This window comes from Lysinibacillus sp. 10T31 (assembly GCF_056394365.1).
This window is the reverse complement of sequence record NZ_JBFTHS010000019.1, coordinates 1-92,224: the sequence shown is the minus strand read 5'-3', so window position 1 is coordinate 92,224 and position 92,224 is coordinate 1. Positions and strand designations below refer to the sequence as shown.

83 protein-coding genes, 1 other RNA gene, 1 pseudogene and 2 riboswitches are annotated in these 92,224 nt (G+C 37.8%); of the genes and pseudogenes, 61 read left to right on the top strand and 24 right to left on the bottom strand.

The window, feature by feature from the left end:
- Positions 1-206 precede the first annotated feature (206 nt).
- The 3 genes from AC1DCY_RS12880 to AC1DCY_RS12870 all read right to left on the bottom strand — a co-directional run bounded on the left by AC1DCY_RS12880 (position 207) and on the right by AC1DCY_RS12870 (position 3,039).
- On the bottom strand, positions 207-824 hold the full coding sequence (locus AC1DCY_RS12880; RefSeq protein ID WP_477350656.1) for an HAD-IA family hydrolase: 618 nt from the start codon (positions 822-824) through the stop codon (positions 207-209).
- A gap of 314 nt (positions 825-1,138) precedes the next feature.
- Positions 1,139-1,915: a YibE/F family protein gene (locus AC1DCY_RS12875; RefSeq protein WP_477350654.1), complete on the bottom strand. Its 777-nt coding sequence runs from the start codon at positions 1,913-1,915 to the stop codon at positions 1,139-1,141.
- Positions 1,915-3,039 carry a YibE/F family protein gene (locus AC1DCY_RS12870; RefSeq protein ID WP_477350652.1) on the bottom strand — a complete coding sequence of 375 codons (1,125 nt, stop codon included), beginning with the start codon at positions 3,037-3,039 and terminating at the stop codon, positions 1,915-1,917. The genes AC1DCY_RS12875 and AC1DCY_RS12870 overlap by 1 nt, the downstream gene beginning before the upstream one ends.
- Positions 3,040-3,493: 454 nt before the next feature.
- Positions 3,494-3,619, top strand: a riboswitch (FMN riboswitch).
- A 125-nt stretch (positions 3,620-3,744) separates the two neighbouring features.
- Positions 3,745-3,870: riboswitch (FMN riboswitch) on the top strand.
- Positions 3,871-4,012: 142 nt separating this feature from the next.
- On the opposite strand from AC1DCY_RS12870, the gene ribE reads away from it, so the two are divergent.
- The 11 genes from ribE (at position 4,013) to AC1DCY_RS12815 (ending at position 13,690) form a co-directional block, all read left to right on the top strand.
- Positions 4,013-4,651 (top strand): riboflavin synthase, encoded by a 639-nt coding sequence (ribE, locus tag AC1DCY_RS12865; protein ID WP_477350650.1) that lies wholly within the window; start codon positions 4,013-4,015, stop codon positions 4,649-4,651.
- Between the two features lie 21 nt (positions 4,652-4,672).
- On the top strand, positions 4,673-5,311 hold the full coding sequence (gene ribB, locus AC1DCY_RS12860; protein ID WP_477350648.1) for a 3,4-dihydroxy-2-butanone-4-phosphate synthase: 639 nt from the start codon (positions 4,673-4,675) through the stop codon (positions 5,309-5,311).
- Positions 5,312-5,328: 17 nt separating this feature from the next.
- Positions 5,329-5,796: a 6,7-dimethyl-8-ribityllumazine synthase gene (gene ribH, locus AC1DCY_RS12855; RefSeq protein WP_477350646.1), complete on the top strand. Its 468-nt coding sequence runs from the start codon at positions 5,329-5,331 to the stop codon at positions 5,794-5,796.
- Positions 5,797-5,967: 171 nt separating this feature from the next.
- A complete protein-coding gene (locus tag AC1DCY_RS12850) occupies positions 5,968-7,416 on the top strand; it encodes a spore germination protein (RefSeq protein WP_477350644.1) in 1,449 nt (482 codons plus the stop codon).
- A gap of 744 nt (positions 7,417-8,160) precedes the next feature.
- Entirely contained in the window at positions 8,161-9,465 is a 1,305-nt protein-coding gene (locus AC1DCY_RS12845; protein ID WP_477350642.1) for a sensor histidine kinase, read from the top strand.
- Positions 9,466-9,705: 240 nt separating this feature from the next.
- A complete protein-coding gene (locus tag AC1DCY_RS12840; protein ID WP_477350640.1) occupies positions 9,706-10,269 on the top strand; it encodes a histidine phosphatase family protein in 564 nt (187 codons plus the stop codon).
- Positions 10,270-10,288: 19 nt separating this feature from the next.
- Complete coding sequence (locus AC1DCY_RS12835) at positions 10,289-11,137, top strand: GNAT family N-acetyltransferase (protein WP_477350638.1); 849 nt, start codon at positions 10,289-10,291, stop codon at positions 11,135-11,137.
- Positions 11,138-11,266: 129 nt separating this feature from the next.
- Positions 11,267-11,638: a hypothetical protein gene (locus tag AC1DCY_RS12830; RefSeq protein WP_477350636.1), complete on the top strand. Its 372-nt coding sequence runs from the start codon at positions 11,267-11,269 to the stop codon at positions 11,636-11,638.
- A 357-nt stretch (positions 11,639-11,995) separates the two neighbouring features.
- Entirely contained in the window at positions 11,996-12,217 is a 222-nt protein-coding gene (locus AC1DCY_RS12825) for a DUF2829 domain-containing protein (protein WP_049666662.1), read from the top strand.
- Positions 12,218-12,272: 55 nt separating this feature from the next.
- Positions 12,273-13,028 carry a 3-oxoacyl-ACP reductase gene (locus AC1DCY_RS12820; protein ID WP_477350633.1) on the top strand — a complete coding sequence of 252 codons (756 nt, stop codon included), beginning with the start codon at positions 12,273-12,275 and terminating at the stop codon, positions 13,026-13,028.
- 152 nt (positions 13,029-13,180) lie between these two features.
- Positions 13,181-13,690 carry a QueT transporter family protein gene (locus AC1DCY_RS12815; protein ID WP_477350631.1) on the top strand — a complete coding sequence of 170 codons (510 nt, stop codon included), beginning with the start codon at positions 13,181-13,183 and terminating at the stop codon, positions 13,688-13,690.
- A 519-nt stretch (positions 13,691-14,209) separates the two neighbouring features.
- Here the strand turns inward: AC1DCY_RS12815 and AC1DCY_RS12810 are convergent.
- Positions 14,210-17,359, bottom strand: a complete 3,150-nt coding sequence (locus AC1DCY_RS12810) for a stalk domain-containing protein (protein ID WP_477350629.1) — start codon at positions 17,357-17,359, stop codon at positions 14,210-14,212.
- 276 nt (positions 17,360-17,635) lie between these two features.
- On the opposite strand from AC1DCY_RS12810, the gene AC1DCY_RS12805 reads away from it, so the two are divergent.
- Positions 17,636-17,863: a transcriptional regulator SplA domain-containing protein gene (locus AC1DCY_RS12805; RefSeq protein WP_477350627.1), complete on the top strand. Its 228-nt coding sequence runs from the start codon at positions 17,636-17,638 to the stop codon at positions 17,861-17,863.
- 136 nt (positions 17,864-17,999) lie between these two features.
- On the opposite strand, the gene AC1DCY_RS12800 is transcribed toward AC1DCY_RS12805, so the two are convergent.
- Positions 18,000-18,440, bottom strand: a complete 441-nt coding sequence (locus AC1DCY_RS12800; RefSeq protein ID WP_477350625.1) for an NUDIX hydrolase — start codon at positions 18,438-18,440, stop codon at positions 18,000-18,002.
- Positions 18,441-18,777: 337 nt separating this feature from the next.
- Here AC1DCY_RS12800 and AC1DCY_RS12795 point away from each other — a divergent pair, with 337 nt between their 5' ends.
- A complete protein-coding gene (locus tag AC1DCY_RS12795) occupies positions 18,778-19,713 on the top strand; it encodes an arginine deiminase family protein (RefSeq protein ID WP_477350624.1) in 936 nt (311 codons plus the stop codon).
- A 25-nt stretch (positions 19,714-19,738) separates the two neighbouring features.
- Positions 19,739-21,064 carry an amino acid permease gene (locus tag AC1DCY_RS12790; protein WP_477350622.1) on the top strand — a complete coding sequence of 442 codons (1,326 nt, stop codon included), beginning with the start codon at positions 19,739-19,741 and terminating at the stop codon, positions 21,062-21,064.
- 5 nt (positions 21,065-21,069) lie between these two features.
- Here the strand turns inward: AC1DCY_RS12790 and AC1DCY_RS12785 are convergent, their stop codons facing one another.
- From AC1DCY_RS12785 to AC1DCY_RS12775, 3 genes are all read right to left on the bottom strand, one after another.
- Positions 21,070-21,258 (bottom strand): hypothetical protein, encoded by a 189-nt coding sequence (locus tag AC1DCY_RS12785; RefSeq protein ID WP_477350621.1) that lies wholly within the window; start codon positions 21,256-21,258, stop codon positions 21,070-21,072.
- A gap of 57 nt (positions 21,259-21,315) precedes the next feature.
- Positions 21,316-22,089, bottom strand: a complete 774-nt coding sequence (locus tag AC1DCY_RS12780) for a YqcI/YcgG family protein (protein ID WP_477350619.1) — start codon at positions 22,087-22,089, stop codon at positions 21,316-21,318.
- 194 nt (positions 22,090-22,283) lie between these two features.
- Positions 22,284-22,721, bottom strand: a complete 438-nt coding sequence (locus AC1DCY_RS12775; protein ID WP_477350617.1) for a MarR family winged helix-turn-helix transcriptional regulator — start codon at positions 22,719-22,721, stop codon at positions 22,284-22,286.
- A 121-nt stretch (positions 22,722-22,842) separates the two neighbouring features.
- Between AC1DCY_RS12775 and AC1DCY_RS12770 the strand changes: the two genes are divergently transcribed.
- On the top strand, positions 22,843-23,430 hold the full coding sequence (locus tag AC1DCY_RS12770) for an NAD(P)H-dependent oxidoreductase (RefSeq protein ID WP_477350615.1): 588 nt from the start codon (positions 22,843-22,845) through the stop codon (positions 23,428-23,430).
- 179 nt (positions 23,431-23,609) lie between these two features.
- Here AC1DCY_RS12770 and AC1DCY_RS12765 read toward each other — a convergent pair whose 3' ends face one another.
- Genes AC1DCY_RS12765 through AC1DCY_RS12755 form a run of 3 tightly spaced genes read right to left on the bottom strand, consistent with a single transcriptional unit; the run spans position 23,610 to position 27,118 of the window.
- Positions 23,610-24,671 (bottom strand): HAMP domain-containing sensor histidine kinase, encoded by a 1,062-nt coding sequence (locus AC1DCY_RS12765; RefSeq protein WP_477350613.1) that lies wholly within the window; start codon positions 24,669-24,671, stop codon positions 23,610-23,612.
- Positions 24,668-25,345, bottom strand: coding sequence for a response regulator transcription factor (locus AC1DCY_RS12760; RefSeq protein WP_477350611.1), 678 nt, complete (start codon positions 25,343-25,345; stop codon positions 24,668-24,670). The genes AC1DCY_RS12765 and AC1DCY_RS12760 overlap by 4 nt, the downstream gene beginning before the upstream one ends.
- Before the next feature lie 18 nt (positions 25,346-25,363).
- Complete coding sequence (locus AC1DCY_RS12755; protein WP_477350610.1) at positions 25,364-27,118, bottom strand: ABC transporter ATP-binding protein; 1,755 nt, start codon at positions 27,116-27,118, stop codon at positions 25,364-25,366.
- Between the two features lie 325 nt (positions 27,119-27,443).
- On the opposite strand from AC1DCY_RS12755, the gene AC1DCY_RS12750 reads away from it, so the two are divergent.
- From AC1DCY_RS12750 to AC1DCY_RS12740, 3 genes are read left to right on the top strand one after another with little or no spacing between them, the layout of a single operon-like run.
- Positions 27,444-28,019, top strand: a complete 576-nt coding sequence (locus AC1DCY_RS12750) for a MarR family winged helix-turn-helix transcriptional regulator (RefSeq protein WP_477350608.1) — start codon at positions 27,444-27,446, stop codon at positions 28,017-28,019.
- Positions 28,012-28,329 (top strand): hypothetical protein, encoded by a 318-nt coding sequence (locus tag AC1DCY_RS12745; RefSeq protein WP_477350606.1) that lies wholly within the window; start codon positions 28,012-28,014, stop codon positions 28,327-28,329. The genes AC1DCY_RS12750 and AC1DCY_RS12745 overlap by 8 nt, the downstream gene beginning before the upstream one ends.
- Before the next feature lie 17 nt (positions 28,330-28,346).
- Complete coding sequence (locus AC1DCY_RS12740; protein WP_477350605.1) at positions 28,347-29,609, top strand: MFS transporter; 1,263 nt, start codon at positions 28,347-28,349, stop codon at positions 29,607-29,609.
- 143 nt (positions 29,610-29,752) lie between these two features.
- Here the strand turns inward: AC1DCY_RS12740 and AC1DCY_RS12735 are convergent, their stop codons facing one another.
- Positions 29,753-31,783, bottom strand: coding sequence for a multicopper oxidase family protein (locus AC1DCY_RS12735; protein ID WP_477350604.1), 2,031 nt, complete (start codon positions 31,781-31,783; stop codon positions 29,753-29,755).
- Between the two features lie 466 nt (positions 31,784-32,249).
- Here AC1DCY_RS12735 and AC1DCY_RS12730 point away from each other — a divergent pair, with 466 nt between their 5' ends.
- The 7 genes and pseudogenes from AC1DCY_RS12730 to AC1DCY_RS12700 all read left to right on the top strand — a co-directional run.
- Positions 32,250-32,732, top strand: coding sequence for a cell wall elongation regulator TseB-like domain-containing protein (locus tag AC1DCY_RS12730; protein ID WP_477350602.1), 483 nt, complete (start codon positions 32,250-32,252; stop codon positions 32,730-32,732).
- Positions 32,733-32,748: 16 nt separating this feature from the next.
- On the top strand, positions 32,749-33,942 hold the full coding sequence (locus AC1DCY_RS12725; protein WP_477350600.1) for a pyridoxal phosphate-dependent aminotransferase: 1,194 nt from the start codon (positions 32,749-32,751) through the stop codon (positions 33,940-33,942).
- 28 nt (positions 33,943-33,970) lie between these two features.
- Positions 33,971-35,266, top strand: coding sequence for an asparagine--tRNA ligase (asnS, locus tag AC1DCY_RS12720; protein ID WP_477350598.1), 1,296 nt, complete (start codon positions 33,971-33,973; stop codon positions 35,264-35,266).
- A gap of 120 nt (positions 35,267-35,386) precedes the next feature.
- Entirely contained in the window at positions 35,387-36,115 is a 729-nt protein-coding gene (locus AC1DCY_RS12715; RefSeq protein WP_477350596.1) for a DnaD domain-containing protein, read from the top strand.
- Positions 36,116-36,127: 12 nt separating this feature from the next.
- On the top strand, positions 36,128-36,790 hold the full coding sequence (gene nth / locus AC1DCY_RS12710; RefSeq protein WP_049666611.1) for an endonuclease III: 663 nt from the start codon (positions 36,128-36,130) through the stop codon (positions 36,788-36,790).
- The gene (locus AC1DCY_RS12705) at positions 36,787-37,101 is read left to right on the top strand and encodes a YpoC family protein (protein ID WP_477350594.1); all 315 of its coding nucleotides are present in this window, start codon (positions 36,787-36,789) and stop codon (positions 37,099-37,101) included. The genes nth and AC1DCY_RS12705 overlap by 4 nt, the downstream gene beginning before the upstream one ends.
- Before the next feature lie 426 nt (positions 37,102-37,527).
- Positions 37,528-37,782 (top strand): annotated as a pseudogene (locus tag AC1DCY_RS12700) (transposase); the annotation flags it as partial.
- Positions 37,783-37,928: 146 nt separating this feature from the next.
- On the opposite strand, the gene AC1DCY_RS12695 reads toward AC1DCY_RS12700, so the two are convergent.
- Both AC1DCY_RS12695 and recU read right to left on the bottom strand, forming a co-directional pair.
- Positions 37,929-40,679, bottom strand: coding sequence for a PBP1A family penicillin-binding protein (locus AC1DCY_RS12695; protein ID WP_477350592.1), 2,751 nt, complete (start codon positions 40,677-40,679; stop codon positions 37,929-37,931).
- Complete coding sequence (gene recU, locus AC1DCY_RS12690; protein ID WP_477350590.1) at positions 40,676-41,326, bottom strand: Holliday junction resolvase RecU; 651 nt, start codon at positions 41,324-41,326, stop codon at positions 40,676-40,678. Before recU ends, AC1DCY_RS12695 begins: the two co-directional genes overlap by 4 nt.
- 427 nt (positions 41,327-41,753) lie before the next feature.
- Between recU and AC1DCY_RS12685 the strand changes: the two genes are divergently transcribed.
- From AC1DCY_RS12685 to AC1DCY_RS12675, 3 genes are all read left to right on the top strand, one after another.
- A complete protein-coding gene (locus tag AC1DCY_RS12685) occupies positions 41,754-41,948 on the top strand; it encodes a hypothetical protein (RefSeq protein WP_049666603.1) in 195 nt (64 codons plus the stop codon).
- 753 nt (positions 41,949-42,701) lie between these two features.
- On the top strand, positions 42,702-43,085 hold the full coding sequence (locus tag AC1DCY_RS12680) for a YppE family protein (RefSeq protein WP_477350588.1): 384 nt from the start codon (positions 42,702-42,704) through the stop codon (positions 43,083-43,085).
- Positions 43,060-45,339 (top strand): DEAD/DEAH box helicase, encoded by a 2,280-nt coding sequence (locus AC1DCY_RS12675; RefSeq protein WP_477350586.1) that lies wholly within the window; start codon positions 43,060-43,062, stop codon positions 45,337-45,339. The genes AC1DCY_RS12680 and AC1DCY_RS12675 overlap by 26 nt, the downstream gene beginning before the upstream one ends.
- Positions 45,340-45,465: 126 nt before the next feature.
- Here the strand turns inward: AC1DCY_RS12675 and AC1DCY_RS12670 are convergent, their stop codons facing one another.
- A complete protein-coding gene (locus tag AC1DCY_RS12670; protein ID WP_477350584.1) occupies positions 45,466-46,056 on the bottom strand; it encodes a stalk domain-containing protein in 591 nt (196 codons plus the stop codon).
- Positions 46,057-46,915: 859 nt separating this feature from the next.
- Here AC1DCY_RS12670 and AC1DCY_RS12665 point away from each other — a divergent pair.
- From AC1DCY_RS12665 to mdh, 22 genes are all read left to right on the top strand, one after another.
- On the top strand, positions 46,916-48,172 hold the full coding sequence (locus AC1DCY_RS12665; RefSeq protein WP_477350582.1) for a ribonuclease H-like domain-containing protein: 1,257 nt from the start codon (positions 46,916-46,918) through the stop codon (positions 48,170-48,172).
- 118 nt (positions 48,173-48,290) lie between these two features.
- Complete coding sequence (gene gpsB, locus AC1DCY_RS12660; protein ID WP_132359074.1) at positions 48,291-48,584, top strand: cell division regulator GpsB; 294 nt, start codon at positions 48,291-48,293, stop codon at positions 48,582-48,584.
- A 62-nt stretch (positions 48,585-48,646) separates the two neighbouring features.
- An RNA gene (gene rnpB / locus AC1DCY_RS12655) (RNase P RNA component class B) lies at positions 48,647-49,027 on the top strand.
- 292 nt (positions 49,028-49,319) lie between these two features.
- Positions 49,320-51,059: an EAL domain-containing protein gene (locus AC1DCY_RS12650; RefSeq protein WP_477350580.1), complete on the top strand. Its 1,740-nt coding sequence runs from the start codon at positions 49,320-49,322 to the stop codon at positions 51,057-51,059.
- Between the two features lie 3 nt (positions 51,060-51,062).
- Entirely contained in the window at positions 51,063-52,199 is a 1,137-nt protein-coding gene (locus AC1DCY_RS12645; protein ID WP_477350578.1) for a THUMP domain-containing class I SAM-dependent RNA methyltransferase, read from the top strand.
- A gap of 85 nt (positions 52,200-52,284) precedes the next feature.
- Entirely contained in the window at positions 52,285-54,192 is a 1,908-nt protein-coding gene (locus AC1DCY_RS12640; protein ID WP_477350576.1) for an ATP-dependent DNA helicase, read from the top strand.
- Positions 54,193-54,437: 245 nt separating this feature from the next.
- On the top strand, positions 54,438-55,880 hold the full coding sequence (locus AC1DCY_RS12635) for a sensor histidine kinase (protein WP_477350574.1): 1,443 nt from the start codon (positions 54,438-54,440) through the stop codon (positions 55,878-55,880).
- Positions 55,873-56,451, top strand: a complete 579-nt coding sequence (locus tag AC1DCY_RS12630; protein WP_477350572.1) for an ANTAR domain-containing response regulator — start codon at positions 55,873-55,875, stop codon at positions 56,449-56,451. The genes AC1DCY_RS12635 and AC1DCY_RS12630 overlap by 8 nt, the downstream gene beginning before the upstream one ends.
- Before the next feature lie 295 nt (positions 56,452-56,746).
- The gene (gene eutH / locus AC1DCY_RS12625; RefSeq protein WP_477350571.1) at positions 56,747-57,979 is read left to right on the top strand and encodes an ethanolamine utilization protein EutH; all 1,233 of its coding nucleotides are present in this window, start codon (positions 56,747-56,749) and stop codon (positions 57,977-57,979) included.
- A 40-nt stretch (positions 57,980-58,019) separates the two neighbouring features.
- A complete protein-coding gene (gene eutS / locus AC1DCY_RS12620; protein WP_053593758.1) occupies positions 58,020-58,361 on the top strand; it encodes an ethanolamine utilization microcompartment protein EutS in 342 nt (113 codons plus the stop codon).
- A 10-nt stretch (positions 58,362-58,371) separates the two neighbouring features.
- A complete protein-coding gene (locus AC1DCY_RS12615) occupies positions 58,372-58,869 on the top strand; it encodes a EutP/PduV family microcompartment system protein (protein WP_477350569.1) in 498 nt (165 codons plus the stop codon).
- A 21-nt stretch (positions 58,870-58,890) separates the two neighbouring features.
- Positions 58,891-60,315, top strand: a complete 1,425-nt coding sequence (locus AC1DCY_RS12610; protein WP_477350567.1) for an ethanolamine ammonia-lyase reactivating factor EutA — start codon at positions 58,891-58,893, stop codon at positions 60,313-60,315.
- Between the two features lie 5 nt (positions 60,316-60,320).
- Positions 60,321-61,691, top strand: a complete 1,371-nt coding sequence (locus AC1DCY_RS12605; RefSeq protein ID WP_477350566.1) for an ethanolamine ammonia-lyase subunit EutB — start codon at positions 60,321-60,323, stop codon at positions 61,689-61,691.
- Between the two features lie 9 nt (positions 61,692-61,700).
- On the top strand, positions 61,701-62,720 hold the full coding sequence (gene eutC, locus AC1DCY_RS12600; protein WP_477350564.1) for an ethanolamine ammonia-lyase subunit EutC: 1,020 nt from the start codon (positions 61,701-61,703) through the stop codon (positions 62,718-62,720).
- Between the two features lie 11 nt (positions 62,721-62,731).
- Positions 62,732-63,382, top strand: a complete 651-nt coding sequence (gene eutL / locus AC1DCY_RS12595; RefSeq protein WP_477350562.1) for an ethanolamine utilization microcompartment protein EutL — start codon at positions 62,732-62,734, stop codon at positions 63,380-63,382.
- A 14-nt stretch (positions 63,383-63,396) separates the two neighbouring features.
- A complete protein-coding gene (locus tag AC1DCY_RS12590) occupies positions 63,397-64,887 on the top strand; it encodes an aldehyde dehydrogenase family protein (RefSeq protein WP_477350561.1) in 1,491 nt (496 codons plus the stop codon).
- A gap of 16 nt (positions 64,888-64,903) precedes the next feature.
- Complete coding sequence (locus AC1DCY_RS12585; RefSeq protein WP_053482447.1) at positions 64,904-65,182, top strand: BMC domain-containing protein; 279 nt, start codon at positions 64,904-64,906, stop codon at positions 65,180-65,182.
- Between the two features lie 129 nt (positions 65,183-65,311).
- The gene (pduL, locus tag AC1DCY_RS12580; protein WP_477350558.1) at positions 65,312-65,902 is read left to right on the top strand and encodes a phosphate propanoyltransferase; all 591 of its coding nucleotides are present in this window, start codon (positions 65,312-65,314) and stop codon (positions 65,900-65,902) included.
- Between the two features lie 12 nt (positions 65,903-65,914).
- Entirely contained in the window at positions 65,915-66,781 is an 867-nt protein-coding gene (locus AC1DCY_RS12575) for a phosphate propanoyltransferase (RefSeq protein WP_477350557.1), read from the top strand.
- A gap of 33 nt (positions 66,782-66,814) precedes the next feature.
- On the top strand, positions 66,815-67,099 hold the full coding sequence (locus tag AC1DCY_RS12570; protein WP_477350555.1) for a EutN/CcmL family microcompartment protein: 285 nt from the start codon (positions 66,815-66,817) through the stop codon (positions 67,097-67,099).
- Entirely contained in the window at positions 67,092-67,457 is a 366-nt protein-coding gene (locus AC1DCY_RS12565; RefSeq protein ID WP_477350553.1) for a BMC domain-containing protein, read from the top strand. The genes AC1DCY_RS12570 and AC1DCY_RS12565 overlap by 8 nt, the downstream gene beginning before the upstream one ends.
- Positions 67,457-68,404 (top strand): malate dehydrogenase, encoded by a 948-nt coding sequence (mdh, locus tag AC1DCY_RS12560; RefSeq protein ID WP_477350552.1) that lies wholly within the window; start codon positions 67,457-67,459, stop codon positions 68,402-68,404. The genes AC1DCY_RS12565 and mdh overlap by 1 nt, the downstream gene beginning before the upstream one ends.
- A 252-nt stretch (positions 68,405-68,656) precedes the next feature.
- Here the strand turns inward: mdh and AC1DCY_RS12555 are convergent, their stop codons facing one another.
- On the bottom strand, positions 68,657-69,811 hold the full coding sequence (locus AC1DCY_RS12555; RefSeq protein WP_477350550.1) for an MFS transporter: 1,155 nt from the start codon (positions 69,809-69,811) through the stop codon (positions 68,657-68,659).
- Between the two features lie 63 nt (positions 69,812-69,874).
- Entirely contained in the window at positions 69,875-70,471 is a 597-nt protein-coding gene (locus tag AC1DCY_RS12550) for a TetR/AcrR family transcriptional regulator (RefSeq protein WP_477350548.1), read from the bottom strand.
- 180 nt (positions 70,472-70,651) lie between these two features.
- Between AC1DCY_RS12550 and AC1DCY_RS12545 the strand changes: the two genes are divergently transcribed.
- The 7 genes from AC1DCY_RS12545 (at position 70,652) to AC1DCY_RS12515 (ending at position 78,875) form a co-directional block, all read left to right on the top strand.
- The gene (locus AC1DCY_RS12545) at positions 70,652-71,476 is read left to right on the top strand and encodes a MerR family transcriptional regulator (protein ID WP_477350546.1); all 825 of its coding nucleotides are present in this window, start codon (positions 70,652-70,654) and stop codon (positions 71,474-71,476) included.
- 23 nt (positions 71,477-71,499) lie between these two features.
- Positions 71,500-72,504, top strand: coding sequence for a serine hydrolase domain-containing protein (locus AC1DCY_RS12540; protein WP_477350544.1), 1,005 nt, complete (start codon positions 71,500-71,502; stop codon positions 72,502-72,504).
- A gap of 476 nt (positions 72,505-72,980) precedes the next feature.
- A complete protein-coding gene (locus AC1DCY_RS12535; protein ID WP_477350542.1) occupies positions 72,981-73,421 on the top strand; it encodes a CcdC protein domain-containing protein in 441 nt (146 codons plus the stop codon).
- 213 nt (positions 73,422-73,634) lie between these two features.
- The gene (locus tag AC1DCY_RS12530; protein ID WP_477350541.1) at positions 73,635-75,131 is read left to right on the top strand and encodes a carboxypeptidase M32; all 1,497 of its coding nucleotides are present in this window, start codon (positions 73,635-73,637) and stop codon (positions 75,129-75,131) included.
- A 514-nt stretch (positions 75,132-75,645) separates the two neighbouring features.
- Positions 75,646-76,320: a response regulator transcription factor gene (locus AC1DCY_RS12525; protein ID WP_477350539.1), complete on the top strand. Its 675-nt coding sequence runs from the start codon at positions 75,646-75,648 to the stop codon at positions 76,318-76,320.
- Positions 76,317-77,684, top strand: a complete 1,368-nt coding sequence (locus AC1DCY_RS12520; RefSeq protein ID WP_477350537.1) for a sensor histidine kinase — start codon at positions 76,317-76,319, stop codon at positions 77,682-77,684. Before AC1DCY_RS12525 ends, AC1DCY_RS12520 begins: the two co-directional genes overlap by 4 nt.
- Before the next feature lie 240 nt (positions 77,685-77,924).
- On the top strand, positions 77,925-78,875 hold the full coding sequence (locus AC1DCY_RS12515; RefSeq protein ID WP_477350660.1) for an alpha/beta hydrolase: 951 nt from the start codon (positions 77,925-77,927) through the stop codon (positions 78,873-78,875).
- 261 nt (positions 78,876-79,136) lie between these two features.
- Here the strand turns inward: AC1DCY_RS12515 and AC1DCY_RS12510 are convergent, their stop codons facing one another.
- From AC1DCY_RS12510 to AC1DCY_RS12495, 4 genes are all read right to left on the bottom strand, one after another.
- On the bottom strand, positions 79,137-80,798 hold the full coding sequence (locus AC1DCY_RS12510; RefSeq protein ID WP_477350535.1) for a b(o/a)3-type cytochrome-c oxidase subunit 1: 1,662 nt from the start codon (positions 80,796-80,798) through the stop codon (positions 79,137-79,139).
- Complete coding sequence (locus AC1DCY_RS12505) at positions 80,785-81,276, bottom strand: cytochrome c oxidase subunit II (RefSeq protein WP_477350533.1); 492 nt, start codon at positions 81,274-81,276, stop codon at positions 80,785-80,787. Before AC1DCY_RS12505 ends, AC1DCY_RS12510 begins: the two co-directional genes overlap by 14 nt.
- Before the next feature lie 201 nt (positions 81,277-81,477).
- Positions 81,478-81,600, bottom strand: coding sequence for a hypothetical protein (locus AC1DCY_RS12500; protein ID WP_477350532.1), 123 nt, complete (start codon positions 81,598-81,600; stop codon positions 81,478-81,480).
- 361 nt (positions 81,601-81,961) lie between these two features.
- Positions 81,962-82,414: a chemotaxis protein CheX gene (locus AC1DCY_RS12495; RefSeq protein WP_477350531.1), complete on the bottom strand. Its 453-nt coding sequence runs from the start codon at positions 82,412-82,414 to the stop codon at positions 81,962-81,964.
- A 583-nt stretch (positions 82,415-82,997) separates the two neighbouring features.
- Here AC1DCY_RS12495 and AC1DCY_RS12490 point away from each other — a divergent pair.
- On the top strand, positions 82,998-83,612 hold the full coding sequence (locus AC1DCY_RS12490; RefSeq protein ID WP_477350529.1) for a pyroglutamyl-peptidase I: 615 nt from the start codon (positions 82,998-83,000) through the stop codon (positions 83,610-83,612).
- A 147-nt stretch (positions 83,613-83,759) separates the two neighbouring features.
- Here AC1DCY_RS12490 and AC1DCY_RS12485 read toward each other — a convergent pair whose 3' ends face one another.
- Both AC1DCY_RS12485 and AC1DCY_RS12480 read right to left on the bottom strand, forming a co-directional pair.
- Complete coding sequence (locus AC1DCY_RS12485; RefSeq protein WP_477350528.1) at positions 83,760-84,080, bottom strand: DUF4183 domain-containing protein; 321 nt, start codon at positions 84,078-84,080, stop codon at positions 83,760-83,762.
- Between the two features lie 29 nt (positions 84,081-84,109).
- Positions 84,110-84,610: a DUF4183 domain-containing protein gene (locus AC1DCY_RS12480; RefSeq protein ID WP_477350527.1), complete on the bottom strand. Its 501-nt coding sequence runs from the start codon at positions 84,608-84,610 to the stop codon at positions 84,110-84,112.
- 562 nt (positions 84,611-85,172) lie between these two features.
- Between AC1DCY_RS12480 and AC1DCY_RS12475 the strand changes: the two genes are divergently transcribed.
- Complete coding sequence (locus AC1DCY_RS12475; protein ID WP_477350658.1) at positions 85,173-88,784, top strand: dynamin family protein; 3,612 nt, start codon at positions 85,173-85,175, stop codon at positions 88,782-88,784.
- Between the two features lie 10 nt (positions 88,785-88,794).
- A complete protein-coding gene (locus AC1DCY_RS12470; RefSeq protein WP_477350525.1) occupies positions 88,795-89,604 on the top strand; it encodes a sulfurtransferase in 810 nt (269 codons plus the stop codon).
- Between the two features lie 524 nt (positions 89,605-90,128).
- Here AC1DCY_RS12470 and AC1DCY_RS12465 read toward each other — a convergent pair.
- On the bottom strand, positions 90,129-90,965 hold the full coding sequence (locus AC1DCY_RS12465; protein WP_477350523.1) for a hypothetical protein: 837 nt from the start codon (positions 90,963-90,965) through the stop codon (positions 90,129-90,131).
- Between the two features lie 263 nt (positions 90,966-91,228).
- Here AC1DCY_RS12465 and AC1DCY_RS12460 point away from each other — a divergent pair, with 263 nt between their 5' ends.
- On the top strand, positions 91,229-92,059 hold the full coding sequence (locus AC1DCY_RS12460) for an MBL fold metallo-hydrolase (RefSeq protein ID WP_477350521.1): 831 nt from the start codon (positions 91,229-91,231) through the stop codon (positions 92,057-92,059).
- Positions 92,060-92,224 lie beyond the last annotated feature (165 nt).

Genomic DNA, 92,224 nt, shown 5'->3' with positions numbered 1-92,224 from the left:
ATCCTGGGATATTCATGTTAAAATTCATTTGCACAGTTCACCTTTCTATTACTTGTTTCTCGACAATTCAAGTATATATAAATCGGTGAATCTGTGCTTTTTTTATGCGTGGAATTGTGTGAATACCCCAACAAATATTATAGAACCATTTTTTTCAACAACAAGAAGATCATAGCGATTTTTTTAATCGCTATGATCCTCTTAGTTTATATGATATTTAAAATTTCTTGTGGAGTATCGACTTTGTACTCGGGTTCCTCTTGTTGTACAACTTCAATAGCGTCATATCCCCAACCAACCCAAATAATAGGCACGCCCACTTTTTTGCAGGCTACAATATCTCTTTGCTCATCACCAATGTATAAAACTTCTGAAGGTGTAATACCTGAGTCCTTTAAAAATTTTTTTATCACTTTATCCTTTCCAAAAATACGGTTTGAACAAAGAACATTTGACACACAATGAATGCTGTTCATTTTTAGAAATTCTAAAATGTTCTCCTGTGAATTGGAGGAAATAATAAGGATTTTATAACCCTTTTTATCAATTTCCATAAGGACTTCTTTAATACCATCATAAAGATGAACATCGTTTAATGACTGGCGATACAGGCGATAAAACTGTGGTAAAATCATGGGTAATTTATACATAGGGAAGTCGAATAATTTACTGCGTTCCGCTATAGACAATTTTTTCAATGATTCGATTTCCTTTAACTCTATTCCTTTAAATTTATACTTTTGCGCAATCGTATTCCAAGCTGATGCAAACACTGCTGTAGAATCTGCCAGTGTTCCATCAAAATCAAAGATAATATATTTCATAACAAACTTTCTCCTTTAATCATCTAGTTGTAAAGACGTTTTTTTTTTGAAAATGTTACTGCCTATTTTTAAAATAATGACATGATTATACAGAATATGTAACAGAGTATTATTAATAACCCCAGACGAATAAATTTTTTTACTAATGGATAAATATTTTTTTTAGTAAAGGGGCGTAAGGCATGTTCTTTGGTAAATATTGTACCGAAAAATGCGTCGAATTCAATAATGAAATCATCTAAAATTTTTATGTGGTTGAATGGACAAAAAAGTACCTGTCATCCGTTGTTTGAGCTGGGTGACAGGTACGAATACTATGAAGCATCTTGTGTTGTATCGCGTTTTTTTGTTAAATAATATGCATTTACTGAAGAAGTAATAGGAATGATAAGAGCGATTCCAATGCCTGCGCAGAATATCATTATAAGTTCAGTGGCAAATATTTTAGAATTAACAATTTCCCCAAATGAATAAGATAAATCTTTAAACCATATGAGCAAGCTTAAATATCCACCGAAGAAAGCGAAAAATAATGTATTTGTATCGGTACCTAAAATGTCCTTTCCAATGCTTAAACCCGATGTAAATAATTTTTTTCTGCTAATTAACGGGTTATGATGAAGAATCTCATGCATGGAAGTAGCAATGGAAATGGCAACATCCAAAATTGCCCCAATCGTACTCATAATAATAACGGAAGCTCCAATTTGTACAAAATCGACGCCAATATAAAGAGAAAATATGCTAATTTCTTCTGAGGATTCTTCCCCGAATCCTCGGATCATTGACTTCTCTGTTACAAAAACAATGAATAATAATAAAATTACAATCGTAATCATTGTAGAAATGAATGCAGTTACCGTTTTACTGCTCGTTTCATTAATAAAAAATAAGCTAATCCAGCTAATGACGGTACAGGCAATGAGCGTTAATATAATCGGACTATTTTTCTGACTGGTCATTAAAAAGATAGTTATAAAGAGTACTCCAAAGTTTAAAAATAAAGATAGAAAAGATCGTACTCCTTTTTTTCCACCAATAACGATCATCAATATGAATAAAATGGCAGTTAACCATACTAATACATTCATTATTTTGCCCTCTTTCGATTAATGAAAAAAATAGAAGTGTATAAACTGATCGGAATCGTTAAGACAACACCTATTCCACCTGCCAGGGCCCTAGCTAATTCTAATGAAAGGTTCATGGAAAGTGTTTGCCCTAATGGATAAGAGTTTTTCAAATATAAAATCAACATAGGGATTGAGCCACAAATATAAACAAAAAACAAAATACTTGTAATCGTTCCCATAATGTCTTTCCCGATGTCCATCCCTGAGGTTTTCAGTGCTTGGTCAGAAATATTTTGATTTTGCTCAAATAAAGCGAACATGGAAGAAGCCATTGTGATGGAGACATCCATTACAGCTCCGAGTGCTCCAATAAATAATCCAGCCATAAAAATCACTCGATAAGGTCGAGTTAAAAATTGCATTTCTTCATATCGAAGCCCATTCTCAGACGTAATCCACAAAACTAAAGCGCTAATCAATATAGAAATAAATGTTCCTATAAGTGTTGCAACTATCGCTGCATATGTTTTTTCATTCAAGCCGTTAATGAGGATTAAAGAAATGATCGTAAATAAAAGAACACATACCCCGCTTATAAATATTAAATTTATATTTGATTGTACATATAAATCTAATGCAAAGGATAATACAAGAGAATTTACAATTAAACTGATAATTGAAAATAACCCCTGTCTTTTACCAACAATCAGCAAAGCGAAAATAAAAATCCAAGCTACTATTAAGACGAACTGATCACGTTTCACATCTAAAATAGTCCCAGTTAAATCTCCATTTTTGTCTGTATTTGCTTTAATGGAAACAAATAATTTATTCCCAACATGGTACTCTTGATCGAAGGCTCCAGATGCTGAATACTCATTTGTAAAATGAATAAGCTTACCTTTTTTTTCACCATTTTTTAATACAGCTGTAATTTGCTGAGTAAATAAATGATCATCATTTTCATACATATCCGTTACAGAGTTTGATTCTTTTAATTCCGTTTTTATAACTTCCGCAATTGGACGGTCATAAAATGTTTCGTTGTGATAAACGAAAAAAACAGAAGCGATAAAGCAAATTGCGATAAAGGTATAAAATATAACTTTGTTAAAAGATTTTTTTTTCAAGATGTTTTGCAATAAAAAAACCTCCAATGAGGATAGAGAATCTAATCATATAAGTTGTGTTCATTGTTAGAGTTGACACAAACAATAACTCACAATAACACATGATTTTTTAATGTCAAGCAGAATAACAAAAGTGCCATTATTAAGTAACGTGCTAATTGAATAGAGGTTCCAAAATTATAGAATGGCAAATATGGTTTTTAGCGTACTTAGTTAGTTATAGCATAATTAAGTTGCTGTTATTCATTGTGTAAGTTTTTAATTAAATCGCTTATCCACACATGAAATGTTCTTTTTCTACCATGGTGAACCAGAAGAAGTAGCAGAAGCGGTCCTATTCTTAGCTTCAGATAAAGCAAGCTTCATGGCACTTGTGAATGTGAAATTAATTAGAGTGAAAATTATTATAAACAATTATCTGGATAATAGAATAAAATAGTGTTATCGTAAGAAATAGCTAAATAAAAATATCCTTCAGGGTAGGGTGAAATTCCCAATCGGCGGTGATGAAGTAATTCAAAGTCCGTGAGCGCAAGCTGATTTGGTGCAAATCCAAAACCGACAGTTATAGTCTGGATGGGAGAAGGGTAAAAGTGTGAGCTTTTTAAATTCGTTAGAGTTTATAAGGTCTATTTGAGTATGCTTTTATGTGAACTACTTCCCGTCGTTTAGTTGGGAAGTAGTTTTTGTTTTATTTGGCTAAAAAATTGAATAGCAGTAGTTCTTCGGGGTCGGGTGAAATTCCCAATCGGCGGTGATGAAGCAATTCAAAGTCCGTGAGCGCAAGCTGATTTGGTGCAAATCCAAAACCGACAGTGACAGTCTGGATGGGAGAAGAACGATGAGATGACAGCCTATGGTAAAAATATTATATCCATGAGGTTTATTTGTTGACGTCTTATGTATATGAACTCCCAAACCCCTTTATTTTAAGGGGTTTTTTGTTTGAACGAAAATTATTAAATGAATGAAAGTAGGTGGAAAAATGTTTACAGGAATTGTTGAGGATATTGGTACCATTAAAACCTTGCAAAACGATAGACAAAGTATGGAAATAACCGTTATTTCAAAGAAAATGGTAAAGGATGTAAAGCTCGGGGACAGTATTGCTGTTAATGGTGTTTGTTTAACAGTGATACATTTTAATGAACAGGAGCTAACAATGGATGTAATGCCTGAAACAGTGGGAGCAACAAATTTACAGCAACTCGCAGTTGGAGATCCGGTAAATTTAGAGCGCGCTATGTCAGCTAATGGGCGTTTCGGTGGTCATTTTGTATCTGGACATGTAGATGGGGTAGGGAAAATAGTACGCAACCGGCCATTAGCAAATGCAGTCTATATTGATATTGAACTATCAACGGAGTTAACGAGCTTCTGTATTCCAAAGGGGTCCATCACAATTGACGGAACGAGTCTAACACTCTTTCATGTCGAGAAAAACGGTGTCACAGTATCCCTGATACCCCACACTTACAAGGAAACAATTTTAGGTAAGAAGAAGATTGGTGATCTCGTCAATGTAGAAACCGATTTAGTTGGAAAATACATTTTGCATCAACTTAAGCATGGACAGGAACCGCCGATCATCACAAGAGACTTCTTAGCACAAAATGGGTTTTAACCAATACATTAAGAACTGGAGGTGGCGACATTGCTACATTCAATTGAAGAAGCAATAGAGGATTTAAAACAAGGGAAGATGATTATTGTAGTTGATGATGAGGACCGAGAAAACGAAGGGGACTTATTAGCACTTGCGGAATTTATGACCCCTGAAACGATTAACTTTATGGCGACCTATGGAAGAGGTCTTATTTGTACGCCGATATCACAGCAGCTTGCACAAAAATTAGCATTAGCGCCTATGGTTAGTATTAATACAGATAATCATCAAACGGCATTTACCGTTAGCATAGATCACATAGACACAACAACTGGAATTAGCGCCTTTGAACGGGCAATGACAATACAAAAAATGCTAGAGCCACAAGCGAAAGCTGCAGATTTTCGTAGACCAGGTCATGTATTCCCGTTAATAGCAAAAGACAATGGTGTATTGGAGCGTAGAGGACATACAGAAGCTACAATTGATTTGGCCAAGCTGTGTAATAGTATTCCTGTGGGCGTTATTTGCGAAATTATGGGTGACGATGGCAAAATGCTACGCTTTAATGACCTTGTTAAATATGCAGCACAACATCATCTAAAAATGATTTCAATTGAAGCATTAGCAACATATCGTTGTCAACAAATAATGGAAAAAAACAAAATGACAATATAAAAAGGAGTAAATAAAAAATGGGTAAAACATTCGAAGCACAATTAATTGGTACGGATTTAAAAATAGCAGTAATAGTAGGTCGTTTCAACGAATTTATTACAAGCAAATTATTAGACGGTGCATTAGATGGTTTGAAGCGTCATGGTGTGAATGAGGATTCTATTGATGTAGCTTGGGTTCCTGGTGCATTTGAAGTGCCATTCATCGCAAAACAGTTAGCTGAAACAAAGAAATATGATGCCATTATTGGATTAGGTACGGTAATCCGTGGCTCAACAACACATTATGATTATGTATGTAATGAATCAGCAAAAGGAATTGCAAATGTGTCACTAACTACAAATGTACCTGTTATTTTTGGCATTGTTACTACTGAAAATATTGAACAAGCGATTGAACGCGCAGGAACAAAATCAGGAAATAAAGGCTATGACGCAGCAATGTCTGCTATTGAAATGGCAAATTTAAAGAAGATGATTGGATAAATCTTTCCTAATAATAGCATGGGAATTTCAAAGGTAAATTATTCTGAAAAGCATTTTAAAATGAATATATTTCTAAAGCATGGGGAAAATATCCGTAAGTGTATTTATGATATTACTTATAAATGTACTAATTTGGAGCTGGCTCAGTAGGAGATGAGGGATATTTCTTCAATGGAACAAGAATTAAATTTGAAATCTTTGAAGTCACTATTTCAACGCTCTGCTGATGTGATATTCCAAGAGTATTTATTCCAGCAACATAAAGTACATTTGATAAAATGTGAAGCGATGGTTGATGAGAAGTTACTGCAGACCGTTATTGTGCAACGAATTCAATCATTATTCACTACCACAGAAGAGGAAATGTTAGAAGAACATATACAGAATAATTTACATGTTCCCCATCTTCAGAAAATAACAAGTAAAGAGGATGCCATCACAAGAGTTTATAAAGGATATGTTTTACTTTATTTTGAAGATATGAATTTGCTGTATTCAAGTTATATCGCTAAAAAACCGAATCGGGAGCCTAAAGAAACAACCCTTGAGTTAGTAGTTAAAGGTCCGAGAGATGATTTTATTGAGGATGTATTTATTAATATTGCTTTATTACGAAAACGATTACCTACTAATTCATTAAGTGTTGAGACTTATGAACTTGGTAAACGATCCAAAACAACTGTAGCTGTACTTTATTTTGAAGATGTCGTCAATCAAAAGATGCTTGAGCAAATAAAACTAAAGCTGCAACGAGTTGATACGGATGTTGTATTTAGTGGGGATTTATTGATGGAGAGTATTGAGCAGAGAAGTGCAAAAATCCTACCTAGACATGATTATACTGGACGCCCTGATTTTGCTGTACAAGCTTTAAGTAGAGGACGCATTATCATTATTGTTGATGGAGTATCATATGCCATCATTACCCCGGCTAATTCAATGTTACTTTTTAAATCCGGTGAGGATAATGAGTATCCGATTATTGTAAGCTCTATGGAGCGTATACTACGAATAGTAGCTATCTTAATAAGTGTACTTTTACCAGGTTTTTGGCTTGCACTAACAACCCACCATCAAGAACAATTGCCATTCATCCTATTGGCAACAGTTGTTGAATCAAGAATGGGACTCCCATTTCCAACTATTCTTGAAATTTTAATGATGCTTTTTATGTTTGAATTATTTCGAGAAGCAAATATACATCTACCCAATGTTATCAGTGGTTCAATAAGTGTTGTCGGGGGATTAATTATCGGAGATGCAGCCATTAAATCGGGTGTTACGAGCCCTGCCATGATTGTAGTTATCGCTACGTCAAGTATTGCAGCTTTTACACTCGTCAATCAATCTATCGTAACAGCAATGAGCATTCTCAGGATAATCATCATTTTAGCATCTGCCTTTTTGGGGTTATTTGGATTCTTTATTTCGGTGTTTTTCATACTTCTTTATACTGCAAACATACGAGTATTAGGAGTACCGTACTTAAATATGGGCGCAGATTTAAATTGGCAGGACATTAAAAAATCTTTAGTTCGCCTATCTCCTGCAGGTTATCGTACGCGACCTAAATTTTTAAATTTACAAGATGAGACTAAGACTTCGAGTAAGAACAAATAAATGCTTAGAATGAAGAGATCAGGCTTTTATTGGCCTGATCTTTTTGTGTCTAATTTCACTTGACCTTTTATTAACTTGAGGGGGGCATGATAAAATGTTGTTCTCCTTTTTTGTTTACTTTCTAGAGAAGGATTATTAAACTATTGTTTGCGACTAGTGCGGCGGCGTTTCGCTCAAAAAATAAAAATCATTTTAGAAAAACAATAGTTCTTTAGTGCTACTCTAACCTCAACAATGGGAAGAAAAAAGGCCAAACAATAAGTGCGGAAATGTAGGTTTGTGATAGCCAAAACTCGCTTGTGATGATAAAATGAGAACCAATATTCTTATTTAGAGGGTCGAAGAATTCTGAATCGTTTGCATTTTTCCTAATAAATTGGAACGGTGCTTTTAACGTACAAGCAAGCAGATAGCCATTGCCATTCAAACTTCTTTAAAACATCTTGCGATTTAACAACCATAAAAAAAGAAGTTTACTATAGTATAATAGGATTGTTGGAAATGAATGTTTCACTAGTAGAAAGTATGACATAATGTCATTTTCGACTAATTTTGTATTTAACTTCTTTCAGCTGAAGTCTCCCACCTATATAGATGGTGAGATGAATGCGGGTTTTAAGTTACTTTTCAGCGAGTGTCCAACATCCGCTAAAATTAGGGGGAATCAGTCTAAGAACTCCAGAGCCAAGCTCAAATTAAATTAAGGCATTATTCATGTCTATAGATGAGGAAGTGCCAGCTTGTATGAAAACACGAAAAATAAAACTAATTTTATTACTATCAACTATCTTATTAATATTGTTTACAAGTTTAAACATCTTTACATCCTACATAAAGATAAAAAAGACAGTTGAAGAATCAATAGCGAACCAAAGTCTGGAAGCGGCTAATTCTATTGCATCTTCAATGGATGTAGAGGCCTACAAACAATTTTTAGATAACCCAGAGAAAAACGATTATTATTGGCAATTAAGAAACTACTTAAATGATGCAAGAGTAAAACTAGGTGCCTTATTTGTTTATACATTAGAGATTGATAATCCAAAAGTATCCAGAGCAATGATTATGGGTTTACCAGCTGATTTTGAAGGCTTTGATATCGGAGTGAAGTGTACAGTACCCGAGATGCAAGTGCAAAGAGCTTATAAAGGAGAAACATATGTAACAGGAGTAATATCAGATCCTGTACATGGCGCCTACCTATCTGTTGGTGCACCGGTCAAAGATGAAGCAGGGGAGATTATTGCATACATAGGCATTGATATTAGTGCAGACACATTAAATGGCATCAAGGGAAAAGTGATTAAAGACAATCTTTTAATCTTTATTTTTAATGGTGCACTCATTTTAATCGTTATTGGCTCTGTTTTCTTCTTACAGAGATGGTATCAAAAAGAAGTAGCGAAGGAAGTTGGAGCAACAGAAGATACATATCAAGCAGAAATTAAAACTTTAATCACTTCCGTGTCCTCTTTAAGACATGATTTCACAAATCATATACAAGTATTACATGGATTTCTGCAATTGGACAAACCTGATCAGGCCAAACAATATTTATATTCATTATCCAAAGAGGTTCAGGCTATTAAGTCTCTCAAATTAAACATTGAACATCCTGGCTTGTCGATATTATTACAAACGAAAAAACTAACTGCACAAAATCATAATATTGAAATGGATTTTTCAGTCTCAGAGGATTCATTTAATAAAATTAAAACAACGGATTTAATCAAAATCTTGTCGAATTTAATAGATAATGCAATTGATGCGGCAAATGAATTACCAGAAGAGCAACGTAAAATAAATATTTGCTGTAAAGTAGATGACACCCAATATGAATTTAAGGTTACAAATACTGGACCAAATATTGTAGAAGCAGGGCAAATATTCAAGCAAGGATTTTCTACCAAAAAGCCGGAAAATGGTAAAATAAGAGGGCAGGGCTTGTTTATTGTGAATGAAATTGTCAATAAGTACGACGGTCAAATTTCTATCGATTCATCAAAACATTTAGAGACAACAGCAATAGTAACTATTCCAATAATATAGTAAATTTTATAAACTTCCTACAGGAAATTGTAGGAAGTTTTTTATCTTTATTGATCAAATTCCGCTATCGGCTAAAGTGGAATTTCTACCGGCAAAATAAAGAAATTACCGACTAATTTACGGCTCTACCGGTGAAATAACAGCTTCATTATACAAAAGCTGTTTCAACTTTCATATTACATTTTTTGAGCAATTCATTTCATATATTACTAATAATCAAAATGCTATTATTAGGAGGAGATGAAATATTTGGATAAATCAATTCTTGATTTATTGAAAAAGGGTGGATTCGTTTTGTATGCAAGGCATGGCCAAGCAACTGTTGGGGTAGATCAGGCATATTTAAATTTCCAAGATTGTTATACTCAAAGAAATTTGTCTGAAGTTGGGCGAAGGGAGGCCACATACTTTGGACAAATGCTACGCTATTTACAAATTCCAATCAGTTCACCGATTGTTGCAAGTCCTTTTTGTCGTACGATTGAAACGGCACAGCTCGCATTTCCTTATGCCTATATCCAAATTGATCCGATTGGGTATGAAATTTATAAATTGGGTGGAAACATTCCTATCGTTGAAAAAACAAATATATTATCAAATCTCCAATCGATGTTAGAAAGAAAGCCACCGCAGGGTACGAATCAAGTGATCATTGCCCATAGCTTTCCAGAAGGTGTTGGATTAGGGAATATTTCTAATATGGGAATGGCTATTGTTAAGCCAGAAGGTCCTGGAAATGGGTATGAAATAATAAAAAAATTAACTTTAGAAGATCTACTGCTTTTAGGTAGTAGCTCCAATTAAGCTAGGGATGGGGGAAAGCATGGAAATAAAAACGGTCTCACAGTGCACTTTAGAGGAAGTTTTAAAAGCTTGGAATAAAGGCTTTGAGGGGTATTTTGTACGAATAGAAATGAATGAAGAGATGTTTTTAAACCGACTCGTTGGAGAAGGACTATCGCCAGAGCTATCAATTGTCGCATTTGATCATCATAATCCTGTTGGCATTGTATTAAATGGCTTTAGACGAATGGATGGTAAGAAAACCTCTTGGAATGGTGGAACAGGCATTTCTCCAGACTATCGCGGGAAAGGTGTTTCTCGTGTGTTAATGGAAGAAACAATCGCCATTTATGAAAGAGAGAATGTGGAAGTAGCAACGCTCGAAGCTATAAAAGAGAATAAAGTAGCAATTGCATTATATGAGAAATATGGCTATACAATTACAAATCAATTGTTATTTTTAAGTGGCGAATATGAAGTGAATGTTGAAAAGAAAGCCGCATTCCATGTGGAAACTATTCGGCCAGAGCAGCTACCGCATTTATCTTTTTATCAGGAAGATGTTCCTTGGCAATGTAACTGGCAAAGCAATAAACAGGGAGAGGCTAAAGTTTTTTATAACGAGAATAATGAAGCGATTGGCTATATGTTATATAGAACAGTATGGGATCAGGATGGAGCCATCGACAGTCTAGTGCTTTATCAATTAGAACTGTTGGAGAATGGTACTGTAGAACAAATTCCACACTTTATCGCAAGCATCACAAATCACAAAGTAAAACTAGCCACAGTGAACTTTTTAGCAAGTAATCCAGTCACGAGCTATTTGATGGAAAATGGGTTAGAAGTGAAGACAGAGCAAGTGCAAATGAAGAAGAAGATGGCTTAAGAGTTTGCGAGGTGAGTAGAGAAAATTACGAAAGGTTTGAAATGTCAACGTTATGGAAGGCCAATGTTGATGAAATTGAATTAAACTTCAGTTGTATTAATTAGTTTTAAAAAGAAGGTGTGTTAAGTTATGAGGAAAATGCTACTCATATGTAATTTACTAATACTGGTATTGGTAGGTTGTACACCGGCTATAAATACTAATCCTACTGCGAAATATATTCTTACAGAACATTCCCAAGCGGATATTCTTCAATATAATAATTTGATTTATATTAATGCTACAAGCTTGGAATCGAAGAAACAATTAGAATATACGAAGTGTGAGAAAATAGGGGAAATTATTAAAACTACAAATTCCTCTAAAAATTTCAAAGATTTTTATGCTACAAAATTGGAAAGTGGAACAGAGATTTTCTCTACAAATGATAATAATATTTATACAATCATTGCAGATATAAATGGGCAACAAATACTTTATACTGCTTTGCTTGAGGGTTAGTTATCATTATTTGGATTTTTAACTTCTATCAGCATTTGTTTTATGTAACGAAAGTGAAACGGCAGTTACAAGTGTTTTATGTAACGAAAGTGAAACGGCAGTTACAAGTGTTTTATGTAACGAAAGTGAAACGGCAGTTACAAGTGTTTTATGTAACGTAAGTGAAACGGCAGTTACAAATATCTTTTGTCGAGAAAGCGAAGTGTTAGCTACAAATTTCTTCCATCTCTACACCTGCTGAAAGAAGTTAAAGCTTCCGGACGCAATTATGCCGAGGCATAATTGATCAGGTTGTAAACATTCAAGAATTCCAGTATACTAATCCCGATAAAGAATGTAAATAAAGGATGAATTTAAATGACGTTTGAAGAGATATTACCACGCTTGAAAGCGGGAGAAAAAGTAATTCGTAAAGGTTGGGGCGGTGCCGAATTGTATGTGAAGCTTGTTGGACAAAGCGAACATGATGGCGAGGCTTTGAATCCTTATTTTTTAATTAATGTACGTGGTGAGGGCTATACAATGTTCACACCGACAGTCTGTGATTTATTAGCGGAAGACTGGATTATTGTCAATTAATCGAAAGTGCCATCTCAAATGAGGTGGTTTCTTTGTTTTTTGAGGAGAGATATATATGACTTTTGAAGAATATAAGGGCAAGACGGTATTTGTAACAGGGGCTGCTTCAGGAATTGGACAGGCTCAAGCTAGTGCATTTTTAGAAAATGGGGCGAATGTATTCGGTTTTGATTTAGATGAACAAGGGTTAGTAAATCTACATCACCAATATCCTGAACAATTTGCCTATAGAGTAGGTAGTGTGTGCAATAAGAAGGATGTAGAGCAAGCATTTGAAGCTGCAATTTTAATATTTAAGCAGGTAGATATTTTATTAAATACCGCGGGCGTTTTAGATGGCTTTGCAAAAACGCTTGATACAGATGAGGCGCTTTGGGATAAAATTATGAATACCAATGTAAAAGGTACTTTTTTTGTAACCAATACGATATTACCCCATATGGTAAAAAGAAAATCAGGCGTAATCATTAATATGGCATCTATTGCAGGGCTTGTTGCAGGCGGTGGTGGGGCGGCGTATACAGCGTCTAAACATGCGATTGTAGGCTATACGAAGCAGTTGGACTTAGATTATTGTCGTGAAGGAATTCGTGCCAATGCCATTGCACCTGGAGCCATTCAAACACCGATGAACAAGGCAGATTTTGAAGGAGATGGAGAAATCGCAGAATGGGTAGCCAATGAAACGCCTGCTGGACGCTGGGCTCAACCTAGTGAAGTGGCGAGTTTAACACTTTATTTGGCTAGTCAATCAGCTGATTATATACATGGTGCAATTATACCGATTGATGGCGGATGGCTTACTAAATAGTATTGTTCAATATTAAATCCTTCTGCTATAATACGCAAGTAAGCAAAATTCAGCTTGCACTGCGGCACTTCAGATAGGGCGAAAAGCTCTCTTCCTTTGGCCGTAGTTATTACTAAAATAGCGGACGTGCTATTTTACAAAGGAGAATAAAATTGAATACATCTATTGAAAAAGATTCTAGCCGTACTTCTGTAACCGAACTTACAAAGACGGCGCTAGTTGCAGCTTTATATGTGGCTGTAACTGTTTTATTGTCAGTCATTAGTTTTGGGGCAGTTCAACTACGCTTGTCGGAGATGTTTAACTACCTGGCCTTATACAACAAGCGCTATGTATTAGCCGTGACTCTAGGAGTAGTACTCGCAAATTTTATGTCACCAACGTGGGTATTAGATGTACCTATTGGTGGAATTGCGACATTTTTAGTATTAATTCTTTGCCGAAGAGTAACGAAAAATATAAAAAATGATCTTGTGAAAATGGTTGTAACCGCATTGATTTTTGCTCTATCAATGTTCACCGTTGCAGGACAATTAACAATTCTCTATGATCTTCCATTTTGGGCAACTTGGTTTACGGTTGGGATTGGTGAGCTATTGTCAATGACTGTTGGTGGTATGACTATTTATTTATTAAATAAAAAAATTGATTTATCGAAATAATTTAATGTATGACCCAGTACACCTTGGGCGGAGTTCATAAGCTCAACTACTTCCGCCTGGGTCAGAGCATATTAGAACTTCACTTTATGAGGAAAGTCGTATTTTTTCCATACGTTCCTTGTAGCGCATTTCGTAAAACACCATATGAGCCTCTTTGTCCGGATTCTGTCTGCTATATTCAGCACAAAATCCGGGCGATGATTCTCTTCGAAGATCATCTCGACTCCCAGCTCTTTGGCGATATTCCGCGGCCGTTCGATAAACACACGCTGCGCCTCTACAAATTAAATTTTACGAATCATTAAATCGACCTTCTTCATGAATCTATGTCCACCTTATCCTAAATCTCTAGTTTGTTTTACTATTGTCCATCTTCTTGAATACCCTATGTCAGTTTAGGCCAGTCAACCATATCGAAGGACAAATGTGCTGTACTGCGCATAACAAGAAGGGACCCCTCTGATGGTCCATGAAGCACCACCTGAGGAGTCCTTTTTGTGAAGAAGTATTACTGATCTCTTAAAGTTGAGTGTCAGATGGGACAGACTTTACCTCATCTGACGGGGGATCAGCTTGTATAGGCTGAAGTATGAACTGAGTAGACGGTAAAGATAACATATTTAAACTTCCATTTCCCGATTTGGCTACGGTCATTACTACAGCTTGATAAGTAGTATCAGTATTGATTTTAGTTCCAAATGCATCATACATCTTTATAGATGCACTTTTAGTATTTTCGTTCGGCTTGAATGATGTGTAATTCTGTGGATTGCCATTATTCGCATCCGATAACTTGAAGTTTCCTACATCTTTTGATGGAATCAAGAAAACTCGATATTCTGTTACGTTGTTTTCATTGCCTACTTTATCGAAGCTAATCCGTATGTCTTCGTAGGTGCCAGTATTCCCCGCGGAAGAAAGGCTTACATTAGTTACTGCTTCTACTGCGGCAGAATTGGTTAACGTAATATCATTCGAAGCGCCAGACAATGTAACTGTGCCGGCTGAACTGCCTTTTCCAACTGACACTACGTAGACGTTATAAGGCGTACCGTTAGTGATAGAATTCCCATCTATATCCGTTGCCTTAACGTTAAGAACCTGGCTAGTACTGCTGCCAGAAGTACTTACGGCAGTATAGTTTGGCAATTGAATGTTGCTTGCAATTGAAGTATTGAATGTTTTATTTTTAGGTACTACCATAATTCGATATTCGCTAATATTCGATGCATCAGATGCATGATTGAACGATACCTGTAAATCTCGGCCATCTCCATTATCACCAACATCGCTTGCTTTAACATTACTTACCGCTTGAACGGCTTTGTTCTTAGTAAGTGTAATCACCGATGAATCAGAAGATAGAGCATTGGCGCTTGAAGAATTTCCGTTAGCTACAGTTAGTACATAGACACGGTAGCTTGTGCCTTCCGTAATGAAATTACCACGAACATCTCGAGCCCCATCTAACGTTCTAGTTTGCGATTTATTCCCGCCTTTGCTTTCAGTGATGTAATAAGAGCTACTATTGGCTTGTGATAGGTTGAAGCTGCTGTAATAAGCTGTCGGTACGACAAAAATCCGATATTGATTGACATTTGTTTCATCGGAAGGCTTTGTGAACGATACCTGTAAATCACGGCCATCTCCATAATCATTTACATCAGCGACAGTCAGACTTGTTACAGCCTGCACATTGTAGTTCTTACCGAGCGTAATCGTAGACGTCGGTGCGGACAGCGCATTGCTGCCGGAATAATTACCATAGCCTACCGAGAGAACATAGACACGGTAGCTAGTACCTTCCTTGATAGAATTGCCGCGTACATCCCGAGCATTTCCCGAGAGCGCCTGCCCGTATGTGTTATTACCTGACTTGCTCACAGTCGTATAATTGCTGCTGGATACATTATTAGCATCCGAAAGACTGAAGTTACTGTAATACGCTGTTGGAACAACCATGATGCGATAGTGACTAATATTAGACTCATCTGCTGCTTTAGTGAAAGAGACATAGAGATCACGGCCGTCGCCATAATCATTCACATCGCTGGCATAGAGATTCGATACTGCACCCACATTGCTGCTATATAGCGTAATCGCATTGGAAGCAGACGATAACACGTTATTCCCTGAGTTCGTAGCTACAGCCATTACGAATACACGATAGCTGACCCCATTCTGAATGGCATAACCATCTGTATCTCGTGCGCCTGAAGAGAGAACCTGAGTAATATTGTAGCCCGTCTTGTTCACCTGCGTGTAATAAGAGCTGGACAGACTGTTCGCCTTCGTCAATGTGAAGTTCGAATAGTTGCTGGCTCTTACAACAAAAATCCGGTAAGAGCTAATGTTAGACTCATTGGATATTTTGTTGAAGCTAATTCGCAGATCGCGTCCATCCCCATAGTCATTGACATCATCAACTTGAGTAATAACAGGAGTAGCCACTGTATTTGGACTAAGTGTTACTGACGAAGAAGCAGTCGACAGTTTATTAACAGCAGAATCAGTGCTGCTAACTGACAGGACGAATGCTGTATAAGATACGCCGTTCTTAATGGAATCACCGGCCGTATCACGTGCTGAGGAAGACAGAGTTCCTGTCATCGTACCGCCGTTGCTCCCCGATTTATACATTGTCGTATAGTAGCTACTAGATAAATTATTCGCAGTAGTAAGACTGAAATTGTTAGCATCCTTGCTCTTTACGATAAACACACGGTAATTCGAAATATTATTGTCATTTTGCGGACGAGTGAAACTAACCGAGATATCACGTCCATCGCCGAAATCGCTAATATCGCTAATCTTCACATTTGTTACCTCTGGAACCGAAGACATGTTCGTTAGAGTAATCTTCGGAGAAGAATTCGATAATACGCTGGTATAAGAACCTTTCCCAACAGCAAGTACATAGACCACATAAGGCTGATCATTTTTAATGTAGTCTCCGTCCACATCCCGTGAACTTTGGGATAATGTTATAGAACGATTCGAGCCGGTAGTCGATACTTTCGTATAATTTGAAGCGGAGACCTTCAGGGCCGACGCCTGATTGAAGCTTTTTGAAGCCTTCACAACGAGAACCCGGTAATGATCCACAAGTGATTCAGTAGACGATTTGGAGAAGCTAACCTCCAGGTCACGCCCATCTCCCTGATTGCCAACATCTCGACCCGACACATAGCTCGCTGGAGAAATACTGACATTGCTAGGAGTGTCAGGGTTGCCAGGGGTGTCAGAGTTAATAGTTACGATCTGATTATACGAGTTCCAGTCAACATCCTGACCAAGCGCTTCACTAACAAAGCGTACTGGCACCATTGTTCTGCCATTTATTATCTGTGCTGGTACATCAAGCGTAACTCTCTCGCCATTGATAGTAGCTACCTTCGATTTAATCTTGAGAACTACCGTTGTACCTCCTTTAATCCCAGTAACGGTTTGATTCTTTCGATCCCAATCCACGTTTGCATCCAATGCCTCAAAAATTGCTCTAAGCGGCAGCATAACGCGCCCTTGAACCATCACTGGCGGCTGGTCGGTCTTTAATTGAACCCCGTCCACATAAATTGTAATGGCCCTTGCCGCTTGAGCGGTCGCTGGCTGCAGCAATAACGGTACAATAAGTATCACTGCAAGAAGCATAGTCCATATTTTCTTCATAAATTCCACCCTTCCTCATGCCTTTCTGTTAACCTGAAGATGATAAATATCATCTTATAATTAGTACGTACCAACAGGCAGAAAAGTTTCATATCATTACCTCGTGAAGAAAATTTAACCAAGAAGAAGGTGATGCCATCTAGATAGGGAGTGTTGCTAGTGGGGTGATCGTTCTAATTCAAAATTTTTAATGAAAATCTACATGAGAACCAAAAATTGATTATAATTAACATCTTCTTACACCAAACTAGTGAAAAGGCATAGGATGGTGATGGAATGAAGCAACAGCAATATAGTGCAGGGGATATAGTTTTCATTTTTTATCAACATTCATCAATTGATGAAGTAGTAAACATACAGGAAGCTGCAGTAGTGAACAATCCGGATAACTCACAGGAGCTGGCGCTATTCCTCTTTGAGACGTACTATCCGCTAACAAATGATATGTTAATATTTACGAGCGAAATGGATGCTGAGCAAGCTTATCATCAGTATTTTCATTGATAGAGGCTGAAAATAATTAGTTTCTTTAGAATTGATTTTCCAACATTAAAAAGTAGCATAGGTTACTAAAGAGCGCTTTACAACACTTTATGAGAGAAAATAAAGATTATTAAGTATTCTCTCGAAATCTTATTCTTTAACTAACTGCGTTAATATAGGGTTCAATAAATCTGCGATCTAATCCATCTGGTAATTTGAATAGTGAGAAATATTGCATTGTCTCTGATTCTTTATAATCAATAACTAAATCGCCTTTAACATTTCTTGTATAATAGACTGCCGTAACGGAGTAAAATTCATCCCCATTCGAAACTTTATGATAATAATCTGTACCTGAAAAAATACCTAATAACTTTAGGTCCTCTATAACTAAACCTGTTTCTTCTAATACTTCTTTTTTTGCGGTATCTTCTAAGCTTTCGCCTAATTCCATCAAACCACCTGGAAGCCCCCAACCTCCATCGTATCTTTTTTGTAATAACACTTCATTTGCGTTATTGAGAATTATTACAACTGAACTAGGTAAAATGATGGGTTGGTGTCCTACATATTGTCTTAAAAATTTAACTTCTTTCAACGGGTGTTCAAACATCCGCTGAAATAGAGGAACTCAGTCTAAGAACGCCACGTCCTGTGGCAACTACTGAGTGACCAACATCGTGTTGGCCCAAAGCCTCCGGCGGATGTCGCAGAATCGGGAAGGAGTTCTTTGTGCGAGCACAAAGTCGATTCCGGACGCAATTATGCCGAGGCATAATTGATAGTATTCCATAGTTACACTCATTTCTGTAATTGTTTTTATCCTTATATAGATGAATTATCTAAATTACAAAAAATCCTCCCTGTATTTGTATAATCCCAATCTTGATGGTAACGCTAAGCGGAGATAATAATCCAAGAAGGGGAGAGACACTATGGACTCATTTCAACCAAATTGTTGGTCGGAGCATGAAGAGCTTAAGGTTGTTATGCTTTGTGCACCTTCAAAATTAGATGTACCAGATTTAACAATAGCTGAAAATGTAGGATGGAGTGCTGCTGTCAATCATGTAAAAGCGATGGAGAATTTCATGGAATTTAAGACAACGCTAGAAAATGAGGGTGTCCAGGTTATTGATTATTCGAAAGAGCTATCAACTGATGTCAAAACAGTAAGTGAGCAGCTTATTAATAGATACTTTGTACGCGATCTTGCCTGTGTTATAGGAAATAGTATTTTCCTTGGGGAGGCAGGTAGTTCGCTAAGGCGTCCAGAGTATCCACATGCACACTCATTATTAGAAAAGTGGTTTCCAGAAAAAATTTTAAAAGTTAAACAACCTTCTACTGCTTTAGAATGTGGAGACGTACTGATTTTAAATAAGGATGCGATACTTATTAATATTGGAATGAGAACGACGCTAGAGGCTGTGGAAAGTATCAAGGATCGTATCTTCCAAGAAGGATTTTCAGAAATTGCGATCATTGATTTACCGAGACGCTCCGATACACTTCATTTGGATATGAATTGTAATGTAACGAATGCTAATCTGTTAATAGCTAAAAACTTTATACGTTATTTTCCTGTACACGTATTTACAGCTCAAACAAGTCGTTTTGAAATGACCGAGCAATTTTTGAATCACCATGGCTTTGACGTTTACTGGCTTGAAAAATATAATACAATCCCTGATATCAATTTTATTAATCTTAATCCCGAAACACTATTGATTAGTAAGCAAGCAACGAAGCAGCAATGGACGAAGCATCCTCTATTGCAAAAGAAAAATTTGATAGAAATTGAGGTCTCGGAGCTTGAAAAAGGCGGTGGTGGCATTCGTTGCATGACATTGCCATTGTTAAGAAAGTAGCAAAAAGGCAGGAAGGTTGATCAAAATGACATCTAAATCAAGGAAAGGGAGGTTGTCTTGGTGGCAGCTTTCGCTTCTCGGTATAGGTTGTACACTTGGAACAGGATTTTTTCTTGGGACAAGTATGGCCATTCATAAAAGTGGTCCTGCTGTTGTGATTCCCTTTTTGTTGGCGGCGATTGCTACGTACATTGTCTATGACGCTCTTGTTAAGATGTCAGTTGACAATCCGGATAAGGGTTCGTTCCGTACTTATGCTAAGCAAGCTTTTGGCAAATGGGCAGGATTTAGTAATGGCTGGATTTACTTAATTTCTGAGATGCTTATTATGGGTAGCCAATTGATGGCGCTTGGTATTTTTACAAAGCTGTGGTTTCCTGCGCTTCCATTATGGGTATCTGCCTCTATTTATGCTGCACTTGCGTTAGTCGTTATTCTTACTGGCATGAAAGGCTTTGAAAAATTTCAAAATATTTTTGGTGCGTTAAAGGCAGCAGCGGTTGTAATGTTTATTATAGTAGCGGTTGTTTTAATAATAAAAGGATTTAATTCGGAATCAACTACACTCGATGCATTGTATGCAAATTATGAAGAATTTTTCTCACAAGGTGTGAAAGGGATTTGGCTTGGGCTGCTATATGCCTTTTATGCATTTGGAGGAATTGAAGTTATGGGTTTAATGGTCATAGATTTAAAAAATCCTAAAGAAGCACCGAAAGCTGGAAAAGTGATGCTTATTGCTATAACTATCATTTTTATAATGGCTATTATGCTTGCCTTGGCGCTTGTTTCTTGGCAGGACTTTAATATTGAGGAAAGCCCATTTATTACAGCGCTTAATGGATATCACATACCTTTTTTTGCAGACATTTTTAACGGAGTGCTGATTATTGCAGGTTTTTCAACAATGGTAGCCTCTCTATACGCGGTCATAACGATTCTCATTACATTGGCAGAGGATCATGATGCTCCAACGGCTTTAGCAAAAAAAGGGAAGATGAAGGTTCCATTTCCTGCATTTCTCTTTTTAGCTAGTGGTTTAATCATAACTATTGTTATAGGCTTTCTTATGCCAGAAAAGATTTTTGAATATTTAGTTACAGCTGCAGGTTTAATGCTAATTTATAACTGGCTCTTTATATTAGTGACATATAGAAAGCTAATGGAACTGACGAAGTGGGAGCATGTGAAGAATGGTATCGGAATGTTGCTCATTGTGGTGACGGTGTCTGGGACGTTAGGGGAAAAAACAAGCAGACTCGGTTTTTTCGTGAGCCTGCTTTTTATCATCATTATAGGAATTGCGACTTGGATTGTCATGAAAAGGCAAAAACACGGTAAGCATGTTTAACATCTTTAGGCGGGTGTCCAAACATCTGCTGCTGACGCTACGCTTTCGCGCAAAAAAACATTTGTACCTGTCGCTACGCTTTCGGTACAAAAACCATCCGCTGAAATAGAGGAACTCAGTCGTTGCCACTTCCTGTGGCAACGACTGAGTGACCAACGTCTTGCTGTTGCCGTTGCCGCTTCGCTTTCGCGCAAAAAACATTTGTTGGCCCAAAGCCGATTCCGGACGCAATTATGCCGAGGCATAACTGATTATTGTTCTTTGTTCTGTGGAAAGATCAGAGAATGTTGCATGCGTAAAAAAGGACATTTCGATGCACTACTATTATCATCACTTAAAAAATACTGCTTCCATTCATAACTACCTTCTTGCCCATACCATTTTAAATCAGTATGAGCTGGAATAGCGTCGTATTCGTTAATGCGTTGACGAATAAGCTTCTTTAATTTTCGACCAAAGACAGTAGAGTCGTTCATTTCTTCAAATATCCAGCGTGGCTGAAAGGCCATTAATAATGTAGAAAAATTACGACTCTTGCGCAATTTATGTGCGGGCGTTGCACAAGACACAAAATAAGGCTCACCGTTAAAACAAAATTCCCATTCATGATGTGCAGGATCGGTTGGAATTTCCTTTGGCCAATCGATATCATCAAATTTAGTTAAATTGTTTAAAACTGACCAAAATAAATTTCTATAATCCTCAACATCGAAATTTTTATGCATATCATTAGGGGTTTTGAAGAAAATGGTATGTGTTGTATATTTCCCGAATGTTTTAGAGTACTTATCGTATTCCTTTAAGCATAGTGCTAGCGTCTTTATCGATTGCTCCTCTCGTGGATCTCCGATAAAACTATAGCGAAGCTCATTCGATAAAAAACCTTTTCTAGCTGGAATACAGGGAAACGTATTTGCTTCATCTGCAACCATGGCAGCGAAGTCGGTATACGCTGACTGTTGCCATAATGGAAGTGTTTCAAAATGATCTTCTATCCACTTCTTGTCTAACACTGCTACTTCCACTTATGTCTCCTCCTTCTATACATCCTTAGACTATTAAAGAAAGAGTAAAAATGTGACGATGTAACTGTGTTAGCAATTTCAAAATGGTAGCAGTAAGGAACATCACTAATAGTTCTGATTTTATTATAGAAAAATGGCTTAATGATAGGAACCTGCAATGCTTGTCAGATAATGAAAAGCATGCGGGTTTTCTTTTATGATTTTGGGTTAAAGACCTTTTCGTCTAGAATGTTTAATGCATTATGAATGTCTTCTAAATCTTTGTTAGATGCATGTTGGATAAGTTGTTGAAAGCGCTCTTCTATACAGGCGAATGCTTTCGCCATTATTTTTTCTCCATCTTCAGTAAGGCAAACATAGTGTTTTCTTCGATCTTCGGTATCGCTAATTTTTCCGATAAACTTTCTTTCCTGCAATTTGCGTAATTCACGGCTTGTATTAGGTAAGGACATATGCTGACAATCACTGATTTCAGTAGGCGTAACTGGCTGGCTTACTTTTATATATTCTAAAATTTTATATTGTACAGGTGTAATATTATCGATTTTAACGTTTTGAGTTAGATCATGTGTTACTTGATGTACTGATGTTGTAAATGCTACGAACTGATTAAATAATTCTTTTTTGTCCAAATGTGTTCACCTCTTACAGAAAAGATAACAAAAAACTTATCTTAAAACAATTATCATTTGACAACTAAAGTTAGATGATTTATTATTTTGTTATCAAATGATAAGTAATGGAGGATGCATGATGAACACATTAGTTATTTATACATACCCCAATCATAAAAGTTTGAATTATGCTTTTTTACAGGAGGTTATGAAAGGCTGTAATGACAATCCTTTCATAAAGGAGATTCAAATACTAGATTTATACGAGGAGCAATTTGACCCGCTTTTAGTATTTCATGAACAAAAACGCCGTCGTGATATGTTTCGTGATTCAAAGCTTGAGAAATATCGAGAACAAATAAGGTGGGCTGATAAAATCGTTTTTGTATATCCGATATGGTGGGGAAGGCCGCCGGCAATGCTTCTAGGGTATATTGATCAATTGTTTGCGGCCAATTTTGCTTATAAAGATAAAAAAGGACTATTTCCTGAGGGGCTTCTTAAAGGAAAATCAGTGGTGTGTATTTCGACAATGAAGGGGCCAACAAAATATCCACTATTATGGCTAAATAATGCTCATAAAATATTAATGAAAAGAGCGTTATTTAATTATGTTGGCATTAAACAAGTGAAGTTTTTTGAATTTGGCAATATGGAAAGTCAGAAGGGGAGACAAAACAGAAAACTCGAAAAAGTTTATCAATATTTTAGAAAAGTAGCTTACTAGTTCGTCTGCCTAATAGACTCGTGCGGACGAAGACTGATCTCCTATTCGTTTGTACGAGTCTGATCTAACCCCTTTCAGCGGGCGTCCAAACACCCGCTGAAAGAAGTTAAGCCTCCGGCGGATGTCACGGAATCGGAAAGGAATGCTTTGTGCTAGCACAAAGCCGATTCCGGACGCAATTATGCCGAGGCATAATTGACTAATGGCAGTGTTACAAAAAACGTTGTGAATTCGGCAGGCTTGCTTTCAACAGTAATGGTTCCGTTATGCATATCGATGATTTTCTTTACAATAGATAGTCCTAAACCACTTCCGCCATTCTCAGCTGTTCTCGATAGGTCAGCCTTATAAAATCGCTCGAATACATGCTTTTGTTGTTCCGTTGTTAAACCGATACCGTTATCACGAATGCCAATTGTGATCGTATCCATTTGTTTTGTTATTGATATTGTAATGGTGCCAGCAGCTGGCGTGAATTTAATGCTGTTGCTTAGTAAATTCATCCATACTTGATTCATTAAATCTTCATCCGCCATTAGCGAAATGTTTTCTAATTGCATATCCATGTCGATATTTTTAGCTAGCCAATTTGGTTCCAGCGTTAGAACGACATTGCGCAATTGCTTATCAAGTCGGTAATGCCTAGGCTCGAAGGGGTGATGTTGTGATTCTAACGACGTTAGCTTTAGTAAATTGTCACTAATTTTTGATAGTCGATTACTTTCCATCTCAATAATTGCTAAATAATGCTGTCGCTTATCCTCAGGGAGGTCAATGTTTTTCAATGCTTTAGCAAAGCCATTAATAGATGTTAGAGGTGACTGAATTTCATGAGACACATTCGAGATAAATTCTTGGCGCATTCTTTCCATTTCACCTAATTCGACTGCCATATGGTTGATGCCATGTATTAATTGACCGAATTGGTCTTCATCTGCTTTGAGATCTAATTTGACAGTAAAATCACCTTTTGCAATCCGGCTTAATGCATCTACAATCGTATTCCAATAGTTCCGTTGCCTTTTTAGCCCAATTAAAAAGGTGATGATGACTGAGCAAGCAAAGAGAACAAAAACACCAACTACGGTCCATAATTGAAGCCAGAAACCTTGGGGATGTTTGCCTAACCAATCATAAATCCAGGACGTTATGTGGTAAGAAATAAAAGCAAAGACGATGCTAATGATAAGAAGAAGAATTAAAGTTAAAAAAAGCTTTAAAAAATTTTTTAGTCTTCTCATGAAACAAGTTCCAATCGATAGCCTAGGCCGCGAATTGTACGAATAGAAAATCCGCTTGTTTCTTGAGGGAAGCGTTGACGAAGTCTTTTAATGTGAACATCGACTGTACGTTCATCACCTTCATAGTCGTAGCCCCAAATTTCTTCGATTAGCTGTTCACGTGAAAAGGTTTTTCCAGCATAGCTTGCTAACGTAAATAATAGTTCAAATTCTTTTAAACGAAGTGTTAAAGATTCACCATTATACAAGACTTCATGTGTATTACGATTTAACTTAATATTGCCAGCTTCCACAAGTTGAGATAAGGAAATATGGTATCTTTTAAGTATTGATTTCACACGAACGATTAGCTCTGCTGGCTCAAATGGTTTAACAAGATAATCATCTGTTCCAAGATGAAAACCCTTTACCTTTTGCGAGGTTTCTCCCTTTGCGGTTAGCATTAAGATTGGTAGATTATCATTAAATGAACGTATTTCTTCGCATAATTCCCAGCCATTCATATTTGGCATCATAATATCCATAATAATCATATCCACCTTATCAGAATCCAATTTGGACAGTGCATCCACACCGTCCGTAGCTTCAATTACCTCTAAACCTTCATTTTGTAAAAATACCTTAACTAATTCTCGAATATGCGCATCATCATCCACGACTAATAGTTTGGTCATGCTAACAAATCCCCCTCGTTATTCCTCTTTAATACGTAATTGTTGCTTTGCAAACTCTCGATACATGTCATGAGTCTCAAATAGAGTTTCATGTGTGCCACAACCCGTAATATGTCCTTTCTCCACAAAAAGTATTTGATCCGCATCTACTACTGTTGAAAGGCGGTGTGCGATTACAATAGTTGTCCTACCTTGCATTAAATTATCTAATGCTTTTTGAACATAGATTTCCGATTTACTATCTAGACTAGACGTTGCTTCATCTAACATTAATATTTGAGGGTCGCGCAAAAGTGCTCTAGCGATAGAAATTCGTTGTCGTTGACCGCCAGAAAGCTTAATGCCTCGTTCTCCTACCTCTGTATCAAATTGCTCGGGTAGTTCATAGATAAATTGATCGGCATAGGCCATTTTGGCAACTCTCTCAAGCTCTTCATCCTGCACTTCTCTGTCAATACCGTAGCAAATATTTTCACGAATCGTACCAGACAGCAGTGCACTCTCCTGAGCAACATAGCCGATTTGACTTCTCCAAGAATGGAGGGAATACGTGTCGATAGGGGTTTCTCCTAGTGTAATACGTCCATTAGTAGGCTGATAATATCTTTCTAACAGAGAAAAAGTTGTTGTTTTCCCTCCGCCACTAGGTCCGACGATGGCCGTAACTTGACCTGGCTCAATGGTAAAATTAATATTTGATAAAATCGGTTCTTCTCCATAAGCAAAATCAACATTTTTTACGTAAATCGGCTGATCCACGTTTTCTAATGTGTTTCCTTCGAAAATATTTTCCTCTTCATGCTCAAGTAATGCACTGATTCTTTCTGTAGCACCCATTGCTTTTTGAAGCTGTGTAAAGAACATCGTTAATTGGGTCATCGGCATGATGATTTGGATTAAATATAAAATAAATGCCACCATGTCGCCAGCTGTAAGCTCTCCAGAAGAAACTCGTACACCACCATAACCAATAATGGCCACAAGTACTGACATTAATACAAACGAAACTAGTGGCGAAATAAGTGCATGGATTTTAGCTTCTTTTAAGCCAAACGTAAAGAGGTTTGTAATTCCTTTCTTGCCACGCTCATATTCTATATTTTCGGCATTTGAAGCTTTTACTAAGCGTGTCTCAGGTAAAACTTGATTTAGCACGGACGTAAATTTTGCTGTCTCATCTTGCATTCCTTTTGAAATAACAAACATACGTCTTCCTAACAGCAATAAAATAATCATAGCAAGCGGAACAGCAATCAGCATGACTAAGGTCATTTTCCAGTCTAAAATTAATAGGATAATGATTGACCCAATAATAGAAATAACACCAGATAAACAGTTCGCAAGGTGTTCCGTAATGAGCTCCTTGACAACAGCTGTGTCGTTCGTAACACGACTTAATGTTTCACCTGTATCGTTCTCATCATAATAAGGAATCGGTAAATGAAGTAGCTTTCTCCAAAGTTGATCTCGTAATCTCGCGACAACATGATGCCCGACACGATTTAAATAATAAATAGAAAGTCCACTTGCAATTGCTTGCGCGATAAAAGCAATACCTAACAAAAGTATTTGCCAATAATCGAGTGATGCTAATGAAAAGCCATCGACTAATTTTTTAGTAAATAACGGTACGATAAAGCCTACGCCAGTAGTTGTTAAACTCATAATTAATGCAATGATTAAAAGCCATATCGGCGGTTCTGCCTGTTTGACTAAGCGAACAAAGCGTCGCCAATCCTTCGTTTTTGTCGTATCTTTTGATGTCTCCTGCAACGTAAAAATCCCCCTTAATTTCATCAACAATAAAATATAAATCTTTTATGTTACTAACTATAGCATGTCAATATGAACTGAATATGAAATGAGAATAGATGATGATTGTGATTGAGATGTATCCGATTTATTCTAATTTTTTTGTAGAAATTCAAAATAAGTTCCTTTTTTTGGAGAAATGTCATACAATATTATAAACCGACAGTCGGTTGATTGAATGTGGCATCTAATCTTACGGAAAAATATAATAGTCACCATGTTGACATTTTAAAAGTCGTTATGTATTATTTAGTAAACATGGTGACTAAATAGAGAGGTGCTACATATGGATTTAAATCTTTTATTGAAGGAATTGCATTTTATGCAGCAAAGCTATGCGACTTTGTTTTCAGTTGTCAATAAAGTTCAAATAAAAGGAGATGAATATTTAGAGGTATTAACTTCGAGACAGCATATGGCTCTTATTGCCATTGCCCATTTACCAGTAGAAAATACAACACTCGTAAATATCGCTAAAAAGCTTGGTACAACTAAGCAGACTGCGAATAAGTTAATAACGAGTCTAGTGAAAAAAGGATATGTCCAAACGATACCAAGTAAATTAGATAAAAGATCGATCAATGTTGAGATTACTTCAGCGGGAAAAATAGCATTAATTACTTGTTCGGAGAAGTCTACTTACTTTTTAGCAGATATCTTTAAAGACTTTACAACTGAGGAAATTGAAACATTGTGGAAGCTATTGCAAAAACTTTATCGTTTTGATGGTGAGGAACTAGATGGCTATGAAGAAACGGTAAATATGGAGGTTGAGGAACCAGAACAGATTTCAGACTTCCAAGAGAGAGTTTTAACAGAGTTATTAAAACGACGATACGGAGATGAAAAACGCCATGATTAAAGGAGACTCATCATTTTTTTATCCTCAAAAAGCAAAAGATACTGAGCAGAAGTTAAAAGAAAAAGTTTATCTTATGAAACGTAAAATAAAGAAATCTGCATATGACATTAAGGAAAAATTTCATCGGAAATCAAAAATTAGTCGTACTGGAAATTATGTATCCATTATGGTGGGGTTCTTATTGTTAATAATGTCTTGGAGTGCGCAAATTGAGTGGCTCATTTGGTTAAGTACTATAAGTATTTTTAGTAATGTCTTTCTTCTTACAACACAAATCATTCTACACTTTCAAAAGGGTCATGAATGTTAAAGGAAGGGGTCTAATGAATGGAATCACAGATTAAAAGAAAAGGCTTTTCAAAAGATTTTAACCTGATGGTGATTGGGCAAATTATTTCTATTTTAGGATCTGCGCTTTTAAGGTTTGCCTTATCACTTTATGTACTAGATATTACAGGACGTGCAGATCTTTTTGCAGTACTATTTGCGATATCGAGTGTCCCAATTTTACTAGCACCGGTAGGAGGAGCGATTGCTGACAGGTTTAATCGGCGCAATTTAATGGTTATTTTTGATTTCACTAGTAGCATAATTGTTTTTATTTTCTTTGCAATGCTAGCGATTGGTAATAGTTCCATTTTGCTAATTGGTGTTGTGATGGTACTGCTTTCCTTTGTTAGTGCTATGTATGCACCTGCAGTGATGGCCAGTATTCCAGTACTAGTAGAAGAGGAAAAACTTGAACAAGCAAATGGAATTGTCAATGGTATTCAATCATTATCTAATGTAGCTGCTCCTGTATTAGGAGGAATACTATACGGTTTGATTGGCTTAAAAGTGCTTGTCATAGTGAGTGGTGTGTTCTTTTTCCTTTCTGCCATATTAGAGATGTTTATTCATATACCATTTATGAAACGAGAGCAGAGCGGACATATTATTCCGACGCTTGTAAATGATCTGAAAGAGGGCTTTAGCTATGTAGTGAAGCAATCTTTTATATTCAAATGTATGATTTTAGCGGCATTATTAAATTTATTATTAACACCGCTGTTTGTTGTAGGGGTACCGATTATTCTCCGTGTTACTATGCAAAGTAGTGATACGCTGTATGGAGTAGGGATGGGGTTAATCGATTTTGCTACAATTTTAGGAGCTTTATCAATGGGGTATATGGCGAAAAAAGTGGGTATCAATAATTTGTATTTTTGGGTTTTTATCACTGCCTTATTGATTGTTCCAATGGCTCTAGCAGTTACGCCTTTCATGCTTCATATAGGTTACTATCCTTCTTATACTTTATTTGTCGGTAGCGCACTGATCATAGCTATGATTCTTACCGTTATTTCAATATATGTTATTACGCTTGTACAAAAAGAAACACCTAATGAAAACTTAGGGAAGGTCATGGCTATTATCATTGCTGTTTCACAATGTATGGCACCAATTGGGCAAATATTGTATGGCGTATTATTTGAAGCATTTAGTGTTAAAGTCTACGTTCCTATTTTAATAATTAGTATTGTTATGATAGTGATGGCAATAGCAACTAAGAGAATTTTACGATTTGAAAAGAGCGAGGCAACAGAATGATTCACTTTTATTGTTAGGTATAACAAATAGATAATGACCGCCATTTCCGTTATCTGCGGACTAAAAGCGCGGGAAATCAACTTTCTAAATTGATTTCTCGCGCTTATTAAGGTTTTGACTTGTTCTGTCCAGGCCTCTTGACATTAGTACCATCTTCTCCGACGCCTAGTAGCTCTTCTTTGTCGTGGAGGCTGAAACTCAGCAGACGAGAAGCTTGGTTGAGGAATACTTTCAATATCAGTAACTTTATGAATTTGATGTTCCGGGAATTCTACATTTGAAAAAGCGATATTTTGAGTATTGTTCAAGAGTGGTGAAGATAGCTGATTATATTCCACATTGTCTTCTAAATAAGCTGCTTCAGTAGAGCTAGTAATGTTTTGAGTCCTAGTTAAGAGAGGGATAGTTTGCGGAGTATATTCTATTTCGTCTTCTAAATATGTTGTTTGCAAAGAAGCTTGAGTGTATTCTACTATTTCTTCAGTTGGAGTGATGTGTGGAGTAGTGTTCAAGAGTGGTACAGTATGCTCATTATTGCCCATAACAATAGTCGGGTCTTCGTGATGTTGTTCTTGCGAATGCTCTACTTCATGCTGGTTTTCAGCATGTGGCTCTTGCACAGGGTGAACGTCCTTCATGACGAGTATTGGTCGCATCATGTCATGATCTTCATGTTCTAAGAAATGACAATGCCACATATACTGGCCGACATGATCTTTCCAATGCATAATAATTTTCGTAACTTTCCCAGCTTCAGCTTTTACAGTATCCTTCCAACCTTGCTCATAGTCATGAGGTTTTTCAGGGGGACCTGTAAATTCCAGTCTACCTTCATTTTGATATAGTTCCATATCGAAAGGGCGTCGTTCTAGTATTTTAAATTGAATTAAATGTAGATGAATAGGGTGATCAAACTGCGTGGCATTAATGAAATTCCAGATCTCTATACTATCAAGTGCAGGCTTTTCAGTAGTAGGGTCATGATACATACGATTATTTAATAATAACATTGGTCGACCAAAATCATCTGTCGTAGCAGTTAATGGTAAGTGTCTCTCTATATGTGCATCATGAGAATGTAAATCCATTGATACTGCGAGTCTTTCTGGTATTTCACTAGAATCCTCACACTTTAAAGGAAGACACACGTTAAACTGCATGATTTCTCTTGTATGTTCATCAATGAAATCTTCATCAGAATTGACTAACGTTATTTCCTGACCTTCATATTTTGAAAAATCGACAATGATATCTGTTCGTTCTGCCGGCAATAACTCAACAGATTGAATTTCTTGGGGAGCTGTTAAAAAGCCTCCATCTGTTCCGATTTGTATCATGGGCTCACCATTTGAAAGGCTAATGACATAACCTCTTCTATTGGAGCCATTGAGAAAACGAAATCTATATTTACGAGGTTCGACATTTAAATATGGCCAGACTTTCCCGTTTACAACGATTGTATTACCAACAAAACCAGGAGTAATAGATGGATGTACGGGAACTGGGAATGGTGGTTCATCAGGATAGAAAAGAGAGCCGTCTTCATTAAATGATTTATCTTGAATTAAGATGGGGTACTCATAGTCACCACAAGGTAGGTTAGAACGCTCCTCAAGTGAATCCCGAAGTAAATAAAAACCGGCTAATCCAGCATACACATTTAAACGAGTAAGCGCCATTGCATGATCATGGTACCATAGTGTTGTGCCGGGTTGATGATTGGTATATTCATGTATTTCTTTACTGAATTTTGGACCTGTATGCGTATAATCTCTTGTATACCATGCCTCGGGATGGCCGTCACTCTCCCAATCTACATTTGCGCCATGTAAATGTGTAACAGTTCTTACTTCCTTTGAATCGTTTGCCGCATGAAGTGTGTAATCGACGGGTAAGAAGTGCTGTAAGGGCAATTGATTTTTATATCTAACATAAATGCTTTTGTCTTTTGTTGCCTCAATTGTCGGTCCGGGATAAAGACCGTTATAGCCCCATATGATCGATTTTGGGAAATCTTTATGGAAAGAATGCACTGCTTGCATCATTTTAAGTTCATAATAATCTTTTCTCTGTTGGCCCTTATAATATTTAGGTTTAGCGGTAACCGGTTTTGGCAGCTCATCCACAAATTTTGGTATTGTCGCTGGATCTGTAGGATTAACTTCTTTAGTCAAAACATCACGTCCCTTTTCAATTCTTAAAATTGCTCATTACCTTATCATATGGGTAAAAACAATAGGCAACTAGGACAATAATGGAGATATTTGTACTTATAAAAAAATATCTCCATTTAACTATGTTATTTGTGAATTAATTAAGGTTTTTAGTGGGGAAATTTACGTCCTATTTGCAATGGTGAATAGGGATTTTTACATTGAAAGGGATACAATTTTTAAGGGGTGAACTAAAAAGAAAAAAATTACTACACGAATCATTTGAAAACGTTATTCTATCAACGTACAATATATGAAATTAAGAAACACGACAGCACAAAATTGTTGTATAATGTTGTGGTATGAGGAAAGAAAGCAGGTTGACAAAAATGGAAAGCAAAATGAATGTATACGCAGTTAAAAACATGCAAAAGCATCAGGCATTCGTGTTAAAGAATAAGCTAGATGTGAAACTTAAGGTGAATATATGAAAAACTGGTTGATTTTCATTTCTGTCTTTATGGTTTCATTGTCACTTGTCATCAGTATTTTAGTACTCTGGAAAGCCGAGGCTCCATTCCGTTCAATTGAAGAGCAGGCTGAACAGTTGGCACTCGATGCCAAAGCCCTCGCAATTGTCTCGGAGTCCTACACATATAATGGCAAACATTCGTATGTCACTGTATTCGGGGTAGATGAATATGGTGAAAAAAAAGCTGTCTTTGTTCCGACGAATCTAAAAGCTGATTCAATTAAGGAAGTATTTTTAAAAGATGGTATTACGGAAAAACAGGCATTATCGGTTTTAAAAAAGGAAGGAAATGTACAAAATGTCCTCAATGTAAAATTAGGCTATGAGGAGCCAGGTGCTGTTTGGGAAATTACATACCTAAACGATCACGATAAGCTCAACTATGTCTATATTATGTTTAAGGACGGCGACTGGTGGAAGCGCATTACGAATTTATAAGAGGAGTAGATCCCGTATGAAAAATTTATTAGCAAACCGTGTAAAAACTTTAACACCATCTTCAACTTTAGCAATTACTGCGAAAGCAAAGGCGTTAAAAGAGCAAGGTATCGATGTTATTGGTCTAGGTGCTGGTGAGCCTGACTTCAATACTCCACAAAATATTTTAAATGCTGCCATTGACTCGATGGAAAAAGGTTTAACAAAATATACACCTGCTGGCGGTCTTCCAGTACTTAAGAAAGCTATTATCGATAAACTTCAACGCGACAACAATCTTACATACAAGCCGAATGAAGTAATTGTAGGTGTTGGGGCAAAACATATTCTGTACACTTTATTCCAAGTAATTTTAAACGAGGGCGATGAAGTTATTATTCCAATTCCTTATTGGGTATCTTATCCTGAGCAAGTAAAATTAGCGGGCGGTGTACCTGTTTATGTGGAAGGCACAAGTGAGCAAGGCTATAAAATTACTGCGGATCAATTAAGAGCTGCTGTGACAGATAAAACAAAAGCAGTTATTATTAACTCTCCTAGCAACCCATCAGGTATGATTTATTCTCGTGAAGAGATTGCTGAAATTGCTGCTGTTGCAGAAGAAAAAGATATTTTAATCGTGTCAGATGAAATTTATGAGAAGCTTGTATACAATGGTATTGAGCATTTTTCAATTGCACAGTTATCTGATGCAGTGAAAGCACGTACAATCGTTGTAAATGGTGTTGCAAAATCCCACTCTATGACAGGCTGGCGTATCGGGTATGCTGCAGGGGATGCGGACATTATTAATTCAATGACTGATCTTGCATCACACTCTACATCAAACGCAACAACAACTGCACAATATGCAACAGTGGAAGCGTATAATGGACCACAAGACGCTGTAGAAGAAATGCGTCAAGCATTCGAATCGCGTCTTGAAAAAATTTATCCACAGTTAAGTGCAATTCCTGGCTTCAACGTTTTAAAACCTCAGGGTGCATTCTACTTATTACCAGATGTAGCAGAAGCTATGGCTCATACTGGCTATGAATCAGTAGATGCATTCGCTGCGGATATTTTAACAGAAGCAAACGTAGCAGTGATTCCAGGTTCTGGCTTTGGTGCACCAACTACAATGCGATTATCTTATGCTACATCTTTAGACTTATTAGAAGAGGCAGTCCGTCGAATTGATACATTTGTAAAATCAAAATGGCAAGACTAATCCTTTTAACCAACTTTGGAGGATTTCTATGAAAAAAATTATGATTCAAGATATGCCAAAGCATATCGGTGAAACCGTCAAGCTAGGTGCTTGGCTAGCGAACAAACGATCAAGTGGTAAAATTGCCTTCTTACAATTACGTGATGGTTCTGGCTTTGTACAGGGCGTTGTTGTTAAAGAAGAAGTAGGCGAAGAAATTTTCGCCATTGCAAAAGGTATGACTCAAGAAACTTCAATGTACATTACGGGAGAGGTTAAAGCAGATGAGCGTTCAAGCTTTGGCTGTGAAATTGCTGTAACTGGTATTGAAGTACTACATGCAGCAACTGATTTCCCTATTACGCCAAAAGAACATGGTCCGGAGTTTTTAATGGATAACCGTCACTTATGGCTACGTTCTCGTAAGCAACATGCAATCATGAAAATTCGTAACGAAATTATTCGTGCAACTTACGAGTTTTTCAACAACAATGGCTTTACAAAAATGGACCCACCGATTTTAACTGGGTCAGCTCCAGAAGGTACTTCTGAGCTATTCCATACAAAATATTTTGATGAGGATGCCTATCTTTCTCAATCTGGTCAACTTTATATGGAAGCGGCTGCAATGGCATTAGGTAAAGTATTCTCATTCGGTCCGACGTTCCGTGCAGAAAAATCTAAAACACGTCGTCACTTAATCGAGTTTTGGATGATTGAACCGGAAATGGCATTTGTGGAATTTGAAGAAAACCTAGAAGTACAAGAACAGTATGTATCACATATTGTGCAATCAGTTCTGGCAAACTGCAAATTAGAATTAGAGCGACTTGGTCGAGATACTTCAACACTTGAAAATATCAAAGCACCATTCCCTCGTATTTCTTACGACGATGCCATTAAATTATTACATGAGCAAGGATTTGACGATATTGAATGGGGCGATGATTTCGGTGCACCACATGAAACAGCAATTGCTAATTCATTTGACAAACCTGTATTCATCACTTGTTACCCAGTAGGTATTAAGCCATTCTACATGCAACCACATCCTGACCGTGATGATGTAGTATTATGTGCAGATTTAATTGCACCAGAAGGTTATGGTGAAATAATTGGTGGTTCTGAACGTATTCATGACTATGATTTATTAAAATCACGTCTTGAAGAACATCAATTATCTTTAGATGCTTATGCATGGTATTTAGAGCTACGTAAACAAGGTTCAGTACCACATTCAGGCTTCGGTCTTGGATTGGAACGTACAGTGGCATGGATTTCTGGCACAGAGCATATTCGTGAAACGATTCCATTCCCACGTTTACTAAACCGCTTATATCCATAAGCAACAACTAGTTTTGTTTTAGGTTTTGCTGCCGTTAAAGCAGTTAAAATTAAAAAAGTCGCGTAGTGATGTATCTACGCGGCTTTTCTACTTACGATGGAAAAAGGAGTCAAGTATAATATGAGCACAAATAACAATCGACTCCGTACATGGACTGAGCAGAGAATGATTCAAATTCCTCAGCTTTTTTTTCAGTTTTATAAGGAGTTAAATATTGAGGATGATGAGGCACTTATTGTTATGCATTTACTTGCGTTCCGTATGGAGGGAAATGACTTTCCAACGCCAAATGACCTGATGAATCGTTTGACAATGTCTGGCAATGACATATCTTCTCGTCTACAGCGATTAATGCAAAAAGGTTTCCTTGAAATAACAAGCGATGTCGATGCAAATGGCAAACTATATGAAAAATACTCGGTATACCCACTCTGGGAGCGTATTATGCAGATGATTGAAATGAAGGAAAATCAAAAATCAGCAGCATCAATTCAACAAGAAGAGGGTGAAATATTCCGGTTATTTGAAGAGGAAATGGGGCGTCTTTTATCTCCTTTAGAGCTAGAAAAAATCGGATTTTGGTTAGATGAGGATAAGCACAGTCCCGCGCTTGTTAAGGAGGCGCTTAAGGAGGCTGTGTTTGCTGGCAAGCTAAGTATTCGTTATATAGATCGAATATTACTGGAGTGGAAAAAGAAAAATATTACGACACCACAGGCTGCACAAAAACAAAGCGAGCAGTTCCGAGAAAAACAAACATTTAACCGACCTCCAGTCCGAACAATGCAGCAAGAAACGCAGTCGACAAATAAAGTACCATTTTATAATTGGTTAGAAGAAAGAGAATAGGGGGCTTCCAACATGTTAACAAAAAAACAATGGGAGCATTGTCTAGCGGAAATGGATCGTATGTTTCCTGATGCACATTGTGAGTTAGTGCATGACAATCCGTTTGAACTAACTATTGCCACGTTATTATCGGCACAGTGTACGGATGTACTTGTAAACAAAGTAACGAAAACATTGTTTCAAAAATATAAAAAGCCGGAAGATTATTTAGCTGTATCATTAGAGGAGCTGCAACAGGACATTCGCTCCATTGGCTTGTATCGAAATAAGGCAAAGAATATTCAAGCATTATGTCAAAGGCTATTAGAGGAATACGAGGGCGAAATACCAGCAAGCAGAGAAGCACTAGTTACATTGCCTGGTGTTGGTCGTAAGACGGCTAATGTCGTGTTGTCTGTAGCTTTTGAAATTCCTGCACTTGCAGTGGATACACATGTAGAGCGCGTGTCTAAACGATTAGGACTTTGTCGCTGGAAGGATTCAGTGCTTGAAGTCGAAGAAACAATTATGAAAAAAACACCGATGGACAAGTGGTCGAAAACTCATCATCAGCTAATTTTCTTTGGTCGTTATCATTGTAAAGCTCAAAACCCTAACTGTCACACTTGCCCTTTACTTGATGATTGTAGAGAAGGGCAAAAGCGTTTAAAGAAAGGGTTGGTGAAGGAAGCGTGAATGTAGAGGCGATCGAAAAGGAAAAAATAGATGCTTGGTTTGCAGATTGGACAGAACTAGAAGGCGAAATTCATGCTGCTCATGATGCAAGGAATGGTGAAGCAAAAGGATTGATGGAAAAGGCCATTTTATTGTTTGAGCGCTTAGTGCAAGATGCAGGGGATGAAGTGTTGCCTATTAACGGTGTCGAACGATTAACCTTTATAAAAGCAAAGCCTAGTCAATATGCCTGTTATCGTCAGCTCGATGAATTATTTAAGGAAACAAAAAAACGAGCAGCACGGCTACGCTTACAGGCTGCAAAAAAGTAATATAGACGGATAGATTAAGCAAACTGAAAGATATAAAAGAGGCTGGTACATAACTGGTCAAAACCTTAATAGCGCGAGAAATCAATTTTAGAAATGTTGATTTCTCGCTTTTTTCATTTGGCACTGTGACTCTACTGTTGTTTTCCGAAGCATTCCGCTCGCTTTCCGCGGGCGAGCGACGAGCCTCCTCCTACGCTTCGCTTCGTGCGGGGTCTCGTCTGTCTCGCTTTCCCGCAGGAGTCGAGCGATGCTTCTCCAAACAACGCAATGTGTCACACTATTATTTTAGTCACGCTTTCCATTATAATAAAAGAATTAATGTGCAGTGGTGCTCCTGATGATTTTAAATCAAGAAACCCATAATTTAAGTCCATATTTGGCGATCTACGATATTGTTGTGCCAAAAGATAATATACTTCGCCAAATAGAGAAGGCGCAAAAAATAAAACATATTCTGCCACAATTAAGTCGGATATACATGCCGAACAGGAGGCTTGTCAAAATACGGAAGCATTTAGGCAATTAGCCGCAAAACGTTACAAAGTAGAATCGAAGAATAGTGAATTGAAAAATGGACACGGGTACGATACGGCATCGACTGCGGGTCTATTTGGCATGGAAATTCAAGGTGCTATAACGATATTAGCTGTCAATTTGAAACGGATATTAAAACTACTTTAACGAAAATGAATAAGGAATAGAGACAGAAATAAGGCACTCCCTGTTCAAAATCGAACAAGAAGTGCCTTATTTTTATCTGAAAAAGGTTCGCCTTTATGAAAACGTAAATTTTTCAGTGCCCTTGCGTTGTGCTACTCTGCTTTATTTTATTCAGTAGTTCCGGTACCATCATCCGGTGCGGTTGGTTCAGTTGGCGTTGTTGGTGGCTTGCTACCATTATTGTTGCCATTGTTACCTGGGGGGGTACCATTATTTCCTGTATTGCCGCTGTTCCCATTCCCATTAGCGTTACCGTTCCCACCAGCGTTACCAGTACCGCCAGTGTTAGTATTGCCATTACCATTGTTGCTGTTATTGCCATTGTTCCCATTTCCGTTACCATTGTGGTTACCGTTGTCTCCGTTGTCTCCGTTGTCGCCATTTTCATCAGGTGCTGTTGGTTCCTCAACATCAGGTTTATCCGGAGTATCTGGCTCTTTATTTTTATCCTCTTCATCAGTCGTACCTGTTACTTGGAAGGAGGTTGTACCTGGTTTACTGCGTGTACCATCTACAACTGCTACGACAGAAATCGTGTAATTGCCATCTTCCAGTTGTTTGTTGCTAACTGTTAAGCCTTTGCTTTCCGTTGTACCAAGAGAAATAGTCTTTCCACCTTCTTGTGTAGCGGATACCTCGAAGGTTGTTGGTAGCGGTTCATCTGTTTCCGGATCAAGCATTGCATCATGCTCCCAAGAAATATTGATAGATTGACCTTCTAAATCTAGGCTTGCACTTACATTGTAAGGTGAAGAAAGTTCTGGCATTGCGTATTCATTTGAAACTTCCTTAGGCTCTGTACCACGTACAAATAGCTCTGTTCGACGTTTCTCACTTGGAGTAAAGTTACTTGCTAATTTAAGTGGCTTTGAGCCTACTTCAATTGTAGCTTCCACAACTGAGCTTGGTTTTTTGAAACTTGGTGTTTCAACGTTCTGCGAAATTTCTTGCATAATTTGTTTAAATAAATGTTGTGGTAAACGACGTTCATCCCAAGTTGTAATAGGATCAAAGTGTTCTTCATAGCCACTCCAAATAGCGATTGAATAATTTGAAGTGTAACCAGCAAACCATGAATCTGGCACACTAGTATCCGGTAAATTATGCTTGTTAAAATCGGCGCTTGAATAGTTTGTTGTTCCTGTTTTACCTGCGATATCTAATCCAGATACATTGGCTGCAGTACCTGATGCATCAGGTTTATTGCCGACAACGTCACGTAACATATCTGTTACCATATAAGCTGTATAATCGCTCATTGCTACATTAGACTCTGGTGTGTAGTCTTTTGTTGTTTTACCATCGCGATAAACGATTTTTGTAATCGCATAAGGATCAGTATAAACACCATTATTCCCAAATGCTGCATAAGAAGCTGCCATTTGCGTAGGAGACATCGTAATATCCCCACCACCGATTGCATCAGATTCATAAACATTTTCAGAAGTAATACCTAAACGACCAACAAATTCTTGAGCTTTATCAATACCAACTTCTTTTAATGCTTTAACAGCTGGAACGTTACGTGAAGCATATAAAGCTTTACGTGCTGTTATTGCTCCCATGTATTTATTATCCCAGTTCGTAATGGTTTGTTTCGTTCCTGTGTAGTTCATTGGTTCATCCACAAGTGTTTGACCTGTTGACCATTTTAAATTTTCGATTGCTGGCCCATAATCTAGTAGTGGCTTCATTGTTGAACCAGGTTGATGTTTTAAGTCATATGCATAGTTGAAACCACGTTCAGCCCCGTAATTGCGTCCGCCGCCGATTGCTTGAATTTGACCACTTTTCGTATCAACGACAGCCACACCCGATTGAATCTTATCTGTTGGGAAGTTACTGTCATCATTCATAATGTTTTCAACAGTTTGTTGCGCTTTCGGATCAAGTGTTGTATAGACTTTAATTCCTTCAGCCATTGCACTACCATCACCGTTTTTCTCTAATTCATTAATAACGACATCAAGGAAGGCATCGTATTTAGAACCAGAAAATTTTTGACGTGTCGCATCGTCAGCTAGGCCAGCTTGAACGTCTACTTTTTTTGCTTCATCCATTTCAGCTTTTGTAATTTTACCATGTTGATACATTAATCCTAGAACCGTATTACGACGTTTTTTTGCAAGTTCAGGATTTTTCAATGGATTGTAAGCATTTGGACGTTGCACTAAACCTGCAAGTAATGCTTCTTCATCTAAAGTTAAATCTTTTAATTCTTTACCATAGAAATATTGGGCTGCTGTACCGAAGCCATAAACACGACCTGACATCAGCATTTTGTTAAAGTACATTTCAAAGATTTCTTCTTTTGTATATTTACGTTCTAATTTAAAGGAAAGCCAAGCTTCCTGAGCTTTACGTTTTAATTTTTTCTCATTTTGTAAAAATGAGTTTTTAACAACTTGTTGTGTTAATGTTGAAGCCCCTTGTGCCCCGAAGCCATCACGGAAGTTAGCGAGTATTGCTCCACCGAGGCGATAAAAGTCCATACCACCGTGTTCGAAAAAGCGTACATCTTCCGTTGCAAGGATAGCGTTAATCATATCTTGTGGTATATCCTCATATTTTACATATTTACGGTTTTCTGCACCAATCGTTGCAAATAAATCACCGTTTTTATCATAGAACTCTGAGGAAACTGGGTCCTTCAGTAAGTTTTCATCTAGTTCAGGTGCGCTACTTGCATAATAGGCGAATAAACCAGCACCTCCAATAAAACATGCAGCTACAATAGCTACAAGTGTTAACGTAATGCGCTTGAACCATTTTTTCTTCGTTGGTTTCGGAACGCTTTTTTTATTTTTTTGAGCGAGAGCCTTTTGATGCTCACCGCGTGTCGGACGACGTTCAGTCATTCTACTATCTCCTCACTTTCAGAACCATGGCTTTTTGCTTCAATTAGCTTTTGAACAATCGGTAAATAATCGATACGTGGATAATAGCTTGTAGGAATTTCAAAAGCTTCCTTTTCTATACTTGAAAAGGGAATCGATTTACGTTCACCGTTTTCCATCGCTAGCCAGGCCTTTTGTAAAACATCGTATGGCACGATAAAATATCGTTCAAAAGCTGAGAAACGAACGATAATAAAAGCCACACCATTTTGTTCCGTCACTTGCTGCATATGTGTCATTTGATGCAAGTGAATATTCTTTAGGGGAAAACTGGTCTTTGAAGCAGTTTCCTTTGCATCAAAATCAATATAATGCCCGTTCCAAACACCATTGTAATCTGTTGTTGATGGTGTACGGAAGTAAGCCTCACGAATAACTGCAGCACTCCGTGATGGGTACTCTACTTTGACGATTTGCACGGGAACAGGTTTCTTATGAATGATAGCAAGTCGCCTTTTTACATAATAATCGTTTGCTTCATTAATTTCATCTTCTAGTGTTTTACCTCGATTACTAAAAGAAAAATCCTTGTCCTTTCCCTTTTTTGCTGTTTTTTGAACAGTTGGATTAGGGGAATACAATTTCCCGTTCGGATAATGAATTGTCACTTAGTTCACCCTCTATAATACTGCTATTATACAATAGTTTACCATGATTAAGTAGCAGTTCTCCAGTTCCATTAATAGTATGATTGATGCTAGATTTACGATGGTTGAAATTACCAATAAAAAATCGGTCTTTGGGCAATTTTCGCCTCTTAAAGTCGAAAAACATCATGTAATATAACTAGTTCTTTCACGCGAATCGTCAAAATAACTGATGAAATTCCCAAGCAAATTAATAGAAAAAACTGTACTCCATGTTAGCTTCTCTACTTGAAAGACGATTATGCCGACGACGAAATCTAATAGACTAGTTTAATAAAATTTTATCGAAATACTTCTTCTTTCAGCTAACTTACGCTTATTTTGTCACGCATGAAGGTAATTTTATACATGCGGGGAATACATAAATTAAAGCAAAGGGGGCGTTATTTTGAACAAGTTAAAACAATTAGTTGCGCAGTTGGATCTGGTCAATCAATTACTGTTAACGAGAGTGTCTTTGGAAAACAATGCACAGAGCATGCAATTTTTTATGCAGCTCAAATCTGTTAGCCAGAAAGTAAGCTTAGCAGAAAAGAACTGGCAAGTAAAGAATGCTTGTTCGCCTATTAGTAGTGAAAAATGATAGACTTTGGTACACTTATCTCATATGCAATTTAAATAACTCAATATGAGTATTTTTCATACATTATTTACCACGATGAATGATGTGCCTTGAAAAAGACACATCACCAAAAGCTAAGGGTGTCATTCTTTTGAAAGTTATGTCATTTATATAAGCTGATTGGAGTGAAGACTTGGCAACTTCTTGGGCACAGTTTAGCCCTTAGAATGAGCCGATGGTGGGACAAAGGCTAAAAGCATCATGTCCTGTGATCGCGCCTTCGTGAACGACATCCTGCGCTGTTGCTACGCTTTCGCACAAAAAAGCATTTGTTGGCTTAAAGCTTCCGGCGGATGTCACGCAATTATGCCGAGGCATAATTGATAAAAGCAGGTTCGGAAAATTAGCTTAAAATGATACTATGCATTCACGTAAATATAGATGAATCTTCATTTTAAGGAAGAATCCAACCTAATTAATATAAAACTTTAAGGCTCGCCACCAAAAGTGGAAAGACATTTCTTGAAACGTGTGTCATGTAATAGGTTGATGAAGTGAGGCTTAGTTATTTCTTTAGGATCCGCGTCATAGATGAAATCAGGAGCGATCTGTTGAGGAACGAATAGGCATGGTGTTTTGTGATCACGCCTTCGTGACCAACATCCTATTGCCACGAGCGGCTCATCGGACGCCCTTAGGAAAGTGCACAGTCGAACGGAATCAATCCCACGTTAGGTAGGTTAAGGGTCTTCATTGATGAGATGAGGAGCGAAATTGTTGTTAATACAGAAAACTTCCAAATTAATAGATGAATGTGAAAAATGTGTATCACGCTTCTGGCAAATGCGTGAGGAGAATCGTACACCTGACTTTTTTGTTGAGGTTAAGCCACACGCTGATGTCATTCACCAGCTTTTAAAGGAATGGCAGCAGGAGGCAAATGAGTGGATTCAAAAAAATCAGCCAAAATATATGCATACACAACAAATTGCTTCAGCGGCAGAATCGATGGAGCAATTTGTTGTGCAATCCTTTTATAAAGAAACGAGTAAAAAGCGTTTTTTAGATGCGATTCATTCAACCTCTTATACGTTAAATATTTTTGAAAGGTTAGTGAAGGAGATAGAAACAGATGTTATCGAAAAAAAGGACCATTAGTGAACTGCTAAACGAGTGGAGATATGATGAGGAATTGAAGGAACGCATTTTACACTGGCAAACGCTTGAAGGACGTGAAGCTAAATATGCACCTTTTCCAGCGAATTTACATCCTTCACTCGTTAAGGCTCTTCGAACAAGAGGGATAGAACAACTGTATACCCATCAACGTCAGGCGTTTGATTACGCGATGGAGGGTGTTTCCTTTACCGCCGTTACACCAACAGCGTCTGGAAAATCATATTGCTACCATTTACCGGTACTACAAAAAATATTAGAAGATAAAAATTCGCGCGCAATTTATTTATTCCCAACGAAAGCTTTTGCACAAGATCAGAAAAATGATTTAAATGAATTAATCGAACAAAGCGGTGAGGAAATTTTAAGCTATACGTATGATGGGGATACTGCCCCGGGCATTCGCCAAAAGGTTCGTAAGGCAGGGCATATTGTGATGACAAATCCTGATATGCTGCATTCGGGGATTTTGCCGCATCATACGAAATGGGTTTCACTATTTGAAAATTTGCAGTATATCGTCATTGATGAGTTGCATACATATAAAGGTGTGTTTGGCTCACATGTTGCGCATGTTATTCGAAGATTAAAGCGTATTTGTGAGTTTTATGGCAGTAAGCCGATTTTCATTTGTACATCAGCAACCATTAAAAATCCAAAAGAGTTAGCAGAAGCTTTAACGAATGAAAGCCATGCCTTAATCAGCGATTCCGGAGCGCCAGTTGGGAAAAAGACATTTCTTTTTTATAACCCACCCATCGTCCATAAAACATTTGGCGTGCGTCGAAGTGCTGTTTTAGAGGTGAGCGATCTCGCGAAAAGGTTATATACAGCAGGTATTCAAACTATTATTTTTGCTAAAAGTCGTGTGCGAGTAGAAATGATTGTGACGTATTTAAAGGAGCTTACACGCAATAAGCTATTAGATGAGTCGGTACGAGGTTATCGTGGTGGTTATTTACCCTCTGAGCGACGTGTTATTGAACGAGGGCTTCGTGATGGTACTATTCAAACGGTGGTTAGTACAAATGCACTGGAATTAGGTGTTGATATTGGCCAATTACAAGCATGTATCATGACAGGGTACCCGGGAAATATCGCAAGTGCTTGGCAGCAAGCGGGTCGTGCTGGTCGTCGTCAGGACGAGGCGCTAATCATTTATGTCGCGCAATCGGCAGCACTTGACCAGTACGTTGTGAACCATCCACTTTTTTTACTTGGCAGTGCACCAGAGGAAGCACGTATTTATCCAGAAAATATGTTGATTTTAATGGATCATTTAAAATGTGCAGCATTTGAGCTACCATTTTCCGTGCAGGATACGTATGGTGAATATGAGATTCAGGAGTTACTTGTATATTTAGCGGAGGAAGGCGTTGTTTTTAAAACGAGTGAGAAGTGGCATTGGATGAGTGACCGTTTTCCGGCACATGATATTAGTCTTCGTTCTGCATCACAAGAAAATGTTGTGATAATTGATATGACTGTCCCTGCACAAACAAAGGTTATTGGTGAAATGGATCGTCATAGTGCAATGACATTACTACATGAAGAGGCTATTTATTTGCATCAGGGCATTCAATTTCAAGTAGAAAAGCTTGATTGGGAGGAAAAGAAAGCGTATGTACGAGAAGTAGATGTCGATTACTATACTGACGCTAATCTAGCGGTTGAGATGAAGGTGCTAGAGGAAGATCGGAGCCGAGATTATAAAGGTGGGATTATTGGCTTCGGTGATGTTGGCTTAGTCGCGCAGGCAACGATATTTAAAAAAATACGCTTCGGTACACACGATAATATCGGTTCTGGCCCTATTCATTTACCACCAGATGAAATGCATACAAATTCATCGTGGCTATCATTTAACAGAGTAGACCAGTGGTCCGAAGCTGAATTAACGGATGCGATGACTGGGGCAGCTTATGGCATGAACGCCTTTATCCCGATATTTATCCAATGTGATAGCAGTGATGTAGCTGTCGTACCTCAGGTAAAGGCCTCTCATAATGAAATGCCAACATTCTTTGTTTATGATAAGTATCCTGGTGGTATCGGCTTAAGTGAAAAGGTTTATGACTTATGGGAAGATCTTTTAATCAAAACCTTAGAGCATGTTTCAAATTGTCCTTGTGAGTCTGGATGTCCATCATGCATTGGAGCCCAAGACAGTTTGCAGGAAGGGAAGAAGAGGGTAATAGAACTTCTTCGGATATTAAATCAAATTAATGCAAATTAAAAAGAGGGCTTAAGGAATAACCAAGTTATTTCCTTAAGCCCTCTTCATCTATCAGTTTATAAAAAAATAAGATGACAAAAGCAGCACCAAATAAAAAATGATGCTGCCCCATGCCATTCATTTTAATTACTTTGTTGTAATAAATACAGCGTCATCAAAAGTAATATCTGCACCTAGTGCTTCACTTACAAAACGTAAAGGTACCATAGTTGTTCCTTTATAAATTTCAGCTGCATGATTTAATTTAATTGTAGTTGTAACGCCGTTTGAATTAACGTAAGCGTTTTTATTTCCAACGCCAATGACAATTTTTTTACTATCTTTGTATGCAGTCACTTTTTTTGTTGTATTGTCATAAGTAACAGTTGCTCCAAGTGATACAAAAATAGCTTTCATAGGAACTAAAGTTGTTCCGTTTTTAATATAAGCAGTTGGGTTGTAATATTGCTTAACATTATTGATATATACATCTACAGTTGTAAGCACTGGTTCTGGTGGACTTTGATATGTTGGTTTTTTGGGACTTGTATTGGTAGAAGGTGCTGCCTCGTTACCTTTATTATGATAATGATAACCTGTGCAAAGACCTTTTGCTTTAGACTTTGCAGAACAGTTATGACCACCATTACTATCAAGACGACCTGGGTGTGCATCAGCCGTTAATGATGTCGCCATAAACAAAGACAACATTGTAATAAATAATACCAATTTCTTCATGAATATCCTCCTATTATATAAATATGGAATCATTATACTACTAAATGGATTATATTCACATAGTTTTATTGCAAATATTAGTTTTCGTGTGAAATAGAATTTATAGAAGTCAAATATGACAATCTTGAATTAAAACAATATTACTAAACATTATGAAAAAAGGAGATGGAACTATAAAAGCTCAAAATGGAATAGATGCGGAGGATAGTCTAACTGTGGACCGAAATGAAAAACTAAAGAAAGACATTTAAACAATGAAGGATTCATTATGTGAAAAAGCCAATCTGCAAACAAAGCGTCAGCTACAATTGTCTTATGTACCGAAAGCACAGTGTCAACTACAAATTCTTATATACCGAAAGCGTAGCGACAGGTACAAATGTTTTTTGTAACGAAAGTGAAACGGCAGTTACAGAAGTCTCTCATCTCTATAGGTTGTAGGTTTAAGTTACTTTTCAGCGGATGTCACAGAAACGGAAAGGAGTTAATAAAAGATGTTAGCCTAAAATCATCGACTAACTGACCTGCATCGGTAAAAACGCCACGTCATATGGCATTACCGAAATGACCGACATCATGTCGGCACTTATGCAAGCCTAAGCACAAAGCCGATTCTGGACACGCAATTTTGCCAAAGCATAATTGATATTTACCAGCGGAAAGCTGTTCTGAAACGAAAGTATAGTGACAGGAACACTTGACTAGTCTTACTTCATTTACATTCTCTTTGTGCAGAAGTTAAAAGATGCGTTATGATTAAAGTAAGTGAAGAAAAAAGTACTACAAGTTAAAGCACAAAGCCGATTCCAGACGCGATTATGAAGAGGCAAAATTAATATGCAGAAAATGAGTGAAGTGAATGTCTTACGAAAATAAAATTTTACAAATGAAAAAAATGCTCGGTAAAAAAACGACAACAACTATAAAAAAAGAGGATAAACCTGCTTATCAAAAACCTGTTGCTCCAAGCTATACCAAGCAGTGGGAAAAGGCGGGTTTAACAGTTGTAGAGAATGATTTCGGTATTGTTTTTAAACGACAAGTGCATTATCCTTTTAGTTTTCAGCATGGTCATTATAAGTTGCAGTCATATTTTGATGCATTAGTAAAATGGCAAGAGGCAAAGTTCGAACATCCATATGCGTTAGAAATGAATGAAAAGGTGTTGTTTTTTGATACAGAAACTACCGGCTTAAAGGGTGTAGGCACACAAATTTTTCTTCTAGGCTTTTTAGAAGTATCGGAAGAAGATGAAAGCTTTATTTTAACTCAATATACTCTAGCCGATCCTGCTCATGAGGCAGCGTTACTTTTTGAATCAAAGCTTTGGCAAAAAACAGCAACGGTTATTACCTACAATGGAAAAAGCTTTGATTGGCCGCAGCTTGAAACACGTTGGACACTCCACCAAAAAGAATTACCTAAACTGCGTACACAACGGCAAATCGATTTGTTGCATAGTTCAAAGCGTTTATGGAAAAATGATATGGAACGAATGAAATTAAAATCTGTTGAAGAAGAGAAGCTTGGCTTCTCTCGCATTGGAGATATACCTGGATATCTTGCACCAATTATTTATTTAGATGCAATCAAAAGTGGTGTTCCAGATGCACTTATGAAAGTCCTTCTTCATAATGAATGGGATTTACTTTCACTGATTACGCTTTATGTCCATTCTACAAATTTGCTATTTGAAGAGACAAGCGAAGAATCGGCAAAAACGTTTACGAATATTGGGAAATGGTATGCTGATTTAAAAGAGAGTTCACAGAGCGTAAAGGTTTTGGAAAAGGTAACGACCCAATTTGATGCACTTGAAGCAGGAAATGCACAATATTATTTAGCAATCCAGCATAAAAGAAATAAAAAGTTTAGTGAAGCGATCGATGCATTTGTGGCTGCTCTCCATTTCGTTGATCAGCGAAAAAAGTTGCATGTATTAGAACAGCTCGCTATGATATATGAGCATCAAATGAAAGATTATGACCAGGCCCTTTATTATACACAAGAGGGCATCGAATTAATTGAAAAGAATGAGCAATGGAGAGTAGAACAAAAGCAAAAATGGGGAATTTCTTGGGAAAAAAGGTTATTTAGGTTAGGAAATAAGAAATAATTTCCCAGGTAAGCGCAAGAAACGACAAGTTTAGCCTTACATTTGATGTTGTCAGACGATATAATGTGATGAAGTGTGCTATAATGAAACGTATGTAGTGTGAGGAAGGGCGATGTGAATGGATATTAAATTAACGTCAAAAATGATCCTTGAAAAGGAATTTAAGAAAAATTTTAAAGGCTACAATGTAGAAGAAGTCGATTCATTTCTTGATGAGATAATACAAGACTATGAAACGTTTGAAAAAGTGGTGGCCCAACTTCGTGAAGAAAATAAACAATTAAAAGAAGAAATTGATAATACGCCTAAGAGACAACCTGTCGCATCGGCAACTGGTACGACAAACTTTGATATTTTAAAACGTCTTTCGAATTTAGAGAAACACGTATTTGGTAGTAAGTTGTACGAATAATTTTTTATCAAATATATATTGTATTTATCATAAAACTCTAGTATAATCTTTTTATCATCATGAAATTCTGGTAATCGCTGCGGCGCTAGACGTCGTAGAGGAAAGTCCATGCTCGCACGGTTCTGAGATGACCGTAGTGTTCGTGCTTACTGAAAAAATAAGGTAAGGCAGCTGTAATGGCTGACGGCGGAAGGAAAACCTAAGTCTTAATGATATGGTTGAAACTTCCTGAAAGTGCCACAGTGACGTAGCTTGCTTGGAAACATGCAAGGTGGAACGAGGTAAACCCCACGAGTGAGAAACCCAAATTATGGTAGGGGCACTCTCTAGAAGGAATTGAACGGATAGAGGGACAGAGTTAGCTCTGTAGATAGATGATTACTACCCGGCCGTACGAGGCGATAGCTGTTTGAGTACTCGGGAACAAAACATGGCTTATGGAATTTTTTGATGCTTATTATGAAATGACAAGCGCTCTCCAATTTGGTGGAGAGCTTTTCTTTTGAATAAAGTAAGAAAAAGTTACTTGTTAATCATGTCTAGGCATGCGCGATATACGTTTGAGAATAAGGCTGTACACCGTTGGTCATGCCTCTGTCGCTACGATTCGAAACAAAAACATCTAATAAACGATTATCGCAACGATGTACATATTGTCTACATACGAGTAGACTGGCGCAAAAGCGCTTTTCTAAATAATGAGGGTAGTAAAGAGAGATAGGATGGAGCGGAAACATGAACGGAGTGAACGATAGTCTGGAGAAGCTAAATTCGATTTCCAAATATCCTACTGCCTTAATGACAAAGATCTTCGAAAATGTATCTGAGGGCATCATGATTACGGATAAAGATAAAAGAATAGAATTGGTCAATCCCGCATTTGAATTTGTAACTGGCTATAAGCGTAATGAAGTGATTGGAAAAACGCCAGCCGTTCTACAGTCAGGTGTTCATGAATTGCAATTTTATTTAGATATGTGGCAAACGATACGACAAGAAGGCAATTGGCAGGGGGAAATATGGAATCGCCGTAAAACCGGAGACGTATATCCAGAATGGTTAACAATTGTTGGTGTAGCCAACGATGAGGGAGAGATTACAAATTACTGTGGTATTTTCTCAGATTTGTCTGAAAGAAAAATAGTAGAAAATGAACTAGAAAAGCGTTTATTAACTGACTCATTAACGGAAGTATCAATTCGATTTGCTTATATTGAAAGAATGGATAATCTATTAGAATCAACTTCTACTATTTCTCATTCAGTACAGCATGCAGTCTATTTTTTAGATTTAGATCGATTTAAGCAAATTAATGATACGTTAGGTCATGCAGTCGGAGATACCATTCTAGTCGAAGTGGCAAAGCGCTTAAAAACATTGTTAAAAAATAAAGATATCATTGCTAGATATGGCGGTGATGAATTTGTTATTACGTTAACAAACGTGAAGAATGCTAAAGAAGCCGCAAATTTTGCTGAACAAATTATTGGGATTATTGAACAGCCTTTGGATATTAATGGTCAAGATATTTTTATTTCTACGAGTATTGGTATCAGTATGTATCCATTAGATGGTGAAGCAACAGAGCAATTGATTCATTGCGCTGACAAGGCAATGACTTATTCAAAAAAGAATGGTCTTAATGACTATGCGTTTTATTTTGATGAATTGAAGACTGACTCTCAGCGCGTTTTATTATTAGATTCAGAACTACGAAGAGCCATCGAAAATCGAGAATTTGAGCTGCATTTCCAACCTAAAATATCTATGGAAAATGAAGAGATTCAAGGGTTAGAGGCACTTGTTCGTTGGAATAGTGAAAGGCTAGGATTTGTCTCTCCGGCAGAATTTATTCCTTATGCTGAGGAAACAGGATTAATCATTCCTTTAAGTGAAGTGATAATAGAAAAAGCTTGTGAGGCAGTTATAAAGATGCGTCAATGTGGCTACAAAATTCCAGTTGCTATCAATATTTCAAGCATTCACTTTAAGCAGCAAAACTTTTTAGACTCTGTTCAAGCGATATTAGAGCGTTATAACACGCCTGCTAACAATTTTGAAATCGAAGTTACAGAACGTACTGTGATGAACAGTGCCAATGAAACGGTTAGCAAGCTTGTGCGACTGAAGAAAATGGGCTTTAAAATTTCTATTGACGATTTTGGGACAGGCTATTCGTCTCTTAGTTATTTAGTTCGCTTCCCCCTTGATTATTTAAAAATCGATCGTAGCTTTATTCAGCATATTGGCTCACTCGATGAAAAACAGGCAGTGGTGGATGCGATTATTCAAATGTCGCATCGCCTAAAAATGAAAGTTGTTGCTGAAGGTGTAGAACAAGCACAACAAGTGGATATACTACGTAAAATGAACTGTGATATTATTCAAGGCTTTTATTACAGCAAACCTTTGCCACTTCACGAACTTATTGAGTTTATGGAGTATTGGGAAATTGAACATCAAGGAAGGAATTAGTGTATGGCAAACTATAAATTAGTAGCAACTGCTGCAATGGGATTAGAGTCGATTGTAGCACAAGAGGTACAGGCATTAGGCTATGAAACAACAGTCGATAACGGCAAAGTGTATTTTGAAGGTGACGAAACGGCCATTGCACGAACAAACTTATGGCTACGTGTAGCTGACCGAGTAAAAATTGTTGTAGGACAATTTCCTGCAAAATCTTTTGAACAATTATTTGAAAGTGTAAAAGCTCTACCTTGGGAAAAATACTTACCGGTTGATGCAGCTTTCCCAGTATCGGGGAAGTCTGTTAAATCCAAATTATTTAGTGTACCTGATTGTCAGGCAATTACTAAAAAAGCAATAGTAGAGCGCATGAAACTGCATTATAAACGTTTAGGATTTTTAGATGAATCTGGTGCAACTTATAAAATTGAAGTTTCGATTTTAAAAGATGTGGCTACACTTACTATTGATACATCGGGTGCGGGCTTGCATAAACGCGGTTATCGTCAAGCACAGGGCGAAGCACCATTAAAAGAAACATTAGCAGCGGCACTCGTACAAATTTCAAAGTGGAATCCGAGTCGACCGTTCGTTGATCCATTCTGCGGTTCAGGTACAATTGCATTGGAAGCAGCAATGTTTGGACAAAATATTGCACCGGGCTATAATCGTGAATTTATTTCAGAGGATTGGCCATGGATGAAGGCAAAAATATGGGATGCAGCGCGAGATGAAGCGGATAGCTTAGCGAACTATGATCAACCATTAGAAATTATTGGGTCTGATATAGATCATCGCATGGTGAGTATTGCACAAGAAAATGCACTAGAAGCGGGCTTTGGTGATATGATTACGTTCAAGCAAATGCAAGCACGTGATTTTACTACACTGCTAACAGATGGTGTTATGATTGGTAATCCACCATACGGAGAGCGTATTGGTGACATCGAAGTCGTGGAGCAGGTAATTCGTGATTTAGGAAAAGTCATGAAAAACTATCCGACTTGGTCTGTATACATGTTGTCCTCAATGAAAAACTTTGAGGAATTGTACGGTCGTCAAACGACGAAGAAGCGTAAATTATTCAATGGCTTTATTGAAACGAATTATTACCAGTTCTGGGGACAAAAGTCTAAAAGAGATTAACAAACGATAACGGAAGATAAGATTTTTTCTTATCTTCCGTTTCGTCGCGTATAATAGGACCAGATAGTTAGAGGGGGAACGTCAATTGCGTAAATCTTTACCATTTGTATTAACGAAGGACCGCTCATTTTTTGAGTCATTAGGTGACTGGATGGGGGACGTCCTTTACGATGAATTACCTGAAAAGGGCTTTGAATGCCGTGATGAACAAATTTTTATGGCCTATCAAATTGAGCAGGCGCTAAAAGAGAAAAACGTGCTATTTGCAGAGGCTGGTGTAGGGACTGGGAAAACAATTGCCTATTTATTACCAGCAGTATCCTATGCACGCTATACTGGAAAACCAGCCCTGATCGCATGTGCTGATGAAACCTTAATCGATCAGCTAGTAAAAGAGGGCGGCGATATTTATAAGCTGCAGAAAACGTTAGGTCTTGAAATTGATGTTCGCTTAGCAAAATCACGAGACCAATATTTATGCTTAAAGCGTTTTGAGGAAGCTGAAAAAGTGGAATCCGACGAATGGATCGATGATATTGCGTTTTCTATACCCGATGGAGTATATGCACAGGGCTCGATGATTGCTATACAACCTTATGGTGACCGCAGTGATTATCCAACTGTCAGTGATGAAGATTGGCAAAAAGTAAACTACAACTCGATTATGCAGTGTTCAGTTTGTGACCAGCGTAATCGATGTGGTCAAACATTACATCGTGCACATTATCGTAAATCGGCGGATCTCATTATTTGTTCGCAAGATTTTTTAATGGAGCATTTAGCTACAAAGGATTCTCGTGAACGTGAAGGGCAATTAGCTTTATTACCTGAAGTGTCAATGATGGTGCTAGATGAAGGCCATTTATTAGAATATGCCGCACAAAAAGCAATGACGTATAAAGTTCAGGCGACAACTATTGTAATATTGTTAGAGCGTTTAATGGTAGATGGTGTGCGAGAACGTACTTTATATGCGATGGAAAAATTACAAGATGACCATGAGTTATTTTTTGACCAGCTACGAGATGATCTAGTAGCTTCTGAAGAAGAACGTAAGCGTATTAATAAATCGCCAAATCTGTTGAAATACGGTAAACAACTTATTGCTGATGTTGAAACATTACTTGAGGAATTTGTCTTTGAATCTGAAATGTATATGATTCCAGAGTATGAATTAAATATGGCGGAGGAGTATTTGGAACAATACGAGGCATCTTTACGTATTTTCATTGCACAGGGAGATGCAGTCGATTGGTTAGAGGAAACTGATGGAGAGGAAACGCTCGTAATTATGCCGCGTCTCATCACAGAAGTTTTAGCGGAAAAATTATTCTCTAAAAAACTTCCAATAATATTCTCTTCAGCAACTTTATCAGTCAACAAAGATTTTTCCTATATTGCTTATAGCTTAGGAATTCGTGATTATCAATCGTTTTCTGTTCCATCTCCATTCGATTATGAAGAAGTTATGATAATTTATTTACATGAGCTATCTCAAAAGGGGAAAACAGCTCGTGTTCAACAGCTATTACTTGACGGTGAAAAAACATTAATTTTGTTTAAATCAAAACAAGCAATGTTAGATTTCAAAGCAGAGTTACCTATTATGGAACGTATGTATGTAGCGTTTGAGGGGGACCGTGAACTATCAGGAATTGTTCGTGATTTCCAAGAAGGCACAATCAAAACATTATGCTCCTATCATTTGTGGGAAGGTCTAGATTTGCCGGAGGAGGCATTAACACGAGTTATTATTTATGATTTACCATTCCCTCCACATGATCCATTATTTGATGCGAAACGTACATTTGCAGAAAATCCATATGAAGAAGTGGAATTACCATTTATGCAACTTCGTTTACAACAAGGGATGGGACGTTTAATTCGTACTTCTAATGACCATGGTGATATTCATATTTTGTTGAATGAAGAAGAAGCAAAACAGCGTGAAACATTTGAAAATATATTAGCCGTTACACCAGAAATAAAGTAGAAAAAAGCGAGTTTGCATCTGTTGCAAGCTCGCTTTTTTTATATATTAAAATAATATTTTTATCGTGCGATAATAATGAGTTTGAAAAAAGTGTTGAATATTTCTCTTTTAAGCTATATAGTTCTTTGTAATGCAACAAAAATTATTAAAAAAATTTATTTTTTATATTGAAAATAATATTACAAAAGGTTTATAATGATGACAAGAATTTATAAGAATAATCAAAATTAACAGTTGGTTATTCCTTGATAGGGGGATTAAGCCTGTCGAACATTCAATCATTGTGTCGAAATTATACGAACTTATCTGTATCAGATATAGAAAAATTAATAGAAATAGAAGCCTCATTATCGTATTATGCTGAGTTGACAGATTGTTATATGTTCATAGATTGTTTGCTGGAAAACTTACCACATGCAATTGTTGTGGCAGAGGCTTTTCCAAAAACAGAAAGTGGCTTATACGAGAAAACTGTAATTGGTAAATTTGTATTTGAAAGCTTCGAGCCAGCAGTATTTGCTGCTTTTAAAAATAAAGAAAAATCGTCAATGACTAGAGCAATCACACAGGAAGGTATAACGGTTGAACAAAACGTTGTCCCTCTCTTTAATGACCAACAAAAGGTTATTGCAGTGTTAATCCAGGAAAAAAAGGTGGAAATGCAAACAACACCAAAAGACGATTTTCGACAAATGCCTTTTGCATTAATTGAGCATATTGTAGAGGCAAATTCTCAACCGATTCCAGTAGTTTCTGATTTGCTAGTAGAATCAATTATTCTCACAAATCATGAAAATAAAGTTATCTATAGCAATCCTGCGGGTCACCGATTTATATCGGAACTATCAGGGTTAGAACGTTTTGACAACGTTGCATTGAATAAGATTTTACCTTTTTTACAGGAAGTCTATGATAAAGGCGATGATGTCTTTTTCTTAGAAATTACGATTGATCGTAAATCCTTTATTGTGAAGAAAATTCCTATTCGTGATCAAAACGATAAAGTGACACTCCTCATTATTCAAGATCTTACAGAGCTTAAGCTGAAAGAAAATGAACTAATGATGAAAACATTTGCTATACGAGAAATTCACCACCGAGTGAAAAATAATTTACAGACAGTTACAAGTCTATTGCGCTTGCAAATGCGAAATGACTTGTCAGATTCTAGTGCAAGTGCTTTTCAAGAGGCATTAAATCGAATATATAGTATTTCATCTGTTTATGAACTTATTTTAGAAAATGAGGATAACGCTGAAGAGAAAGTAGACGTTATCGCGTTGTCTAAAAAGATTGGATATAAAATGGTTGGGACATCCAACACACCATCTATTCAGTTAACTTTTCATGACGATAATGTACAGTTATTTTGTCATTCTAAAAAAGCTGTTTCGCTCGCATTAATCATTTGTGAGCTACTGCAAAATGCACTGAAATATGCTTTTATTGGTCGTGAGGAAGGTACAATCGATATTCAATTTCAACAGGACGCTTCCACTATTTCACTTAATATTTCTGACAACGGCGTTGGAATGCAAGAGGTGAAGGCATCATTTGGAATGGAGATTATTACAAGACTTGTTGAATATGATTTAGCTGGCACATTTTCAATTATTCCTAGTGAACAAGGTACACATACTCAAATTCAGTTCCCTGTAAGTGAGGAGGTATTTATCCTAAATGACTAGGAAAGTTATGATTGTCGATGATGAGTCACTTATTGCGATGGATTTGAAGTTTATGCTAGAGGATAATGGCTACGAAGTGGTAGCACAAGCGAATAATGGAGAATCAGCAATTGAGTTGGCTTTTACACATAAGCCACAGTTAATCTTAATGGACATTAAAATGCCAAAGCTAGACGGTTTAAAGGCGAGTAAAATTATTGAACAACAGCTCGGTATACCGGTGCTATTTATATCAGCTTATAGTGAAAAAGAATTGTTACTGTACATGAAGCAGGACAATATTTTAGGCTATGTTATGAAACCGTTTTCTGAGAGAAATGTCCTTCCGGCATTGGAAGTAGCGTTTCACCAGATTGATAAGTATAACCGTCTAAATGGGGAATTGCTGCATAAACAAACAGAATTAGAAAAGCGAAAAATAATCGAACGAGCAAAAGGTTTGCTAATGCAGTCAGAGAACCTTAGTGAGGACGAGGCTTATAAAAAAATTCGCAGTGAGAGTATGCAGACTCAACAGGAAATGGCGCTTATTGCAAGGCGCATTATCAATACATTACAAGTAAATAGTTAAAGCAAAGACGCTTTAAAGAGATTTCCTCTTTAATGCGTCTTTTTTTTTTCACTCAGCTCCCACCTCTAAAGGTGGTGAGACGAATGTTGTTTGTGGTTCCTTTACAGTGGGTGTCCAACACCTGCTGGTTAAATATAAAGCCTTTGATGGATGTCATGGATTTTAAAAGGAATGAATTGTGCATACACAATTCAAAATCTAGATGCATTGTTTACCTATGCGCAAGCGAAGCGACAACAAAATCCAGCCAAAGCGAAATAAATATATAGATAAAAATAAAGGGGTGATGAGTAGGATGGCAATGATAGGAACGGTTATCGTTTATATTATTATGACCTGTGCAGTTTTAGGAGCAATCGGAGCAATTCGAGATGCTGAATATGGAATCGGTAAAGAGTTTATGAATGGTATTCATACGGTTGGACATATTTTTGTACCTGCTGCAGGAATCATGGCTGCTATACCTTACTTAACGTGGTTTATAAGTCATTTTATTAGTCCGATTTTTGAATTGATTGGTGCTGATCCAGCAATTGCAGCAACGACAATTTTAGCATCGGATATGGGAGGATATCAATTAGCAAATGCGTTAAAAGAGTCTTATGAAGGATGGGTCATGGCTCTAGTTGTCGGATTTATGTCAGGCGCAACAATCGTATTCTCTATTCCGATGGGTCTTGCCATGTTAGATAAGCGAGATCATAAATATATGGCGTTAGGAATTATGGCGGGTGTATTAACAATTCCAATTGGAGCATTTATTTCTTCCATCATGATTGTGACGTTTAATACCGATGTTCGTGAAGTCATTAGTACAACAGCGGAACCAACATATGTATTTGCGATTTCTGTTTTACAAATATTAATTAATTTATTGCCTTTGTTTATTTTCGTAGTGTTAATTGCGTTAGGTCTTAAGCTAATTCCAAATGGCATGATTAAAGGTTTCATGATTTTTGGACGCGTAATGGATGCTGCTATCAAACTTGTGCTAGTGTTCTCGATTGTAGAAATTTTCACAGGTATTTTTACAAAGATCTTTGGTGCATGGGGCTTTGATCCAATCATGGCAGATAAAGTCGATCAATTCCGGGCATTAGAAACGGCTGGGTATATCGGTATTATGCTAGCGGGTGCATTCCCAATGGTGTACTTAATAAGAAAATATGCATCGAAACCTCTAGAAGCGTTAGGTGGAAAATTAGGCTTATCATCAGTAGGAAGCGCAGGTCTTTTAGCGACAATTGCTAATATTTTAGCCATGTTTACACTAATTCGACATATGCCACCTAAAGATAAGGTTATTAACATTGCCTTTGGTGTTTGTTCAGCATTCCTTCTAGGAGATCATTTATCGTTTACGGCTAACTTCCAACCGACAATTATTTTACCTGTTATTACTGGTAAGTTTTTAGCCGGTGTGATCGCTATTATTTTAGCCTATAAACTATCTGTTCCAACAGCTCTAAGGTTAGAACAAGAGGATCGCAAGGCAGGAATTATTAAAGAAGGTGAATATCAAGATTAGAATCTTGATTAAATAAAAAACTTGAAAGAGGTGATGACGTGTGAGTGAAGAAAAGAAACGGTTTATTCAGGAGTTTGTGCCAGGTAAGCAACTAACATTGAGTCATCTAATAGCAAATCCTGATCCTGATATGTTTCAAAAGCTGGGCATTCAAGAAGCAGGTGCACTGGGCATCATGACATGTACACCGAGTGAGACAGTTATTATCGCAGGGGATTTAGCAACAAAGGCGGCCAATGTAAGACTAGGATTTTTAGATCGCTTTACTGGCAGTCTCGTTATTGTTGGTAGTGTCTCCGAGGTTGAAATGGCGATGTTAGAGATTAATCGTTTTCTATCAGAGATGCTAGGCTATACGCCATCAAAAATAACTAAATCATAGGATGTGCCGTATGAAGAATCGAGTAATGATTATAGGTGGTGTGCAAGCAGGTAAGTCGACACTGATGAATGCGTTATTGGGGAAAGATGGACAAGCCAATAAAACACAGGCGCTCGTTTATGATGATTGGATTGTTGATACACCAGGAGAATATATAGAAAATCCGATGTATTACAGAAACATTATGGCAACATCGCTTGAAGTGACACATGTGATTTATTTGCAGGATGCCACCTCATCAAAGAGTGTTTTTCCTCCGCAATTTAGCTTAGGAATTCCAAAAATACAAATTGGTGTCATTACAAAAATTGATGCACCCCTTGCAGATGTAGAAAGAGCAATAACGCTATTACAAAATGTCATGACGCATGGCCCTATTGTAAAAACCTCTTCGTGGCAAAAGCTTGGTATTGAGTTTATTGCGCCACTTATTCAGCTCAATTCTGACGAAGAAATTCGTCAGTTTGTGAAGGATCGTGATAGTCCTTATCTCATGTATTGCCCGTAGTGGCGAGAGGGGGAGAGTAAGTTGAAGACAGAAAAAATTTATAGTGCAGGCATTGATATTGGTACAAGTACAACAAAGATGGTTGTCAGTAGTTTTCTGTTGAAAAACGTTGCAGGTATAACGCATGTGCCACGCATAGAAATTATTGAAAAAACGGTTTTGCATCAAAGTCCTATTATTAGAACACCGTTTATCAATAAAGAAATTATCGATATGGAAAAAATCGAGCAATTTATTTTTCAGCAATATCAATTGGCCCAAATTGCACCAGCAGATATTTCAACAGGTGCCATTATCATTACGGGCGAGTCTGCCACAAAGGAAAATGCCAGCGAAGTTGTTCATACGATATCAGATTCAGCTGGTCACTTTTTAGTTGCTACTGCTGGACCCGATTTAGAAGGTATCATTGCAGCAAAAGGCGCAGGAACCTTACAACAATCTAAAAATACTGCCAAAGTTATCGCGAACATCGATATCGGTGGTGGGACAGCAAATATTGCGGTAATGCAGTTTGGTGAAGTAATTGGTACATGTACATTGCATGTCGGTGGAAGACTTATAGAATTTCAGAATGGCATTGTTCAATCGATTTCACCCCCCATTATGAAACTAATGGAGAAATGGTCAAACCCATTAAAGGTTGGTGATTCAGCAGAAGATGTACGTGTCACACAGCTAATTCAAGAATTGGTGGATATAGTAGCAAAGACGCTAAGTGGACAATTAACAGACGAACAGCATCCATTATTGTTAGGACATTTACCAACTTGGGATAAACCGGTTGAAGCAATCGTTTTTTCCGGTGGAGTAGCCGCATGCATTTATGAAAAAGAGTGTATAAATCGTCAGTATGATGATATCGGCGAAAAATTAGCAAAAAGTCTTTTACAGCATGAACAGCTACAATCCTTTTTATGGCTAAAACCAGAGGAAACAGCTAGGGCAACAGTTACTGGTGCGGGTACGCAAACAACTGAGATTAGCGGTGCAACGATTCAAGTAGATGCGGAAGTATTACCTTTAAAAAATGTACCTGTTTTCGATTGCCATATGGATCTGAACAGTAAAGCATTCGACTATGCGGTGAAAACAGCTATTGATCGAGCTGATACTCTATTTTCTATACAGGAGAATCGTTCTCCGTTTGCACTTTATTTTAGTCAGTTGCCCTATTTAAGCTTCCAGGATGTCCGTGGATTATGTGAGGCTATTTTGAAGCATTTAGCGACGAGAAGCTCCAAGGAAATACCAATTATCATAGTCATTCAATCAGATTATGCAAAAGTTATTGGGCAAACGATACAAGCAATCAATCAAACAGTTCCCATCATTTGCATCGATCAAATCAAAGTAGAAACAGGTGATTATATTGACATTGGGGAAGTACTACCGTCTGGTGTTGTCCCGGTCGTTGTAAAAACACTTGCTTTCCACTCAAAGTAAGGAGGATGAATGTGAATCTATCGGTGATATTTGGTGGAGAAAAATATAATTTTAATTCATTAAAGGATGTATTGGCTAAGGCCAACGAAGAAAAATCAGGAGATCAGCTAGCTGGAATTGCGGCTGAATCTGTACAGCAACGAATAGCGGCAAAGGCCGTACTAAGTGAGCTGTTAGTGAAGGACATAAGAGAAAATCCATTAGTTCCCCCTGAAAATGATGAAGTGTCACGCATTATTGAAGGTGATATCAATGAGCAAATTTATGGAGAAATTAAAAACTGGAGTATCGAGCAACTAAGAGAATACATTTTATCCAATGAAACAGGCGATCGAGAATTAAAACGATTAAGCAAGGGCATGAATTCAGAAGTTATTGCGGCGGTTACAAAGCTGATGTCCAACTTAGATCTTGTCCATGCTGCCAATAAAGTGGAAATACTGTCAACTTGTAATATTACAATCGGACAAAAGGGCACACTTTCCTCAAGATTACAGCCGAATCATCCAACAGACAATATTGACGGTATTATTGCTTCATTAAAAGAGGGATTGTCTTATGGTATTGGCGATGCGGTCATCGGGATTAACCCAGTAGATGACTCAGTTGAAAGTGTGAAAAAAGTATTGCAAGCCACAAAGGAGTTTATCAATGATTGGTCGATTCCTACACAAAACTGTGTGTTAGCACATATTACAACACAAATGAAAGCAATTAAACAAGGTGCACCAGCCGATATGATTTTCCAAAGTATTGCTGGAACGGAAATTGCTAATCGCTCGTTTGGGATTTCTGCTGATCTAATAAGAGAAGCTGAGGAGCTTGTGAAAAAGCAAGGAACAGGAACTGGCCCGAACTTATTTTATTTTGAAACTGGACAAGGCTCGGAGCTATCTGCTGAGGCACATATGGGTATTGACCAAGTAACACTTGAATCGCGCAATTACGGATTTGCAAGACATTTTAATCCGTATATTGTGAACACGGTTGTTGGTTTTATTGGTCCTGAGTATTTATACAATAACAAACAGGTTATACGTGCAGGACTAGAAGATCACTTTATGGGCAAAATGCACGGCATCCCTATGGGCGTTGATATTTGTTACACAAACCATATTAAAGCAGACCAAAATGATGTTGAAGATTTAAGTGTTTTACTAACAGCAGCTGGTGTCAACTTTATTATCGCTGCAGCTATGGGCGACGATGTTATGTTGAACTATCAGTCAATGAGCTTCCATGATGTCGCGACATTACTTCAAACGTTTGGTAAAAAACCAGCTCCTGAATTTCTAGCGTGGTTAGAAAAAATGGGCATTTATGAAAATGGTCGTCTTTCAGCTAGAGCTGGTGATTTATCTATATTTGAAAGGTAGGTGAGTCCAATGAATGACCAACTAGTATCCATGATTACACAGCTCGTTATGGAAAAGATGGGGAACAATACATCGGTGAATTCTCCAAAAGAAACAGCTGTGTCAGAAGAAAAACCAAATGAACCAATGATTAAGTTTTATGATACGGTTGCGGATCGTACTGATGAAGTGACAACTTCAATTGAACAATCAAATGAACCAATGATTAAGCTTTATCAAAATGATTCAATTCATCAGCAACAATCGTATCACAGTACAAATCATGATGAACCTTCATACAATGCAGCACCTGTCAAAGCCTTTGAATTTGAAGTGGGTGACGTGTCTGAAAGTATACAGGCAGCTAGAAAGCATACACCTGCAAGAATAGGTGTTGGCAGAGCTGGGACAAGACCAAAAACAAAAACTTGGTTAAAATTCCGACTCGATCATGCAGCGGCAGTAGATGCAGTATATGGAGAAGTGACAGAAGGGCTACTACAAAAGCTTGATGTCTTTCAAGTAACAACAAGAGTGACAGATAAGGAAGAATATATTACTAGACCGGATTTAGGTCGTCGTTTATCAGATGAAGCGAAGACAATTATTCAATCAAAGTGTAAAAAAAATCCAAAGGTACAAATCATTATTTCTAACGGATTAAGTGCAAGCGCGATTGAAGAAAATGTGCAAGATGTTTATTTAGCGTTACAGCAAAGTCTTAGTAATTTAAATATTGAAATAGGCACTACTTTCTATATTGATAAAGGGCGTGTTGCTCTTATGGATGAAATTGGTGAGCTTTTACAAGCAGAGGTGATCGTTTATTTAATAGGTGAGCGTCCTGGACTTGTATCAGCTGAGTCCATGAGTGCCTATATATGCTATCAACCTAGAATTGGCACAGTAGAAGCTGATCGAATGGTCGTTTCGAACATTCATAAAGGTGGTATCCCGCCATTAGAGGCAGGTGCTTATTTAGGAACAGTCGTTCAAAAAATATTGCATTACAAGGCAAGTGGAGTAGGTCTTGTGGCAAAAGAAGGTTAGGGGGCCAAACAATGAATCCTCAAAAAATTATGGCAGAAATTTTGGCAATGCAAATCATTCCAAGAGTGAATAATGAATTAGCAGAGCAATTAGATTTAAAGCCATATCACAATAGCATTGGACTCGTAACTCTAACAATAGATGATGTTGGATATGTAGCGTTGGACGAGGCTACGAAAAAAGCAGATGTTGATGTTGTTTATGCAAAAAGCTTTTATGCAGGAGCGGCACACGCATCTGGGCCATTATCTGGTGAGGTCATTGGCATCATTGCTGGCAGCTCGCCTGATGAAATACGCAGTGGTTTCGATGCGATTCAGCAGAAGATTCAGTTTGATACTTATTTTGAAGCCATTCTTCAAAATGAAAACCACGCTCTTTTTGCACATACTGTAGCAAGCTGTGGTACGTATCTGGCTGAGCTAGCAAACGTAAAGGTTGGAACAGCCCTTGCATATTTAATTGCACCGCCACTTGAGGCTGTCGTTGGTTTAGATGCTGCATTAAAAGCGGCGGATGTAGAGTTAAAGGTTTTCTTTGGTCCACCATCTGAAACCAATTTCGGTGGCGGTTTAGTAAGTGGTAGCCAATCTTCTTGCCAAGCTGCTGCAAATGCTTTTAGAGAAGCTATTGAGAATTTAGCGAGAAACCCAGTTGTTTAGAAAGGAGGGGCTTTATGGCCACAGTAGATAAAGATTTATTAGCAATTCAAGAAATGAGAGACGCCGTGAGAAGTGCCAATATGGCACAGGCTGCTTACATGCAGTATTCACAGCAGCAAGTCGATAACATCGTCAAGGCTGTTGCAGATGCCGCATTTAAAGAGGCAGAACGTTTGGCAAATATGGCCGTTCAGGAAACAGGGATGGGCATACCTAATCATAAAAAAATGAAAAATGAGGTAGCCTCTAGAGATGTCTATGAGGATATTAAAGATTTGAAGACTGTTGGTGTCGTTGGTTTCGATCGAATGAAGAAAGTTACAGAAATTGCTAGTCCGTTTGGAGTAGTCGCGGGCATTGTTCCTACGACAAATCCTACATCAACAGCAATCTTTAAAACACTTATCTCATTGAAAACTAGAAATGGTCTCGTACTAAGCCCGCACCCATATGCGGTTAATTGTACAAAGGAAGCTTTAGAGATTTGTAGAGTAGCTGCAGAAAAAGCAGGAGCACCAGAAGGATTGCTACACTGTTTAACAATGTCTTCTATGGAAGCTACGCAGCAATTAATGAAGCACCCAGATATTCACTTAATTTTAGCGACTGGTGGTGGTGCACTAGTAAAAGCAGCCTATAGTTCAGGCAAACCTGCTTATGGTGTAGGACCAGGAAATGTTCCAGCTTACATTGAAAAATCGGCGAATATATCCAAATCTGTTCGCCAGCTTGTACAAAGTAAGTCTTTTGATAACGGTACAATTTGTGCTACAGAGCAATCGATTATTGTAGATAAAGTCATTGCCGAACAAGTTTTAACAGAGTTAAAGAAAAACAATGCTTATATTTTGAGTGATGAAGAGAAGGTAAAAATGGAGAAGCTAATTTCTCCTGTCCCAGGGAAAGTAAATCCTCAAATTGTAGGTAAATCAGCAGCTTGCTTAGCAGATTCTATCGGTATTACCGTGCCGGAAGATACAAAAGTACTTGTTGGTATGGAAACGATGATCGGCAAGAACATTCCATTTTCACTAGAAAAACTGTCACCGATATTTGCATTATACACAGTCGAGGACAGCACAGAGGCAAAACAGGTGATGATTGATTTACTAAACATTGGTGGACGCGGCCATTCATGCTCGCTTCATACAGAAAATACAGCTTTAGCTGAGCAGTTTTCAGTCGATTTACCAGTGTCCAGAATTGTTGTCAATACATTATCTTCTATTGGCGCTGTTGGTGGAACTACTGGATTGGCACCATCCTTTACATTAGGGTGTGGTACGTTTGGTGGCAATATTACGTCCGATAACATTACAGCGAGACACTTATTGAATATTAAACGTATGGCTTATGGCATTAAAGATGTAGAAGTGCCAAAACCAGAATTTTTAGTACAACCAGTAGTAGAGAATATTAAGGCACAAGATCCAACTTTGGATACAGCCGTGGTTCAACAAATTGTTGATCAAGTATTAAAACAAATAACATTACAAAATAAATAATTTGGAGGAATGACAAATGAGTACAGCATTAGGAATGGTAGAAACAAAAGGATTAGTAGGAGCAATTGAAGCAGCGGATGCAATGGTGAAGGCAGCTAGCGTTAATTTAGTAGGGAAAGTACATGTTGGTGGCGGTATTGTCACTGTATTAGTTCGTGGTGATGTAGGAGCGGTAAAAGCAGCTACTGATGCAGGTGCAGCAGCGGCACAACGTGTAGGAGAACTTCTATCTGTTCATGTAATCCCACGCCCACACCATGAATTAGAATTAATTTTACCAAAAGCAGAAGCTTAATTTTATATCAGTCTGAATAAAGGCGACGGATAGAACATTATAAACGGAAGGGCAGGATGTTAGACATTGCGCATCATCCTGCTTCATTCCCTATAACAATATAGCTAAAAAGATATAGAGGTGGCTAATTTGAATACAGCGACAAAAACATTTCCTGTGGCCATTTCAGCTCGTCATATACATGTCAGTGAAGAGGATTTACAGGCACTTTTTGGTCCAAATGCGACGCTAACAAAAGATTTTGAGCTTTCGCAGCCAGGACAGTTTGCAGCCAAAGAGCGTGTCTCTATTGAGGGACCAAAAGGTGTTCTTCACAATGTACGTGTATTAGGTCCAGTAAGAGCGGCAACACAGGTGGAAATTAGTCGAACAGATGCAATGAAATTAGGATTAACCCCTCCTTTGAGACAATCGGGTGATATCGAAAGTTCAGCTGGCATCAAATTAATCAATCAAGAACAAGAAATAAACATCAAGCAGGGAGTTATTATTGCACAGGCACATATTCATATGACGGAAGAAGATGCGATAGCATTGGATGTACAAAATAATGAATTAGTATCTGTTGAAGTTGATAGTGAGCGACCTGTGACATTTCGTGGGGTTGTAGTTCGTGTATCAAACGATTTTAGTCTAGAGATGCATATTGATACAGATGAAGCGAATGCGGGCTTTATTGAACAGCAAGCACAAGGAAGAATTATCAGATCATTGACATAAGGAGGAGGTTAGATGCAGGAAAATTTAGTCCAAAAAATTGTTGAAGAAGTATTACAGCAAGTTTTAAAAAATCAGCCTTCCTCTCAGCATGACGGAAAAATCCCTGTTGGTGTATCAGCGCGACATGTACATCTTGCTCAAACGGAAGTGGAGCAGCTTTTTGGTGAAAACTATCAATTAACACCTAAGTTTGAGCTTTCACAACCAGGACAGTTTGCTGCTGAGGAAACAGTTGTTATTGCTGGTCCGAAGGGATCCATTGAACGAGTACGTATTTTAGGCCCAGCTCGTTCATTATCTCAAGTAGAAATTAGCTGGACAGACGCGATGAAATTAGGGGTTAAGCCACCTTTAAGGGTATCGGGAGATATTAAAGGCTCTAGCCCCGTTACACTTATTGGTCCAAAGGGCAGTGTCGTGCTAAATGAGGGACTCATTATTGCACAAGCACATATTCATATGTCACCGACAGACAGTGCTCAGTTCCAAGTAGTGGACGGACAATCGGTACAAATTAAAATAAAAGGTATAAGACCGATTATTTTATCAAATGTAATGATTCGCGTTTCAGAGCGTTATCGATTGGAGATGCATATCGATACAGATGAGGCAAATGCCGGTTTAATCCAGCAAGGTGCATTTGCGGAAATTGTCAATGTTCAAGCTAAGGAACAAATGAATGTCAAAGAACTTTCGCCAGTCGTAAGTCAGGTTGAAAAACCATCAAGCTATCAATTTGATAAGAAACTACTTTCGCAAGTAGAAGTACTTGAAATAGAAGCACAGGAAATTGTTGTTCCTAAAAAAACAATTGTGACTGCGTTGGCTTATGACAAAATACGTGAGTTGAATAAGACGTTAACATTTCGCTCTGAGTAATCATAGTCCATACGGGATAAAGAGGTGAAGTTCATGCAGATGGGAAGAGTGATAGGTAGTGTATGGGCAACACGTAAAGAAGAAGGGTTGAATGGCTTAAAATTATTAATTATTCAACCAATCGATTCCAATCAACAGCCGATTCGTTCAGAGATTGTAGCAGCGGATCGTATCGGAGCAGGAATCGGCGATGATGTGCTTATTACAAGTGGTGGATCATCACGATATATTATGAAAGAAAATCCATTGCCTATCGATGCAGTTGTTATAGGTATTATTGATTCTACGGAAGTTATGCGAGGTGAAGATAATGAGTAGCGCTATTGGAATGATTGAGACAAAAGGATTAGTAGGCTCTTACGAAGCTGCTGATGCGATGATAAAGTCATCAGATGTAACCATCGTCAAGCAAGAGTTCGTTGATGGTGGGATTGTGACAGTCGTCGTGAAAGGTGATGTTGGTTCTGTCCAAGCAGCAGTAGAAGCTGGAAAAGCCGCTGCAATGCGCGTTGGAGAACTATTAGGCGCTCACGTAATTCCGCGGCCAGATGAAGATGTTTTTCAAATGATTAAAGGACCAGAAGTACCAAAGAAAAAGCCAGCATCAACTCCAACATCAACGCGTGCTAAAAAAACGACGGAAACAGCAGCTACTGAAAATCGAGGTGAGGCTTAATGACATTTCGAAAAAGTAAAATCGCTGTTATTGGAGCTGGTCATACAGGCGCGACATTAAGCTTATTTTTAGCCCAAAAGGAGCTAGGAGATGTTGTCCTGTTAGATATTCCAGAATCGGAGAATCCGACAAAAGGAAAGGCGCTAGATTTATTACAAACAGGACCAATCGAAAAGTTTAATGTTTCTATTAAAGGAACGAGCAATTATGAGGATATAGCTGGAGCAAATATTGTCATTATTACAGCCGGTATTCCTCGTAAACCAGGCATGAGTCGAGATGATTTAGTGACGACGAATGCAAAAATTATTCAACAAGTATCTAGACAAATAAAACATTATGCTCCAAACAGCATAGTCCTTATATTAAGCAATCCGGTCGATGCCATGACCTATGTTTGCTATAAGGAAACAGGCTTTCCGAAAAATCGTATCATCGGTCAATCAGGTGTATTAGATACAGCGCGTTTTAATACATTTGTAGCACAAGAACTGCAAATTGCACCAGAGGATGTATCAGGATTCGTCTTAGGTGGACATGGCGACGAAATGGTCCCTTTAATTCGATATTCCTATGCTGGAGGGATCCCATTAGAAAAACTGATTCCTCAAGACAGACTGCAGCAAATCGTAGAACGTACACGTAAAGGTGGCGGAGAAATTGTTGGTTTGTTAGGCAATGGTAGTGCTTATTATGCGCCAGCTGCTGCCTGTGCACAGATGGTTGAAATCATCATGAAAGATCAACGTAAAATAATTCCTTCTATCGCCCTATTAGAAGGAGAGTACGGTTACCACGAAATATTTTTAGGGGTACCGACAATATTAGGTGGCAATGGCATTGAATCAGTCATTGAATTGCACCTGACAAATGAAGAAAAAGCAGCGCTCCATCAATCGGCAGAAGCCGTTAAACAAGTATTAACAATTTGTCAAAACATAGGGTAATCAGACTCTATACAACAATAAGATATGTAGGATCCCCAACTATATATTTGTTGTTATAACATTTAGCTCTTAAAAATGTTTGATTGGAAACCGAACATTACATGTGAAAGCTAGTTAAAATTCTCCCCGAATTTATATAGAATAAGAAGCTCTCTTTGATCGTGAAAACGATGAAGAGAGCTTCTTTCGTTTACTAATTAAAAATGTGATAGCTCCTATTAAAGATTTTATGATTGGGAGAGAAGGAAGTATCTATTTAGAAAGATAATTTTCCTTCCTTTTGTGTAAATAAGGGAATAATGATAGTAACCCTAGGATAGCTAAAGAAACACCAATCCACAGTGGTGATATATAGCCATATCCATTACTAATACCTAGGCCGCCAAGTGATGAACCAATAACAATACCAAGCGTAATAAAAGAACTATGAATGGTATTTATCATCGTGCCATTATTAGCAGTTTTCATCACCCTCGCCACCATAGCTGGATTCATTGCAACACCAGTGAAGCCGATAAAAAGAGTAGTAATAACTGCAATATATTTATTTTCAGCTCCTAAGGCAAATAAAGATAATGCTACGATTAAAATAATCAATCCACTCAAAAGTGTTTCCATTGTATACTTATCAGCAAATTTGCCAATCACTATATTCCCGATGACTGTTGCACTACCATAGAGAGCAAGTAAATATGGGATACTTGCGCTTGAAAAGCCTGTGATATTTGTAAAAATAGGCGTGAAATAACTAAATGCTGCAAATGTACCACCTATAATAAACATACTTGTTATGTACGCTGTCCAAAGATGAATATTTTTAAAGTGCATGAGCTCATCTTTCCAGTTTAATCGTGCTTTGTTTGGCAATGATGGAAGTAACAATTGAATCATTATCCCGGAAACTAGTACAAGAATAGAAACAAACCAAAAACTCGTACGCCAACCAAAATTTTGCGAGATAACTGTTGTTATAGGTAAGCCTAGGACTGTTGCAATCATTAAACCTGCAAGAACAATAGATGCAGCTTTTCCCCTTGAATTAGGGGGAACCAATGTTGCTGAAAAGGATATGGCAATACCAAATGCTGAAGATGAAGCAATGCCGGTAATAATGCGTGAAACCATCATAATATCATAGTTCCAAGCGATAGCTCCTAGCGACTGGCCGATTAAAAATACAAACATTAAAAATAATAATGCTTGCTTACTACGTAATCGTAGAAGAGTTGCAGTTAAAATAGGTCCACCTACTACCATTGAACCTGCATAAGCTGTAATTAAATACCCGATTGAAGATACAGAAACTTGAAATGCAAGAGCAAGTTCGTTCATCATACCTGCAACCAAAAATTCAGATGTAGTCATACAAAAAATCGCTAAAGCTAATAAATAAATAATAGATGGCATAAAAACACTCCTAAATTTAATATTGTAACGATTGGTACAAAAGTGATCCTAAAAAAGAGCGCACTAAGCGCCAAATATAGATTCCAATGTTCCTTTCATAATCTGCTCAGACAACATCCGATTTTGCATCGAAACATTAAGAACACGAAACCCGTAATAACTGCTTAAAAATAGACTAGCCAATTCCTCAGCTGTTTGCTTTTTTGAAATTTCGCCAGTTTGCAATCCTTCCTCCATTACTTTTTCAATAGCTAGTTTAAGAAGCTCGACATGTCGTGAGAAAATTTCTTGAACCATTACGTCAATATTAGCTCTTTCCACACTCGCATTAATTAATAAACAACCCTTTTGATCAATATTCTCAAAATCTTCCTTCAATGCCCATTCGAAAAAATTACATAACCGCTCTTTCAATGCAATTGGAGCATTTAATAATTCCTGCTGTTCCTTAATTCCAAACTCATGATAGCGTTCTAATACTTGTTTATATAGTTCATGTTTGCTACCAAAAGTATTGTATAAGCTCCCTTTCCCGAGTCCAGTATCATTGCATAAGTCCTGTGTAGAACACCCCTCATACCCTCTTATCCAAAAAGTTTTCATAGCGACATCTACAATTGAGGAATACTCAAACTCTCGGGGTCTGCCTCGTTTAGTCAATTTTATCCACCTCTCATTAACTAATAGCATATCTTTTTTGTACTAAACGGTCAATATTTTTTTCAGTCAAGGAAGTTAAAGATAAAGGTAGAAAAGCATAAATCTTGATTGACTTTGTCCTTAGGGGAAGGTGTATAAATGAATTGTAGCAAGTAACAAATCTATAAGTGAGGTGGTTTTGTGCTATCAATTGGAGAATTCTCGAAGGTATGTGGTGTCTCGACAAAAACACTTCGATATTACGATGAAATTGGATTAATAAACCCAGATGAGATTAATGCTGAAAGCGGTTATAGGTATTATTCTATCGAACAACTAAAAAGGATGCTCTATATCAACCGTTTAAAATCCTACCATTTTTCTCTTGAAGAAATTAAAATGATGCTGGCATTAGAAGAGGATCAATCCGAAGAAATGCTTTGTTCGGCGCTTAACCATAAGAGAAATGCGATTCAAGAAAAACTAAAGGCTTTTGAATATCTTGTAAAACAACTAAGTCATGATATTGCAAACTTAGAAAAGGGGATACCGATTATGTCGTACCTTGACGATATCGAAGTACAGCTGGTTGAAACAGAGCCAATGAATATCCTTCATAAGCGACTGATATTGAGCAGTGATGACTATGCATCGGGATACGGTAATTATTTTAGCAAGCTATATGAAAAGATTGCGACGGAGCAGCTCACTTTACTAGGAAAGCCGATGACGATTTACCACAGCCCTGAATTTAATCCTGCTGGTAATGATACCGAGTTTGCTATTCCAATAGCTGAGTATGTCAAAGGAACGAGAGATTTGCCTGGTAGCCTCTGTGCTAAATCTGTTTTAAAGGGGGCTTATCCAGAATTAACATCTGTCTATGCTAATTTGATGAAGTGGATAGAAAACGAGGGTTATGAATTGATATTACCGCCATATGAAATATATGTAACAGATCCAAATCAAGCTAACTCTCCCGAGGATTATATTACTGAGGTTTATTTTCCTGTAAAGAAAAAATAACAAACTAACAATAGGAGGTTCTTATGCAAACAACAATAAATTGGCACACGGTAAAGCCTGAAAGCATATATATGAACAATGAAAAGCTTTCTCAGCTTGAGCACACGGTAAAAAGTGATTATAACAATATAAATGGCATTGTTATAATTAGAAATGGTCATTTAGCATATGAAAAATATTTTAATGGGAAAAGTCCTGATGATTGTCACCATGTAGCATCTGTAACTAAAAGTGTACTATCTGCACTTATAGGCATCGCTATTGATAAAGGGTATATTAAAAGCGTTGAAGAAAAGGTGTTAGATTTTTTCCCTAAATATATTTCTAATGCTGATAAGCAGAAACAACAGATTACTATACGACATCTTCTCACGATGACAGTACCATATCCATATGAGGATTGGCATGAGCCACTAGATATTCTATGTCAACAGCAGGATTGGATAAAATATACACTTGATATAATGGGTGAAAAGGGGGATTTAGGCGAATTTAAATATTCTACAGCTGGAGCACATTTATTGTCAGCTATTCTTACTGAAAGTACAGGTAAGAGTGCACGAGCGTTCGCTAATGAACATTTGTTTACACCGCTTGGCATGAAAGAAATTCCTGACTATCAAATGAACGCATATGGGTTTGATGATTTATTCGGAAAAAACGTTAAGGGGTGGGTACATGATCCATACGGTCATTCGACAGGTGGATGGGGGCTAACATTAACTACCCGTGATATGGCACGATTTGGCTACCTTTATTTAAACAATGGCATTTGGGATAATAAAAGGATTCTCTCAGAGGCATGGATTCGTAAATCAACAGAGATGAACCATAACAATTACGGTTATTTATGGTGGCTAAAGCAAGAAGATGGGCTTTCTACCTTTTCAGCAATAGGGGATGGGGGCAATATGATTTGTTGTATACCAAAAATGAATATGATTGTAGCAATTAGTTCAGAATTCATTATGAATCCACGAGATAGATGGCCATTAATTAAAGAGTATATAATCCCAGCGGTATTATAATTATTCTGTTGTACATAAAAGAAGATATATGAGTTATCAAAATAACAACTACTTATACCCAATATTACAATTAAGTTGATCCTCTCCGAGTAGCAATGAAAAGATGGCAAAAGTCTTTTACATTCATAACTGGGGAGGTTTTTTTATGAGAGGACAAAGTTTTTTATCAGGTACTTCTTTGACACTACATCTACAGATGGATAGTAGTTCAAAAAATAATCTGAAAATATGGACTATTTTTATTTTCTTTTAACTTCTTTCAGCAATTATTTCTGTAGCGAAAACAAAGCGGCAGCTATTTTGTACTGGAAGTGTGGCGACAGTTCAGAAGTATACCACTTCTAGAAGAATGCGGTTTTAAGTCACTTTTCAGCGGGTATCCAAACATCCGCTGAAAGAAGTTAAAGCCTCCGGACGCAATTATGCCGAGGCATAATCTTTTATTAAGAATTTATTAAATAAAGAGAGGGAAAGAAATGAGTAGTTACTTGGTTATCCTTTTAGTCATTATTCTTCTTATGTTAAGGGAGAAAAAAGTTAGACCAACTCGAATGTGGATAATACCGATTTTGTTAATTGGGATAACGTGTACTTCTATTTTAAGTTCAGATAAATTAACGCCGATAAGCTTTATCTTGTACTTCATTTGTTTAATAATGGGCATAGGTATCGGGATATGGAGAGGAAAATTAGAAAAAATTCGTGTTAATCATGAAAGAGGAATCGTAACTACACAAAGTTCTGTCGCTGGAGTTATTTTATTTCTTGGCATTCTTCTTTTGCGAGTACTTGCAGCAAAATGGGGAAAAGAGCATGCTGTCATAGCATTAACGAATGCTCTTATGTTTATACCGCTCGGTAGTGTATGTGCTCGCCGGTATATTATTTATATGAGATACAAACAACTTACGGGATGAAAAAAATATGGATTTAAAAAGTTTCTTTCGCATTTTACAAAAAATGGTGCAGTGGATCGAACGCGAGCGGTTGTATATGCCATTCGCAATAGAATAGTTTTGTAGATATAAAATTGTGAACAGTTATTATTGCTATAAAAATACTATAAAGTCCATAATATACAAAATTTTCGAAAATATGATAAAATAGTAGCGTGAAAAGGAGGATGAAGTATGACTGTTCAACAATTTACTGATTATGTAAAAAAAATGCAGCACTACGGAGAAGCATTAAGTGTGATTTATTGGGATATGCGTACGGGTGCACCTAAGAAAGGGTTAGCTCAGCGTTCAGAGGTAGTTGGAACATTATCTGCCTCCTTATTTGACATGCAAACTAGTGAAGAGTTAGGGCAATTACTAACGGACCTAGAGGGGCAAAAGGAAGATCTTGATTATGTTACGCTGCGTTTAGTAGAGGAAGTACGTAAAGAGTATGACCAAAATAAAAAAATTCCGGCTGATGAATATAAGGAATTCGTCATTCTACAATCTAAAGCGGAAACAGCATGGGAAGAAGCAAAGGCAACTAATAATTTTGCTTTATTCCTACCTTATTTAGAGGAAATTATAAGCTGGCAGAAGAAATTCATTCAATATTGGGGTATTAAAAACGGTTCGCCGTACAATACATTACTAGATTTATATGAACCTGATATGACGACTGATGTTTTAGATCAAGTTTTTGGTGACTTACGTGAAACAATCGTTTCTCTTGTGCAAAAAATCGCAGCTTCACCAAATAAACCAGATACAAGCATATTATTTAAGCATTTCCCTCGTGAATCTCAGCGTGCATTATCATTAGAAATGCTAACACAACTTGGCTATGATTTTGATGCAGGTCGCTTAGACGAAAGTGTGCATCCATTTATGATTGGCTTAAATCATGGAGATAATCGTATTACAACGAAATATGATGAAAACGATTTCCGCTCAGCAATTTTTGGAACAATCCATGAGTGTGGACACGCCATGTACGAACAAAATATCGATGTGAAGCTTGATGGTTTACCATTAGCAACGGGGACATCTATGGGAATACATGAATCCCAATCTTTATTTTATGAAAATTTTGTTGGTAGGAACGAAAAGTTCTGGGAGCATAACTACGAGCGACTGCAAAAATATTCACCTGAGCAATTTGGTGATGTAGCATTAGCTGACTTCCTACGAGCAATTAATATGGTGGAGCCATCGTTTATTCGCATTGAAGCAGATGAGTTAACATATCCACTACATATTATGATTCGCTATGAAATTGAACGTGACCTATTCAACGGCGATCTTCAAGCGAAGGATCTTCCACAAGTATGGAATGATAAATACGAAGAATATTTAGGCATTCGTCCTGAAACAGATGCAAAAGGGGTACTACAAGATATGCACTGGTCAGGGGGCATGTTTGGCTATTTCCCATCCTATGCTTTAGGAATGATTTATGCTGCACAATGGAAACATGCAATGGATAAAGATATTCCAAACTTTGATGAGCTATTAGAAAAGGGTGAGCTTCTTCCAATTCGAGAGTGGTTAACAGACAAAGTCCATCAATACGGCGCGTTGAAGAAGCCATTCGAATTGCTACAGGAAGCGACAGGGGAAGGCTTAAACGCAAAATATTTAGCAAACTATTTACAAGAAAAATATACGAAGCTGTATCAGCTCTAAAGCCCAAAGCGATTTCTCGTAACAGAGAAATCGCTTTTTTAAAAGCAAAATGGTCAAGAAAATTACTATGAATGTTGTGTCGCTTTCAATGAATGTGATTTTTGTTCCAGGCTACTCGCTTTCGCTCTGGCAAAACCCTGTTCCTGCAAAATTTTAGCTATTAAGTGTGGGTCTTATGCAAGTGAATTGTTTACACTTGGGACGTGGACAGAGGCACTTAGCGCTTTTGTTCTTCTTCAGTAACGTTGCATAAATGTCGATACCATAAGTTGTAGTAGTTATCTGTGAATTATCACGTCTGGACAATGGCTTAAACAGAAGGATCACCACGTAGGCAGTTTGTGTCCATTTAGTATTTCCGTCTATATCAAGTTAGGCGTTCCGGTAATCGAATAAGCAAACGAGGGTGCATTTAATGATATTCCAGTCCTTAATTATAGGTAGAATAGGGGTAATTCAATTTAATTTATAGTATAATGATTATTTCAATAATGCGATGGAAAAGAGGGAACGGATGCCTACTATACTGGTTGCTGACGACGATGCGAACATTCGCGAACTCGTCTGTTTATTTCTACGCAACGACGGATTCGCAACAGTCGAAGCCGTGGACGGCAAGGAAGCACTGGCCATCTACACATCAACGCAAGTCGATCTTGTCGTGCTCGACATTATGATGCCGATTATGGATGGTTGGACGTTATGCAAGGAGCTCCGAAGGGCCAATCCTGATCTTCCGTTACTTATGCTGACTGCAAGGGGCGAAACATGGGAAAAAGTGAAAGGATTTGAACTTGGAGCGGATGATTATTTGACTAAACCATTCGACCCGCTGGAGTTGCGGGTTCGTGTTAAGGCACTATTGAAACGATTCCGAATTGGTTCCACGCAGATAATCCAGTTCGGCAACGTCATCCTTGATCGACAGACCTATAAGGTGATGAGGGGGACGGAGTCGCTCACGTTACCGCTCAAGGAGTTCGAATTACTTTATAAGCTCGCCGGAACACCTGGTCAAGTTTATACGCGAGTCCAGTTGATCGATCAAATTTGGGGGATTGATTACGCTGGAGATGATCGAACGATAGACGTACATATTAAACGCTTGCGCGAACGATTCGCGACTACAGCCGATTTTCGTATCGAAACGGTACGTGGGCTTGGTTACCGCCTTGAGGTGCACGAATGATCAAATCTTTATATACACGCGTAGTCCTGATATTTCTAGTCTCCGTAATCGGGGGCACGATCATTGCTTTTTTTGTAGCAACTTGGGTATTTGAAGATAAATTGAACGAGAACCTGCAAATCCCCTTACTTTACTTTGGTCAGGACATCGCCCGGATTTATGAGAAATTACCGTTAAGTGAAGCGAACACATTCGTAAGTGGAATGAATCAGCTCAAATCCTATCATATTCGAATTTATGAAGAAACGGGTCAGTTCCAGTCTTATGGAGCGCTTAACGGAGATAAACCTGCCACTGTGACGATGGAACAGGTGACAAAAGTACTGGGTGGGGAAATTGTTCAAGTCAATCCGAGTGGTGTTTCTACTGTTCTCTTAGGGATGCCGTTGACAACTGAAATGGGAACGAAAGCGATGTTTGTAGAACCGATCGCCCTCCCTTCCACTTCTTTTGTAATAAAGTGGATTTTGAACTTTTCAACCTATTCGTTGATAGCAGGAAGCCTATTGATTCTGGTTGCTGCTATGTTCCTAGTCAAACCAATCAAAAAGCTGACAAAAGCGACTAGACATATAGCAGGTGGAGATTTTAACGTTAAGCTGAATATTAATCAAAAGGGTGAGCTAGGTACTTTAGCTCGCAGCTTCGAAGAAATGATGCACGAACTGCAGCAACTTGAGCAGATGCGTAGGGATTTCGTATCGAATGTGTCGCATGAAGTTCAGTCGCCGCTTACCTCGATATCCGGTTATGCTTTAGCGCTCAAGCAAGTAAACCTCGCAGATAACGAGCGGAGCCGTTATCTCGATATTATCATCGCTGAAGCAGATCGGATGTCCAAGATGAGCGATAGCCTGCTAAAGCTGAGTTTGCTTGAATCGCAGTCACAGCAACTGCGGCTGGTCACGTTCAGCCTTGATGAACAGATCAGACGAGTCATCGTCGCTATCCAGCCGCAATGGTCGGCTCGCAACATCCGTTTCGAGCTCAATTTGAACGCTGTTCGCCTAATGGCTGATCATGATCAATTAAACCAGGTATGGACGAACATAATCGGCAATAGTATCAAATTTTCCAAAGATGCCGGAGTTATTAACATTAGCATCAAACAAGATATCAAAAATGTGACAGTCCGAGTATCCGACACGGGCATTGGTATTTCCTTAGAGGATCAGAAGCGTATATTCGAGCGGTTTTTTAAGGCTGATCGTTCCCATAGTCGTAAGTATGATGGCAGTGGTATGGGACTCGCCATCGTTAAACAGATCGTATCGCTTCATCAAGGCGACATCCGAGTGGAAAGCGAGCCTGGCAGAGGAACGACTGTCATTGTCACTTTGCCAATCACAACACCAACAGAGTAATTAGATTCATGTTGTACATTCGAATTATTTAAACGTCCTCGTATTTCCCAAGTTACGGCGTCATATGCAAACTTTCTTGCATGTGACGCCGTAACTTTTTTTGTTTGTTCATATTCCGTTCATATTGTTGTCATCGGGAGTACATTTTCGTCCTATAAGCTATCCTTAATGGCCCATATAAGATGTCTAGTAAATAGATAAATAAAGGAGAAGATGAGAGTGAAACTAAAAGAAGAGGTAATGAAAATGAGGATGGGTAAACCACTTATCTTTATACTTAAAGCAATAGGAGTTATAGCTATTGCAATAGTACTTTTTCTGGTCATTGTTTTTATTGTTAATATTGTCTGTAACAAATCGGAGCAAGAAAAAATAGAAACTTATGGTCAGTCTGTAACAGTAGACGGAAAAAATATGAATGTGTTAATTCAAGGAGAAGGCGAAGAAACCATCGTGCTCCTACCTGGCTATGGAACAGCGGCACCAGCACTTGATTTTAAGATGCTCATCGATGAATTATCTCCAATTTACAAAGTTGTCGCGATTGAGCCTTTCGGATATGGATTAAGTGATGAAACCGATAAAGAACGAAGCACTGCGAATATTGTCAGTGAAATGCATGAAGCTTTACAGCAGCTTAATATTGACCATTTTACGCTAATGGGCCACTCCATTGCAGGTATCTACGGCCTTGATTATGTCAACAAATATCCAAACGAAGTGAGTGCATTTGTAGGCATTGATACTAGTGTTTCTACACAAGGCGGTATGGATGTCAAATTTCCATTAAAAACATTCGCGTTTCTTGAAAAATCAGGTCTTTTGAGATTAATCAAGAAAGTAGGTACAGACCCCTATGCCGAACTAGTATTTGATGATCAAGCGAAAGAGCAAATGAAAATGATTTCAAATAAAAACTCGTATAATGCCACTACCTTGAATGAGATGGAACATATTTCTTCTAATTTTAAAAAGGCTCAAAATTTAACATTCCCTAAAGATCTTCCGCTTCTTTTATTTGTACAAGCAAATAATACGGACAGGGAAAATTGGGTATCACTGCATGAAGAGCAAGCTAAAGAGTCAATGCTTGGTAAAGTAATAACATTGGATGGATCACATTATTTACACCATAGCAAATTCAAAGAAATCGCTGAAAACTTTAGAGAATTTATGAAAGAATTAAAGTGAGTGCGAGAAAGGTCCCTGATATTATCCCGCATTAACGGTAAGTAAGGCGTCCACGTCAAGTGGAAAGATGAGAACGAGTCAATTAGGTCTAAGAAGCCCGACGCCTCCAGGAAACCGCCCAGTCGAAACGGAAATCAACCACTCGTTTTTGCTGAGGAGCCAACTTTATGTAATATGATACCTTAATTTCATTGGCATAGTTTTTCAGCAAAGTGAAAAGCGATTTCTCAATTAGAGAAATCGCTTTTTTGCAAAAGTTTGTTACCAAAGCTTATAGCCTTTAGAACCAGGAGGGGAATTAGAAATAATATCGATAATTGGAATAGTATAGGCAAATAAAATTAATGCTACTAAAATAACAAGCCATACTTTAAAGTTCTCTAAGATAGCTGGAGTAGTACCACCATTTTCATGTACTTCACCAACAGGGAATTCCTCTTCGCCTTTTGGTGCAAACCATGCTAATTTCACCACAATATAAAGGATGATTATGATAGCGATGAACAGGATTGTACCGCCAATAGCTTGAGCGATTTGATAAGGAATCCAATCATAAGCTTGTTGAGCGCCGCCATACTCAGAGTAATCAGATCGACGAGGTGCACCGATTAAACCAGCAATATGCATAGCGGAAGACATAATTGTCATACCAGTAGCCCATAAAATAGCTGCAAAATTACCAAGATTGTTTAAAGATTTAGTCAATGTGCGACCTGTTAAATGTGGAATTAACCAGAATGCCGCACTGAAATAAGTTAATACGACTGTTGTTGCAATTGTTAAATGGAAATGTCCTGTAACCCAAATAGTGTTATGGATTAATTGGTTCATTTGGTAAGAAGCATTGATGATACCGCCTGCACCACCAGGAATAAATGCTACCATACCGATAAATGGCACGAAGAAACGGGCATCTTTCCATGGTAATTTTTTAAACCAGCCGTAAAGACCTTTGCCACCTAATTCACGACCACGTAATTCAAACATTGCAAACATCGAGAAGGCAGTCATTAAGGATGGTACGATTACGGCAAATGTTAAAACAACTTGTATGAATTTCCATGTACCATCAATACCGGGCTCTGTTAATTGGTGATGGATCCCAACTGGTACAGAAAAAATTAAGAACAGCATAAACGACAGTCTTGCTAAAGAATCAGAGAAAATTTTTCCTCCAATAACCTTCGGAATAATGACATACCAAACCATGTATGCTGGTAATAACCAGAAGTACACAAGAGCATGACCGAAATACCAGAACAATGTACGGGATAGTGCTACATCAACACGTTCGATAAAGCCTAAGGACCATGGAAGTAGCTGGAATAGAACAGAAACAGCTACACCTAGAGTTGCTACGAACCACATTAAATTATTGACAACAACCATAAATGACAGTAATGGGCTTCGTTGTCCGCTACCTTTGTTTTCTTTACGCCATTGAGCATATCGTAAAATTTGACCTGCGCCGCCAACCCAAGAACCAACAACGACTAATGTAAGGCCTAAATAGAATATCCAGTGAGCTTTCAATGGAGCATAGAACGTATATAAAACAGTTGCCTCATTAAGTAGAACCATTATTGCAGCAGCTGCTGTACCGATAGTCATTAACCAGAAGCCAATCCAGCCAAGGCGACGTTGACCATCTGAAAAAGTCCCTGACGTACGGCTAACACTGGCAATTTGGAAACCAAAAATAAAGAACGTTGTTAAAATAAGACCGAGTAAAACACCATGTACAGTTAAAACTTGATAGTAACCAATGCCTGCTGGTAATGTAAATTGACCAGAACGAACGAAAACTTGTAATAAACCTGCAAGACCACCTAATAACAATGCGATGAATGCTACGTAAATATGAGCCATTGCAAGCTTCGCATCACGACGATCCACTTTTGCCAAATTATTATTTAGACTCATTTGGATCCACCACCTTTAGCATAGAGTGCATCATCGTATGCCCAGTACCACAGTATTCATTACATACGATTAAAAACTCTCCTACTTTATTTATAGTAGTTACATATTCAGAAATGTAACCCGGTTCAAGCATCATATTAATATTTGTACCTGCAACTTCAAAACCGTGCATTACATCTGCACTTGTTGCGATAAATTTCACCTTAGCTCCAAGAGGAACTTCAATTTCTGGAGGATTGTAATTAAATGCTGATGCTAAAACAACCACTTCATAATCCCAATCCTTACCTTCTACTTGATGAACACCAGGATTATCGAAGGGGGCAAATTCTTTTACTTTCTCATAATCTAGTGTTTTTTTACCATTGTTCGGATGTGAGCCTTGATGGAATGCACCGATGCCTAGAATGATAAGGAATGCTACTAAAGTAGCAACTCCAAACACAAGCCAATATTTTTCATACTTATGTAAGTGCATATGTCTCTGTCCTTTCTTAGTAGAATCAATTATGACTTCTTTCAGCGGGCGTTTGGATACTCGCTGAAAAGTAGCTTAAATACGCATTCATCCCCCACTTATAGAGGTGGAGACTCTTGTAACTGACGTTTCACTTTTGATACAAAGAACATTTGTTGCTGACCCTTCGCTTTTGCTACAAAAAACAATTGCTGAAAGAAGTTAAAAACGATTGATGAACAAATCGAAGCAGTACACCCAAAACAAGATAATAATGATTCCTACTCCAAATACCGCATAGAGTGAACCTTTTAAATTTTCATCTGACTTTTTTTTATTTGCCATTTTTGCTCCTCCTACGCTTTTATTGTGTCTTTCTTATTGCCATGATATATAAATAAATTTTATTTTGATGTGAAAAAAATCACACAACTTAGCGAAATATGTGAAAAAAATGTGAAAAATTGAGGAGGGAATAAAAAATAGCCACCTCAATAGTCATTGAGATGGCCACTAATTGGTCAGAATTAGAGTAATTTTTATTAAAATATCTTGTTTTTCAAGAAATATTACTAATAGAAATTTAGGCTTGAGCCTAATGGGGCATCCTCTGTTAATTATAGAGAATGAAAAAGAGTGATCATAAATGTTTGATGTATTAGCATAGGATATATCATTTGGAACAGTTCGATATTCTAGTACTCTATTATTCTTCAATTGTTAAAAGAACTGTCAGCGGACCAACGTTTGGAATTGTAACAGGGAGTACAAAGGCCTTTTCAAAGCCGTATAACTTTGTGTTGCCAACCATCACTGTTGGGGGTGTGATATCAATTTCTAAGCTTTCTTGTCCCACGGTAGTACATAAATTTCCTGCAATCATATTCCCGAATTCCCCTGTAAAGGATTCCAACATTTCTCCTTCAAGAGGCATACCAAACATAGTATTGCCGATGCCACTAAATATTTCAGGAGAGGAATCAATGATTACACGGCCCTTTAAATCTCCTATTAAACCAATTAAAACACCCATTTGCTGTTGTTGAAATGGTTCAGAAATAATACTAGGCGTTTTCACCTCTATATCCATAGGTAGAATCGATCTTAAAGCATGAATTGTCCCGTTTAAAATAGTTTGAAAGTACTTCGAATTACTCATCATTACCGCATCCTTTTTCCGACTTTTCTACATCTTACCATGTTAAAAGGGTAAGATGAAAGTATGTCTTGACGAATTAGTGGGAAATTTATATTATATTAATGAGAATGATTTTCAAAATCAATAAATGGACGTTAAGTCTTTTCGAATACAAATATTTAAATTAAAAGGAGCGGTCAGTGATGACATTCGTATTTATTGGAGCGGCAGTGGTTATCTATATTGGAGTGGGAAAACACGTTATGAAACAGGCGACTGCACATTTGAAATAAGAGGATATCAATAAAGACATTTTTCATATAGGTAGAGCATGGTCTTAGTAATTTTGAGATCATGCTTTTTTTTATTGATCTTTAATACTTTTGTTGTAATAAAAAGAGGATAGTTGTTTGTTTTTTCTGAAATATCTTGTAAATGGGAGTCGTTTTTTTGTAGAATTAAACAAATTAGTATATCAATGCAATGTGTGGGTCATTGATGGATTCGGTAGTTATTTAGGTTACAATATTCGCACCATTAATAAAAATAATAAAAAAGGATGGGCAATCAAGCGACGTCCTATAGAAATTTAGGTGAAGAAAACATGACAAAAATATTGTTAACAGGGTTTGTACCATTTCTTGAGTATAAAATTAATCCAACAATGCAAATTGTAGAAAACTTACATGGAGAAATGATGGATGGCTATGAAATTATAGGACGCATTTTGTCAGTGGATTTTCAGCAATCTGCTCAGCAGCTGAAACAATATATTGCTGAAATAAAGCCACAAATCATTATTTCATTAGGCTTAGCTGGAGGACGTTTTAAAATTACACCTGAGCGAATAGCGATTAATATTAAAGATGGCGAAGCGGATAATAATGGTTATACGCCAGCAGATGAGAGCATTTATGATGGCGGTAAAGACGCGTATATAACGAATTTACCTATTAGAAATATGGTGAATCGATTATTAAAAGAGGGATATCCAGCGGAAATTTCAAATACGGCGGGTACCTATTTATGTAATAATATTATGTATGAAGGGCTAGTTTACGCAAAGCAACAAAAAGGGGTCCGTGCAGGCTTTATTCATATACCTGCGTCATTTGATTTGGCGATTCAGCATGGAAAAATCCCGGGATGGAATATTCAAGATTTAATAACTTCTATTAGACTTTGTATCGAGGAGACCATTCGTGCAGCGAATGATTGATTTTCCTCATACGATATGAGTTAGCCAACACACAAATCGTTTTGTATTTATGGATGCCCTAAAATAATTTAAGGCATCCATTTTTTATTTATATGAGCTGTATTTTTTTATTCATGAAACAAAGTATCTCAGATCTGCTAAAGGTGATTAAAGTGTAGTCACTAATTCAACTGCCTCAACAATAATTGGTGTTCCTGCTGGTAAAGTGCCTGTAACAGTATGGAATGTTAATTCTGTTGCAGAAACTGAGTAAGAACCACCTTCCTGAAGCACCCCATTTATATATAAATTATAGTATCCGTTTGTTACGATTGGGAAAGTAGTTGCGGCAGAACCGCTATCATTTAAAAAGGTTGTAGCGGCAACCGTTGTACCATCAGAGATCGTTAAGGGTGCAGCTAAAACATTGAAAAATCTAGTCGAAGTCCCTGTAACATTGACATGAATATTAATAATAGAAAGTGCCACTTATTTTCACCCCCTTTCAGGTTTATTTCTTACATTGTAGAAAATCCTAATGATTCTATGATAATTGGAGTACCTTTATAAATTGTTGAATTATCTGGACTTAAGGTTAACGAGATTGGAGTTATGGTGTAAATTCCACCTTCCTGCATTACAGCATTGATATAAAGATTAACGTAGCCATTCGGATTAAAAATCTTAAATTCAGTTGCTGGGTTCCCATCATCATCCCAAAATTGGCTAGCGGCTATAGTCGCCCCATTCGTTAAATTAATATCTGATGTAGCAACATAGAAATATCTATTTACTGTTGGAATGATATTTCCATTAGGTTCAATGACAGGGGGAGGGTCTACTGAGGGAAGGGTACTAGCTTTTATACGAGGCCAAATAAACCGCTCTTCACACCCACATTCACATTCTTGCTCGAGTTTTTGGTGATTCCTAAAGTTCACCATTTTTTTATCACTCCATTTAATTTTTTTTCCCCAAGCTAACTTTGTAATTTTCACTATTATTAGTATTGCAATCACACATTAAACTTTTTTAAATCTTAAATTGCCTTACCTTAAAATATGAAGAAAATAATAAATTGCTTAGTTGTGCAACCATTTTGAAATAGAAATTAGTAGTTTTTTTTAAAATATTGGCCCATCACTACAAATTGAGAATGACATTTTGTTAAAACGTATGAAATCAACCCCGCGTTTTGATAGTAAGCCTGAATAATGCATTTTTTTGGTTAAACAGGACGAGATGGATGAATATGGCGTCTGAAACCTTTATATATATGCTTTTCAAAGTAAATTAGTGTTATACTTTGTTTGTCGAATAAGGTAGAATACTAATTATGACTATCTTCATTCAGAAAAACTACCACCTCTGAAGTCGTAAGATGAATGCGGATATAGTTTCTTTCCAAACATTACTGAATGAAGATAAGCCTCCGGCGGATGTTGCGGATTTTTAAAGGAGTGAATTGTGCTCGCACGATTCAAAATCCGGACGCATTGTTTATCTGTGCGAAAGCGCAGCGACAGCAACAATTACGCCAAGGCGAAATTGATTAATATGAATAAAGGGGTTACTGGTTTTATGAATGATTTTGAAAAACAGTTGGAGGCGCTATTAAAGCAAGCTTCGTTACAATACATAATTTATCAGCATAATGGTGATACAGAGCGTATGGATAAGACATCACTTTTTGCACGTAAAATACAGCAAAAAGAATATGTTATCGGCTTTGCTGGCCATTTCTCTGCTGGTAAGTCAAGTATGATTAACGCGCTTTCAGGTGAAGATTTACTTGCGTCAAGTCCTATTCCAACGAGTGCCAATATCGTTAAAGTCCATAAATCAGATGAAGACTTTGCGATTGTCTATATGCACAATGAAAAGCCTGTGAAATTTGAAGCAGGTTATGATTTTAAAACAGTAAAAGAGCTTAGTAAAAATGGGGACCTAGTGTCTCAAATTGAAATTGGTCATAGTACATCGACATTACCACTAGGCGTCACAGTTATGGATACGCCAGGTGTCGACTCGACAGATGATGCACACCGTATGTCAACAGAGTCAGCCCTTCATATTGCTGATGTCGTATTTTATACAATGGACTACAATCACGTGCAATCAGAATTGAATTTTCAATTTACAAAGCAATTAATGAAGTATAATCCAAACGTTTATTTAATCGTTAACATGATTGATAAGCATAATGAAAATGAATTAAGCTTTGAGGAATTTAAAGCAACAGTTCACAATTCCTTTGCGGCTTGGGGTGTAGTACCAAAAGGTGTATTTTTCACTTCATTAAGAGAACCTGAGCACCCTAATAACGATTTTAAAGCTGTCAAGAAAATTGTTATGGATAGTATGAATGATTGGCAGGATCAACTTGTACAGACAGCATCTAATACGCTGCGTTTATTACAAAGTGAGCATGACACTTATTTAACAGAAGAAAGAGAAGATCGTTTAGACATCGATGAAGATGTATTAAGTGCCGATGACTGGGCAAACCATAAAGATATTTTAGAGCAATACAATAAGCTGAATCGTCAAGTTGAATTGTTCTCGATTGAGGCATGGAATGAAACGTTCGAAGATCAACGTAAAGAACTTCTTGCGAATGCTGCCATTATGCCAGCTGATTTACGCGATAAATTACGTCTGTATTTAGAGAGTCAGCAGGATGGTTTCAAGGTAGGGGGCTTATTTACTGCTAAGAAAAAAACAGAGGAAGAGCGTAACCGCCGTAAAGAGGATGCCTATAGTGCCTATCAAAATGTTGTGCATGCACAGGTTACTGGACATTTAAAAGGCCTAATGAAAAAGGTGTTAAAGGATGTTAGTGCATTAAATGAAGAACGTGCTACAGCTATTGATGCCTACAGCTTTGAATTACCATTCTCACTTATTGAGCAGCAAGTACAAGTTGGTGCTCTATTAACTGGGGATGCCGTACTAAACTTCGCAAACCGTGTGGCAGAGGCAACAAAACGTTACTTCATCCAGGAAACAGATAATTGGAAGGATGCACAAGCAACAACTTTAGAAGCGGTGGCTACTGAAACGGCTGCACCATCTAAATTAAAAATGGCTGGGATGCAAGCGAAAGTTGATGCTATTCAGGCAGTGCTTGAAATCGAGGGCTATCAGCAATATAGTGCGAGTATTATGCATCAGGCAAGCAACGAAATACGTCAGCTAGCAAATCAACAGCTGACAAATTGGGATCATGCCTTTAAGCAAGATTTAGCAGATATCCGATTGTTTGATGAATCGATGTTACAGCCAAAAGAGGAAGCGTTACAACAGGAAGAAGCACAGCAAGCAGTAAGTGCAACAAGCCTTCCTATTGAAGGTGTAGTTAAGCGTGCACTTCATACGGCAAATGCTGTAAAAGATGTACAAGGCTTTGCGGAAGTAGCAACTTACTTAGAAAATAAAGTAGAACGATTACAGAAAAAGGATTTCACAATCGCGCTTTTCGGTGCATTTAGTGCAGGGAAATCTTCCTTCTCTAATGCCTTAATGGGTGCTAAAGTTTTACCAGTATCACCAAACCCTACAACTGCGGCTATAAATAAAATTCGTCCTGTAACACCAGAACATCCGCATGAAACAGCAGATGTACTGTTAAAAACAGCTGACCAAATGCTAGAGGATATTCAAGCTTCATACGCAGCAATTGGTTTATCAGTTTCTTCTTTAGAAGAGGCGTTTAATCGTGCAGATGAAGGACTTGCGGTGCAGCTATCGGACGAACGCTTAAATGTGCATAAATCATTTATACGTGCATATAAAGAAGGGTTCCCAACATTTAAGTCTGAGCTAGGAAAAGTATTACGTGTTAATCGTGAAGAGTTCGAAAAATTTGTTGCGCAGGAAAATAAATCATGTTTTGTTGATAATATTGATTTCTATTATGATAGTCCGTTAACACGCATGGGTGTGACACTTGTTGACACACCAGGAGCAGATTCTATTAATGCGCGTCATACAGGTGTTGCGTTTGATTATATTCGTAATGCTGATGCAATCTTGTTTATTACTTATTATAATCATGCTTTTGCTAAAGCTGACCGTGAGTTTTTGATCCAGCTAGGGCGTGTGAAGGATGCCTTCGAACTTGATAAAATGTTCTTTATCGTCAATGCGATTGATTTAGCGACAACAGAAGAAGAGCAGGAAGATGTAAAAGGCTATGTCCGTTCAGAGCTACAACGCTTTGGCATTCGCTTCCCTCGACTTTACGGTGTGTCGAGCCTATTGGCTTTAAAGGAAAAAGTAGAAGGTGCCGAATTAACATCAGGTATGCCACCTTTCGAAGATGCCTTCCACACATTCTTAAATGATGAATTAAGTGCACTGGCTGTTCAGGCACTTGCTGAAGAAGTCGATAAAACGGAGCAACGTTTAGGTGATTTAATTGCGCAAACAGAAGAAAACTTAAAACGTAAGGATGAGCGTTTAGAGGAATTAACAACTCTTGAACAGCATATAAAATCGAAGTTTAATACGCTTAATACAAGTATGTTAGAAAGTGAAACGAAGCAAGAGCTTGATGAATTACTGTATTATGTTCTTCAGCGGGTGTATTATCGTTACCCAGAGTTCTTTAAGGAAAGCTATAATCCGTCAACATTTGCAGCAATGCCGGCTCAGCAAGCACTAGAGCATGCTTTAAAAGAAGTAATGCAAAGTTTACGCTTTGACTTTACACAAGAAATGCGTGTAACAAACTTCCGTTTATCACAGTTTATTAGTAAAAAACTGCAACTGCGCTTTAAAGATGAAGTACGTGAGCTAAAAGAATTAAACCGTAGCTTCTCATTCTTAGCGTTTGAATCTTCTGGGCCAGATTTACTTGATTTTGAAGGGCCATTTACAGATATCGCGAAATATTCGGGTGTGAAATCACACTTCCGTAATCAAAAGGCATTCTTTGAGAAGAATGAAAAAGTGAAGCTAAGTGAGGCGCTTGAAGTATTAACAAAACCAGATGCGCAAAACTATTTAGATTCACAGAAAGTATCCCTCATGACATGGGCTATTACCTATATTGCTGAGGAAGCGGAAACATTACGTCTGCATATTTACCATCAGGCGCTTGAACAAATTGCAACAGAAAGACTTGCACTTCAAGAAGAAAGCCGTTTAGCTTCTTGGAAAACTATTTACGAACAATTACAATACGCATGAGGTGATTCATTTGGGAAAAGTATTCAAATCAGTTGAGGAAATTCAGTTAGATGGAGTCCGTTTCATAGATGCTCGCTTTGATTTACAAAATAAAGAGGCGGGGAATAAAATATTTGAAGAGGGACATGCACCAGGAGCGATTTTTATCGATCTAGAGCAGGATCTATCAGATATGGGATCCAGCGATGGCCGCCATCCTATGCCAAGTAAGGAAAAGCTATCGGCAGTAATTCAAGGATTAGGATTAAGCTATGAGGATCAAATTGTCGTTTATGATCAAGGAGCTGCGCCATTTGCACCACGTGCTTGGTGGATGCTGACATATGCAGGCTTTCCAAATGTAGTGATTGTGAATGGTGGTGCACCTGCGCTCGAGGAAAAAATATCATTCACAAAAGACATTATAAAATATCCACCGACTACGATTGAATTTGTTTGGCGAGATGAACTATATGCTCCACGTGAAGCAGTTAAAGCTATTGTAGATGGAGAAGTCAATGCGACGTTGCTAGATGCACGTGCCGCAGCTCGCTACCGTGGAGAGGTGGAGCCTCTTGATATGGTAGCTGGGCATATTCCAACAGCGAAAAACTTTGACTGGGAGCAATTAAAGTCAGATGGCCGTCTCCAAGCCAATGATGCGTTACGCAGCAAGGTTGCTCAAGACGAGCATGTTGTTGTGTATTGTGGCAGCGGTGTTACAGCCTCACCATTGTATGCAGTGCTAGCAGATGAAGGTTATGAAAATATTCAACTGTATGTAGGCAGCTTTAGTGACTGGATTACACAATATGATGTAGAAAAAGGAACAAATGAATAAATGATAGAAGTAGAAACGCTCACTTTGGTGGGCGTTTTTTTGCTTTTATTGGAGTGGGATGGATAGCGTTGTTGAAGCAACGGAAAGCATGATCCAGAGCGACGGAAAGAATAGTTGAAGCGACGGATAGAAAGGCAAGAGCGACGGAAAGAAGAGCCAAGGTGACGGATAGAAATCAGAGCGACGGATAGAAAGGCAAGAGTGGTGGAAAGAAGAGCCAAGGTGACGGATAGAATCGTCAGAACGACGGAAAGTGGTCGAAGTGACGGAAAGAGTGGCAGAAACGACGGAAAGAAGAGCCGAGGTGACGAATAGAATCGTCAGAACGGCGGAAAGTGGTCGAAGCGACGGAAAGAAGAGCCGAGGCGACGGATAGAACAGTCAGAACGACGGATAGTGGTCGAAGTGACGGAAAGAGTGGCAGAAGCGACGGAAAGAAGAGCCGAGGTGACGAATAGAATCGTCAGAACGACGAAAAGTGGTCGAAGCGACGGAAAGAAGAGCCGAGGCGACGGATAGAACAGTCAGAACGACGGATAGTGGTCGAAGTGACGGAAAGAGTGGCAGAAGCGACGGAAAGAAGAGTCGAGGCGACGGATAGAATCGCCAGAGTGACGGATAGAGAAGCCAAAGTCGTGGATAGCCCCGGCCAAATCGTGGATAGAACCGTCAAAATGATGGATAGCCCCGCTCAAATCGTGGATAGAACCATCAAAATGATGGATAGCCCCGGCCAAATCGTGGATAGAACAGTCAAAATGGTGGATAGGCCCGCCCAAGTCGTGGATAGAACCATCAAAATGATGGATAGCCCCGTCAAAATGATGGATAGCCCCGGCCAAATCGTGGATAGAACAGTCAAAATGATGGATAGCCCCGCCTAAATCGTGGATAGAACCATCAAAATGGTGGATAGGCCCGCCCAAGTCGTGGATAGAACCGTCAAAATAATGGATAGCCCCGCCCAAATCGTGGATAGAACCATCAAAATGATGGATAGCCCCGCCCGAATCGTGGATAGAACAGTCAAAATGATGGATAGCCCCGCTCAAATCATGGATAGAACAGTCAAAATGATGGATAGCCCCGCTCAAATCGTGGATAGAACCGTCGAAATGATGGATAGCCCCGCCCGAATCGTGGATAGAACCGTCAAAATGATGGATAGCTCCGCTCAAATCGTGGATAGAACCGTCAAAATGATGGATAGCCCTGCTCAAATCGTGGATAGAACCATCAAAATGATGGATAGCCCCGCCCAAATCGTGGATAGAACAGTCAAAATGGTGGATAGCCCCGCCCAAATCGTGGATAGAACCGTCAAAATGGTGGATAGCCCCGGCCAAGTCGTGGATAGACACGCTAGAGCGACGAATTATGAAACAATATATGTGGATTGTACCCTCTGCTACAGCAAGCTGGATTTTTCAAATGAATATAGAATACGATGCAATGGTCTCACTATAATAGTAGGAGCTATTTTAATAGCAATCTTCAATTTACATTTATTTCCCTTGCATCATTTGACAAAGGATATTAAACCAACAATCAGAGTTGTGATGTATGCATAAAATGACTGGTTATTCATTTTATGCTACACTCTTTTTACAAAGGGGGGGAAAGGATGTTTAAACGAGAGAAAAGTATAGAGATTCAACAAAATCGTGATGTGCAATGTGCGCACGGTAAAGTGGCAGTTCAGGGTATTGGAATGAGTGTATATAGCTTTTTTGTGGATGGGGTACTAATTGATACAGGCTCATATTCACTTTCACAGGAGTTCCAATCCTTTTTTAATGATATACCGGTTGAGCAACTGGCGCTAACTCATTCTCATGAGGATCATTCAGGAAATGCAGCATGGATTCAGCAACATAAGGGCGTACCTATCTATGTTCACCGTGATTCGGTAAGTCTTTGTGCAAAGGATGGTGAATATCCTTTTTATCGACAGGCACTATGGGGGGAGCGACCAGCATTTATTGCTCAACCGTTAGGCAATACATTGCAAACGAAATCGGCTACATGGGATGTTATTGAAACGCCAGGACATACGACAGATCATGTATCATTTTACAATCGAGAAACAGGTGCTATGTTTACAGGTGATTTGTATATACAGACGAAAACTAAGGTTGTCCTTGATGAAGAAAATATCGTACATACCTTGGCGTCTTTGAAGAAAATATTAAACTATGATTTCGAAGAAGTTTATTGCTGTCATGCGGGCTTTTTAGCGGATGGTCGAGCGAAAATACAAGAAAAAATTGCTTATTTAGAAGAAATGGAGAGCAATATAAGGCAATTATTTGATAAAGGTTATTCGGTAGAAGAAATGACAAAATCAATCTTTTCTCGTGAATATCCGATTACAAAAGTATCGGGGGAACAGTGGTCTTCCAAACACATTATCACTGCTTTTATCAATCAATTTACGCAAGAGTCCTTAAAATAGGGGCTCTTTTTTATTGAAATGACGGATTGTAATATTAAGTGCAACACTCAGAAATCAATATAAAGGAAGCCCATAACGACCTCGTGTAGAATGTAGTTACCACACCAACATTCAAACGGAGGAATCGTTATGAGCTATACCCATCTTACCATATCAGAACGTGTA

Bases quoted from the DNA above. Each gene is read 5' to 3' on its own strand.
- AC1DCY_RS12880 (WP_477350656.1), bottom strand. From the start codon at position 824: ATGAAATATATTATCTTTGATTTTGATGGAACACTGGCAGATTCTACA.
- AC1DCY_RS12875 (WP_477350654.1), bottom strand. From the start codon at position 1,915: ATGAATGTATTAGTATGGTTAACTGCCATTTTATTCATATTGATGATC.
- ribE (WP_477350650.1), top strand. From the start codon at position 4,013: ATGTTTACAGGAATTGTTGAGGATATTGGTACCATTAAAACCTTGCAA.
- ribH (WP_477350646.1), top strand. From the start codon at position 5,329: ATGGGTAAAACATTCGAAGCACAATTAATTGGTACGGATTTAAAAATA.
- AC1DCY_RS12850 (WP_477350644.1), top strand. From the start codon at position 5,968: ATGGAACAAGAATTAAATTTGAAATCTTTGAAGTCACTATTTCAACGC.
- AC1DCY_RS12845 (WP_477350642.1), top strand. From the start codon at position 8,161: ATGAAAACACGAAAAATAAAACTAATTTTATTACTATCAACTATCTTA.
- AC1DCY_RS12840 (WP_477350640.1), top strand. From the start codon at position 9,706: ATGAAATATTTGGATAAATCAATTCTTGATTTATTGAAAAAGGGTGGA.
- AC1DCY_RS12835 (WP_477350638.1), top strand. From the start codon at position 10,289: ATGGAAATAAAAACGGTCTCACAGTGCACTTTAGAGGAAGTTTTAAAA.
- AC1DCY_RS12830 (WP_477350636.1), top strand. From the start codon at position 11,267: ATGAGGAAAATGCTACTCATATGTAATTTACTAATACTGGTATTGGTA.
- AC1DCY_RS12825 (WP_049666662.1), top strand. From the start codon at position 11,996: ATGACGTTTGAAGAGATATTACCACGCTTGAAAGCGGGAGAAAAAGTA.
- AC1DCY_RS12820 (WP_477350633.1), top strand. From the start codon at position 12,273: ATGACTTTTGAAGAATATAAGGGCAAGACGGTATTTGTAACAGGGGCT.
- AC1DCY_RS12810 (WP_477350629.1), bottom strand. From the start codon at position 17,359: ATGAAGAAAATATGGACTATGCTTCTTGCAGTGATACTTATTGTACCG.
- AC1DCY_RS12805 (WP_477350627.1), top strand. From the start codon at position 17,636: ATGAAGCAACAGCAATATAGTGCAGGGGATATAGTTTTCATTTTTTAT.
- AC1DCY_RS12795 (WP_477350624.1), top strand. From the start codon at position 18,778: ATGGACTCATTTCAACCAAATTGTTGGTCGGAGCATGAAGAGCTTAAG.
- AC1DCY_RS12790 (WP_477350622.1), top strand. From the start codon at position 19,739: ATGACATCTAAATCAAGGAAAGGGAGGTTGTCTTGGTGGCAGCTTTCG.
- AC1DCY_RS12770 (WP_477350615.1), top strand. From the start codon at position 22,843: ATGAACACATTAGTTATTTATACATACCCCAATCATAAAAGTTTGAAT.
- AC1DCY_RS12765 (WP_477350613.1), bottom strand. From the start codon at position 24,671: ATGAGAAGACTAAAAAATTTTTTAAAGCTTTTTTTAACTTTAATTCTT.
- AC1DCY_RS12760 (WP_477350611.1), bottom strand. From the start codon at position 25,345: ATGACCAAACTATTAGTCGTGGATGATGATGCGCATATTCGAGAATTA.
- AC1DCY_RS12750 (WP_477350608.1), top strand. From the start codon at position 27,444: ATGGATTTAAATCTTTTATTGAAGGAATTGCATTTTATGCAGCAAAGC.
- AC1DCY_RS12745 (WP_477350606.1), top strand. From the start codon at position 28,012: ATGATTAAAGGAGACTCATCATTTTTTTATCCTCAAAAAGCAAAAGAT.
- AC1DCY_RS12740 (WP_477350605.1), top strand. From the start codon at position 28,347: ATGGAATCACAGATTAAAAGAAAAGGCTTTTCAAAAGATTTTAACCTG.
- AC1DCY_RS12730 (WP_477350602.1), top strand. From the start codon at position 32,250: ATGAAAAACTGGTTGATTTTCATTTCTGTCTTTATGGTTTCATTGTCA.
- AC1DCY_RS12725 (WP_477350600.1), top strand. From the start codon at position 32,749: ATGAAAAATTTATTAGCAAACCGTGTAAAAACTTTAACACCATCTTCA.
- asnS (WP_477350598.1), top strand. From the start codon at position 33,971: ATGAAAAAAATTATGATTCAAGATATGCCAAAGCATATCGGTGAAACC.
- AC1DCY_RS12715 (WP_477350596.1), top strand. From the start codon at position 35,387: ATGAGCACAAATAACAATCGACTCCGTACATGGACTGAGCAGAGAATG.
- nth (WP_049666611.1), top strand. From the start codon at position 36,128: ATGTTAACAAAAAAACAATGGGAGCATTGTCTAGCGGAAATGGATCGT.
- AC1DCY_RS12695 (WP_477350592.1), bottom strand. From the start codon at position 40,679: ATGACTGAACGTCGTCCGACACGCGGTGAGCATCAAAAGGCTCTCGCT.
- AC1DCY_RS12675 (WP_477350586.1), top strand. From the start codon at position 43,060: ATGTTATCGAAAAAAAGGACCATTAGTGAACTGCTAAACGAGTGGAGA.
- AC1DCY_RS12670 (WP_477350584.1), bottom strand. From the start codon at position 46,056: ATGAAGAAATTGGTATTATTTATTACAATGTTGTCTTTGTTTATGGCG.
- AC1DCY_RS12665 (WP_477350582.1), top strand. From the start codon at position 46,916: ATGTCTTACGAAAATAAAATTTTACAAATGAAAAAAATGCTCGGTAAA.
- gpsB (WP_132359074.1), top strand. From the start codon at position 48,291: ATGGATATTAAATTAACGTCAAAAATGATCCTTGAAAAGGAATTTAAG.
- AC1DCY_RS12650 (WP_477350580.1), top strand. From the start codon at position 49,320: ATGAACGGAGTGAACGATAGTCTGGAGAAGCTAAATTCGATTTCCAAA.
- AC1DCY_RS12645 (WP_477350578.1), top strand. From the start codon at position 51,063: ATGGCAAACTATAAATTAGTAGCAACTGCTGCAATGGGATTAGAGTCG.
- AC1DCY_RS12630 (WP_477350572.1), top strand. From the start codon at position 55,873: ATGACTAGGAAAGTTATGATTGTCGATGATGAGTCACTTATTGCGATG.
- eutH (WP_477350571.1), top strand. From the start codon at position 56,747: ATGGCAATGATAGGAACGGTTATCGTTTATATTATTATGACCTGTGCA.
- AC1DCY_RS12615 (WP_477350569.1), top strand. From the start codon at position 58,372: ATGAAGAATCGAGTAATGATTATAGGTGGTGTGCAAGCAGGTAAGTCG.
- AC1DCY_RS12605 (WP_477350566.1), top strand. From the start codon at position 60,321: ATGAATGTGAATCTATCGGTGATATTTGGTGGAGAAAAATATAATTTT.
- eutC (WP_477350564.1), top strand. From the start codon at position 61,701: ATGAATGACCAACTAGTATCCATGATTACACAGCTCGTTATGGAAAAG.
- eutL (WP_477350562.1), top strand. From the start codon at position 62,732: ATGAATCCTCAAAAAATTATGGCAGAAATTTTGGCAATGCAAATCATT.
- AC1DCY_RS12590 (WP_477350561.1), top strand. From the start codon at position 63,397: ATGGCCACAGTAGATAAAGATTTATTAGCAATTCAAGAAATGAGAGAC.
- AC1DCY_RS12585 (WP_053482447.1), top strand. From the start codon at position 64,904: ATGAGTACAGCATTAGGAATGGTAGAAACAAAAGGATTAGTAGGAGCA.
- AC1DCY_RS12575 (WP_477350557.1), top strand. From the start codon at position 65,915: ATGCAGGAAAATTTAGTCCAAAAAATTGTTGAAGAAGTATTACAGCAA.
- AC1DCY_RS12570 (WP_477350555.1), top strand. From the start codon at position 66,815: ATGCAGATGGGAAGAGTGATAGGTAGTGTATGGGCAACACGTAAAGAA.
- AC1DCY_RS12565 (WP_477350553.1), top strand. From the start codon at position 67,092: ATGAGTAGCGCTATTGGAATGATTGAGACAAAAGGATTAGTAGGCTCT.
- mdh (WP_477350552.1), top strand. From the start codon at position 67,457: ATGACATTTCGAAAAAGTAAAATCGCTGTTATTGGAGCTGGTCATACA.
- AC1DCY_RS12555 (WP_477350550.1), bottom strand. From the start codon at position 69,811: ATGCCATCTATTATTTATTTATTAGCTTTAGCGATTTTTTGTATGACT.
- AC1DCY_RS12540 (WP_477350544.1), top strand. From the start codon at position 71,500: ATGCAAACAACAATAAATTGGCACACGGTAAAGCCTGAAAGCATATAT.
- AC1DCY_RS12535 (WP_477350542.1), top strand. From the start codon at position 72,981: ATGAGTAGTTACTTGGTTATCCTTTTAGTCATTATTCTTCTTATGTTA.
- AC1DCY_RS12530 (WP_477350541.1), top strand. From the start codon at position 73,635: ATGACTGTTCAACAATTTACTGATTATGTAAAAAAAATGCAGCACTAC.
- AC1DCY_RS12525 (WP_477350539.1), top strand. From the start codon at position 75,646: ATGCCTACTATACTGGTTGCTGACGACGATGCGAACATTCGCGAACTC.
- AC1DCY_RS12520 (WP_477350537.1), top strand. From the start codon at position 76,317: ATGATCAAATCTTTATATACACGCGTAGTCCTGATATTTCTAGTCTCC.
- AC1DCY_RS12515 (WP_477350660.1), top strand. From the start codon at position 77,925: ATGAAAATGAGGATGGGTAAACCACTTATCTTTATACTTAAAGCAATA.
- AC1DCY_RS12510 (WP_477350535.1), bottom strand. From the start codon at position 80,798: ATGAGTCTAAATAATAATTTGGCAAAAGTGGATCGTCGTGATGCGAAG.
- AC1DCY_RS12505 (WP_477350533.1), bottom strand. From the start codon at position 81,276: ATGCACTTACATAAGTATGAAAAATATTGGCTTGTGTTTGGAGTTGCT.
- AC1DCY_RS12500 (WP_477350532.1), bottom strand. From the start codon at position 81,600: ATGGCAAATAAAAAAAAGTCAGATGAAAATTTAAAAGGTTCACTCTAT.
- AC1DCY_RS12495 (WP_477350531.1), bottom strand. From the start codon at position 82,414: ATGAGTAATTCGAAGTACTTTCAAACTATTTTAAACGGGACAATTCAT.
- AC1DCY_RS12490 (WP_477350529.1), top strand. From the start codon at position 82,998: ATGACAAAAATATTGTTAACAGGGTTTGTACCATTTCTTGAGTATAAA.
- AC1DCY_RS12475 (WP_477350658.1), top strand. From the start codon at position 85,173: ATGAATGATTTTGAAAAACAGTTGGAGGCGCTATTAAAGCAAGCTTCG.
- AC1DCY_RS12460 (WP_477350521.1), top strand. From the start codon at position 91,229: ATGTTTAAACGAGAGAAAAGTATAGAGATTCAACAAAATCGTGATGTG.